Origin of the sequence: Dyella halodurans (genome assembly GCF_026283925.1) — a bacterium.
Classification (GTDB): domain Bacteria; phylum Pseudomonadota; class Gammaproteobacteria; order Xanthomonadales; family Rhodanobacteraceae; genus Dyella; species Dyella halodurans.
Map to the genome: position 1 here is coordinate 111,087 of NZ_JAPDPF010000009.1, position 112,700 is coordinate 223,786.

Consider the following 112,700-nt stretch of genomic DNA (forward strand, 5'->3'; position numbering starts at 1 on the left):
ATGCGAAAGAATGATCTGGCCGCGCATCTGCGGTCTCCAAAACGACGTCTATCAGGCCGCGCATCGTAACAGGCGCCGTTCCGCGGGGCGTTCAGGGATGCTCTGAGTAACCCTGGGCATGCGAGACTGCCCGCATGCCGCTCACCATTCACGACCAGCCCCTACCCTATGTTTCCCTGCTGCCGGAGCGCCCAGCCAGCGCCGTCCAGATGGTGGTGATCCACTGCACCGAGCTGCCGGACCTGGCCACGGCCCGTGAATACGGGGAAAGGGTGCAGTACGAGAGCGGGACGGGCGCCAGCGGGCACTACTACATCGACCGCGACGGTTCGATCTACCGCTATGTACCGGGCACCCGGGTGGCCAACCATGTGCGTGGGCACAACCCCGACTCCATCGGCATCGAGCTGGTGAATCTGGGGCGCTACCCCGACTGGTGGAACTCCCACCACCAGACCATGACCGAACCGTATACGGCCGCGCAGATCGCCGCCCTGCGCGCCCTGCTGGCCCAGCTGCGCCAGGACTTTCCGAACCTGCACCTGATTGCGGGCCATGAGGATCTGGACACCGCCCGGATGCCGGCCAGTGACGATTCGAGCAAGGACGTGCCGCGCAAACTCGATCCGGGCCCGATGTTCCCCTGGGATCAGGTGCTTGCGGGGAGTGGCCTGCGGCGGATCGGCCCTGCTGACGACCGCCAGCCCTGAAGCACGCTCACCCCCGCGCCATGCCAGCCTGACTCCGCGCCAGCTCGACGATGGCCTGGATCGCCGCACGGGCCTGGGGGCTGTTGTGCCAGCAGGTTGCACCGACGGCGCGACTGATCTGATAGGTGAGATCCGCCGGGTCCTGCCCGGCCAGCTGGGATAGTTCGGCGAAGCCGATCTGCTCGAGGCGAGCCACCACCGTGGCGCCCACGCCCTTCAAGGCGAGCATCTGCCCCCGTTCCTCGCCTGAAAAACCGCCCATGTCCGTTGAGGCCCCGCATCCAGGACGACAGCCAGCATTCTGCGCCCCCTCGGGTGGGTCAAGCGGCCTTGCCTGGGCGAACGGCCCGGGTAAGGCCGCTATAATTGCCGGCCATTCACCCGCCGAGCGCCACCCATGACGGAAACCCATGTCCGAGAACTGGTCGACCTACTCGAACTCGAGCGACTGGAGGACAACCTGTTTCGCGGTCAGAGCCGGGACATCGGCACGCATTTCGTCTTCGGCGGACAGGTGCTCGGCCAGGCCTTGTCGGCCGCCCAGCGTACGGTCGAGCCACTGCGCGAGGCCCATTCGCTGCATGCGTATTTCCTGCGCGCGGGCGACATCGATGCACCCATCGTCTACAGCGTGGAACGCGCCCGCGATGGCGGCACGTTTTCCTCGCGACGGGTCGTGGCGATCCAGCACGGCCAGCCGATCCTGACCGGTTCGGTCTCGTTCCAGGTGCCGGAAGCCGGCTTCGAGCACCAGTCTTCGATGCCTGAGGTGCCGATGCCCGAGGACGTCGAACCGATGCATCCTCTGACCGCGGAAGAGCTGGCCAGGTTTCCGGAAAAGCTGCAGCGCTGGCTGGGCGTGGATGCGCCATTCGAGTTCCGTCATGTGTGGCCGCAAGACAAGCTGCACCCCACCAAACGTCCGCCCATCCAGCACATCTGGTTCCGCCTCACCGCTCCGGTCGGCGACGCCCCCTCGTTGCACCGGGCCCTGCTGGCCTACGCATCGGACTTCAACCTGATCGGCACGGCCACGCTGCCGCACGGCATTTCCTACTACACCCACAATGTGCAGATGGCCAGCCTGGACCACGCGCTGTGGTTCCATCGCCCGTTCCGCGTCGACGAATGGCTGCTGTATTCCTTCGACAGCCCGACGGCCCAGGGGGCACGCGGCCTGGCCCGTGGCCAGATTTTCAGCCGCGATGGCCGACTGGTGGCCTCCAGCGCGCAGGAAGGCCTGATCCGCCTGCGCGGCTAAGCGGACGCTTTGCCGTAAAATCGGGGCACGCTCCGGGCAGCCTGGCCGACACTGGCCGGCTTGCCCGCCATGCTGCGGCCTGCCCACGACACCCTCCCCCGGCCGGCTACGGCGACGAAGACAGGTTTAACCCATGCGCCAGCTCTATACCTCGCCCCGGCAGGAAAACATCGACCGTGTCGCCGCGCTGCTTGCTGAAAAGGGCATCGAATGCACGATCACCAACCGCTCCAACTGGAAGAAGCCCAGCTACCAGCGCTTCAGCTACTCGCAGCGAAACGAAGACCGCGACAGCTGGCCCCAGGTCTGGGTGAACAAGGCCGATGACTACACCGAAGCCCGCACGGTCTTGAAGGAGCTCGGCATCGAGCCCGTCATACGGCACGGCGAGGAGCTTGCCCTGGCGCGCAACCCGACACCCGAGGCCCGTCAGAAGAGCGTTGCCACGCGCATTCGCCGTATTGTCATGCTCGCGGTCGCTGGCGCGTTCGTGGTGCTGATGCTGCGCTACATGGGTGTCATCTAGGCGCAACATCACCCGGCTCACCGGTCGATCCGGTTTGGCGAGCAGGGCTACCTTCGCGCTCCAGCCCGCAAGGCCTTGCGACTTGGCCCAGGCACGAGCCCCGGCTGGGAGATAACGGGCCGTCCATCCCGCTCGTGATATAGGACTTTTCCTACTCACAAACTCCACCAAAGCGGACATAGAATCGTCCCATGCGCTCTGACCGTGTCCGCTTATTCCAAACCCTGCCGCACACCTGCGGCTATTTTGGCGAGCGCACGGCACAGAACCTGGTGATCGACCCGGCGGCGCCGCAACTCGACCAGCTCTATGGCCCGGCGCTGGAACGTGGCTTTCGCCGCGCCGGCGGCCATTTGTACTACCCGTACTGCACCAGCTGCCGCGCCTGCACGCCGTGCCGGATCGATGCCTTGCACTTCAGCCCCGACCGTTCCCAGCGGCGCTGCCTCAAGCGCAATGCGGATATCCAGGTGGTCGAGTCGATGGCTGGCTATAACGCCGAGCGACATACGCTGTACGAGCGCTACCTGCGTAGCCGACACCCCGGCGGTGGCATGGATGAGGCCGATGCCAGTGACTTCCGGCGATTCCTGACGGCGCCATGGAGTCCGACCATGTTCCTGGAATTCCGCCTCGGCAGCCGCCTGCTCGGCGTGGCCGTGACGGATGTCTGCCTGCAGGGACTGTCAGCCGTCTACACCTTCTTCGACCCGGACGAAACCGCGCGCAGCCTCGGCACCTACGCCATCCTGCAACAGGTCGCGCTGGCCCAGCGCCGCGGCCTGCCCTGGATCTACCTGGGCTTCTGGATCGCGGGTCATCCCAAGATGGATTACAAGCGGCGCTTCCGCCCGATGCAGATCCGCACCAGCGAGGGCTGGGTGGAGATGCAGGACGATTGAGTGCCGGGCTGCCGGCTGGGCCAGGTCGTGCACCAGCCACCTCGCCAGGCCAGCGTCGCTTGATCTTCGCCTTAGCTCTCCTGATGCGCGGTGGCAGCGGAAATCACCGGATAGGGGTGCAGTTTCACCAGCGGTACGGACAGGCCGTCATCGCCGACGACGCGACAATGCGTGCGGTCGAGCTGGCGCGGCTCATCGACACCGCAACTGTGCGCAATGATGCCAACCTCGTGCATCACGTTTTTGGCGTAGTGGAACACACGCTCGCTCTTGTCGGTCACCACCAGGCCACGCTGCAGCTTGGGATTCTGCGTGGTGATCCCGGTGGGACAGGTATTGCGATTGCATTGCAGCGACTGGATGCAACCCAGGGCCAGCATGAATCCACGCGCGGAATTGACGAAGTCCGCGCCCATCGAAAGCGCCCAAGCCACGTCGTAAGCCGCAATGCACTTGCCCGAGCAGATCACCTTGATGCGCTCGCGCAGGCCCTTGACGATCAGCATGTCGACCAATGCCGGCAGCGCCTCGTGCAACGGCAGGCCCACGCCTTCCATCAAGGTCTGCGGCGCGGCGCCGGTGCCGCCTTCCGAACCGTCGACGATGATGAAATCGGGCGCGCTTTCGATGCCGCGCTTGCTCACTTCGTCGCACAGCTCGGCAATCCACTCCATGCCACCAAACACGGCCTTGAAGCCGACCGGCTTGCCGGTGAGATCGCGTATATGCCGGATCGCATCCATCAACTCCTGCACATTGCCGATATCCAGGTGGCGGTTCGGGCTTTGCGAATCCTGGCCCACCGGAATACCGCGGATGGCGGCAATTTCCGGCGTCACCTTGGCCGCCGGCAGCAGCCCGCCCATGCCGGGCTTGGCGCCCTGGCCGAGCTTGATGCTCACCATCTTCACCTGCTTGTGCGCGCAGATCGCCAGCAGCTTGTCGTCGTCGAGCTTGCCGTCAGGCGTGCGCACGCCGTACTTGGCGGTGCCGATCTCGAAGATGATGTCGCAGCCGCCTTCGAGGTGATACGGCGCCAGGCCACCCTCGCCCGTGTCCATCCAGATGCCGGCCTTCGCCGCACCGAACGACAGCGCGCGCACGGCCGGCGCGGACAACGCGCCAAAGCTCATCGCGGAAATATTGAAGAACGCCGCGTGCTGGTAAGGCTCGCGTGCGTACGGCCCCAGCGTGACCGGCCGTGGCTCCACGTGCTTCTGGCCCAACGCGGGAAACGGTGCGTTGACGAAGAACGGCACGCCCTCGCCGCGCAGGTCGCGGGTGGAACCAAACGCATTGGTGTTGTCCACGTTCTTGGCGGCGCGGTAGACCCACAGGCGCTGGGCGCGGTTGAACGGCAGCTCTTCGCGATCGCTGGAATACAGGTATTGCCGGAAGAATTCGCCCAGGTGGAGGAACCAGTAACGGAAGTGGCCGATGACCGGAAAATTGCGCAGCACCGAGTTGGAGGTCTGGTTGCGATCAACAATCCACACCACCATCACCACGGCGACCAGCAATACCAGCAACAGCATGAACAGGGCGGCGAAGGTTTCAATCATCACCACCAGCCAGTGCGCGAATCCTGTCGGTTGCATCGTTTGCTCCAGTGGATGAGGCGCAGGGTCACTACGCCCGAAGTGCAGTTGGACCGGGCCACCGATCAGGCTGACCGCATGAGGCGAGCGTGGTTCGTCAGAGCTCCACGCGCAAGGCCTTGGCCGCGCGTATCGACTTGTCCTTGGCCGCCTCGATGCTTTCATCGCGCGCCAGCGTGACAGCCATGCGTCGACGACCTTTCACGGCGGGTTTGCCGAAGATGCGAAGCTGGGTGTCGGGTTCAACCAGGGCGTCGGCCACGTTGAAGTAACGCGGGGCTTCGCCGTCGCCCTCCACCAGTACCGCGCACGAGGCCGAGGGGCCGAGCTGGCGGATCGTCGGTATCGGCAGGCCAAGGATGGCGCGCGCGTGCAGCGCAAACTCGGACAGGTCCTGCGAGATCAAGGTCACCAGACCAGTGTCATGTGGACGCGGGCTGACTTCGGAGAAGATCACGTGATCGCCCTTCACGAAGAACTCGACGCCAAACACACCCCAGCCTCCCAGCGCCGCGGTGATGGCGGCGGCCTGGCGCTGTGCCTCGACCAGCGCGGCCTCGCTCATCGGCTGCGGCTGCCACGACTCGCGGTAGTCGCCGTCCTCCTGGCGATGGCCGATCGGCGCGCAAAAGCTCACCCCGTCACGGTGACGGACGGTCAGCATGGTGATCTCGTAATCGAAATCCACGAAGCCCTCGACGATCACCCTGCCCTTGCCGGCACGCCCGCCCGATTGGGCGTAATCCCACGCAGGCTGCAAGTCGGCCGGCTGCCGCACCACGCTCTGGCCCTTGCCCGATGAACTCATCACCGGCTTGATCACGAACGGTAGGCCTATGGCGGCGACCGCATCGCGGTACTCGGCCTCGGTTTCGCAGAAGCGGTAGCGCGACGTGGGCAGCTGCAATTCCTCGGCGGCCAACCGGCGAATGCCTTCCCGGTCCATGGTGAGCCAGGCGGCGCGGGCGGTCGGGATGACGTGCAGGCCTGCCTGCTCCAGCTCGATCAGGGTGGGCGTATGGATCGCCTCGATCTCCGGCACCACCAGATCGGGCTTCTCCTGTTCGATCAGTGCGCGCAAGGCGGCGCCATCGAGCATATCGATCACATGGCTGCGATGCGCCACCTGCATGGCCGGTGCGTTGGCGTAGCGATCCACCGCAATCACTTCCACCGCATAGCGCTGGAGTTCGATGGCAACTTCCTTGCCAAGCTCGCCGGAGCCGAGCAGCAGCACGCGAAAGGCATGGTCGGAATAAGGCGTGCCAAACGGCTTCATCGAAATCTCCGGAGGGGGCAAAGCACCATTGTAAGCGGCACCACCGTGCCGCGCTTCCACTCGCTGCGCACTTCACCTAGCGCGCATTGACGGGCGCGGGGATCGGGGGTTGACTGTCTGCAGTCTCCGTCCCCGCGGAATGACCATGCGCAACAGGATCGCCCCGTTCCTGCTGGTGCTGACGTTGTGCCTTGCCTGCTGGATCCGGGCCCTCGCCAGTACACCCGCAGCCGACGACAGCACATGGATGACCGTGCTGCTGGACGGCCGCAAGATCGGCTACGTCCATGTCGAGTACCAGCGCGACGGCGACATTGTCACCACCACGCAAACCTTGTCGATCGACTTGCAGCGCAATGGCAAGGACTTGCCCATGAGCAACATGACGCGCAGCGTCGAGAACAGCAGCGGCCAGCCCCTGGCCTTTGCGGCGCGCACCACCTTGTCGGCCACGGACAGCACCACCAGCGGCGAGCGCCAGCCCGATGGCCGGTTTATCGTCACCACGACGGTCGGCGGCGTATCGCGCCAGCAGGGCATGGATTGGCCCGCGGGCGCCCTGCTGAGCGAGGGGCAGCGCCTGGTGTTTGCGCGGACCGGCATGCGTCAGGGACAGCTGTACGAGATGCGCATGTTCGATCCAGCCAGCCTGCAGGTGGAGCTTGCGACGATGCAGGTAGTCGGTGCCGAACAGGTCACCCTGCCCGGTGGCATCACCACGCTCGAACACCAGCGCCAGATCATCCACTCGCCGCGCGGCACGCAAATCGTGGACCTGTGGCTGGACCAACGCGGGCGGACCCGCAAGGGCGTGCTCAACGTGCTTGGCCGCGAAATGGAAATGCTGGCCTGCGACCGTGCCTGCGCGCTGGCGCCCGAGCAGCATGTGGACATGCTCCGCGTGGCCATGGTGGCCTCGCCTCGGCCCCTCACGGCGTCGCTGCGCGGCGCGCCATTGCGTTATCGCATCAAGCAACCGGAGAGTTATGCGTCGCCTGTCATCGTCACCGATGAGCAGCAGGTGTCGAACCTTGGTCATGGCCAGTGGCTGGTCGAGATCGGTGGTGCCGAGGCCAGCCGTGCGAGACCTCCCCAGCCAGAGGATTCACGTCCCAATGCCTGGCTTCAATCGGACGCGCCGACCCTGCGCCAGCTCGCCGCCCAGGTGGTGGAAGGCGCAGCCGACGACCTGCAGAAGATGGAACGCCTGCGCCGCTTCGTCAGTGGTTACATCACGCCGCATGGGCTGGACGTGGGCTACGCCTCGGCACTGGAAGTGCTGAGCCATCCTTACGGCGACTGCACCGAATACGCGGTGCTGCTGGCCGCCATGGCGCGGGCCGCAGGGATTCCCGCGCGGGTCGTTACCGGCATGGTCTACAGCGATCGCTACGGCGGCAGGTCGCAGGTTTTCGTGCCACATGCCTGGGTACAGGCCTGGATCGATGGTCACTGGCGCAGCTTCGACGCCGCCCTGCGCCATTTCGACAGCAGCCATATCGCGATGGATACCGGCGACGGCGACCCCTGGCACTTCTTCAACGTCACCAACCTGTTCGCGCGCCTGCAGATCGAAGAGATCTCGCCGCTGCAGCCGATGCCAGGCCCGCGGCATCGCCACGCCAGAACGGGTACCCGCGGGCCTTGAGTGCCACTGCGACCAGCACTTGCAAAATGATATCACTTTGATATCTACTTCTCCCATCTAGGGAGGAATCACCATGAACGAACGTCAAGGGTTTTCGATCGCGGGCATCCCCACCATCGCGCTGTGTCTCGTGCTGGCGCTGGTGAGCGTCGCGCTCTGGACGAACATGATGCAAAGCGGCTCGGGATGGATCGGCATGCTGGGCCTCGGCCTGTTCGTGGTCACGCTCTTCATGCTGAAAGGCTTTTTCCAGGTAGCCCCGAACGAGGGCCAGGTACAGCAATTGTTCGGCAAGTACGCCGGTACCGTGCGCGAGGAAGGACTGCGCTGGACCAATCCGTTCTACAGTCGCCGCCGCGTCTCGCTGCGCGTGCGCAACTTCGAGAGCAGCAAGCTCAAGGTCAATGACAGCGACGGCAACCCGATCGAGATCGCCTCCATCGTGGTCTGGCAGGTCGTCGATACCGCCGAAGCCGTGTTCTGCGTGGATGACTACGAGAACTTCGTGAATATCCAGAGCGAGTCCGCACTGCGACAGATGGCGCAGCACTATCCCTACGACTCGCACGACAACGGCAAGCCCGCCCTGCGCAGCCACGGCGAAGTGATCAACAACCATCTGCGCGACGAGATCCAGGCACGTCTTGAAAAGGCCGGCGTGCAAGTCATCGAGGCGCGCATCAGCCATCTCGCCTACGCCCAGGAAATCGCCCAGGCCATGCTGCAGCGCCAGCAGGCCAATGCGATTGTCGCCGCCCGCGAGCGCATCGTCGAAGGCGCGGTCGGCATGGTGGCCATGGCGCTTGAACGCCTGCGTCAGCAAGGCGTGGTGGAGCTGGACGAGGAACGCAAAGCCGCCATGGTCAGCAACCTGCTGGTGGTGCTGTGCGGCGATCGCTCCACCCAGCCGGTGGTGAATGCCGGCACGCTCTATGGCGGCTGAGAAAAAAGCCTATCCGCTGCGTATCAGTGCTGCTGTGCTGGAAGCCATGCAGCGCTGGGCCGATGACGACTTGCGCAGCGTCAACGCACAGATCGAGTTCGTCTTGCGCGAGGCGCTGAGAAAGAACGGCCGCTTGAAACACGACAGCGCCGAACCCGTGGTCGACGACGAAGACGCTTAGCGCCGTTCGCGCGCTGCAGTCGTCGCATGTGACATCTCATCAGGAGTGTTCCATGTCCAGCCTGCCCTATGCCTCTCCACGCGAGCCGCAATGGAAGCTCGCGCTCTTGCTCGGTGGCGCGTCGGCCTTGGCCACGCTCGCACTGTTGCCGTATCTCGTTGCCAACCTGCCGCCTCCACCAACGTCATCCCAGCTGCCGGCATGGGTCATCATGCTGGGTCCCGTGGTAGAGACGGGCGTGCTTAGCTGGCTGCTGGCCTGGGCTGGCTTGCACCTTGGCGCACGTCACGCGCTCGGTGCACCGTGGCTACGTGCCTGGGTCTACGGAACGCCAGCACCGGCGGCGCGATCGCGCTGGCTGCTGGCCCTGGCGCTCGGTGCCCTGGTGGGATGCCTGGTGATCGGCATCGAGGCCATGGGCGGCCGCGCCCCATCATCCGCCATCGATGGCGCCAGCCAGGCGTGGCGCGGCATGCTCGCAATCTTCTATGGCGGCATCGTGGAGGAGACCCTTTGCCGGCTCTTCCTGGTCAGTGCCCTGGTATGGCTGCTGGCACGGATCAAGGGCGGAGCGGCACGTCCATGGATGTTCGTCACGGCGATCATGCTGGCCGCACTGTTGTTCGGCGCGGGCCATCTTCCCGCCGGATTCGCCATGGGCATGACCCCATCCCCGCTGGCCATTGCGCGCATCATCCTGCTCAATGCACTGGTCGGCATCCTCTGCGGCGGCCTCTACTGGAGACTGGGCCTCGAGCACGCCATGCTTGCCCATGTCAGCGCCGACATCGTGATACACGGAATATCGCCACTGCTCCTCAGCTGACGGGCCTGGGCGCGCGCCCAGCGTCGAGATTCACCGAGCGCCGAGCATTAATTCCACTTCCACGTTACCTGCACAAAACAGGGTTTAGCTTCGTCTGGCTGACGTGCCCTTGCATGACTCGCGCCCGTCTCAAAGACCATTCGATTCCTGGAGAACGCTCATGGCAAACGACTTCCGCCCATTGCCCGAGGGTCCGGTCCTGTGCGAAGCCTGCATCAAGGCGGGCCAGGAAGTGGAAATGCATCCGCATGCCGATCTGCCGCCTGATGCGGCGAAGCATGCAGAGCGCGAGAACACGGAATTGCAGAGTTACCGTTGCCCGGAATGCGAATCCCTGGAGATCTTCCGCGTCGACTGAGCTGGACGCGCCAGGCTAAGCTGGCCCAGGCGCAATCCCTCAGTTCGGCTTGATCGCCACCTTGAGCACGCCGTCGCGCTGGTTAGCGAACAACTCGTAGGCGGCAACGATGTCATCGAGCTTGTAGTGGTGGGTGACCAGTGTCCCCAGGTCAAGGCGGCCAGACGCCAGCACGTTCATCAGGCGACGCATGCGCTCCTTCCCGCCCGGGCATAGCGCGGTATAGATCTTGTGATCGCCCAGACCCGCAGCAAAGGCCGACAACGGAATGCTCAGGTCAGATGAGTACACACCCAGACTGGACAGCGTGCCGCCCGGCTTCAGCACGCGCAGGCTGGATTCGAAGGTTGCCTGCGTGCCCAGCGCCTCGATTGAGGCATCGACGCCACGACCGCCGGTCAGCTTCATGATTTCATCGACCACGTCGCACTGCTTGAAATTGAGCGTGACATCGGCCCCCATCCTTCGTGCGACGGCCAGGCGCTGGTCGTTGCCATCGACCACGATGATGGTGGTGGCGCCCAGCAGGCGCGCGCCTGCCGTGGCGCACAAGCCGATCGGCCCTTGCGCGAACACGGCCACGGTATCGCCGATCTTGATATTGGCGTTTTCGGCGCCCTTGAAACCGGTCGACATGATGTCCGGACACATCAGCACCTGCTCGTCGGTCAGGCCGTCGGGAATCGGGGCCAGGTTGGCCTGCGCATCGGGCACCAGCACGTACTCGGCCTGGGTGCCATCGATGAGATTGCCGAAACGCCAACCCGCCGTCGCCTTGTAACCATGGGGTCCGCACAAGCCCTTGGGGATGAGGTAACTGCCGTCCTGTGAAGGGTTGCCGTCCATGGCGGCATAGGAGTTGAAGTTGGGACAGATCGCGCCAGCGATCACACGCTGGCCTTCCCGATAACCCGCCACGGCGCTGCCCAGCTTTTCGATGATGCCCACCGGTTCATGACCCACGGTGAGGCCCTTGGCGACCGGATATTCACCCTTGAGAATGTGGATATCCGTGCCGCAGATGGTGGTGGTGGTAATCCGCATCAGCGCGTCGTTGGGACCAACATCGGGCAGGGGCTTGTCGGCAAGTTCGATGCGGCCGGGTTCTACGAACACTGCAGCTTTCATCATGACAGGCATGGGGCTATCTCCACTGCAAACACGCGCCGGAGCCGTCACCCGGCAAGTTGGCAAACACGTCTTCGAGGCGGCACGGCATCGTAACCATCTCGCTCCCGGCCAGACGGCAAGGCATGGCCGCGGAAAACCGAAAGGTATCGCTTACGCTAGTGAAGTCTGGGTGATCAGTTCCGCGGCTGCCTTGATGTGGACACGACCCTCACCCTTTGCGTGGCCGCGCAAGAACCGGATAGCGACTGGATCGTCCGCGCGGCAAGCTCGACGCTCCATCCGTTGGAGCATTGCCATGAGCTTCCGCATCACCGGCCTGCCTGCCGAACCTTTCACCGACTTGTTCTCGCTATCCGACGAGGCGTTGGCTGCTCGGCTGGCCGTGCGCGTGGTCGCCGATCACGCGCACGGTTATCCCTGCCGCATCAGCCTCACCGATGCCGAGCCCGGGCAGCCGCTGATCCTGCTCAACTACGAGCACCAGCCGGCGGATTCGCCGTTCCGCTCCCGCTATGCGATCTATATCCGCGAAGGCGAGCAGCAGTACGACGAAGTCGACCGGGTGCCCGATCAGTTGCGCCGACGCTTACTATCGGTACGCGGCTTCGATGGACGCGGCATGCTGCGCGATGCCGATGTGGCGCAGGGAACCGCACTGGAGCCGCTGATCGAGCGCCTCTTCGACGATGACCACGTCGCCTATCTGCACATCCATATGGCCCGCCCCGGCTGTTATGCGGCGCGTGTGGATCGTGCATGACGAGGCTCAGCGTGCGTCGCGCCGGGCTGCAGAACCCAGCGCCATGCCCAGTGCCATCCAACCGACGATAAAGGCGACGCCGCCGAGGGGCGTGATGGCGCCGACCCAGCGTGGCGCGCCCAGCGCGAGCGCATACAGGCTGCCGCAGAAAACGACGATGCCAAGCGAGAACGCGACGGTCGCCACGCGCCGCGCGCGCCCCTGAGCGACGGCCACGCTCAAGGCCAGCGCGAGCGCATGCCAGAAGTGATAACTCACGGCGGTATGCCACAACTCGCTGCCGCGCGCGTCGAGCACGTCGCGCAAGGCATGGGCCCCGAAGGCGCCCAGCAAGACGGCCGTGGCGCCGGCCAGGCCAATCAGCACGCCAGTGACGGAGACAGTTTGTCGCATGGTCTGCAGTTCCTCGGCGTGGCGGGCGCCGCCAGGGCGGCCGGTATCGTATGCTGACGGAATGATTCGCATCGATTCTCGCACGAAGCTACGCCGCGCCAGCCGCCTCGTGTGGCTGCTGGCACTGATCCTTGGAAGCCTGCTGCTGGTCGGCTGCAACCGTGATGAGTCGGTGCCGTGGCGGCTCACCAATGTCACGGGTCACATGCCGGACCTGGACTTCAAGCTGGTCGACGACCACGGCAAGCCCGTCACCGGCCAGGACTATCGCGGCAAGGTCGTCGTGCTGTATTTCGGCTACACGCATTGTCCGGACGTCTGCCCGCTGACCCTGGCCCAGTTGCATGTCGTGATGCAGCGCCTCGGTCCGCTGGCCGACGGCGCGCGCATCCTGTTCGTCAGCGTCGACCCCGCGCGAGATACGCCCGACGTGATGCACGCTTACGTGAATGCCTTCGACCCCCGCGCCGTCGGCCTGTCCGGCGCACCACGCGAGATCGAGGCCCTGAGCAAGCGCTACCGCTCGGCCTTCACCCGTGAACCCGACAAGGGCGACGGGCAGTACGAAGTCAGCCATAGCTCGGCCATCTACGTGTTCGACCGCGACGGCAAGGCACGACTGCTGGCAACCCCGGGCAACCCGCAAGACGACCTGGTGCATGACCTGCACCTGCTGCTGAGCATGGGAGCGTCCTCATGAGCTTTCGCTTGCCTGTCACGCGCTCCCTGCCCTTGCTGCTCGCCGGCATCCTGCTGGCCGGCGGCGTGCATGCCACCGAAGCGGAACACATCCGCGCGAGTCAGGCGTGGCTTCGCGTCCTTCCCGGCGACCTGCCCGCGGGTGCTTACGTGACGCTGGAGAATACGGGCGACCAGCCGGCCAGCCTGCGCGGCGCCGAGAGTACGAACTACGCCAGCGTCATGCTGCACCAGAGCAGCACGGAAGGCGGCATGGGCCGCATGAACGCGGTGGACCGTCTTGTCGTCCCTGCCCATGGCAAGGCGTCATTGGCACCTGGCGGCTACCACCTGATGCTGATGAAGGCCGCCTCGGCGGTGAAGCCCGGCGACAAGGTGAAGCTGGCCCTGGTCTTTGGCGACGGCAGCAAGCTGGATGTCGATTTTCTTGCGCGTCCGGCCAATGCCACGGATATCGGTGCTGGCGCGGAGCACGCCCACTAGGCGAGATGGCTCGTTGTAGGAGCGCACCCAGTGCGCGATCACGGCATCACCGCTACGTAGGCTCGTCGCGTACTGGGTGCGCTCCTACAATAAAACGTTAGTCCTGCGTGACAGATACCGGAGCCGGCCGTGCGCCACGCCTCGCTGGTCGCGGCTTGCGGCGAATGCGCCCGCTGCGCGACAGGCGTAGCCACTGGCGCATGGCCAGCAAACCGCCAATGGATTCGATGATCGCGGCGGGCACCCACATGATCACGCCGCCCACCAGCTGCGCGGTGAGCACGTTGAAGGTGAAGGCGCGGCCGCAGATCTCGAAGATCGGATAAAGGTCGGTCTTGGAAAACGTGACAATGGCGCCGGCGAGAATCTGCGGCGTCATGGTGATGCCCGGGGACAGCACGCGCATGCCCGGCGTCATGCGCCCCGGCGGCCGTGGACGATGGTCAAGTACCAGCCACCAATAGCTGAAGCCGCTGACCAGCATCGACCAGTTCATGAAGCGATAGATGCGCCAGTCGAGCATGGCCAGCGTCTGCATCGACGGCACCAGCCAGATCAGGATGAAGGCGACGAACAGCACTGTCGCCACCACCGGATTCAACAAGACGGCGCTGAACAGGCGCCACGGCCAGGAGCGCAGGACCGGTCGCAGCAGGCGCACGCGCCAGCCCAACGGCAAGCCCTTGCGCAATACCGAGCCCGGATAGGAGGCGATGATCAACAGCGGCGCCAGGTGATGCAGCAGCACCTGCTGGATGCGATGCATGAAAAACTCATGCTCGAAGAAGTAATCCAGATAGGTATGCAGCGACACGTAGATCATCGCCATGCCGATCCAGAACGCCAGTTGGCGACCGACGCTCACCGGCAGACGGCGTGCGCCACGCAGGTAGAGCACCCCGCAGGTCACGAAGATCAGCAGGAACACCCAGGAGAATTCCCAGGGCACGATCCACTTGAGCACGCTTGCCATCATTGATCAGACCCGGGCCGACTCACCGGCGATCTCCCAGCATAATCCCTTGCAGCCGTCGTCCCTGGATCACTGCCCTGCGACAGATTGCCGCCCGCATGCCGGCGCCCTTCCATCCTAGACCCGGCGCCGGCTGCGCATGGAACGGCGCCAGCCGTACAGCAGTCCCACCAGGGCCACCAGGGCGGGCACCAGCACGATATTGATGAACTTCAGGCGCAGTCCCAGCGCATCGATCTCTGCGTTGAACTGGTGCTGCACATTGCGCAATTCCTTGTTGATTTCCAGCTGGCGTTGCAGGAACTGCTCGATCTCGCTGCGCTGCTCCGCGCTGACCCCATCGCTACGCGCGGCCTTGGCCGGCTGCAGCTCGCTGAGACGGCTGCGCGTCACGGCCAGCTCGCGCTGCAACTCCTGTTTCTTGGCCAGGAATTTCTGGTCGGCCACGCTCTGCAAGGCCAACACCCGGGTAAACGGACGCTGTGAGCTGACCCGCCCGTGGATGGACAACAGTGCCGAGGAACCGCTGAGGTTGTCGGCGATATTGGTGATGAAGTCGCCATTGTTGGCCAGCGCGCTGAGCTGCGGCTGCCCCAGCATGCTTTGCGTATAGGACACCCATAGGCGATCGCTGAGCAGATCGGTATCGCCCACCAGGATCACCTCGGCGCCATCACCGGATGTCGCCAGATGGCCAGTCTCACCCGCACGCTCCGGGAAGGCGCTGGCGAACTGTCCGCGCAGGCGCGCCGCGATGACATAGTGGGCGTTGTCCGGCTTGTAATTGTCCAGCAGGTTGGCGGGATTGCTGATCGACTCGCGCACGCGCTGGCTCGACACGACTTGGGCATCGGTCGAGGTCTGCATCAGCGGCAACAGGCGCGACGAAGTGCCGGGCAACAGATCAAAGAAGCCGCTACTGGACACATTGACCCGTTGCAGGCTGGCGGTGATCACATCGTCGTGATTGAGCTCCTGCTGTCCCAGGCCCAACATGGCCGGGTGGCTCATCGAACTGTTGTCGGCCAGCTCGATGCGCAACGCCCGCGAGCGATCGAGCACGACCTTCTGTGGATCGTATTGCACGCCCCAGGTCGCAAACAGCTTAGGCAAGTCGGAATCGTGGTCGTCGGTCACGCCACTGCTGTTCACGAATGGCGTGTTGTCCATCTCCGCCAAGGGATCGACAAACACCACCAGGTGGCCACCGCGCAACACGTACTGGTCGATCGCGTAGAGCGTATCTGCCGGCAGATGCTTGGGATGGACCAGCAGCAGCGCCTGGATATCGCTATCGATGCCTTTCAGCTTGGTGGGATCGAGGGTCTTGATCTCGAACAGCTGGCCCAGCTGACGCATTGCCGTCCATGGCTCTTCGCCAATCACGGGATTGCCCTGCACCGGCAGGCTGCTGATCAGGCCGACGCGCGGCTTGGACGGCTGGTCCAGCTCATACAGCAGCTTCGCGATGTCGTATTCGAGGAACGTCTCGCGCGACGGATCGAACAAGGGGATGGCCAAGGTCTTGCCGGGCAGATGCCCATCGCCGTCGCCATCGTTATCCGCATCGGCATTGGGTGACAGCGTGCTGCCGACCAGGCCGAAAAACACCCGCTCGCCATTGGTGCCACCGCTGATCGGCGTCAGCCCATACCCCTCGGCACTGGCTTCGTCGTCGGAGTAAGGCACGGGATCGACGATCTGCAGGCGCAGGCGCCCATGCGATCGCGCGACCATCTCCTGCAGCATCTCGCTGACGCGTTGCTGGTAACTGCGCAACTGCGGCAGGTCGCGCGTGGCGTGTTCGGAAAAATACAGCGTGAGCTTCAGCGGCGCACGCAGCCCACGCACGATGTGGATGGTGCCCGGCGTGAGCGTGTAAAGATGGTCCGCGGTGAGATCCACCCGTCCCAGGCGCAGCCAGCGGCTACTGGCCAGCGTTAGCGTCACGAAGCCGATTGCCAGCAAGGCCAGCGCGGTCAGCAGGATGGTACGTCGACTCAAGTGCAGGCGCGCCATGGCTCAGGGCGTCCGCTTGAGATCGAGCACCAGCACACCGGCGGTCAGCCACGAGGCCATGCTCAACAGGAAGTACACGAGATCTCGCAGATCCAGCACGCCACGCGAGATCGCCTCGAAGTGCCGCAGCATGCTCAGATGCGCCACCGCGTTGACCAGCCGGCGTGGCAGCGCCCCCTGGAAAAATTCCAGCACCTGCGGCTGACCCACCAGGATCAGCAGGAAACACACCACCACGGTCAGCACGAAGGCCACCACCTGGCTCTGCGTCACCGCCGACAGGCAGGCGCCGATGGCCAGGAACGCCCCTGCCATCAACCAGCTGCCAACGTAGCTGGCGAGGATCACGCCGTTGTCCGGCGATCCCAGATAGTTCACCGTGATCCAGATCGGGAACGTAAGCAGCAGGGCCAGGCCGATGAACAGCCAGGCCGCAAAAAACTTGCCCAGCATGGCCTGCGCCAGGGTCAGCGGCAGGCTGAGCAGCAACTCCAGCGTGCCGCCCTTCGCTTCCTCGGCCCACATGCGCATCGACACCGCTGGCACCAGCACCAGGTAAAGCCAGGGATGCATCACGAAGAACGGCTGCAGATCGGCCTGCCCGCGCTGATAAAAATCACCCGCATAGAACGTCAGGATGCCAGCCAGCACCAGGAAGATGACCAGGAACACATACGCCACCGGCGTCACGAAATAGCTGCGCAGCTCGCGCCGCACCACCGCCGCAACCGGACTCATGCCCTGCCCTCGGCGCTGGTGGTGATGTTGCGGAACACCTCGTCGAGACGTCCACGTTCCAACTGAATTTCCGACACTTCCAAACCCTGTTGGCGCAACAAGGTTTCCACCGGCTCAAGAATGCGCTCGCCCGCCCGGGGGAACACCGTGATGCGCCCATCGAGCGGATCCACTTCGATCGACGCCACTTGCGGCAGGCGGCCCAACATCTCCTGCGATACGCCGCTGCCCGGCGCGCTGAACGACACGGCGCCGTGATAACGCGAACGCGCTTCCAGCTCGGCCGGCGTGGCATCGGCCAGCAGACGGCCGTTGGCGATGATCACCACGCGATTGCACAGCGCATGCACCTCTTCCAGCAGATGGGTGGAGATGAGAATGGTGCGCTCGCGCGCCATGGCGTCGATCAACTGACGCACGGTGTGCTTCTGGTTGGGATCGAGGCCGTCGGTAGGTTCGTCGAGCATCAGCACCGGCGGGTTATGCAGGATTGCCTGCGCCAGGCCGACACGCCGCCGCAGTCCCTTCGACAGCGTATCGATGCACTGGTCCAGCACGCTTTCCAGTTGCAAGCGCGCCACCACCTCTTCGAAGCGGCGATAGCCGGCGTCATGGCGCAGGCCGCGAATGCGGATGATGAAGGTGAGGAATTCGCGTACGGTCAGCTCGCCATAGCTGGGCGCGCCTTCCGGCAGGTAGCCCAGGGCGCGCTTGGCCTGCAGCGGCTCCTTGCGGACATCGTGGCCGCACACCCGCGCCGTGCCGGAGCTGGGCTCCAGGAAACCGGCGATCATGCGCATGGCGGTGGTCTTGCCGGCACCATTGGGGCCCAGCAGGCCCAGGACCTGGCCAGGCTCGGCGCGAATAGTGAGCGCATCCACCGCGGTCAGGTTGCCATAGCGTCGGGTGAGCTGTTCGGTTTCGATCATGTCCAGTCGAAGTCAGAGCGCGGGCTTCGCACGAAGCGTGCCGCCGGGTCGTCCAGCGACGGTCGACCCGCAATGTAACCGAAAAGTTCGACCACACCCCGGCGACGGGCTCGCGAAAATGAAAAGGCCCTTCACGGGGAAGGGCCTTCTCGATAAACCGCCGTAGGAGGCCGGCTTACTTTGCGGTGCTGGCGCTGGCCGGAGCGGCGGCGGTGCCGGAAGCGGCCGGTGCCTGGTCACCACTGTCGTCGAGGCTCGGCGGCTTGATGCCGGCTTCCTGCTCCGGGGTCTGGTCCGGAGCGGAGCTCAGCGGCAGGTAGACGTCGAACTCGGCGTAGCTCTTCACTTCGTCGCCCTGCTTCACTTCCGGCTTGGCTTCGATGTCGTAGAAGCGGTTCACCACTTCGTCGAACTTGTAGCCGTGCGTCTGGGCATAGGCCTTGAGCAGGTCGCGGGTCTGCGGCACGCCAGCGGCGGTACCGTTCCACACGGCCTTCAGGGCCGGGCCACCGAAGGCCAGGAAGGCGCGCACGTTGTCGTCGACGATCAGGCGGCCGAAGCGGTCATGACCACCCGGGGCATTGTTCTCCGGCGTGCTGGCGGCAGCATTGGCGCTGGTGCCGGCCTCGGCAGTCGTCGCCAGGTCCGGGGCCTTGGCCGGGGCCAGCTCCACGGTCTGGCCAGCCACGTTCAAGCTGGTCGCGCTGATCGGCATGCCGACGTCGAAGGTATAGGTCTGATCACCATAGTTGGTGGTGAAGATCACGCGCGGACCCACCACATTCACGCCAAGCTTCTTGGCGGCAGCCTGGATCTGGCTGACGGCCTTGTCGGTCGCGTCGTTCAGGGCCTCGAGACCACCCTTGCGCTCGATCGACGAGGACACGAGCAGCATTGGCGTGGGCTGGGTCTGCTCGATGTACGGGATCAGCTTGCTGTAATCGACGTTCTGCACCGAAGCCAGCACGTTCTGCAAGTCATTCAGGGTGAACTGGATGAACGCGTCCGGGTCGCCGTGGATGTACAGGTTGGCGTAGCGGTTGATCAGGTTGAAGCCGTAGTCGACGTCATACGACCAGGTGATCTTGGTCAGCTGACCGCGGCTGCCCTGACGATCGAGGTCGAGGGTGAAGTGCTTGTCGTTGCCGCGCCAGTCGTTGTCGACGTTCCAGACGATGGAAGCCTTCTTGGCGGTGGAGTCGACCTTGTCGAAGCTCGGGTCGGCCGACGCGATGGTCAGCTTGCCGCTACCGACCTTCGGGTCGCTACCGGTCCAGGTCAGCTCGGCACCCGGGCCATAGGCCTTGCCCGAGAAGTCGTACTTGATGTTCCGGTCGTACTGGCGCTGCACGGAGTATTCCGGGAAGCGACGGAGGTTGTTCAGCACGTCATAGACCTGACGCATGTCCTTGCCGACGACCAGCGACCTTTCCACATGGCCACTGCCAGGCATAACCAAGCCCACCACCACGGCCACCACGGCAACGATGATCAGGGCAACAATAAATTCAAGAACACGCATCATTCCAGGGTTCTCCGCACGTCTCTCTGTCTACGGCACAAGGCAGTCGCCGGGGACCGGCCAGCCACGGGAGATTCCCGAAGAATCGCATCGTGACAGGGGGTCGGCCAGCGCCGAAGCCTCCGATGGTACTTAATCGCGCGCAGGAACGCTATCGGGCCGTAAAGACTGCCTAACGGCCATTCTTCTGGGTATGGCGCAGGCCCCCTGCAGGCCCCGCCGGACATCAGACGATGCCCAGCTCCAGCGCCTTCAGGACGGCCCGGGTACGGTCACGCACGCCGAGCTTGGACAAGATGTTGGAGACATGGTTCTTGACCGTGCCCTCCGCCACTTTCAGGGAGTTGGCGATCTCCTTGTTGCTATAGCCACCGGACAGCAGGCGCAGGATCTCGGTCTCGCGCTCGGTCAGCGGATCGGGCTGCTCCAGGCTGGTGAACTGGTTCTGCATCCGCCCGACGCCGGCCAGCAAACGCTGGGTGACCATGGGCGCCACCAGGGAGCCACCGGCAGCCACGGTACGCACGGCCTCCACCAGTTGCTCCAGCGACACGTCCTTCAACAGGTAGCCGCGCGCCCCGGCCTTCAGGCCCTGCAGCACCAGCTGGTCGTCATCGAAGGTCGTAAGAATGATGGTAGGCGGCAGTTCGTTGCGTGCAGACAGCGCCTGCAGCACCTCCAGGCCGCTCATGTTCGGCATGCGCAGGTCCAGCAGCACCACATCGGGCTTGATCCGCGGAATATCCTGCACGGCCTGGGCGCCATCGGCGCATTCGGCCACCACGCGGATGTCCTCCGCCAGATCCAGCAGTGAACGGACACCCTGGCGAACCAGGTTCTGGTCGTCGACGAGACAGACGGAAATCATCGCGGATCCTCGAAGCAATGGTGGCCCATGTGCGATGCCCACGGGCTACGGGGAAGAACGATGCTGCTATCCAAGCAGTTCATTTTGGCACGAGCCAGGGGTAGTGGGGACCCCATTCACAGCATGCCCAAAGCGGGCGGCTCGAACCGCGACGGGGTATGCGCCAGCTCGGGTGCCTCCCCCAAGGGTAGGCGCACCGTGAGCGCAAACCCCTGATGCAGCGCCGGGTCCACCATCACGCTGCCGCCAAACTCGGCCAGCCGCTCGCGCATGCCCGAGAGGCCGTTGCCCGGCCGAAAATTCGTCGCGCCGCGGCCATCGTCGCGCGCGGCCAGCTCCAGCAGGTTGGCGTTGACGTAGTCAAAGCGCAGCCACAGGTTGCGGGCAGCGGCATGGCGGGCGGTATTGGTGATGATCTCCTGGGCACAACGCAGCAGCACCTGCGCCCGGCGCGGGTCCTCCACGCTGAAGCGCGGCGGCGTATCCAGCTGCACATTCAGTCCGGGCACGCCCTCGATCAGACTGCGCAAGGCCTGGGTCAGGTCGATGGCATCGTCCTGGCGCAACTCGCTCACCACTTCACGCACGTCCGAGAGCAGGTGCTTAGCCGTGGCCTGGGCTTTCAGGACGTGCTCGGCGGCCTGCGGATTGGTCAAATGACTGGCCACTTCCAGATTGAGGCTCAGCGCCGTGAGGTGATGGCCAATCAAGTCGTGCAGGTCGCGCGCGATGCGCATGCGCTCGGCGATGCGGGTGGACTCGGCCAGCAGGGCACGGGTCGCGCGCAGCTCCGAGTTGAGGCGCCGCTGAACCTCACGCTCCTCCGCCTGCAGGCTGGCGATCATCGAGGTAAAGAACACCAGCGCCGAAATGCCGAGATACATGCATACCTGCAGGATGGCCGTGACCGTGGTCCAGCCCTTATAGCTGGCGATGATCGGTATCAGCATGAGGTTCTGCATCAGCATCCACAGCAGGCCCGCCCCGACGGGCAGCTGCCACGGCAGCACCACCGCGATCACCAGCATCAACATGGCGGACAGGCCGCTCTGGCTGAACCAGCCCATGGCGATGGCCGAGCCCGTCAGGATGACCAGGCCGATCAGCCGCAGGACGGGGGGAAGTCCGGTCTGGCGGGTCACGCTCGATCGACGGGTCAGCAACAGATAGGTCACGCCGAACGTCAGGTAGGAAAAAATCCAGCCGGAAATATCCGGGTTGCTCCACCAGGAGTTGACCTGCGCCAGGCTCCAGCTACCCGGCAGCAGCGGCAGCGCCACGCACAGGTACGTGGTCAACCCGGCATAACGAAGTAAGCGGATGTGATTGATATTGGACCATGTCATACCCGGCATCATTAGCCAGGCGCCGTCGTGGTGCAATGCGTGAGAAGTCATTGCCCCTACCCTGCCAAAAGCCATGGCAGCTCGCGCTTTACGAAGGTTTTACATGGTGCGCCGTGATATGTGCGGCCCGTCGCCGCGTGCCATAATGCCGCCCGTCACGCGGGGCCGAACACCGGTCTTGTCCTCGAACCACACAAAGCGGAGCAACGAATGGCCCTTGCCATCCGCGACGTGCGAGAGCACGACCTGGATGCCGTACTGGCGCTCAACAACGCCGCCGGCCGCACCATCCTCGCCCTTGACGCGGCTCAGCTGCGCTACTTCTACGACCATGCGGACTATTTCCGCGTGGCCGAGATAGATGGCCATCTCGCCGGGTTCCTGATTGCGCTGCGCGAAGGCAGCGCCTACGACAGTCCCAACTACTGCTGGTTCTCCGAGCATTATCCGCAGTTCCTCTACATCGACCGCATCGTCATCGCCAACGCCTATCGCCGCCATGGCCTGGGTCGCATCTTCTATTGCGACGTCAACAGCTATGCCGAAGTGCGCGTGCCGCTGCTGACCTGCGAGGTGTTCCTGGAGCCACGCGACGACGTGGTGGTGCTGTTCCACGGCACCTACGGCTTCCAGGAAGTCGGCCAGCAACGCATGGGCGCCGACGGCCCGCAGGTCAGCCTGCTGGCCAAGGACCTGCCCAGCTACGCGTTCGTACGCGAAACCTATCTCGATCACGACGGCCTGCCCGACGTTCCCTGGCTGGCCGAGCGCCAGCGCCCTTCGACCCCTGATGCCCCCCAGCGCCGCCTGGCTGGGAAGCGTCACCCATGAATGCGCGAATGGATAATCAAGACGCCTGCGACCTGCGCTTCGGCCAGGTCGGCATTGCCAATGTACGCGTGCGCCGCGTCGACGCCGCCGCCCTCTGCGACGAGCTGGAGCGCCGCGTGCGCTCGGCGCCCCAGTTGTTCTCCCGCGCCGCGGTCGTGCTGGACCTGAGCCATCTGCGCGATCTGCCCGACGACGGCACCGTCGACGCGCTGCTGGAAGCCGTGCGCAGCGCCGGCATGCTGCCGGTCGGCCTGGCCTACGGCACCAGCGAAGTCGAAGCGCTGTCGCGACGCATGGGCCTGCCGCTGATCGCCAAGTTTCGCGCCGCCTATGAGCCTGCCGACGGCGGCAGCATCGCGCCGCCGGCACCGCCTGCGGCCACGGCGGAACCCGCGCGCCCCGCGGAGCCCGTGCGCAAGCAGGCGCCGGAGCCCGCCGCGCCGTCGCTGGGCGCCATGCATCACGACGGCACGATACGTTCAGGCCAGCAGATTTATGCTCGTGACCGCGACCTGATCGTCACCGGCGTCATCGCGAACGCGGCCGAGGTCATCGCCGACGGCAACATCCATGTCTATGGTGGCCTGCGCGGTCGCGCCATGGCCGGCGCCCAGGGCGACGAGAAGGCACGCATCTTCGTCTCGGACTTCCGCGCCGAACTGGTGGCGATTGCCGGGCACTACCGGGTATTCGAACAAATTCCGAAAGACCTCGAAGGCCAGTCTGTGCAATGCTGGCTCGAAGGTGAAAAACTGCTGATCGCCAAGCTGTGACGATCGCTTGCTTGCTGTTACCTACTATTAGAAAGAACTACGCGGAGATGAGCCTTGACTGCTGAGATTATCGTTGTCACCTCGGGCAAAGGCGGCGTCGGCAAGACCACCACCAGCGCCTCGCTTGCCACGGGCCTCGCCATGGCCGGCAAGAAAGTCGCGGTGATCGATTTCGACGTCGGCCTGCGCAACCTCGACCTGATCATGGGCTGTGAGCGGCGCGTGGTGTACGACTTCGTCAATGTCGTGCACGGCGAAGCCACCCTCAAGCAAGCCCTGATCAAGGACAAACGCTACGACAGCCTGTACGTGCTGGCCGCCAGCCAGACGCGTGACAAGGACGCCCTGACCCAGGAAGGCGTCGAGAAGGTGCTCGAGGATCTCGGCAAGGAAGGCTTCGACTACGTCGTCTGCGATTCGCCGGCCGGTATCGAGAAGGGCGCGCATCTGGCGATGTACTTCGCCGATCACGCCGTGGTGGTGGTCAACCCCGAGGTCTCCTCGGTGCGCGACTCCGACCGCATCCTCGGCCTGCTCGCCAGCAAGACGCGTCGCGCCGAGCGCGGCGAGGGCGCGATCAAGCAGCACCTGCTGCTGACCCGCTACAACCCGGTGCGCGTGGCCGTGGGCGAGATGCTTAGCGTCAAGGACGTCGAGGAAATCCTCGGCATCAACGTCGTCGGCGTGATCCCCGAGTCCGAGAACGTGCTGGCCGCGTCCAATGCAGGCGTGCCGGTCATCCTCGACGACAACTCGCTCGCCGGCCAGGCTTATGGCGATACGGTGGCCCGCATACTCGGCGAGGAACGTGCCCTGCGCTTCCTCGACGCGCCCAAGAAGGGCTTTTTCCAGCGCGTATTCGGAGGCTAATCGCGATGGGTATTCTTGATTTCCTGAAGCGCAAGCCGGAACCCACCGCTGTCGTCGCCAAGGAGCGTCTTCGCATCATCGTGGCTCAGGAGCGCTCCACCCGCGGCGCCCCCGACTACCTGCCGTTGCTGCGCAACGAGCTGCTGGAAGTGATCAAGAAATACGTCCACGTCGACCTCGAAGCCATCAATATCAACGTCGAGCGCGACAGCGGACACGAGATCCTCGAGCTTTCGGTAGCCCTGCCCGACCACGCCCAGCCCAAGGCTGGCTGATACCACGGCGCAGGCCTTGCCTGCGCCGTCATTCGCACGACGAGTCGCCGCCGCCCGGCGGCGACCTTTATCGCCATGTCCCTGCCCTCATCCTCCCCCGTCGACGAAGCCAGCGTGATGCGCCTGGGCGAACTCGGCTTCGCCACGCCAGCGGCGCTGCTGGCCCGCTATGGGCTGCGCCTGGCGCGGGTGGCGCCTGGCTGCCCGATTCCCGGCAGCTTCTGGGGTGACGAGGAAGCCGGCATCATCGGCACGACTGTTTACGCCCGCGACGACACGCCGGTGCACTCACTACTACATGAGGCCGGGCACCTGATCGTGCTGCCCGACGAGCGGCGCGCCTCCGTGCACACCGATGCCACCGACTCGATCGACGAGGAAGACGCCACCTGCTACCTGCAGATCGTGCTCGCCGACGAACTGCCCGGCGTAGGCCGCCAGCGCCTGATGACGGACATGGATGCCTGGGGCTATTCGTTCCGGCTGGGGTCGGCCCAGGCGTGGTTTGAGCAGGATGCAGCGAATGCGCGACTTTGGTTGATCGCGCGGGAGCTTCTGGATGAAAGTGGGGCTCCCGTTTTCCGCTGATTCCTAGCGCGGCTCGGTGATCTCCGTCTGCAGCTCCGTCTCCACCGTCGGCCCCAGATGCTGCGCCGCCAGCGGACGCCGCGTTATGGCGTGATACCAGCGCCAGGAGAACCAGCCAATCACGGTGAGCAGGCTCGCCCCAAGCGCCAGATACAGCATGTGGCCTGACAGCAGCGGCGACATCACGCCGGCAACGAAAGCGCACAGCAGCAGACTGGCAAACGCCTGCACCGATGAAGCACCGCCGCGCCGGTGCGGAAAGCGATCCAGCAACAACAGGGTCAAGGTCGGGAACGCCAGCTGCACGCCGATGCCGTGCAAAACCAGGGGCAACATGGACCACGGCAGCGTAGGCTCGCGACTCACCAGCGCGGCGAGCAGATGAAACGCGCAGGCGGCGAGCATGGAGCCGTAACCCAGGTTCACCGTGAACGCGACGCTGCGTCGACTGGCCAACCGACCCGACAACCAGGCGCCAACGGCCAGCCCCGTCACCACCGGCAGGAACAACCACGGAAATCCTTGGGCGGAAAGGTGCAACAGGTCCCGGATGATATGGGGCGCCGACGAGATATACAGAAACAACCCGGCGAAGTTCACCGAACAGGAAATCAGCAACGGCCAGAAGTGGCGATCCCGGCCGAATTCCAGATAGCCACCTACCAGCGTTCGAGGATGGAAAGGGGTCCGGGCCTCGGGCGGATGGCACTCGTCGAGAAACAGGATCAAGGCCAGGGCCAGCATCAGGGTGAAGCCCATCAGTACCCAGAAAATACCGTGCCAACCGTTGAGGAACAGCAATTGCGCGCCAACGATCGGCGCGATCACGGGCGCCACGCTGAAGATCATCATCACGCGCGACATCAGCTGCTGCGCCGCCGCCCCCGCCAGGCTGTCGCGAACGATGGCCCGCCCCACCACCAGGCCTGCACCGGCGCACATGCCTTGCAGGGCACGGCAAGCCAGCAACATGCCGTAGGAAGTGGACAGCGCGGCACCGGCCGAGGCCAAGGCATACACCAGCATGCCCGCGACGATCACCGGCTTGCGCCCAATGGCGTCGGAAATGGCGCCGTGAAACAGGCTCATCGCCGCATAGGTGATCAGATACACGCTGATCATCTGCTGCAAGCCCACACTGTCCACGCCAAAGCGCGCGCCGATCAAGGGAAACGCCGGAAAGACGGCGTCGATCGAGAACGGGCCGATCATCGACAATCCCGCGAGCAGCCACGGCAGGCTGCGCCGTATGGGACGCTGAGGTGAGGTCATGAGCATGGCACAGCTGGCGGAGAGCGCCGAGTATAGCGGCGCCCCAGGGCCCACGAATCATGACGACTGGCCGTTTCGAGGCGCGTCTCACGTTAAGCCCCGGCCCTGGGCGTCAGCCCAGCGCACCGATAACGGCTAAAGCCAGGGACCCATCGCCCTGCGGCCGACAAGCGGCTGGCGGCGCCGTCCCGACTTTATTTTTCGCGTTCCTGCTCGCGCACCTTGCTGCGTACGAACAGGCCAACCGCGATACCCGTCCCTACCATGATGATGCTGCCACCAATGGCCTGCCAGCCCACCGGTTCCAATAAGACGGCATGCAGTATCGGGTGCATAACAAGGCTTCCTCTGAAGGGGCACGGAAAACCTAGTACCGCCAGGACGTCACGCCTTGATTTGAATCACGGCTGCGCGTGAGGGTTCGCCGCATCTTGTTGAGCCGACCTGCGACTCACCCATGGCCGCCATCATGACGATCGGGCATGCATCGGCTAGCATGGCGCCCCACGGGGAGATGGCATGCCTCCCGCCCTCGCGTTGGCTCCGAGCTTGGATGACACGCGGAAGGGCAAACCACCTTCGGGTTGATGATGCCTGCACCACCGGAGCTTCCGGGGCGCAGGCGTGGGCCCTGTTTCCGGAAGTCCTTTGACTTGCTTGGGAGACGAACGACGTGGGCTACACCGGATTTATTGCCGTAGGCGTGGGTGGCGTATTGGGTTGCTGGCTGCGCTGGGGCCTGGGCGTGATGCTCAACCCGCTCTTTCCCACCCTGCCCCTGGGCACGCTCGCCGCCAATCTCGTTGGCGGCCTGTTGATGGGTGTCGTGCTCGGCCTGTTCGACCATTTCCAGACCCTGCCGCCGGAACTGCGCCTGTTTCTCGCCACCGGCTTTCTCGGCGGCCTCACCACGTTTTCGACGTTTTCGGCCGAATCGACCACGCTCCTGCTGCGCCAGCAATACCTGTGGTTCGGCGGACACGTGGCCATGCATCTGGTGGGTTCCATCGCACTGACCATATCCGGCATCGCCCTTACCCGCGCGCTGTTGCGCAGCTAGGGGGGCTCTGACTCATTCGGAGGAGGTATGAACCAGGAAGCCTTGCAGCAGGGTGTGCAACTGTCGTTTTACTGCCATACGCGCGCCCGCCACGACGGCGTGCTGATGTACGAGTGGCTGCTTGAGCGGGCCAAGAAGAGCGGCATCGGCGGAGGCTCGGCGTTCCGCGCCATGTGTGGCTTCGGGCGGCACGGCGTACTGCGCGAAGAACAGTTCTTCGAGCTGGCGGACGACCTGGCCGTGAAGGTGGAATTCCTGCTCAGCGAGGCGCAGGCGCAAATGCTGCTGGAGGCGGTCAGGGCAAGCGGCGTCGACGTGGTGTATGCAATCGCTCCCGCAAGCTTTGCGTCGCTGGGCAAGCCCTGAGCATCGGCGCCGGAGTTCCGCGAACGCTGTTTTCAGCCGCCCCCAGCAACGATCGTCGCCCATCAAGCGAGGTACGCATGAGCCAGGATTCCCTGAAGCAACGTGCAGCCAGCCTGCTCGAAAACGCCGGCATCCAGATCAACGGTCCCGCACCGACCGACATGCGCGTGCACGATGATCGCCTGTACGCACGCGTCTTCGCGCACGGTTCATTGGGGCTTGGCGAAAGCTATATGGACGGCTGGTGGGACGCCGACGACCTGCCCGGCATGTTCACGCACCTGCTCAACACGCAGCTGGACATGGAGCTGAAGACGCTGGACACCTTGATCGCCCACCTCAAGGCGCGCTTCATCAACATGCAGCGCGGCGACAACGCGTTTGAAGTCGCGAAAACGCACTACGACCTTGGCAACGATCTGTTCAGGGCCATGCTGGGCAAGCGCCTGGTCTATTCATGCGGTTATTGGGCCGAGGCAAGCAACCTGGACGACGCCCAGGTGGCCAAGCTCGACCTGATCTGCCGCAAGTTGAAGCTCAAGCCGGGGCAGCGTGTGCTGGATATCGGCTGCGGCTGGGGCGAAGCGCTCAAATACGCCGCCGAACGTTATGGCGTGCATGGCGTAGGCATCACGATCTCGCAGGAGCAGGCGGAATATGCGCGCGAGCTGTGCGCCGGGCTACCGATCGACATTCGCCTGCAGGACTACCGGGACATCGACGAACCGTTCGACGCGATCTTCTCGATCGGCATGTTCGAGCATGTCGGTGCCCTCAACTACCGCACCTATTTCGAAGTCGCCCGCCGCTGCCTGCGCCCGGACGGTCACGACGGCAGCGGACTGTTCCTGCTGCACTCCATCGGCACCAACAGTTCACCGGCCAGGCCGGATCCGTGGATCGAGAAATACATCTTCCCGAATTCGATGATCCCCGCGGCGGGCCAGGTTGCCGAAGCCGTCCAGAACCTGTTCGTGGTGGAGGACTGGCACAACTTCGGCGCCGACTACGACCGCACGCTGACGGCGTGGCGTGCAAATTTCGACGCGGCGTGGCCGCAACTGTCCGCACACTACGATGATCAGTTCCGCCGCATGTGGCATTTCTATCTTTCAGTGTCTACCGCCGTGTTCCGCAGTCGGCGCAATCAACTCTGGCAGATCACCCTGAGCCCGCATGGCGTTCCGGGCGGATATCGCGTGCCGCGATGACGCGGGCTTCGACGTGTCCGCGAGTTTTCTGCATCATACGCGGGCCAAACGCGCAAACTCGCGGCAGCAAGGGTGTGTCCACCCCTGATGATTCCGCTCCACCGACCGGGAACTTGCTTTGAAGCTGTTTCAACACTTAGGCGCGGCGCTGCTCCTCAGCCTGCTGCTGGTCACCACCGCGGTGGCCGCACCAGGCCTGTGGGTGGCGAAGAACGACCACGCCACGGTCTACCTGTTCGGCACCGTGCACCTGCTACCAACCGACACGAACTGGTCCTCGCCCCAGCTGGACCGGGCGCTGGCAGAAAGCCAGCGGCTGAGTATCGAGATCGTCGATGACGACGCTGCGTCGATGCAGGCGCTGGTGATGCAACACGGCATGGATCTCAACCAGCCGCTGTCGAGCAAGCTTGACGACAGCGACCAGCGTAGCCTCGAACAGGCCGCCGAAACCGCCAAGCTCCCCGGTGGCGCCCAGGCGCTGCAACCCATGCGGCCATGGCTGGCGGCGCTCACGCTTACCATGGCGCCACTGATCCAGGCTGGCCTGGACCCGAACCTGGGCGTGGACAAGCTGCTCAAGGCACGCATGCAGCAGGACGGCAAGCCGGTGGATGGACTGGAAACTGCGGAGCAGCAGATCCGCATGCTGGCCGACCTGCCCGAAGCGATGCAGTTGGACTTCCTGCGCCAGTCCTTCAAGGAAGTGGCCGAGGGTCCGGCCAAACTGCGCGAGCTGATCGATGCCTGGCGCGACGGCGATACCGCCGCCATCGCGCGCATCGAGGACGAGGACATCCGCAAGGAGAGCCCCGTGCTCTACCAGCGCCTTATCGTCGAGCGTAATCGCGCCTGGGCCCAGCTCATCGCCGAACGCCTGCAACAGCCGGGCGTCAGCTTCATCGCGGTCGGCGCGGGCCACCTGGCCGGACCGGACAGCGTCCAGGTACAACTGGGCAAGCTGGGCGTGGAAGCCTCCCCTGTAAAAAACTGAGCCCCCTGTAGGAGCGTACCCTGTGCGCGATCACGGCGTTACGGCTGCGTAGGCTTTTCACTCAGGCCATCCTTGGCCCTCGCCCTTCGGGCAGCTGGCGCTGTGCAAACCGGCATTCCTGCCGGTTTGTCGCGCACAGGGTGCGCTCCTACAACGGCGCGCTCGCCCCCGGCCCCTGGTTTCTGGCACCATCGGCCGGTTAAGCGCACGCCCCGCGCGCCACTCATCGACGTAACTGCATGAATCTGCAAGCCAATTACGAACAGATCCCGCTCAAGGAGTATGCCGAGCGGGCTTACCTCGATTATTCGATGTATGTGGTGCTGGACCGCGCCCTGCCCTTCGTGGGCGACGGGCTGAAGCCGGTGCAGCGGCGCATCATCTATGCCATGAGCGAGCTGAGCCTGGCCTCCACAGCCAAGCCCAAGAAGTCCGCACGTACCATCGGCGACGTCATCGGCAAGTTCCATCCGCATGGCGACACCTCGTGCTACGAGGCGATGGTGCTGATGGCCCAGCCGTTCTCGTACCGCTACCCGCTGGTCGACGGCCAGGGCAACTTCGGCTCGCCCGACGATCCGAAGAGCTTCGCCGCGATGCGTTACACCGAGTCGCGCCTGAGCCCGATCGCCGAAGCGCTGCTGGGCGAACTGGGCCAGGGCACGGTGGATTGGGTGCCGAACTTCGACGGCACCATGGAAGAACCGAGTTGGCTGCCGGCGCGCGTGCCGCACGTGCTGCTCAATGGCTCCATGGGCATCGCCGTGGGCATGGCCACCGATATTCCGCCGCATAACCTGCGCGAAGTCGTGAGCGCCTGCATCCGCCTGCTCGATGATCCCGACGCTACCGTGGCGGACCTGTTCGAGCACATCCAGGCCCCGGACTATCCCACCGAAGCCGAGATCATCACGCCACGCAACGAATTGCTGGCGATGTACCAGAACGGCACTGGCTCGTTGCGTGCCCGCGCCGTGTATCACATGGACGAGGGCAATATCGTCATCACCGCGCTGCCGCACCAGGTCAGCCCGTCCAAGATCCTCGAGCAGATCGCCGCGCAGATGCGCGCGAAGAAACTGCCGATGATCGAAGACCTGCGTGACGAGTCCGATCACGAAAATCCGATCCGCCTGGTGGTCGTGCCGCGCTCCAACCGCATCGATCCGGCCGAAGTGATGCAGCACCTGTTCGCCACCACGGACATGGAAAAGAGCTTCCGCATCAACCTCAACATGATCGGCCTCGATGGCCGACCGCAGGTGAAGGATCTCAAGCGCATCCTCGGCGAGTGGCTGAGCTTCCGCACCACCACGGTGACTCGCCGCCTGGAACACCGCCTGGCCAAGGTCGAGCGCCGCCTGCACCTGTTGGAAGGCTTGCGCATCGCCTACCTCAACCTCGACGAGGTGATCCGCATCGTCCGCACCGAGGACGAGCCCAAGCCGGTGCTGATGGCGCGCTTCAAGCTCAGCGACGAGCAGACCGACTACATCCTCGAAACCAAGCTGCGCCAGCTGGCCCGCCTGGAAGAGATGAAGATCAATGCCGAGCGCGATCAGCTGGAAGAGGAACGCGCGCGCATCAACGTACTGCTGAAGTCGCCGGCCAAGCTCAAGGGCCTGATCAAGGAAGAACTACGCGCCGACGCCGCGAAGTACGGCGACGATCGCCGCTCGCCGCTGGTGCAGCGTGATGCCGCACAGGCGTTGGACGAGAGCGCCCTGGTCGCCAGCGAGCCGGTTACCGTGGTGATCAGCCAGAAGGGCTGGATCCGCGCTGCCAAGGGCCACGACATCGACGCGGAAGGCCTGAACTACCGCGAAGGCGACAGCCTGCTGGCGTCAGCCAAGGCGCGCACGACGCAACAGGTGGCGGTGATCGATTCCACCGGCCGCAGTTATTCCACCGCCGCGCATACGCTGCCGTCGGCACGTGGCAACGGCGAACCGTTGACCGGCCGCTTCAGCCCGCCGGCCGGCGCCAGCTTTGACGCCCTCATCGCCGGCGACAACGAGACGCGCCTGATCCTGGCCACCGATCACGGCTACGGCTTCGTCACCCGCTTCGAGGCGCTGACTGGCCGCAACAAGGCCGGCAAGCAGATCATCACCTTGAGCGACGGCGCCAAAGTGCTGGCGCCGCAGATCAGTGCCGACCCGGCGCGCGATCGCATCGTGGTGGTGACCACCGAAGGCCATCTGCTGATGTTCTCGGTGGCCGAGCTGCCTGAGCTGGACAAGGGCAAGGGCAACAAGCTGATCGACGTGCCCAAGGCCAAACTCGCCTCCGGCGAGGAGCGCGTGGTCGGTGTGGCGGTGGTCACCGAGGGCAAGGGCGAGGTCACGCTGTACGCCGGCCAGCGCAAACTCACCCTGAAGTGGTCGGACCTGGTCGAGTATGGCGGCAACCGCGCCACGCGAGGCGGCGTGCTGCCACGCGGCCTGCGTCGGGTGGAGCGCATCGAAACGTCGGCATGATGCGAACGGCGGGAACTTCCCGCCGTCTTCGCGCATCGAACGGAACGTGTGCACACCGGTGGCGGTCGTGCGTTATCACCAGCACGTCTCCGGAGTTTTCCATGAAGATCATCCGAACCACCGGCCTCCTCGCCGCCTGCCTGTTGACCACGGCGGCCTGGGCGCAAAGTGCCGGGCAGCCACTGAATCTCAAGCTCCCCGCCAACGTGCCCGCCGCCAGCGCCTCGGCAGCACCTCCTGCCACCGTTGCCGATGCAAAATCGACGGCCAGTGCGGGTACGGCGGGTTCAGCCACGGCGCCAGCCAGCACGCCGCCGAGCGCCTATGCCAAGGACCCGCCAGGGACCTATTACGGCGACACCTCGGGCGCGATGGGCGATGCCCCCGCTCCGGCGCGCCAAAACGTGGTCACTTGTGACGACGCCACCTACAACCAGCCGCAAATCCACGGCGCGGTCAGTACCGGCGTGGTGGCCTCCAGCCATGGCAGCGGCAACTGGCAGTCGGGCGGCGTCACCATCAGCCAGGCCACCGGCAGCTGCGAGCACCCCACCGGCGGCATGAGCATCTCGGTGGGTGGCAGCACCGGGCACTACGGACACTGAGCCAGTTCGTGCAGGGCTGGTGGCTGGCGTCGCCTGTCAAGCCGAAGGCAGGCGGCTGTGCGACCTGAGCTCTACTGATTCACATCATCCCCTGCGGCAGCCAGATGCTTTCTCCTTGTCGATGTCACGTCGACAAGGAGATTCAAATGCAAACTTCCAACTGGGTTCCGCTCGGCGGCCTACTGGTCGCGCTGGGCGCTCCTGCCGCCCACGCCGACGCACTGCGCGATCAGGCCAGTTCGATCTTCAAACCGATACCGGACAGCGTCACGGAGGTGCAGGGCGAGGCCATCACGCCCGCGCAGATAGCCCTCGGCAAGCAGTTGTTCTTCGAGCCGCGTCTATCGAGCAGCCACATCATCAGCTGCAATACCTGCCACAACATCGGCACCGGCGGCGCCGACAACCTACCGACCTCGAGCGGACATGCCTGGCAAAAGGGCGCACGCAACTCACCGACCGTGTTCAACGCCGTCTTCAACGTCGCGCAGTTCTGGGACGGTCGCGCCAAGGACCTCCAGGAGCAGGCCAAGGGCCCGGTGCAAAATCCGCTTGAGATGCACAGCACCCCCAAGGCCGTCGAGCAGACGCTGGCCAGCATGCCGGAATACGTGGAGGCATTTTCGAAGGCCTTCCCCAACGAAAAAGCGCCGCTGAGTTTCGAAAACATGGCGCGAGCCATCCAGGCCTTCGAGACCACGCTGATCACGCCCAACTCCCGCTTCGACCAGTTCCTCAAGGGTGACGACAGAGCGCTCGACGCGGAGGAGAAGCATGGCCTCAAGGCTTTCATGGATCGCGGCTGCACGGCCTGCCACAACGGCGTCAATATCGGTGGGCAGGCCTATTTCCCGTTCGGCCTGGTCAACAAACCGGCCGACAAGGTGCGGCCCGTCGGCGACAAGGGTCGCTTCGAGGTCACCCGGTCTGGCAGCGACGAGTACGTTTTCCGCGCTGCGCCGTTGCGCAACGTGGCACTCACCGCCCCGTATTTCCATAGCGGCCAGGTGCAGGACCTGAAGGAAGCCGTGGCGATCATGGGCAATGCCCAGCTTGGCGCGGACTTGAGCAACGAGGAGGTCCAGAGCATCACGGCCTTCCTGAAGACGCTTACCGGCAGGCAGCCGCAGATCGTCTATCCCGTGTTGCCGCCGAGCACGAATGCTACGCCGCGTCCCGAATAGGCTGGGTTTCCACGCCGCGCCATGACGGGGGCCGGCTTGGAGGCGCCAAGAAACGTGGCGCTGCTATCAGCCCAACCGGTCCGATGCAGGTAGGCGGCTGGCTTTGGAGCCCCGACCAAAGCCCGCCCCGTGATGGCCTTGTCGCGAGACCGCCCCCTCACCCCAACCCTCTCCGCACAGGGGAGAGGGAGTAGGTCCAGGGCGGAACGTCGCGTCATCGTTCTCCCGAGTAGTGAGACAGGTTTCGGCAGGGTCGAAAGTTCTTGGAAAGGGTCGGCCGGCACACTGCTGGCATGGTTTATTGCATTCATGGCTTGCGCATATCGCGCCTTTTCCCGTCTTTCGCCCGTTGCCCCGGAGCCCCCGAGTGATTCAGAACGTCGAGTTCCGCCTCGAGGGCGGTCGCAGCGGAGTGCTGCTTATTCATGGCCTTACCGGCACTCCCACCGAAATGCGCCTGCTCGGCAAGGGTCTCAACCGTGCCGGCTATAGCGTCTACGGCATGCAGCTGGCCGGGCATTGCGGCGATGTGGATGATTTGCTGAAGACCGGCTGGCAGGACTGGTACGCCAGCGTCGAGGCGGCGGCCGAGAAGTACCGCCACGAGGTCGACCATCTGTTCGTCGCCGGCCTGTCGATGGGCGCCGTGCTGGCGCTCAAGCTGGCCGCCGAGCATCCGGAATGGGTCAAGGGCGTGGGCGTCTTTGGCGCCACCTTCCGCTATGACGGCTGGGCGATTCCGTGGGTCGGCAAATTCTCGTTCCTGCTGCCGTTCCTGCACAAATTCGGCATCGGCAAGCACCGCATGGTGCACGAGGCGGAGCCGTACGGCATTCGCGACGAGCGTCTGCGCGCGCAGATCAGCTCGGCCATGCTCGGTGGTGACAGCGCCGCTGCCGGCCTGCCAGGCAACCCGTGGCCATCGCTGGCGGAGATGTACAACATGGCGGCGGTGGTGAAGCGCGAGCTGCCCAAGGTCACCGCGCCCTGCCTGATCGCCCACGCGACCCAGGACGATATCGCCAGCCTCGAAAATGCGTACCTCGTGCAGCGTTCGGTGTCCGGCCCGGTGGAGATGCTCTTGCTCGAAGACAGTTACCACATGATCACGGTCGACCGCGAACGCCGCCTGCTGACCGATCGCGCGGCCGAGTTCTTCCGCCAGATCGCAGCCTCCTACGAGCCAGCCGCGCGCGCAGCGGCCTAAGGAGCCATAGTGACTCCTCTGGTCGTCACGTTGTGGCTGCTCAATGTCACCCTCGATACCGTTGGCCAGCTCGCCTTCAAGGCGGCAGCCAGCGATCCGCGGGCGGGTGATGGCTTCGCGCGCTGGCGTTACATGCTGGCGCGCCCGTGGATCTGGGTCGGCATCACGTCTTACGTGGCCGAGTTCCTGGTGTGGATCGCCTTCTTGTCGCTGGTCGACCTTTCCGAGGGCGTGCTGCTGGGTTCGATCAATATCGTCGTGATCATGATCGCCGGCCGCATTCTGTTCCGCGAAAAGCTCACACCGCTGCGCGTCACCGGCATCCTGCTGGTGACGGCGGGCGTGGCCATCGTCGGCGTGGCCGGTGGAGGCTGAACCCATGAGTCGCACTCGCTTCTACGCCATCGGCTTCACCATCCTGGTGCTGTTCGACACGCTCGTGCAGCTGAGCTTCAAGTACGCCGGCAACCACGCGTTTCCGCCCGAGGCGAACTGGGCCTGGATCGTGCGCGTGTTTGGCCATCCGTGGATCTACTTCGCGGTGATCGGCTACGTGGGCAACTTCTTCACTTGGATGACCCTGCTCAAGCACGCGCCGATCGGGCCCGCGTTTGCGGTCACTCATCTGGAAGTGGTCAGCGTGATGATTTTCTCCGCGTGGCTGTTCCAGGAGCCGCTGACCTGGCCGCGGGTACTCGGCGCGGCCGTGATCGTGGCCGGCATCCTCTGCCTCGCCTTCGCCGAAAGCGGCGCGCATCCGGAACACGATGCGCCCACCGAGGCCAAGGGTGCGCTGGGCGTCGCCGCGGGCGACTGACATGCCACAGGAGCTGCCGCCCACCGCTGGTCTGCCGCTTCGCGTCACCGACCTGCTGCCTGGCCGCGCGCCGTTCGCCGAGCGCGTCGCCCACTGGCTGGAGGTCGAGCAGCTGCAGCTGGAATGCTCCGGCACGGCCGCGATGGTGGTGGCGCTGCGGGCCATGCATCGCCTGCGCCCCCAGCGTGACGAAGTCGTGGTGCCGGCATGGACCTGCCCGCTGGTGGCCTTGGCGATCCATCGCGCAGGACTCCGGCCGCGGCTGTGCGATCTCGCACCCAATCATTTCGACATGGATGCCGCGCAGCTTGCCGCCCTGGCGGGCAAGCAGACGCTGGCGATCGTGCCTACGCACCTGGCTGGCCGTGTCGCCGACGTCAATGCAGCACTCGACGTCGCCCATCAGACCGGTGCCTACGTGCTCGAGGATGCCGCGCAGGCGCTGGGCGCCACGCAGGACGGACGCAGCGCCGGCCTGCTGGGCGATGCCGGCTTCTTCAGTCTCGCCGTGGGCAAGGGACTCACCTTGTTCGAAGGCGGCCTGCTGATGGCGCGGGATACGGTGATGCGCGATGCGTTTGCCGCCAGCCACCGGGCGACCATCCAGCGCGACCCCGGCATGGACTGGAAGCGGGCGCTGGAATTGACCGGCTATGCGCTCGCCTATCGCCCGTCGCTGTTGCCGCTTGCTTATGGTCGCCCCTTGCGCAGGGCACTGGCGGCCGGCGACCCCGTGGCCGCCGTCGGTGACGATTTCGGTCCCGATATTCCGTTGCACACCGTAAGCCGTTGGCGCCAGGCGGTTGGCGCGCGCGCGCTGAAACGGCTTCCCGACTTTCTCGAGGTCACGCGAACTCAGGCGTTGAAGCGCGTTGCGCAACTACGACAAATACCCGGCATTACCGTTTTCGACGACGCGCCAGGGCAACGCGGCGTGTGGCCGTTCCTGCTGCTCACCCTGCCCAGCGAGGCCATCCGAGATGACGCGATGCGTACGCTATGGACCGCCGGCCTAGGGGTCAGTCGCCTGTTTATCCACGCCCTGCCGGACTACGCCTATCTGCGCGATATCGTTGCCGATACGCCGCTGCCACATGCCCGCGACTTCGCCGCGCGTTCGCTCACCATCACCAACAGTCCGTGGCTGGACGACACCAGGTTCGCAGCGATCTGCACCGAACTGAAACGCGCCATCGCCAGCGCGCTGTAGCCAAGTTTTGAGATGCCACATCCTTGCTCGTGGCCGGAATCAGCCGGCGCTCGCTGGCCTCGCCTCAAGCAGAGCCAGGGCGTGACTGGCTCAGTCTGGTGGTCCCAGGGTTAGGCGCCGCTTGCGGCAATCGCGGCCAACAGCCGCATGTTGAGCGCGCGCTGCTGCGTCTGCCAGGCATCCAGTTCGCTCTGCGGAATCGGCGACTGCCCGTCCATGCCGCTGAGCAGCCGCTTCCACCACGTCGTGTATTGATACGCCGAAACCTCGCCATTGATATCGCTGGCAATGATGCGTCCACGCAGGGCTTCGATGATGGCCATCGCGTGCTGTTCTTCCAGCCGGCCCTGGTCCCAGTTGGTGCGCGCGGTGTCGACGCTGAACGCGTCCTTGTCGATCGACAGATAAGTCGCCTGCGGCGCCTGCCGCAGCTGCTGGACAAAAGCACGCGTGAGCGCATCCGGACCCTCGAAGCGATGGAACGCGTTGGCGAGGCCCCAACGACTGGCCCAAGCCACATCGACGTCCATGCACCAGTAGCTGAGCTTGCCGGCCCGCAGCGGGCGCAGATAGTTTTCCCAGGCATGCTTGGCGCCGATGTCGCCCGACGTGATGCCCACCACATGCACATGCGTCACGAACGGCAGGATGGCCACCCGGCGCACCCAGGACCCGCAATGAATGCCCCAGGGAAAGCGCATATTGTCGGGGTGGTTATCGAACACCACCAACTGGAACGGGCCGCGCGAACGCTGTCGCTGTACCAGCGGCCAGGTGAGATGGTGATAGTCGCCCGAGCCCATCAACACCGTGCCGTAGTCGGCAGGCATCCGCGCATCGAGATACTGGCCCAGCCGCTTGAACGTGCCCAGCGTGCAACCGAAGCGGATCGCTTCCTGCCAGTCCGACAGCGCCAGCTCGGTCGCACCGGGGATCGGCCCCACCGAGCTATCGAAGTCCAGAATCAGTGGATCACGCTTGCTCATGGGCGGCCCATTGGCTATCGCTCTCGAAGAACCGCCCCAGTCGCCGCGCCAGCATGCGCAACAGCGGATTGCGCAGGTAGATCGCGTGCCGGGTCAGGGTGAATTGTGCGCCCAGATAGGCCTTGATTTGCGGGTCGGTCCAGCCGGCCACGTAGTGGGTCAGACCCTGCGCGCGCGCCCAGGCCAGGTTGTGGAACCAGCTGGTGAAATACAGGTTCTGCTCGCGCGCCTGCGGATAGGCAAAACCCACGTACTTGTCGATCAGCTTGCCCCCCACGGCGAAACACAGGTTCCAGCCGATCAGCTCGCCTTGATGGCGATACACGAACACCACCCCGCCGTTGGCGGCGTCACGCAGCACCGCGGCGAAGAAGGCGCGGCTGAGCTTGTCGAAGTGGATCTCGCTCTGCGCAAAGACGTTCTCGTAGAGCCCGTAGTACGCGTCCACCACGGCATCGTCGGCAAACAGCGCGTCGCCGCAGCGAAGCTCGTCCACCGTGACCTCGTCCCGCTTGCGTAGCTTGCGGCGGATGTCCTTGCGCCGTCCTGAGGACAGGCGTGCGAGGTACTCGTCCTCGCCGGCAAAATCGATCGGCACATAGGCCAAGGCCTGCCCTTCCAGCAGCACGAAGCCAGCTTCCTGGCAGGCCTCGGCAAAGCGCCCGCACCATGCACCGCTGGCCGCGTCGAACAAGGGCGAGGCCTGCGGGATGTCCTTGACGATCAACAGCCGCTGGCCACGACCCAGCTGGTCGCGCAAGGCGGCAGGCAGGCGCCCGGCATCGGCGTCGCGTGGGAACAGCGCGTACTCGGACACGGTGGTGCCCACGAAGGCCGTACGCCAGCGCAGCAGCCGTCCCCACCAGCCGTAGCCGGGTGCGCGCACGATCTTCTGCCGGACCTCGGCATCGGCCGTCGTCAACAGGTCGAAGGGCGCCACAAAGGCCGGCGTGCCGGCCGCTTCCAGCACGCGAAAGTCGATGGGGGGATGCTCGGCAAACCGGGCGATCAATGCATCCGGTTCGAGCTGGTTAAGGTACTGCACACGGCTTTTCCGCTGGGTTCAGGCCCATAGCATACGATCCCCACCCCCAATACAGGCAGACCGGGTGCCGTATAAGGTTCGCGAAAGGCACCCTGTGCAGGATGGACTTACCGGTTTTTGCGCGTCGGGATTCTGGACATTACCCTGACGGTTCGTCAGGCTTGGGAAAGGGCATCGATCCGATGCTGCTAGACCTCGGCGCCATGGAATCCAGGAAAGTACACATGAGCACAGTTCAGCAGGACACGTTCGACATCATTGCAAAGCAGGCGAAGATCGATATCGCAACGATCACCCCGCAATCCACCTTGAAAGATCTGGGCATTGCTTCACTGGACGCCATCGAGGTGATCTTCGATATCGAAGAGCATTTCAATATCAATCTTCCCAACGAAGACACCGACCTCGAGAACGGCACGGTCGGCCATCTCGTCGAAGCCATCGAGCGTCAGCTCGCACAGAAGCCTGCCAGCGAATAAGCCATGCGCCGCATCGTCATCACCGGCATGGGTGCGATTTGCGCACTCGGCCATGACGCGCCTTCCACCTGGAAGGCGATGACCGAGGGCCGGTCCGGCATCGGTCCCATCCACCACATCAAGCCCGGTGAGCTGCGCAACGGTGGCATTGCCGCCGAGATCAGCGACTACGACCCGGCGAACTTTTTCGATGAGGCGCGCCGCGCCATGCTCGACCCCTTCAGCGAGTACGCGCTGATTGCGGCGAATGAAGCGATCCGCCAGTCCGGCATCAGTTTCGCCGGTGAATCTGCCGCGCGGACCGCGGTGGTGATCGGCACCGGCGTCGGCGGCGAGACGACGCGCGATGGGATGTATGAACGCCTTTACGGCGAACACCAGGGCCGCTTCCATCCGCTGAGCATCGTGCGCTTGATGACGAATGCGGCAGCCAGCCAGGTGAGCATGGTGCATGGCATCACCGGACCTGCCTTCGTAGTGGCCACCGCCTGTGCCTCGTCGAATCATGCCTTCGCCCAGGCTGCCATGATGATCCGTGCCGGCCTGGTCGATGCCGCGGTAGTTGGCGGCACCGAAGCCTGCATCACGCTGGGCACGCTGCGCGCGTGGGAAGCCATGCGCGTACTGTCGCCCGATACTTGTCGCCCGTTCAGCGCTGGCCGTCGCGGCCTGGTGCTGGGCGAAGGCGCGGGCATGTACGTGTTGGAAACGCTCGAATCGGCGCAGGCGCGCGGGGCGAACATCCTGTGCGAGCTGGTCGGCACCGGCATGAGTTCGGACGCGGGCGATATTGCCGCCCCCTCCGAAATCGGCGCCGCCGCGGCGATGAACCTCGCCCTGCGTGATGGTGGGCTGTCGCCTGAAGACGTGGACTATATCAACGCGCACGGCACCGGCACCGTCGCCAATGACAGCACCGAGACGCGCGCGATCCATCGCGTATTCGGCGCACACGCGCGCGAACTGGTGGTGTCCTCGACCAAGCCCATGCACGGCCACGCGCTTGGCGCGGCCGGCGCCTTGGAGCTGATCGGGGCTGTCGGTGCGATCCGTGATGGCATCGTGCCACCCACGCTCAATTACCTGGGCCCCGATCCGGCCTGCGACCTGGATTACGTGCCGAACGAGGCGCGTGCCATGAAGGTCGACGTGGCGATCAGCAACTCGTTTGCATTCGGCGGGCTCAATGCGGTGGTGGCCGTTCGGCGGGCGCCGTAGTCCACCTCGCCCCTCTCTGCGCTCCTTCGCGGGAGAGCTCTACCCCCTTCTCCCGTCCGGGGAGAAGGTTGGGATGAGGGGCGGGTGCTCGCCTTTGACGCGACAATCGAGCGCCATGGCCAGCTTGCCGCTTACGCAGCGGGCGTTCCGAACCGCTGCCGCGGTCCGGGTCACTTTTCTTTTGCTGGCCCAAAAGAAAAGTAACCCAAAGAAAATGGCCTGAAGAGCTCATAGCATTGCGTGGGATGCGAGCCTGACGGGCGCGGCCAGCCGGATAGGTGGCGGCCCACGGCCGCTACACAGCGGCTACACCGCAACGCGCCGAGGCGCAGAGGGCTCAAAGCGTGGGTGGCGGTGTGGTCCTGTGAGAGTCGGAATAGCACGGGCGTATCGACCGTCGGCCGGACCTGCTTTAAGTCCTCACCGCTGTGGCGCGTTGCGGTGTAGCCGCTGTGTAGCGGCCTTGGGCCGTCAGCTAGTTGCTTGCCCAGACCTTCCAACGCTTCTATCCAACGGAGTGCTACCAGCTCTAGGGGCCATTTCTTTGGGTTACTTTTCTTTGGGCCAGCAAAGAAAAGTGACTCGGCTGCCGGCAGGCAGTCGAAACGCCCGCTGCGTAAGCGGCAAGCTGGCGATATCGCTCGGTCAACGCGTCATCGCGAGCACCCACCCCTCATCCCAGCCTTCTCCCCAAAGGGGAGAAGGAGCAAGAAGCTCGGCGCTCAGTTGTCGCGCTACCGCGAGCACCCGCCCCTCATCCCAGCCTTCTCCCCGGAGGGGAGAAGGAGAAAGAGAAGGAGCTGGCGCGCGCCAGCCGACCCACTCACAAGCGCGAGAATGACCACGACTGCATGCGCCCATCCCGGTATGGCATCACACCGTGGAAGGGGCGCGGGTCATCGTCGAACACCAGCGGCAGGAAGTGCCTGTCACCCTCCCACATGGGCAATTCCATCAGGCGGTTGAGCGGCACCCACTCCAGCGTGCCTTCGGGATTGCTGGTCAGCGGCGTGCCGCTGAAGCTGTCGATGACGAAGATGAAGCCAAGCCAGTCTTCGCCTTGCTTGCCGAAGCCCGGCCAGTTGAGCGTGCCGCGCATGGTCATCGACTCGCAGACGATGCCAGCCTCCTCCAGGATCTCGCGGCGCATGCAGGCGGCAATGTCCTCGACCGCTTCCATCTTGCCGCCCAGGCCGTTGTATTTGCCCAGGTGCTGGTCGTCCTGGCGCGCGTTGCGGTGGATCATCAGCACTTGCCGTCGATCGGGCGACAGCACGTAGCCAAGCGTGGCGACGATAGGCATATAAGGCATGGGGCTGCCAGGTGTTGGGAAAGCGCCAGTTTAGAGCCTGTGCCCATGCTTCGCTTGCTTAGGCCTTGCACGAATCGGGCTGGGCCGGCGACCATCAGGGGTATGCACACGTCCTCCAACCGACGTCCATTCCATCGCCGCGTGGCCGGCCAGCTGCTCGCACTGCTGGTGCTATGCGGCAGCGTGGCCGGTTGTGCGCGGCAGACGCAGGCCGTTGATGGCAGCGAGCGCGTCTTCGAAGGGCAGAATTTCCGCGTGGTCAGCATCGACATCAAGCGCGAGTCGCTGAGCCTGCACTGGAAGGACCCGGACAGCGGCGAGCCCTACGCCAACATCAACACCTTGCGCCAATGGGGCATGTCGCACGGCAGGCGCATGCTGTTCGCCGCCAATGCCGGCATCTATGACCGTCAGTTCGCACCGCTAGGCCTGTTCGTGGAGAACGGCAAGACCTTGGTGCCGTTGAATCTCGCCCATGGCAATCCGTCCTCGGGCAACTTCTCGCTGCTGCCCAATGGGGTGTTCGCGATCTACCCCGACGGCCATGCCGCCGTGCGTACCAGCGCCGATTTCAAGGCCGACAACAAGCCAGTGCGATGGGCCAGCCAGTCCGGCCCGATGCTGGTGATCGATGGCAAGATCAACTATCAGTTCATCGACGACTCTGCGAGCCTGAAATGGCGCAGCGGCGTCTGCGCCAAGACGCCGCATGACGTGGTCTTTGCGGTAAGCGAAGCACCGGTGAATTTCCACACCTTCGCACGGCTGTTCAAGGACGAGCTAGGCTGTCGCGATGCCTTGTACCTGGACGGCACGATTTCGCAGGTCTACGTGGAGGGCGAAGGCTATGCCGGTGCGCCCACGTTCATGGTGAAGCCCTACGCCGGCATTTTCGCGGTGTTTGCCCAACCGACGCTTTGACGCCGACGCACGCATGCTGTCGGTCTTGATCTTCCACCCTCACCAACGGACCGACTGACGCGCGCCATGACCAAACCACGACGCTTCCGCTGGCTACGTTATTTGATCGGAACCTTGCTGATCCTGCTGATCGGCATCTTTGCCACCGGCTGGTTCCTGCTTGCCGGCAGCCGCGCGCGGCTCGATGGCGAGGTGCATCTGCGCGGACTCCAGGATGCCGTGTCGATCAGCCGCGATGCGCTGGGCACGGCTACCCTGCAAGGACAGCATCGCGACGACCTCAGCTATGCACTGGGCTATGTGCATGCGCAGGAACGTTTCTTCGCGATGGACCTGATGCGTCGCCTGCCTGCAGGTGAACTCTCCGAACTGGTGGGCAGCAAAGCGCTGGATACCGATCTCAACCATCGCCGCCATCGCCTGCGCAGCGTGGCCGAAGCCGCCTATGCCCAGCTCGACGCCGCGCAGAAGCACACGCTTGACGTTTACGCCGCCGGTGTCAACGCCGGCCTTGCCGATCTCCACGTGAAGCCGTGGGAGTACTTGTTGCTGAACGCCAAGCCGCAGGCCTGGCGTCCGGAAGATAGCTTCCTGGTCATCGCGGCGATGTACCTGGACCTCAACGGCGACGGTCGCAATGAGCGCGAACTGCATATCGCCGAATTGCGCTCGGTGTTGCCCGCCCCGCTGGCGGACTTCCTGCTGTCGCCCGATCCGGACTGGGAAGCGCCGCTGCAGGGTGACCTCTCGCGCCCGCCAGTGATCCCCGCTGCCGACGTATTCGACCTGCGCCAAGCGCCGTCCGCGACCAAGGGCGACAGCAGCGCGCTGACCGCAGCCCTGCTACCCGCCCTCGATGAAGCGCGGCCTGGCAGCAACAGCTTCGCCGTCGCCGGCAGCCTCACCGAGAACGGTTCGGCCATCCTCGCCAACGACATGCACCTGAGTCTGCGCGTACCCAATATCTGGTTGCGCACGCGCCTGCGTTACCCCGACCCCAGTGCACCTGGCGGCCAACGCGATGCCAGTGGCCTTACCCTGCCCGGCACACCCGCGCTGGTGGTGGGCTCCAATGGCCAGGTCGCCTGGGGTTTCACCAATAGCTATGGCGACTGGCTGGACTGGGTGCGCGTGCAGCGCGACCCGAGCGACGCGACCCGCTACAAGGTGCCTGAGGGTTGGGCCACGATCGAGGCGCACGACGAAGTCATCCGCATCAAGGACGCGCCGAGCCATACGCTGAAGGTGGAGGACACGCGCTGGGGCCCGATCATGGGCACGGACACCGACGGCACGCCCTTGGCCCTGGCCTGGATCGGCGATCGCCCGCGTGGCTACAACGTCAATGTGATGCAGTTGGAGCACACCGATAGCGCGCACGCCGCGCTCGACCTTGCGCCGACTTTCGGCATGCCGCCGCAGAACCTGCTGGCGGCCGACAGTGCTGGCCATATCGGCTGGACCGTCACCGGCAACAGCATGCCGCTGCGCAAGGGCTTCGATCCGCAGGTGCCGTCCGACTGGTCGGCACCCGATACGGGCTGGGTGGGCTGGGTCGAGCCGTCGCAATATCCACGCATCGAAGATCCCGCGGACGGTCGCCTATGGACGGCCAACAACCGCACGGTGGATGGTGCCGAGCTCGACCTGCTCGGCAATGGCGGCCACGACCTCGGCGCCCGCGCGCAACAGATTCGCGACGACCTGCGCGCGCGCAACAGCTTTACGCCGGGCAACCTGCTCGACGTGCAGCTCGACAACCGCGCGCTGTTGCTCACCCGCTGGCAACGCCTGCTGCAGGACACCCTGGCCAGCACACATGACCCCGAACTGGAGCAGTTGCGCCAGCTCACCGCCACCTGGACCGGCCGCGCCGCGCCGGAAAGCGTGGACTACCGCCTGGTGCGTGCCTTCCGCGACAAGGTGAAGGAGAACGTGCTGGCGCCGTTCGTGGCCCAGGTAAAGCAGCATCACGACGATTTCAGCTGGCCCGGCATGATCGACGCCGAGGCTGCCGTATGGGCCTTGCTGCGCGATCGCCCCGCCCATCTGCTCGATCCCAAGTACGACAACTGGAATGCGCTGTTGCAGGATGCTGCGCACCAGGTGATCGACGAGCTCGGCAAACAGCCGGGCGGCCTGGCCGCACGCAACTGGGGCGAGATCAATCGCACCGCCATCCGTCATCCGCTGTCGCGCGCGCTCCCCTCGTTCATCGGTCGCATGCTCGACATGCCCGATGAGGCGCTGCCCGGCGACAACAATATGCCGCGCGTTGCCCAACCTGGCTTCGGCGCGTCGGAGCGGCTGGACGCCATGCCTGGCCATGAGGCGCAAAGCATCCTGCACATGCCCGGCGGCCAGAGCGACAATCCGTTGTCGCCGTTTCACGGTGCCGGCCAGGAGGACTGGGTCAACGGGCGCCCCACGCCGCTGTTGCCGGGACCTGATCAGCACACGCTGACGTTGGCGCCTATCGCATCGTAGCTTCGACGGAAAGAAATCTCCGGGGGACGCAGTGCGCGAGTTTTGCTCCTTCTCCCCTTCGGGGAGAAGGTTGGGATGGGGGGCGGGTGCTCGCGGTCACGCGATAACCGAGCGCTATCGCCAGCGTGCCGCTTACGCAGCGGGCGTTTCGACTGCCTGCCGGCAGCCGAGTCACTTTTCTTTTGCTGGCCCAAAAGAAAGTAACCCAAAGAAAATGGCCTGAAGAGCTCGTAGCATTACGTTGAATGCGAGCCTAACGGGTGTGGCCAACCGGATAGGTGGCTGCCCACGGCCGACACACAGCGGCTACACCGCAACGCGCCAAGGCGCAAAGGACTTAAAGCGTGGGCGATGTCGTGGTTATCTGAGCAGCGGGACAAAGCTCGGATGTAACGTTGTCGCGAGCATCCGCTCTTCAACCCAGCAATCGTTCGCACACGGCCTGATAAAGCGACGGAAGCCTTTCCAGGTCGGCCACCGCGACACATTCATCCACCTTGTGGATGGTGGCGTTGACCGGACCGAGTTCGACCACCTCGGCACCCAGCGGCGCGATAAAGCGGCCATCGGAGGTGCCGCCGCCGGTGCTTTCCTCCGGTTCGATGCCGCACAGTTCACGGCAAACGGCGACGACGGCTTCGCGCACGGCGCCGCCCGGCGGCGTGAGGAACGGCTCGCCGGAGAGCGACCATTCGATCTGCCAGTCAAGGCCATGTTTATCGAGCAAGGTCTCGGTGCGAGTGCGCAGGTCCGCGGCGCTGCTGGCCGTGCTATAGCGAAAATTGATCAGCGCGGTCAGCGTGCCGGGAATGACATTGTTCGCGCCGGTACCGGCATTGAGATTGGATACCTGGAACGAGGTGGGCGGGAAATCCTGGTTGCCCTCATCCCAGCGCTCGGCCGCGAGTTCGGCCAGCGCCGGCGCAAAGGCGTGAATCGGATTCTTTGCTTTCTCGGGATAAGCCACATGCCCTTGCACGCCGCGCACGGTTAGCGTGCCCGACAATGAGCCGCGGCGTCCGACGCGAATCAGGTCACCGAGTCGAGCCTTTGACGAAGGCTCACCCACCACGCACCAGTCGATGCGCTCGCCGGTGCTGCGAAAATGCTCGGCCACCCGGCGCACGCCATCGAGATTGGTCGGACCTTCCTCGTCACTGGTGAGCAGCAAGCCGACGCGGCCACGGTGGGCCGGGTGCGCCTTGACGAAGGATTCCAGCGCCACCGTCATGGCGGCTACCGAACCTTTCATGTCGGCCGTGCCACGGCCATAGAGATGGCCATCGCGCACGACCGGATCGAAAGGATCGCTCGCCCATTGTTCGACGGGTCCCGTGGGCACCACGTCGGTATGCCCCAGAAAGACCAGCAGCGGACCACCATGGCCATGCGTGGCCCACAGGTTGTCGACTTCGCCGACGCGCAGATGCTCTACCTGGAAACCTGCGGCCGCCAGCCGATCACCCAGCAGCTGCTGGCAACCGGCATCGTCGGGCGTCACCGAACGACGACGAATCAGCTCACAGGTGAGATCGAAGACGGCAGACATGGGTTTCCCTCAAACAAATAAACGACGCGCGAGCCGCGCGTCGCGCTGCACGCAAACATAGGCTGCGCACTCTTCATCCGGTAAGCGCCACGCCCAGGAAGTGGCCTACGGCGTAGGTGACGCCCGCTGCCGCGACCGTGATCGCCAGTTGCCGCGCAATCGAGAACAACATGCTCCGGCCAGTGAACAAGGCCGTGCCCATGCCAATCAGTGCGAGGCCGGCAAGCGTCGAGGCGATGCACGCCAGGAAAGCGGCGCGGCCGCTCAGGAACAGATACGGCGCTACCGGAAACAGCGCGCCGAGCGCAAACAGGCAGAACGAGGAAATCGCCGCGCCGTAGGCAGAACCACCCAGTTCCTCAGGGTCGATGCCCAGGTCCTCGCGTACCAGCGTGTCGAGTGCAGTCCGCGGACGCTCCGTGAGATGTTCGGCCAGGGCCTCGGCGGTCTTTGGCTCCAGGCCTTTCTCGCGATAGATACCCGCCAGGCTGCGCGTGCCGTCTTCCGGCGCCACCGCCAGGCGTTCGGCACGTGCGGAAATTTGCGCCTGATAAAACTCGCGGGAGCTGTTTACCGACAGCCACTCGCCCAGCGCCATCGAACAGGCGCCCGCCACCAGCCCGGCAAAACCGGCAAGCAGGATCGCATGGTCCCCGGAGGCAGCACCGGCCATGCCCATCACCAGGCTGCCGTTGGAAACAAGTCCGTCGTTTGCGCCGAGCACCGCCGCGCGCAGGGTATTGCCGCTTTGCGTGCGATGACGCCCACTGCGCGTCGTCGGCGCCTGCGGCTCCAGAAAGTGATCGCGATAACCACTGCGATCCACCGGTGTGGGCAGATGATCGGCATGTTCGAGCCGAACCACCGTGGGCATCACGAACTCGGTGCCGAATCGGCGCGCGAACCAGGTCAGCACATGGACACGCACGCCGATACGCGGCGCGAGCACTTCGGCGCCGATCTGCTTAAGCCGATCTTCCCAGAACAACGCATTGGCGCGTTCGCCATCGGCAATGCGGCCATAGGCACGGCGCAGACGTTCGTCGCCGGCCAGCTCGGCCAGGCGATCATAAAGCGCGGCATTGTCGCGCTCGATGCGCAGGTTGCTGCGATAGTGGCGTGGCGAACGTGGCCTGCTCATCTCACTTGCCGAACAGTTTCTTGAAGCCGTTATCGGTAAAGCCCACGCTGACCGCACCATCGCCTTGCTGCACCACCGGGCGGCGGATCAACGCGGGATACTCCTTGAGCAACAGCGTCCACTCCGGGTCACTGCCAGGGTTCTTGCGCTGCGGCAGCAGGTTGCGCCAGGTGGTGGAAGACTTGTTGACCAGCTTCTCCCAGCCGCCCAGATGTTGCGCCCACTCTTTCAGTGTCGCCGCGGGCACCGGTTGAGCGCGATAGTCGACGAAAGCGTGTGCCACCTCGAAGCGATTGAGCCAGTTGCGTGCCTTCTTGCAGGTATCGCAATTGGGCAGGCCATAGAGCGTGAGAACTGTCATGGATTGGAATCCGTTTTCAGGCGCTGCTGCTTCAACATGCGCCAGATGAAATAGAACGCCGCCGCCGCACCCAGATGCTTGATGGTATGTCCGCTGACGATGCCACCGGTCAGTTGGAAGATCTCACCATCGAGTCTTTCACAGACAAAGGCGAAGGCATAGCAGACCAGGGCGGGGATCATCAGCCGGCGCCCGGTCCAGGGCGTCGGCAACCACGCCAGCGCCAGCAGGATCAACAGGATCGCACCGGCCTGCGCCATCAGGTAGGGCAAGAAGTTACCGCTGAACTTCCAATACACCACGCTGCCCATGCCAAGCAGGGTCAGCGCCAGCAAGGGCAGCAGCGAGCGCCAGTTAAGCCGCTCAGCGAAGGTCGCCGCGAGCAAGGGCATGAAGACCACCGTCATCGGCAGGCGGTCCCATACCAGCCGCGCATCCGACGGCGCCCAGTGGTAATAGCTGGAACCGAAAGCCGTGAGCAAAAGGCCCAGGAACATCAGGTCATAGCCATACCGCGACGCCGCCCCCATGGCACGCACGGCGGGCGTACGCATGACCGCCAGACCCGCCAGGCCGGCCAGCAGGAACGCGATATTGGAGGCGACATTGCCGAAGTTGGGCATGCCGAGCCAGGCGCGCTTGTCGGCGAAATCGTGATAGTCCTGCGGCTGCGCCACGGGCGGCAACACCAGGGCCAGTACCAGCAACACCGCGCCCAGCAACGCCAGTGCATAAGCACGACGTCGAATCACGCTGGGCAGCGGCGGCACTGGCGACTCCATCACTCGCCCAGGCGCAGCAGTTCGTTGATACCAGTCTTGCTGCGCGTCTTCTCGTCCACCTGCTTGACGATGATCGCGGCGTACAGGCTGTGCGTGCCGTCCTTGGACGGCAGGCTGCCGGCCACCACCACGCTGCCCGCCGGCACGCGGCCATAGCTCACCTCGCCCGTGGCTCGGTTGTAGATCCGCGTCGACTGCCCGAGGAATACGCCCATGCCGATGACGCTGCCCTTCTCCACGATCACGCCTTCGACGACTTCCGAACGCGCACCGATGAAGCAGTTGTCCTCGATGATGGTTGGATTGGCCTGCAGCGGCTCCAGCACGCCGCCGATGCCGACGCCACCGGATAGATGCACGCCTGCACCGATCTGCGCGCACGAACCCACCGTGGCCCAGGTGTCGACCATGGTGCCGGCCCCCACGTAGGCGCCAATGTTGACGTAGCTCGGCATCAGCACCGCGTCCCTGGCCACGTGCGCGCCACGACGGACCAGGGCGCCCGGCACGACGCGCGCACCCAGGCCCTGCAGCTCGGCATCATTGCCATGGGCAAAACGCAGCGGCACCTTGTCGAACGCCAGCGCCGGGCCGCCATCGACGACCTGGTTGCCATTGAGGCGGAAGTACAGCAGCACGGCCTTCTTGATCCACTGATTCACCGTCCAGCCGCCGTTGCCATCGGGCTCGGCGACGCGACGTTCACCGGACTCCAGCAGGTCGATCACCTGCTCCACGGCCGGACGCAGATGCGTATCGATCTCGGCCTGGGTCAGTGCGTTGCGGCGCTCAAAGGCGTCGTTGATAAGGGTTTCGATGCTTTGCATGGGCGTTCGCTGGCAAGGGGATACCCGTGCATGGTAACCGCCCTGCGGCCTTCGAGAAACGAGCAAGGGCCGTGGATTCCACGTGCCAGCAACGCTGCTCACGCCCTGCTCACGCCGCCGGCGCGCCGCGCTGGCTAGGCGCGCTTGGCCGTACCCAGTCTTTCCAGTAGCGCTTGCAGCAAACGATCCTGCTGCGCGATATCGAGTGGCGCATCGTGACGGTCGGTGATCAGGAAGAAGTCTTCCACGCGCTCGCCAAACGTGGCGATGCGCGCGTCATGCACGCGCACGCCGGCATCCGTCATCGCCTGCGCCACCGCCGCCAGCAGGCCGGGCCTGTCACTGCATACCAGGGCCAGGCGCGTGCGGCCGCCGACCGTGCTGAACGCGATCTTCGGCGCTGCCTGGAAATGCTTGAGGTGGCGGGACATGCTCCGCCGCGACGGCTGATGTACGTGCCCCGGCTGGGACAATGCACGATGCAGTCGCTGCTTCAATTCTTCCGCGCGCTCGGCGCTGGCCGGCTGCTGCGTGTCGGACTCCAGCAACAGGAACGTGTCCAGCGCCATGCCCGTGGGCGAACTGAGAATGCGCGCCTCCATCACCGACAAATGCAGGCGATCGAGCATCGCCGTCACTGCAGCAAACAGACCATCGCGATCAGGTACGTAGACAAACAGCTCCGTGGTGCCGCGGATCGACTGGGGATGAACCGCCACCAGCGGCGTGGCGCCTTTCGCCTGCAATACGGCTGCGGTCTGCCAGGCAATCTGCTCAGGGTGGTGACGCAGGAAGCTCGACTCGGGAAAGCCACGCCACACGCGCATGCACGCATCGGCCGTGAAGCCCTCGCCTTCCAGCAGCGTCAGGGCCTGTTCGCGACAGGCGCGCACCCGCGCCGCCGCGTCCGGCGGTAACTCATCCTCGCTGCCCAGCGCATAGCGTGTGGCGGTATAGAGGTCCGCCAGCAGGCGGTCCTTCCATCCATTCCACAGCTTCGGGCTGGTGCCGATGATGTCGGCGATGGTCAGCAGATAGAGCAGGTCCAGCCGCTCGCTGGTGTCGACGGTCTCGGCGAAGCGCTGCACCACGTCCGGATCGGTAATGTCCTGCCGCTGCGCCGTCGTGCTCATCAGCAGGTGCCAGCGCACCAGCCAGGCGACCAATTGCGTGTCGGCCTCGGGCAAGCCGAGCCGCCGCCCGAAGGCAAGCGCCTCTTCTTCGCCAAGCACGGAGTGATCGCCACCTCGTCCCTTGGCGATGTCATGGAACAGCGCGGCGAGCAGCAACAGCTCCGGCTGGGCTAGCGTGGGCCATATCTCGCAGGCAATGGGAAACTCCGCCGCCGCAGCCGGATCGGCGAAGCGGGCCACATTGCGCAGCACGCGCAGCGTGTGCTCGTCCACTGTGTAGACATGGAACAGGTCGTACTGCATGCGACCGAACACCGTGCCGAACGCGGGCAGGATGGCCGCAAGCAGGCCATGGCGGTTCATGCGCCACAACGCCTCCACCGCGGGAGCTCCCAGTCGAAGCAGGCGCAGGAACGCCGCCAGCACATCCGCATCGTCGGCGAGCGAGCGTTCCAGCGCCGCGGTGGCCTGGTGAATACGGCGCATCGTGTCCGCCGTGAAGCCGACGATGCCCTGCTCCCCCAGTCGCACGATGAAGGCCTCTACCAGGGCGGCGGGGCGGCGCATGAACAGGTCCGGATCGCGCACCGCAAGGCGCTTGCCGTAGCGGATGAAATCCTCGCCGACCGCCTGCGCGGCGCTTGGCGGCTCGAGCATTTCCTCGAAGCGCTCGGCGATCTGCACGCCCAGGCGCTCCACCTGGCTGGCGGCGCGGTAGTAGCCCTGCATGAATTGCTCGACGCCGAGGTTCTTCTCGTGTTCGTCCTCGAAGCCGAGCCGCGTGGCGAGCGCACGCTGGTAGTCGAATAGCAGGCGCTCTTCGGCGCGTCCCGCCTCAAGATGCAGGGCAAAACGGTAATGGCGCAGCGTTGCCTCGGCCTGCTCGAGCGTGTTCTTTTCCGCGGGGTCGAGCAGCCCTTCGCCGACCATGTCATCGAAGTCGTCCGCATGCGCCAGGCGACGACCCAGCCAGCGCAAGGCATCGAGTGTACGCAGGCCGCCAGGGCCATCCTTGAGGTTGGGCTCGAGGTTGTACGCCGTATCGTTGTAGCGCGCATGGCGCGCATCGCGCTCGGCCAGACGCACCGCCAGGTACGCGGCAGGCGGCCACAACGCCGGATCGGTGGTGATGGCGGTGATGCTCTCTTCCAACGCCGGGTCACCGACCAGTCGCCGGGCATCCAGCAGGCTGGTGAATACGCTCGCGTCGTTGGCCGCCAGCGCGCGGCATTGCGGCAGATCACGCACCGCATGCCCCACTTTCAGCCCGATATCCCACAAGGTGGCGAAGCACTGTTCCAGCGCACGCAGGCGCGCCGGGTCGGACGGCCCCACCAGGGCCAGCAAATCCACGTCCGAATAGGGAAACAACAAGCCGCGGCCAAAGCCACCGACGGCAAACAAGGCCGCGCCGGAGACCTCGCCCAGGCATGCACTCCACACGTGGGCGACGATGCGCTGCACCGATTCGCTACGCCGCCGCGCCAGTGCGCTGGCATCGGCGCCATCGCGAAACGCCGTGGCCAGGGCGCGATCGACGTCACCCAGCAATTGCCGCAATGCGCGACGTGCATCCGATGACACGCCCGAACGCGGCACCGCCGCCGGCAGGCGAGGCAACGGAGGCAACACGATCGGGGCGACAGGCATGGGCTCGGTGCGCGTGAGGCGGTTCAGCAAGTCTGCCACGCATGGGGGCGGGACGCAGGATCGATGCGGCGGTGATTGGAATTCCCTGCGGGAATAAACTCAAGGTAGCCAGCGGCCGATTGGACGCTAGCGAGCGGCGACGCTGGGGCAAACAAGATAAGCCGGCACCATTGAAACGGTAACGCCAGCGTGGCCCCTCACCCCAACCCTCTCCCCGGCGGGGAGAGGGAGCAGAGAAGGGTCGCCGAAGCGACCCTATTCAGCTCAGGGCGCGTCAGGCCAAGGGGTCAGGATCTCGAACCCATCGTCGGTCACCGCAATGGTGTGCTCCCACTGCGCCGACAGCGAATGGTCCTTGGTGACCACCGTCCAGCCGTCCGGCAGCTGCTTGGTCTGCGGCTTGCCCGCATTGATCATCGGCTCGACCGTGAAGGTCATGCCCTTTTTCAACTCCAGGCCGGTGCTCGGACGCCCGTAGTGCAGCACCTGCGGCTCGTCGTGATAGACCTTGCCGATGCCATGGCCGCAATACTCGCGCACTACCGAGAATCCGGCCGCTTCGGCATGCTTCTGGATGGCGTGACCGATGTCGCCGAGCGTCGCGCCCGGGCGCACGGCCTGGATGCCCTGCATCATCGCCTCGTAGGTGGTGTCGACCAGGCGCTTGGCCAGTACCGACGGCGTGCCGACGAAGTACATGCGGCTGGTATCGCCGTGCCAGCCATCCTTGATGACGGTGACATCGAGATTGATGATGTCGCCGTCCTTCAGCAGCTTGCCCGGGCTGGGAATGCCGTGGCAGATCACGTGGTTGACCGAGGTGCACAAGGTCTTCGGGAAGCCGTTGTAGCCGACGTTGGCGGGGGTCGCCTTCTGCACCTTGACGATGTGCTCGTAGGCGAGCCGGTCCAGGTCTTCGGTGGTGACGCCAGGCTTGACGTGCTCCTTGAGCATGGCCAGCACTTCGGCGGCCAGCTGCCCGGCCACGCGCATGCCCTGGATGTCTTCGGGGGTTTTCAATGTAACTGCCATAGTTCCGCTCACATGGCGTCGAACCGGCCGCATTCAAGCGATGCATGCCGGCGACTTGCCGCTACGCCGGCTTACCGGCTACAATTTCGAAGTTTTGCTGACCCCATGTGCCCGTCTCTACGGTTCCCACATGACGTCGCAATGCGAGGGAGATTGTAACCGCGCTGCGGCGCAAGCTCCCAAGTCCTTGAATGGACTACCAAACGCCACACACGTGTCGGCACCGCCTTCGGGGTGCCTCGGTTCGCCTTTACAGACAACAGGCTACCGCGGTCGAAGTCGGGGATGCGTGGAGGTCCCAACCCCCGGGCTCTTCAAGCCCTTAGCAATTGGAGTTACACCATGGCTCAAGTCACCATGCGTCAGATGCTCGAAGCTGGCGTGCATTTCGGTCACCAGACCCGTTACTGGAACCCGAAGATGGCCCCGTACATCTTTGGTGCGCGCGGCAAGATCCACATCATCAACCTCGAGAAGACCCTGCCGCTGTTCACCGACGCGATGAACTTCCTGTCGGCGATCGCGCAGAAGCGCGGCACCGTGCTGTTCGTCGGCACCAAGCGCTCCGCTCGTGAGCCGTTGGCCGAGGAAGCCGCACGCGCCGGCATGCCCTTCGTCACCGCCCGCTGGCTCGGCGGCATGCTGACCAACTTCCGCACCGTCAAGCAGTCGGTTGCCCGCTTGAAGGAGCTGGAAGCCGCCGAGACCGACGGCAGCTTCGAAAAGCTGGTCAAGCACGAAGTGCTGGCCCGTCGCCGTGAGCGCGACAAGCTCGAGAACTCGCTGGGCGGCATCAAGGACATGAACCGTCTGCCGGACGCGCTGTTCATCATCGATATCGGCCACGAAGACATCGCCGTGCAGGAAGCCAAGAAGCTCGGCATCCCGGTCATCGCCGTGGTCGACACCAACTACAACCCGGAACTGGTCGACTACGCCATCCCGGGCAACGACGACGCCATCCGCGCCATCCAGCTGTACGCCCGCGCCGCTGCCGACTCGATCCTGGAAGGCAAGGCCGCTGCGCCGGCCGCCGCCCAGGGCGACGCCAACGAGTTCGTCGAGCTGGACGAGGAAGGCAACCCGGTTGCCAAGGACGAGCGCAAGGCCGCTCCGCCGCGCCGCGACAACCGTGGTCCGGCCAAGAAGGGCGCCGGTGCGCCGCGTCGTGACGGCGGCCGTGGCCGCGGTCGTGGCGACGAGTCGTCGTCCGACGGCGAGTAAGCCTGCCCCGCCCCGACCCTCATGGGTCGGGGCGCATCAAAGATTTTTGAGGAACCCAGATGACTGCCATTACCGCAAAACTGGTTAGCGAACTGCGTGAGCGTTCGGGCGCCGGCATGATGGATTGCAAGAAGGCGCTGGTCGAGAACAATGGCGACATCGAAGCCGCTGTCGAATACCTGCGCAAGACCGGCCTGGCCAAGGCCGACAAGAAGGCTGACCGCGTGGCCGCCGAAGGCCGCGTCGCCACCGCCCAGGCCAACGGCCAGGCCGTGCTGGTCGAAGTGAACAGCGAAACCGATTTCGTCGCCAAGGCGCCGAATTTCATTCAGTTCACCAACGAAGTGGCCGCAGCCGTGCTGGCTTCCGGCGCTGGCGACATTGACGCCGCCAAGGCCGCCGCCTTCCCGGGCGCCGACAACGTCGAGTCCGCCGCCAAGGCCCAGACCGCCACCATCGGCGAGAAGATCGAAGTGCGCCGCGTTGCCCGCATCGCGAACGATGGCCCCCTGGCCACCTACTCGCACGGCGGCAAGATTGGCGTGATCGTGGCGCTCAAGGGCGGCTCGGAAGAGCTGGCCAAGGGCATCGCCATGCACGTGGCAGCCATGAACCCGCCGCACATCAAGGCCGAGGACGTTCCGGCCGAGTTCATCGCGAAGGAAAAGGACATCGCGCTGAGCCAGATGACCGACAAGGACAAGGCCAAGCCGGCCGAGATCCTGGAAAAGATCATCTCCGGCAAGATCAACAAGATCGTCTCGGAAGTGACCCTGGTCGGCCAGCCGTACGTGCTGGACACCAATGTCACCGTCGGCGACGCCCTCAAGAAGGAAGGCGCTGAGGTGGTTGCCGTGGCCCGTCTGGTCGTAGGCGAAGGCATCGAGAAGGTGCAGGAAGACTACCTGGCCGAAGTGGCGAAGGCGATGCAGGTCTAAGGACCTCGCCGTTGTCGGGCCCGGAAAAGCCGCGGGAAACCGCGGCTTTTCTGCTTTTTGAGAGCCGTTCCCGACCTACCCTCCCCACGCCGGATGCCAGCCCACCTCCGGGGCGGACGCCGAGCTCGAACCAGGACCGGGCCACCCGCCCCGTGACGGCATAAAACTCTTACCCGTTCGCGTCGCTGTCGTTACAATGCGTGCGTTTTGCCCCACACAATCCGGAGACCCCATGAGCGCTCAGCTTAACTATCGTCGTATCCTGCTCAAGCTCTCCGGTGAAGCCCTGATGGGCGAGGCCGACTACGGCATCGACCCGAAAGTGATCGGCCGCCTCGCCGACGAAATCATCGAAGTACAGAAGGCGGGCATCCAGATCGGCGTGGTCATCGGCGGCGGCAATATTTTCCGCGGCGCCGGCCTCGCCGCGGCCGGCATGGATCGCGTCACCGGCGACCACATGGGCATGCTGGCCACGGTGATGAATGCGCTGGCCATGCAGGACGCGATCGAGCGCCGCGGTGGCTTCGCCCGCGTGATGAGCGCGATCCCGATCCACGACGTCGCCGAGGACTACATCCGTCGTCGCGCGATCCGCCATATCGAGAAGGGTCGCATCGTGCTGTTCGCCGCCGGCACCGGCAACCCGTTCTTCACCACGGACTCGGCTGCCGCACTGCGCGCGGTGGAAGTGGGCGCGAACCTGCTGCTCAAGGCGACCAAGGTCGATGGCGTCTACACCGCCGACCCCGCACGTCACGCCGACGCCACCCGCTACGACCATCTCACCTACGACCAGGTCATCGAACGCAAGCTGGCGGTGATGGATACCGCAGCCATCGCCCTGTGCCGCGACCACGGCATGCCGCTGCGCATCTACGACATGACGGTCGCCGGCAGCCTCATGCGCATCATGCGCGGCGAGGCCATCGGCACGCTCGTTTCCGAGGACTGATCCACGCGGCTCCGGCCTGACCCGGAGCCGTTCCACCGCGGCTTCCGGGCCGACCCTGCCTGCTATACTCGCGGGCTTGCACGCTATACCGGGTGACTTCCATGCTTAACGACATCAAGAACGATGCCCAGACCCGCATGGGCAAGAGCATCGACTCGCTCAAGCACGACCTGACTCGCCTGCGCACCGGCCGCGCCAGTACGGCGCTGGTGGAGGGCATCAAGGTGCCCTACTACGGCTCGGACATGCCGCTGAATCAGGTCGCCACGATTGCGCTGGGTGACTCGCGCTCCATCATCATCACCCCGTTCGAGAAGAGCCTGATCGGGCCGATCGAAAAAGCCATCATGGCTTCGGATGTCGGCATCACGCCGACCACCGCTGGCGTGGTCATTCGCCTGAACATGCCGCCGCTGACGGAAGAGCGCCGCAAGGAGCTCGCCAAGCACGTGGCGCACGAGGGCGAGAATGCGAAGGTTGCGATCCGCAATGTGCGTCGCGATGCCCTGCAGCAGGTCAAGGATCTGCTCAAGGAAAAGCAGATCACCGAAGACGAAGAGCGCAAGGCCGAGGACGAGATCCAGAAGCTGACCGACCGCTTCGTCAAGGATGTCGACAGCGTCGTGAAGCACAAGGAAGAGGAGCTGATGGCGCTCTGAGCGCCATTGCCCTGCACTATGACCAGCAGCGCCGATCCTGCGCGAATACCGCGCCACATCGCCATCGTGATGGATGGCAACGGCCGCTGGGCGAAGCTCCGCCACCGGCCACGCACTTTTGGCCATAACGCTGGACGCAAGGCGGTCCGTGACGTGGTCGAGGGCTGCCTGCGCCAGGGTGTCAAGGTACTTACGCTGTTCGCTTTCTCCAGCGAGAACTGGCAGCGTCCGCAGGAAGAGGTCGGCGCGCTGATGGAGCTGTTCCTGCGCGCGCTGGACAAGGAAGTGGACGAACTGCACAGCAACGAGGTGCGCCTGCGTTTCGTCGGCGACCTCAGCGCGTTCGACAACGGCATGCGCCAGCGCATGACCGCCGCCATGGCGCGAACGGCCGGCAATGATGCGCTGCATCTGAATGTGGCGATGAACTACGGCGGCCGCTGGGACATCGTGCAGGCCGCACGCAAGGCGGCCGAGTCGGTGGCGCGCGGCGAACTGCGTGCGGAAGAGATCGACGAGGCCCTGCTCGGCCACTGGATGAGCCTGGCCGACCTGCCACCGCTCGATCTGTTCATCCGCACCGGCGGCGAATGCCGCGTCAGCAATTTCTTATTGTGGCAACTGGCTTACGCTGAGCTACATTTCACCGATACCCTCTGGCCCGACTTCGACCAGGCTTGCCTGCGCAGCGCCATCGAGGACTATGCACGCCGTGAACGCCGCTTCGGCCGTACCGGCGAGCAAGTTGCCCAGCGATAACCCAAGGACCCACATGCTGCTCCAGCGCACCCTTACCGCACTGCTGCTCGCTCCGTTGGTGATCCTGCTGATCCTGCTGGCGCCGAATGGGTTGTTTGCTCCCATTGTCGCCATCGCCTTTCTCGCCGCCATGTGGGAATGGACCAGCCTTTCCGGCTTTCAGGACACCACCCTGCGTGGCGCGCTGGTCGCGCTTACCGCCGTGCTGCTGGCCCTGTGCTGGTGGGTGCGCGATAGCGCCTGGTGGCCGCTGCTGATCGGTGTAGGCGTCGCGTGGTGGGTGCTGACGGGCCAATGGTTGCGTCACTTTGCCTTCGCTGCCGCGCCGACCCGCGAAAACCGTCTGATCAAGCTGGGCGCTGGACTGCTGGTGATCGTGCCGGCATGGGTGGCGGTGGTATCCGTGCACGGCTCGGGCGACCGCGGCCAGTGGTGGACCCTGCTCGCCCTGTTCATCGTCTGGGCCGCGGACATCGGCGCCTATTTCAGCGGCCGCCAGTTTGGCCGGCGCAAGCTCGCGCCCACCATCAGCCCTGGCAAGACCTGGGCTGGCGCCTATGGCGCCCTGGTGGCCGGCGCCCTGGTCGCGCTGGGTGGCGGCTTGCTGCTGGGCCTGCATGACGGCAAGCTGGCCGGCCTGCTGGTGCTGTCGGTGATTACCGTGGTCGCATCGATCGTCGGCGACCTGCTGGAAAGCCTGATGAAGCGGCATGCCGCGGTGAAGGACTCCGGCAGCCTGTTCCCCGGCCACGGGGGCCTGCTGGACCGCCTCGACAGCGTGTTCGCGGCCATGCCCGTGTTCGCGGCCGGCATGCTCCTGCTGAGCCTATGAACGCCTCCGTTTTGCGCAAGGTCGCCGTGCTTGGTGCCACCGGCTCGATCGGCGGCAGCACGCTCGACGTGATCGCCCGCCATCCGGAGCGCTTCCGCGCCAGCGTGCTTACGGCGCACAGCAATGTCGCGGAGCTGGCGGAGCTATGCGCCCGGCACCAGCCCGACCTGGCCGTGATCGCCGACCCTGCCCTGGAGGGCGAGCTGGCGCGTCGCCTGGCCGCGTCCGGGGTGCGCTGTGAGATTGCCAGCGGCCACGACGCCATCACGGCGGCCGCGTCGGGCACGCTGTGCGATACCGTAGTCGCCGCCATCGTCGGCGCCGCCGGCCTCGACTCGACCCTTGCGGCCGCACGGACCGGCAAGCGCCTGCTGCTGGCCAACAAGGAATCCATCGTGATGGCAGGGCCGCTGCTGCTGGAGGCGCTGGCCGCCGGTGGCGGTGAGCTGATTCCGGTCGATTCCGAGCACAACGCGATCTTTCAGTGCCTGCCTGGCGGCCGCCCCGAGCTGGCGCGCAGCGGCGTGCGGCGCCTGATCCTCACCGCTTCGGGCGGACCGTTCCGCGGCCGCACGCGCGCCGAACTGGCCGGGGTCACGCCGGAGCAGGCCTGCAAACACCCCAACTGGGTCATGGGCCGCAAGATTTCAGTCGATTCGGCCACCTTGATGAACAAGGGTCTCGAAGTCATCGAGGCGCATCACCTGTTTGGCGCCCCGGCTGAGGCCATCGAGGTGCTGGTGCACCCCCAGAGCCTGGTGCATTCGCTGGTCGATTACGTCGATGGCTCGGTGCTTGCGCAACTGGGCAACCCGGATATGCGCACCGCCATCGCCCATGCACTGGCCTGGCCGGAGCGCATCAGCGCGGGCGTGCCCGCGCTAGACCTCGCCTCCTGCGCACCGCTGGCGTTCGAGCAGCCCGACCTGGCCACCTTCCGTTGCCTCGCGCTGGCCTTTCAGGCGCTGCGCGCCGGCGGTGACGCACCGGCCATCCTCAACGCCGCGAACGAGGTGGCGGTCGAGGCCTTCCTGGCCGGCGGCCTGCCCTTCCTGGCGATCGCCGATCTGGTCGAGAGTGTCCTTACGGAACTGCCGGCCGAACCCGTGGTCGATCTCCAGTCTCTGAATGAACGCGACCGGACGGCCCGTGAAGCCGCCCGACGCATTCTCCGCAACCTGTGCTGACAAGCCTGATAAGCTCTTACTGATGAATCCTTTCTTTGGCTCGGTGTTCTGGTTACTGGTCACGCTCGGCGTGCTGGTCACCTTTCACGAATTTGGCCACTACTGGGTAGCACGGCGCTGTGGCGTCAAGGTGCTGCGTTTCTCCGTGGGCTTCGGCAAGGCAATCTGGAAGCGCATCGGCCGCGACGGCACTGAGTATCAGGTGGCCATGATCCCGCTGGGCGGCTACGTGAAGATGCTCGACGCGCGCGAAGGTGACGTCGATCCCGCCCTGGCTGGCCAGGAATTCACCAGCAAGCCGGTGTGGCAGCGCATCGCCATCGTCGCCGCGGGCCCGGGCTTCAATCTGATCTTCACCGTGGTCGCGTTCTGGTTCATGTTCATGCTGGGCAAGCCCGACATGGCACCCGTCGTCACGGCCGCGCCGCAGAGCCTGGCGGCCGAAGCCGGGATTCGCGCGGGCGACCGCATCCTGAGCGTGGACGGCAAGCCGGTGGCGACCTGGAGCGACTCCATGGATGCCGTGGCCAACGGCATGCTCGGTCGCGACCCGTTGCCGCTGCAGGTGCGAGGCGCGGATGGCTCGGTGCGCCAGCTGGTGCTTCCGCTCAACCAGCTGCCCGCGGGTGAGGATATCGGCCAATACCTGGACAAGCTGGGCCTGAAACTGGCGCCTTTGCCGCCCGTGGCCGCCACGGTTTTGCCGGGCAAGCCGGCCGAGCAGGCGGGCATGCAGGGGGGCGACCGGATCCTCAGCATCAATGGACACGCCGTCGCGGGCTACGAGGACTTCCAGGAGCTGATTCCGCAGGAAGCGGCCAAGTCGCCGACCTTGAACGTGCTGGTCGAGCGCGCCGGCAAGACCCTGCCGCTGTCGATCACGGCACGCATGGAGTCGCTGGAAGGCCATCCCCCCAAATGGGTGATCGGCGTGTCTTCGCTTGAACGGGAGCAGGCCGTGCTCCGCTATGGGCCGCTGAAGGCCATGGGCGCTTCGCTGCAGACCACCTGGAGCAGCACGGCCGCCACCTTCAACATGATCGGCAAGATGCTGACCGGCCAGGCCTCGACCAAGAACCTGTCCGGGGTGATCGGCATCGCCCAGGTCGCGAACGCATCGGCAAGCATGGGGGCCGGCTGGTTCCTGAGCTTCCTGGCCATGGTGTCGCTAAGTCTTGCGATTCTCAACCTGCTGCCGATCCCCGTCTTGGACGGCGGTTACCTGCTGTATTACCTTATTGAGTTGGTCAAGGGCAGCCCTGTCAGTGAGCGTGTGATGATGGCCGGCCAATATGTCGGCCTGGTCCTGCTATTCACGTTAATGGGGTTGGCCTTCTACAACGACATCCATCGCATCCTGCCCTCGTGACGCGCTCGGCTAGTGGCAAAAGCCGTGCAGTGCCCGCGGGTGATGGCGTGCCGACGTTTCGCGCTTCCACGTGCGCGACTCAACGGCATCGCGGTGGTTTACCCGGCGCATCTGGGGAAGATGCGAGCACCCTTTCAAGGCTGGGTTTTACCCGGCTTCACGCATTGATCGGGGCGGTCTTGGCCGCCTCATCGGAATAAACCAACGGAATCGACGATGAAGCGTATCGCCGCCCTGATCCTGCTTGCCTCCCTGTCCGCCAATGCTCTTGCATTCGAGCCGTTCGTCGTTTCCGACATCCGTATCGATGGCCTCAGCCGCATTTCCACCGGCACGGTGCTCAACTACCTGCCCATCAACAAGGGCGACCGCCTGACCAACGACGGTGCCCAGCGCGCAGTCCGTGCGTTGTACCAGACCAAGTTCTTCAGTGACGTCCAGGTCGACCGCGAAGGCGACATCATGGTCATCAAGGTGGTCGAGCGTCCCTCGATCGCCAAGCTGACCCTGCGCGGCAACAAGGACATCAAGGAAGAGGATCTGCGCAAGGGCCTGAAGGAAATCGGCCTGTCCGAGGGTGAGACCTTCGACCGCCTGTCGCTGGACCGCGTGCAACAGGAACTGATCCGCCAGTACTACAACCGCGGCAAGTACAACGTGTCGGTTGATCCGCACGTGACCAACCTCGATCGCAATCGCGTGTCCATCGATATCGAGATCCGCGAAGGCAAGGTCGCCAAGATCCAGGAAATCAATATCGTCGGCAACACGGCGTTCACCGACAAGGAGATCCGCAAGGGTTTCGAATCGGATACGCCGAACTGGCTGTCCTGGTATTCCAAGGACGACCAGTACTCGCGCGAGAAGCTTTCCGGTGACCTGGAGAAACTGCAGTCCTACTACATGGATCGCGGCTACGCCGACTTCGGCGTCGACTCCACCCAGGTAACCATCGCTCCCGACAAGCGCTCGATGTACATCGCCGCCAGCATCAAGGAAGGCGATATCTACACGATTTCCGACGTGCACCTGCTTGGCGAACTGATCCTGCCCGAGGATTCGCTGCGCCAGCTCGTGTATGTCAAGAAGGGCGACACCTTCAACCGCAAGGCGATCGAAGCCAGCTCGAACGCGATCAAGAACATCCTTGCCGGCATCGGCTATGCGTTCGCCAAGGTGACGCCGGTACCGAAGCTGGACAAGGACAAGCGCACGGTCGACCTGACGCTCTACATCGAGCCAGGCAAGCGCGTGTATGTTCGCCGCATCAACTTCCAGGGCAACACCCGCACGGAAGACGATGTGATGCGCCGCGAAATGCGCCAGCTGGAAGGCAGCTGGTTCTCGCAGCCGGCCATCGACCGTTCCAAGATCCGCCTGCAGCGACTGGGCTATTTCAAGACGGTCACGATCGACAAGGCGCTGGTGCCGGGCACCGAAGACCAGGTCGACCTCACGGTGAAGGTGGAAGAACAGTCCGCCGGCAGCCTGATGTTCGGCGTGGGCTATTCGCAGTACTCGGGCATCATCCTGTCCGCGTCGGTGTCGCAGAACAACTTCCTGGGCACCGGTGACAGCTTCTCGGTGGGCGCGTCGCGCAGCGATTATTCGACCAGCATCAACGCGAACTACTTCAACCCGTACCTCACCGACAGCGGCGTCGGCATTGGCTATAACGCCGGCTACAGCAAGTCGAACTACGGCGACACGAACTCCACGTTCGTGAACTACACCAGCAGCGTGAAGTCGTTCTCGAGCTTCCTGAGCTTCCCGATCTCGGAAACGGACAATATCCGTACCGGCCTGGGCATCAGCAGCAACAAGATCAACCTCAGCTACCAGTACCTCACCACCGACGTGAACGGCAACCCGATCACCGCGACGGAGAACTATTCGCCGCAGGTGCTGATCGACTACCAGAACGCGATTGGTCACGAGACCATCCACACCTGGGACGCGACCGTGGGCTGGACCCACGACACCCGCAATGGTTACTGGGCGCCGACCCGCGGCGGCTTGATCTCGCTGTCTACCGATATCGCCCTGCCCGGCTCGACCGTGCAGTACTACAAGATTGCCGGTGAGGCGAACCACTATTGGCCGGTGGGCAAGGGCTTCGTGCTCTATCTGGATGGCCAGGTGGGTTATGGCCAGACCTATGGCCAGACCTTCCCGAATGATGGTGGCAGCACCTATACGGCGGGCGAGAAGGTGACCTATCCGTTCTGGGAGAACTACTACTCGGGCGGTGTGCGCGACGTGCGCGGCTTCCAGGACAACACCCTGGGTCCCCGCCTGTGCGTAGGCACGACGGTCAATGCCCAGGGCAAGACGGTACCGATCACGCCGAATCCCGATGGCACCTGTACCGGCAGCGTCTACAGCTACGCACAGCCGGTCGGTGGCGCGTTCAAGGTGTTGGGCACGGCCGAGCTGTACCTGCCGCTGCCGTTCCTCAAGGACATCAACACCGCCCGCGTGTCGTGGTTCGTCGACGTCGGCAACGTGTACCCGACCTACTCGAGCTTTACGGCCAGCACGCTACGCGTTTCGACCGGTGTCTCGCTGCACTGGCAGGCGCCGATCGGCCCGCTGATCATCAACTTCGCGGTGCCCCTGCGTACCCAGTCGGACGACGGCCACTACGAAGAGCGCATCCAGTTCACCTTCGGCAGTCAGTTCTAACGCACTGATTTGCCCAGGAGTGAGGCATAAAGAGGGCGCGGCGATGCCGCGCTTTCTTTTTCTGGACCCCAGGGGTGCCCTGATCCGGTCAGAGCATCCCGCGAAGGGCTTGACGCCCTACAATGGTCCGATTGCAGGGAGCCATGCATGAGCACTTTCCACATCACCGTGGCCGAACTCGCCGAGCGGTTCGGCCTCGAATTTCGCGGCGACGGCGGGCGCGTCATTGACGGCGTCGCCACGCTGGCGAGCGCCGGCCCCAGCCAGCTGAGCTTTCTCTCCAACACCAAGTACGCGGCGCAACTGACCGGCACCGGCGCCGGTGTCGTGGTGATGCGCGAGGAAAACGTCGCCGACAGCCCCGTCGCCGCGCTGGTCGCGCGTGACCCCTACGTGGCCTACGCGAAGATTGCCGTGCTGTTCGAGCGCAAGCCGGCCGCGCCTCATGGCATCCATCCCAGCGCCGTGGTTGCCGCCAGTGCGCGGGTGTCGCCGACCGCCAGCATTGGCCCTTGCTGCGTGATCGAAGACGACGCGGTAGTGGAAGACGGCGTGGTGTTGGGCCCCCATTGCATCGTCGGTCCGGACTGCACGGTGGGCGCGCAGTCGCGCCTGGTCGCGCGGGTCACCCTGGTCGCCAGCGTCACCCTGGGCAAACGCGTGCTGGTCCACCCGGGCGCGGTGATCGGTTCGGACGGTTTCGGCCTCGCCTTCGATCGCGACCACTGGATCAAACTGCCCCAGCTGGGCGGCGTCCGCATTGGCGACGACTGCGAGATCGGGGCCAATACCACCATCGATCGCGGGGCGCTGGACGATACGGTGCTGGAAGAGGATGTCCGCCTGGACAACCAGATCCAGATTGCCCACAACGTCTACATCGGCGCGCATACCGCCATGGCAGGATGTGCGGCGGTGGCCGGCAGCGCCAAGATCGGGCGCTACTGCATGATCGGCGGCAACGCCGGCGTGCTGGGTCATCTGGAACTTGGCGACCGGGTTAACATTACGGCCAAAAGCCTGGTTACACATTCCATACGCGAGCCGGGTGAATATGCCTCGGGCATTCCGCTACAGGAGAGTCGCCTGTGGCGGCGCAATGCAGCCCGTTTCAAGCACCTGGACGAATACGTGCGCCGTATTTCGGCGCTAGAGAAGGACAAAAACAATGAGTGACCTCACCGTCCCCTTCCACCTCCCAGTGAACGTGGAGCAGATCCAGCAGTTGCTGCCCCATCGCTATCCGTTCCTGCTGGTGGATCGGGTTATCGAGATGGTGCCCGACGAAAGCATCGTTGCGATCAAGAACGTGACGATCAACGAACCGTTTTTCGACGGGCATTTCCCTGGCCACCCGGTCATGCCGGGCGTGCTGGTGATCGAGTCCATGGCACAGACTGCCGGCCTGCTCACCCAGATCTCGCGCCGCCTCAAGGGCAATACGGGTAGCCCGCTGTTCTACCTGGTCAAGGTGGACAACGCGCGCTTCAACGCCCCGGTCGTGCCAGGCGATCAGCTTCGCCTCGAAGTGACGCTCAAGCGCCTGCTGCGCAGCATGGGCCTGTTCGAGGCACGCACGATTGTCGATGGCAAGGTCGTGGCCAGCTGCGAACTGATGTGTGCCGCGAGGTCAGAGAAATGATCCATCCCACCGCGCAGATCGATCCTTCCGCCGTCATCGGCGACAACGTCAGTATTGGTGCTTACAGCGTCATTGGTGCCGATGTGCAGATCGGTGACGGCACGGTGGTTGGACCGCACGCGGTGATCGAAGGCCCCACACGCATCGGTCGCGACAATCGCATCAGCCAGTTCGCCTCGCTGGGCGGCGCGCCGCAGGACAAGAAGTTTGCCGGCGAGCACACCGAGCTGATCATCGGCGACCGCAACCTGATCCGCGAATTCGTCACCATCAACCGCGGCACCGGTGACGGCGGTGGCGCCACGCGCCTGGGCAACGACAACTGGGTACTGGCCTACGTGCATATCGCGCATGACTGCCAGATCGGCAACAACACCGTGTTCTCCAACTACTCGGCGCTGGCCGGGCACGTGGAAATCGGTGACTGGGTCGTCATGGCCGGCTTCTCGGGCGCACATCAGTTCTGCAAGATCGGCGCACACGCGTTCATCGGCATGGGTTGCCTGGTCGGCTCCGACGTGCCGCCGTTCGTGACCATGGCCAATGATCAGCGCGGCCGTCCCCGTGGCATCAACAGCGAAGGCCTCAAGCGTCGCGGTTTCGACGCCCCGCGCATCTCCGCGATCAAGCGCGCGTACCGCACGCTCTACATGGCCGGCCTGAGCCTGGCCGATGCCCGCGAGCAGCTGACGGAACAGGCCAATGGCAGCGAGGATGTGCGTGCCATGCTGGAATTCCTCGACCGCAGCGAGCGGGCCTTGGCGCGTTGATATGAGCTCCGCTCATATCAACCGATCAAGCACGCGCACCGCCCGTGGCGGCTGACGTCACCGTCATGACGGCCGTCGAAGCCACCACGGCATCCCCCCTGATCGCCCTGATCGCCGGAGAAGATTCCGGCGATCAACTCGGCGCCGACCTGATCGCCGCGCTGCGCCAGCGTTACCCCGATGCGCGCTTCGTCGGCATTGGCGGCGCACGCATGCAAGCCGTGGGCTTCGAGTCCTGGTACGACATCAAGGAACTTTCCCTGTTCGGCTTCGCCGAAGTCGTGTCGCACCTGCCGCGCCTGTTGCGCTTGCGCAAGGAGCTGCTGGCGCGACTGGTCGCTGCCAAGCCATCCGTGGTGGTCGGCATCGACGCACCGGATTTCAATCTCGGTGTGGAAAAGCGGCTGCGACAAGCCGGCTTGCGCACCGTGCATTATGTGAGCCCGTCGGTATGGGCCTGGCGCGAGAAACGAGCCGAGAAGATCGGCCTCAGCGCGGATCGCGTGCTGTGCCTGTTCCCGATGGAACCCGCGATCTACGCGCGGCACGGCATCGACGCCCGCTTCGTTGGCCATCCACTCGCCGATCGCTTTGCACTCGTCTCCGACCGTGTGGGCGCGCGTGCCTTCCTGCAATTGTCGCAGCATGCGCCGGTGCTCGCCGTGTTGCCGGGTAGCCGGGGCTCGGAAGTGACGCGCCTAGGCCGTACCTTTCTCGATGCGGCACGCCAGGTGGCGACCCACCTGCCCGGTCTTCGCATCGTGGTCCCGGCCGCGAACGAGCGCGTCAAGGCCAGCCTCAAGGCCTTGTTGGGTGACGTCGCCGGCGACGATGCCCCGACCCTGCTCGACGGCCACGCACATGAAGCGATGCTGGCGGCCGATGTGGTCCTGCTGGCGTCAGGTACGGCGGCGCTGGAAGCCATGCTGGCCAAGCGTCCCATGGTCGTGGGCTATCGCGTCTCGCCGGTGAGCTATCGCATCGCGCGCGCTCTCAACATGCTCAAGACCGATGTCTATGCCCTGCCTAATATTCTCGCCCGTGCGAATGGGATGGGCGACGACACCGTGCTCGTCCCCGAGCTGATGCAGGACGATTTCACCGCCGACAAGCTTGCCGCCGCGACGCTGGCACTGTTCCACGACAGCGAACGCCGCGGCGCTATCGTTGCAGCGTTCGAGCAGTTGCATCTGGCCTTGCGTGGCGATCTCGAAGGCCATGCCGGCGATCTCGCGGCCGCCGCGGTCGCCGAGCTGATCGAGGCGCCGCATGGCCGCTAGAAAGGTCGCCGCCAGCACCGCAGGCTTGCTGATTGCCGGCGTCGACGAAGCCGGTCGCGGCCCGTTGGCGGGTCCCGTGGCCGTTGCTGCCGTGATTCTCGATCCAGCCCACCCCATCGAAGGGCTCAATGACTCCAAGAAGCTGAGCGAAGCGAAACGCGAGGCGCTCTATCCCCAGATCATCAGCAGGGCCCTGGCGCACTGCGTGGTCATGGTGATGCCGGAGGAGATTGATCGGCTCAACATCTTCCAGGCCACCATGACTGGCATGTGCCGCGCACTGGCAGGGCTCACCCCCGCGGCGCACGAAGCCTGGATCGACGGCAATGCACTGCCGCGCGACCTGCCTTGCGCGGGTCGCGCGATCGTCGGTGGCGATGCACTGGAACCCGCGATCAGTGCCGCCTCCATTCTTGCCAAGGTCAGCCGCGACCGCTGGATGGTCGAGCTCGATCGCGAGCATCCCGGCTACGGCTTCGCGCTGCACAAGGGTTATCCGACGCCAGCGCATCTTGAATCGCTGAAACGACTCGGTCCCTGCCCGCATCACCGCCGCAGCTTCGCACCGGTGAAGCTGCTGGTGGATCAAGGCGTATTGTTCTAGTCGCGACAAACGGTCATCGCAAGCATCAACGAGGCCAAAATCAGCGCCTCCCAGCATGGCCAATGACCCACGCCGACGCGCGCATAGCGGCGTTAGAATGTGCTCGAGTAGCGGGAACCCGTGGCTCTCGACCAGGCTTCGCCAAAGCCGGGAACTAACCCAGGAGGTCGTTCTCTATTGGCAGCAAGCAGGTCTCTGGAGCAACCTTTTCCGCCATTGCTGCATCCCAACGGATACAGGAAGCGAAGTCACCGGGCCGATATCGCAAGCCCGCGCCAACACCACCGAAACGCCCGAATCTGCGGCGCGGTGCACTTCCGACAAGGCATGGACGCGCAATCGACCCGCGTGCCTTGTGCTTGTCACGCGGCCTTGAGACACCCACTACGCGCTAGACCGCAGGAGTCGTGTCATGACGCTGCCCAACCGCCCGCAAGACGCCGCAGCGCGCGGCGCACCCGAGACCTCCACCGCCACCCAGCTCCTCACCCCGGAGGAGCTCACTGCCATCGTCGACGCCGAGTACCAGCACGTCGACTATGACCTGCACCCGTTGGCCGTGCCGGGTCTCGACCACTACATCGACAATTCCATGGGAGACGAGCTGTTTCATATCTCCTGAACGATGAAAGCACCCCTGCCGACGACGGCATCCTGGCCTGCGATGCGTCGTCGCCGGGGCTGCGCAAGCTGCAGCTGCGCGCACGCGGGTAGCCGTAACCGATGTAGATCAGCACGCCTACCGAGCACACCACCGGCCCCGCCGGCACCGGCCGCTGCCCCCACGCCCGCTGCATCCCCTACAGCCGCCACACCGCCGCAAGCCTGATGGCTGGCCGAACGCCGGCGCATGGCCTGATGTCAATTCTTGCCCACCCCGGCCGGCAACGTTAGGCTGGGCATCCATTCTGCGCGCGCGCCATGTCCGTCCGCTTCGCTCACCTTCATTTGCACAGCGAATACTCGCTGGTCGATTCGACCATCCGCATCAAGGCGCTGGTCGAGGCCTGCGTGCGCGAAGGCGTGCCTGCGGTAGCACTCACCGACGACAGCAACATGTTCGCGCTGGTGAAGTTCTACAAGGCGTGCAGCGCGGCCGGCATCAAGCCGATCGGTGGCTGCGACCTGTGGGTCAGCGCACCGGATGATCCACGCCCCTGGCGTCTCACCCTGTTGTGCCAGAACCGCGAGGGCTATCTCAACCTGTCGCGCCTGGTCTCGCGCGCCTGGCGCGAAGGCCAGCACAGCGGCCGCGCGCTGATCGACGCGGCCTGGCTGACGCCGGAGGCCACGCATGGCCTGATTGCCCTGTTGGGACGCGAGAGCGAGGCCGGCCGCATCGCCGTGCATCAGGGCACCTCGGCGGCCGCGGGGCGACTACGTCCGTTTGCCGCGCAAATGGCCGATCGCCTTTATCTGGAACTGACCCGCTGCGGCCGCGAGGGCGAGGAAAACTGGAACATCGCCGCGCTGGCGCTGGCCGCCGAGCTGGATCTTCCGGTGGTCGCCAGCAACGACGTGCGCTTTCTCAAGCAGGATGATTTCGAAGCCCACGAAGCGCGCGTGTGCATCAACCAGGGCCGCGTGCTGGCCGATCCCAAGCGCCCGCGCGACTACAGCGACCAGCAGTACGTCAAGACGCCCGGCGAGATGGAAGCGCTGTTCGCGGATGTCCCGGAAGCGCTGGAAAACACCATCGAGCTGGCCCGACGCTGCACGCTGGAGCTGAGCTTCGGCACCTACTACCTGCCCGACTTCCCGGTGCCGGAAGGCCACGACCTGGCCAGCTATATCCGGGAGATTTCGCGTGAGGGCCTGAAGGAGCGTCTCACCGCCGCGCCCCTGGCCGCAGGTCGCACGCTGGCCGACTACGAGGCCCGCCTGGAACGCGAGCTGGACGTCATCATCAAGATGGGCTTCCCCGGCTACTTCCTGATCGTGGCGGACTTCATCAACTGGGGTAAGCAGAACGGCATCCCGGTCGGCCCGGGCCGTGGTTCGGGTGCCGGCTCGCTGGTCGCCTGGGTGCTGAAGATCACCGACCTCGACCCGCTGCAGTTCGAGCTGCTGTTCGAGCGCTTCCTGAATCCCGAACGCGTTTCGATGCCCGACTTCGACATCGACTTCTGCATGGATCGCCGCGACGAGGTGATCGACTACGTCGCGCGCAAATACGGCCGCGACCACGTCAGCCAGATCATCACCTACGGCTCGATGGCGGCGAAGGCCGTGCTGCGCGACTCCGGCCGCGTGCTCGGCATGGGTTACAACCAGGTCGACCGCATCGCCAAGCTGATCCCGCCACGGCCGCTTGACCTCACCTTGTCGTGCGCGCTGGGCCGCTCGGAAAAGGCGAAGAAAGAACCCGATCGCGTGGTCAAGGAATTCTGCGAGCTGTATGAGCAGGACGAGGAAGCGAAGACGCTGATCGACCTCGCGCTCAAGCTCGAGAGCCTGACCCGCAACGCCGGCAAGCACGCTGGCGGCGTGGTGATCGCGCCGACCCCGCTCACCGACTTCGCCCCGCTGTACTGCGAAGCGGGCGGCGGCGGCGTGGTGACCCAGTACGACAAGGACGACGTGGAAGCCGTCGGCCTGGTGAAGTTCGACTTCCTCGGCCTGCGCACGCTGACCATCATCGATTGGGCGGTGAAGGCGATCAACGCGCGGCGCGAGAAGACCGGCGAAGCACTGCTGGATATCTCCGCGCTGCCGCTGGACGACCCGGCGCCGTACGAGCTGCTGAAGAAAGCGCAGACGGTGGCGGTGTTCCAGCTCGAATCCTCCGGCATGCAGCGCATGCTCAAGGACGCCAAGCCCGACCGCTTCGAGGACATCATCGCCCTGGTGGCCTTGTATCGCCCGGGCCCGATGGACCTGATCCCCAGCTTCGTGGCGCGCAAGCACGGCCGCGAGGCGGTGGAATACCCCGACCCGCGCGTCGAGCCGATCCTGAAAGAGACCTACGGCATCATGGTCTATCAGGAGCAGGTGATGCAGATGGCGCAGATCGTGGGCGGTTATTCGCTCGGCGGCGCCGACCTGCTGCGCCGCGCGATGGGCAAGAAGAAGCTCGAGGAAATGGCCAAGGAGCGCGCCAAGTTCCGCGAGGGCGCCGCCAAGGACGGGCTCACCGGCGACAAGGCCGATTCCATCTTCGACTTGATGGAAAAATTCGCCGGCTACGGCTTCAACAAATCGCACGCCGCCGCCTATGCGCTGGTGTCGTACCAGACGGCGTGGCTGAAGGCGCATTACCCGGCCGAGTTCATGGCCGCGACGATTTCGTCGGACATGGACAACACCGACAAGGCGGTGACCTTCATCGACGAGTCCGAGGCGATCGGCCTGACGGTACTGCCGCCGGACGTGAACGCGTCGGAATTCATGTTCGTGGCGGTCGAGCCCAAGGTGATGCGCTATGGCCTGGGCGCAATCAAGGGCGTGGGCCAAGGGGCCTGCGAAGCGATTGCGGAAGAGCGCAAGCGTGGCGGCGCCTACAAGGACCTCGCCGACTTCTGCCGCCGCGTCGACTCAACCAAGCTCAACCGCCGCGTGCTGGAAGCCCTGATCCTGTCCGGCGCGCTCGATGCGCTGGCGCCCACCCGCGCCAGCTTGATGCTGCAGCTGCCGAACGCCATGAAGGTGGCGGAGCAGCATCTGCGCGACAAGCAGTCCGGCCAGAACGATATGTTCGGCGCGATGATGGGAAGTGTCGCGCCCGTCGTGCAGGTGGACCTGCCCACGGCACCCGAATGGCCGCTCGAACAAAAGCTGCAAGGCGAGCGCGACACGCTCGGCCATTACCTGTCCGGCCACCCCACCGACCCGTGGAAGGACGAACTGGCCCAGCTGTCGACCTGCCCGCTGGGCGAGATCGGCGACCGTTACCAGCCGCCCAAGCCGCGCAAGAACGACGACGGCGACAACAACCGCTTCCGTCGCGGCCCGGATACGCCATGGACCGTGGCCGGCATGGTCACCGCGGTGCGCAAGCGCGGCGAGAGCGACGCCTTCGTACGCCTGGAAGACGGCAGCGGCATCATCGAGGTGAGCTTCTTCGGCGAGCTGTACCAGCAGGTGGCGCCGCTGCTCACCCGCGACCAGATCCTTGTGGTTGAAGGCGGCCTGCGTATCGACGATTTCTCCGGCGGCGGCTTCGCCCTGCGCGCACGCAGCGCCCTGTCCCTCGGGGACGCCTGCCGCCGCTACGCGCGCCTGCTGCGCTTGAAGCTGAACGGGGTGGGCCCCGGCTTCATCGAGGACCTGCGCCGCGCCCTGTCGGGCTACCGCGGCGGGCGCGCCAGCGTGGTCCTGTACGGCTACCACAACCAGACCGCCCAGGCAGACCTGGAGCTGGGCGAGGACTGGCGCGTCGAGGCCATCCCAGAACTGCTGCGCGCCATCCGGGCCGTGCCGGGGGTGGAGGCGGCCAGGTTGCGCATCGTGAAGACGGACGAGCGGCCGCGGGGCGATTGAGCCCTTCAGCGCGGGATCGCCCGCAACGCCGACCCTCCCTCAACGTCATTCCCGCGGCTCTCAACAGCCGAAGGGCTGGTCAAGCGGGAATCCAGTGCCTTTGCCGTTGGACTTGTGACAGAACGGTGCCCCCTGAAAGGCGCTGGATTCCCGCTTTCGCGGGAATGACGACGCTCCCCTTCAAGATGCCCGATTCGCGCTTGACCAGCCCTTCGGCTGTTGAGAGCCGCGGGAATGACGAGTGCACCCCATACGCTCCCGTTCCCGCCTTTTTCCGCGGACCGGTATACTGCTCCGCTTCCGTGTCACGAATAGCACCGAATGAACCCCAACTTCCTCGATTTCGAACAACCCATCGCCGAGCTGGACGCGAAGATTGAAGAGCTTCGCCATGCCAGCCACGGGCAGGCGTTCAATATCGATGAGGAAGTCGGCCGCCTGCGCGAGAAGCTGAAGCTCAAGACCAACGAGATCTTCCGCAACCTCACGCCGTGGCAGGTCACCCAGCTGTCGCGCCATCCGGCGCGCCCGTACACGCTGGATTACATCAGCGTAATCTGCGAGGAATTCCACGAGCTGGCCGGCGACCGTGCCTACGCGGACGACGCCGCTATCGTCGGCGGCCTGGGCCGCATCAATGGCCGTCCGGTGATGATCATCGGCCACCAGAAGGCGCGCGACACCAAGGGCAAGGTGCGCCGCAACTTCGGCATGCCGCGCCCCGAGGGCTACCGCAAGGCCCTGCGCCTGATGAAGATGGCCGAGCGCTTCGGCCTGCCCCTGCTGACCCTGATCGACACCCCAGGCGCCTATCCCGGCGTCGGCGCCGAGGAACGCGGCCAGAGCGAAGCCATTGCCCGCAACCTGCTGGAAATGGCCGACCTGCGCACGCCCATCATCTGCACCGTGATCGGTGAGGGCGGCTCGGGCGGCGCGCTGGCCATCGGCGTTGGCGACCGGACCGTGATGTTGCAGTACTCCACCTACTCGGTGATCTCGCCGGAAGGTTGCGCCTCCATCCTGTGGAAGAGCGCCGACAAGGCCAAGGACGCCGCCGAGGCGCTGGGTCTTACCGCGCCGCGCCTGCTGGAGCTGGGCCTGATCGACAAGCTGGTGCGCGAGCCACTGGGCGGCGCCCATCGCAATCCGCATTCGATGGCCGTGCGCCTCAAGGCCGTGCTGCTGAACCAGCTGGACGAGCTGGAAGCGCTGCCGATAACGGACCTGCTCGACCTGCGCTACAAGCGCTTGCGCGGCTACGGCGCCTACCTGGAGTAAGCCGCCTTGGCCGGGGTGCGCGCACTGGACCATGTGAACCTGCGTGCACCTGCCGCGCTGATCGAGCGGCTGCGACGTTTCTATACCGACATCGTGGGCCTGCAGGAAGGTCCACGCCCCTCGTTCCGCTCCGGATCGCGCGGCCATTGGCTGTATGCCGGCGAGCAGCCGCTGATGCATCTGAGTATTTCCGCAGACGGCGACGGCTCGCCGCAACGCAGCGGCTGGCTCAGCCACTTCGCATTCGCCTGTGACGACCTGGCCGGTACCCGCGCCAGGCTTGATGCGGCCGGGATCCCGTACCAGGTCGATATCGTCGACTCGCTGGGCCAGGTGCAGCTCTTCCTCACCGACCCTGCCGGCCTTGGGGTGGAGCTGAATTTCCGCACCGACAAACGCTGATCACATTCGCAGCGTTACCATCGGCGCACCCTCGCCGGGAAATCGCCCTCATGGCCCACGAGCATGCCACCAAGCTTGCCGTCCTCATCGATGCCGACAATGCCCAGCCGGCCATCGCCGAAGCGCTGCTGGCCGAGGTCGCCAAGTACGGCACCGCCCACGTCAAGCGCGCCTATGGCGACTGGACCAGCACGATCCTGAAGGGCTGGAAAGAGCAGCTGCTGAAGCAGTCCATCCAGCCGATCCAGCAATTCGGTTATACCAGCGGCAAGAACGCCACCGACTCCGCGATGATCATTGATGCGATGGACCTGCTGTATTCCGGACGTTTTGAAGGCTTCTGCATCGTCTCCAGCGACAGCGACTTCACCCGGCTGGCTGCGCGTATCCGTGAATCCGGCCTGATCGTCTACGGCTTTGGCGAGCGCAAGACGCCTGACCCGTTCGTGGCCGCCTGTGACAAGTTCGTCTACACCGACATCCTGATCGCGAAACCGGACGAGGAACAGCCGCTCAAGCCGCGCACGGCCGCTCAGCTCAAACAGGACACCGTTCTGGTCAACCTGCTGCGCAATGCGCTGGAAGCCGCGTCCGATGACGATGGCTGGGCGGCGCTGGGCGGCGTCGGCTCGATTCTGACCAAGCAACGCTCCAATTTCGACTCGCGCAGCTACGGCTACCACAAGCTGAGCGAGCTGATCAAAGCGACCACCTTGTTCGACATCGAACGCCGCAGTTCCGGCGAGGGACGGCCCAAGGTGATCTACGTGCGCAACAAGACCAAGAAATCACCGCATCGTGAATAAGCTGATCGAGATCCTGCAACAGGCGCTGCGCCGACAAGCGCAAGGTGGCTTGTGCGTGGCGTACAGCGGCGGCCCGGATTCCACCGCCCTGCTCCACGCGCTGGCCCAGCTTCCCGAGGCCCATGCGCGTGGCTTGCGCGCCTTGCATATCGACCACGGCCTGCATCCCGACAGTCGGCAATGGTCGGAACACTGCCGGCAACTGGCCAAAGAGTGGGGCGTGCCATGCCTGGTGCTGCGCGTGGAAGTCGATCACGCCCAGGGCTACGGGCTGGAAGCCGCCGCACGCGATGCGCGCTATCGCGCCTTCGCCATGTCGCTGGTCAGCGGCGAACATCTGCTGCTGGGACATCATCGCGACGACCAGGCCGAAACCGTGCTGCTCAAACTGCTGCGCGGCGCCGGCCCGGAAGGCCTGGGCGGCATGCGTGAAGCGCGCGCGCTGGGACAGGGAAGCTTATGGCGCCCCCTGCTCGATGTACCGCGTCAGCTGCTGCGTCACTACGTCGAGGTCCACGAGCTTCCGTGCATCGACGACCCGTCCAATGCCGACAGTCGCCTCTCGCGGAATTTCCTCCGCCACGAGATCCTGCCGCGGCTCAGCCAGCACTGGCCGCAGGCAGTGGAGTCCATCGCGCATAGCGCGCGCCTGAACCGCTCGGCCACCGAGACCTTGGCGCGGCACTGGCGGGCAGTCCAGTTGGATATGGTCGATAGCGCGACCGGCAGCCTGGACGCTGCCCGCTGGCTGGCACTGGCGCCGGCCCTGCGCCATCCACTGCTCGACGACTGGCTGCATGCACGCGGCCTGCCGGCGCCAACCACGGCGCAACGCGAGCAGATCGAACGCCAATGCCTCGCTCGCGACGGCCAGCTGCCCTGTGTGCGCTGGGCCGGTGCCGAGCTGCACATATGGAAAGGCCGGTTGTGGGCGTTACCGCCGCAGCGCCGTGTCGATCCGCTTTGGCAGGCATCCTGGCTTGGCGAGCCTCTGGCCCTGCCTGACGGCGGCAGCCTGCTGCTGGAAGCACCTGCGCGGCTCGGGCAGCCGTTGACGGTGCGCCTGCGCCAGGGGGGTGAACACATCCGCCCGGCTGGCGATGCCCATACGCGCGAACTGCGCGATCTGTTCCAGCAGAGCGCCATGCCGCCCTGGCGGCGGACGGCCTGCCCCCTGCTGTATGCCGACGACGAACTGATTGGCGTGGGCGACCGCTGGCTGACGGAGCGTGGCGCCAGCTTGTTTCTCGCTGCTGGCGCGGCCCCGCGCTGGCAGCCCGCGTACTGAAGACCCGCGGGCCTGTGCGGGCTGTCGCAAGATGGCCGCCATAGCCCACGAAACGACTGGGCAAGACCTCACGCACATTGATTCCGCACGCCCCCTGCGCTAGCTTTGCGGGCCATGGCCAAGTCCGCTTCCGCTCCCGCCGCTCCGGCTCCTGCCGCTGACTTCGAACATTCGCTAGACGAACTCGAGCAACTGGTTGCGCGCATGGAAGGCGGGGACCTTAGTCTGGACGAGTCCCTTTCCTCTTTCGAACGTGGCATCGGCCTCTATCGCCATTGCCAGCAGGCGCTGGAAACTGCCGAGCTGCGCGTGCGCCTGCTGCTTGATCCCGATGCTCCCAACACCGCCGAACCGTTTGAACCCGAACTCTGAACTCGGCCGGGCTCTCAAGTCGCTGATCGCGCGCGCCGACGAGGCGCTGACCCGCTCGCTGCCGCCGGAAGACAGCTCCCCGGTCGAACTGCACCGCGCCATGCGCTATGCCGTGCTTGGCGGCGGTAAGCGGCTGCGCCCCCTGCTGGTCTACGCCGCCGGACATGCGTTCGGCGAAAGCGGTTCACGCCTGGATGCCCCGGCCTGCGCGGTGGAACTGATCCACGCCTATTCGCTGGTGCACGACGACCTGCCCGCCATGGACGACGACGCGCTGCGCCGTGGACGTCCCACCTGCCATATCGTCTTTGGTGAAGCCATGGCGATTCTTGCCGGCGACGCGCTGCAGGCGCTGGCGTTCGAACTGCTGGCGCATGATGTGGACCAAGGCGTGTCGCCCACGCGTTGCGTGGAAATGCTGCGCGTGCTCGGACGCGCCTGCGGCGCCGAAGGCATGGCCGGCGGCCAGGCGCTGGATCTCGCGGCGGTCGGGCGCCGGCTCTCGCTGGACGAACTGGAAAACATGCACGCCTGCAAGACCGGTGCGCTGATCCGCGCCTCGGTCCGCCTCGGCGCCCTGGCCTCGGCGGCACCCGACGATGCGCTTGAAGCGCTCGACCGGTATGCGCACGCCGTCGGGCTGGCCTTCCAGGTACGCGACGACATCCTCGACGTGGAAGGCGAGTCGTCCGTGATCGGCAAGACCGCCGGCAAGGATGCCGCCGCCGACAAACCCACCTTTCCGTCGATCATTGGCATGGACGCATCGCGCGAACACCTCGCACGACTGACCGCCGACGCGCTGGACGCCATTGCGCCCCTCGGCGAGCGTGGCGCACTGCTGGAAGAACTCGCCCGCTACGCCGCGGCACGTCAGCGCTGAGCCTTACGGCGGCGCGGCCAGACGAGCCGTCGTCAACCTGACGGCGACTGAAACGTCTACTGACAGATACCTCCGTTACCTGTCACTCCCCATGTCCTGCTTCTCCGCTGTTTTGCCGCGCCGCGGCGGCTTCCTGCTGCTGTCCGCATGCGCCAGCCTGCTCATCGCCAGCGTGGCCAGCGCGGCAACCCCACCCGCAACGGATTTCAGCGGCGCCTGGCGGCTAGACGATCGCAACAGCGACACGGCTGACACACTCACCACCGCGCTGCGCAGCGAGGCGCGCAAGGAGCAGGAAGCCAAGCAACAGCAAGCCCCGGCATCCGCCTCCTCCTCCGCGACGCCGCCAGGGAACAACGGTGGCGGGCGCCACGGTGGCGGCGGTGGCATGGGCCACGGCGGCATGGGCGGTGGCGGCATGGGTGGTGGCGGCATGGGTGGTGGGACGGGTGGCGGCGGCATGGGCGGCGGCCATGGCCGGCACGGCGGCGGCGATCAGCCCGGCACGAAGAGCCCTGCCGCCGACAAGGACCCCCTCGCAACGGCCACGTTCCCGATGCCGCCCTTGCTGAAGGTGGACTCGGTGCTGCTGGTGCAGCAGGACCCGAAGACCTTCCAGATCCATCTGAATGACGGCAGCCAGTTGACCGGCAAGCTCGACAGCCAGGCGCGGCAGTCGCTCAACGGCAACGCCATGGTGCGCGGCCACGTCGATGCGGGGCGCCTGATGTTCTCGATCGAATACGCCGACGGCACCCGGCTCGACCAGACCTGGCAGCTGTCTGCCGATGGCCAGCAGATGATCGTTACCGGTGCCTGGAAAGTACCTACGCTGGAGCAGCCGGTAACCTTCAAGCGCACCTACGTCGGGCTGCACTGAAACGAGAAAGGCAGCCCAAGGGCTGCCTTTCCCTCCCTCATGCCGGGCGACTACTTGATCAGGCGCAAGGTAAACGGGTAGCGGTAACGCACGCCTTCGTTGGCGCGGATCGCCGCGATGATGGTGAACACCAGCCACGCCACACCGACCACCACGCCAATGGGAATGGCCAGCACCACGCCCAGTCCCAGGGTCATCAGCGTCAACAGGAACAGGGCGATGCCGACGATGGCAATGGTGATGTTGAAATTCAGTGCCTCCTTGCCCTGGTCATTCACGAAGGGCATGGAGTCCTTCTTCACCAGCCAGATCACCAGGGGCCCCAGGAAACAGCCCCAGCCAAACCAGTGCCCGGTGACAATGCAACCCAGCAAGGCCGACAGATGGGCGAACAGCGCCCAGGTCCGCTCTTCGGCAGAAGGCGTGTCGGATGACGACGACTGGGGCCCGTTCGACGGCGGCGGTACGACAGACTCGGGTGGAACGCTCATGCGTGCATCTCCTGGTCGTAAAAGCCTGATTTTTTGTAACCGGCTCTAAGAGCCTGTTGACTATCTTCGCGTAGCCCAGATCCTAGCAAGTACGCAGGATTTTGCCGACTGGGCAACGCCCCTGGGCTGCAGGGGCGCGAGGACTATTCGCCGGCGATCGTCATCTGTTCCAGCAGGATGGAGCCCGTGAGGATATGCGAGCGCGGATCGACGTCCGAGCCCACGGCCACGATGCCTGCATACATGTCGCGCAGGTTGGCGGCGATGGTGATCTCCTCCACCGGGTAGGCAATCTGCCCGTTTTCGACCCAGAAACCGGCGGCGCCGCGGGAGTAATCGCCGGTGATGGTCGACACGCCCTGCCCCATCACCTCTGTCACCAGCAGGCCGGTGCCCAGGCGCCGGAGCATGCCGCTGAAGTCATTCGGCGAACCGTCATCCAGGCCGGGCTCGACAAGCAGATTGTGGATGCCACCTGCGTTACCGGTGGATTCCAGCCCCAGCTTGCGCGCCGAATAGCTGCCCAGCACATAACGGGAAAGCACGCCGTGCTCGATCAGCGAGCTGTCACGCGTCGCCACCCCTTCCGCATCGAACACGCCCGAGCCCTGGCCACGCAACAGGAAAGGCCGCTCCACGATGTTGAGCCACGACGGCATGACCTGCTTGCCCACGTGGTCGAGCAGGAAGCTGGCGCGCCGATACAGCGCGCCACCGCTGACCGCACTGACCAGGTGCCCGATCAGGCCGCGCGCGATCTCCGGCGCAAACAGCACCGGGCATTGCCGCGTCGACAGGCGCTGCGCGCCCATGCGCGACAAGGTCCGCTCGGCGGCCTTGTCGCCCAGCGCCTGCGCGCTGATGAAGTCCTGGGCCGAACGCACGCTGTCGTACCAGTAGTCTCGCTGCATGCCCTCGTCGTCGCCGGCGATCAAGGACAGCGACAGCGAATGCCGCGTGCCCCGCTCGCGCCCGAGGAAGCCATGCGAATTCGCATACACCGCCAGGCTCTCGCCCATCTGCACGCCGGCGCCATCCGAATTGGTGATGCCCGCATGCGCGCGGCCGGCGTCCTCGATGTCCTTGCCCAGCGCAATGGCGCCGGCGGTGTCGATGCGCCAGGGATGCCACAGATCCAGATCCGGGAATACCGTGGCCATGCGGGCAGCATCGGCCAGGCCGGCGGCCGGGTCCTCCTCGGTGTAGCGAGCAATGGCGCAGGCCTGGTCCAGCGTGGCCTGGATCGAGTCCGGATTCAGGTCCGCGGTGCTGGCCGAGCCCTTGCGCTGGCCGAAATAGACAGTCAGGCCGAAACCGCGGTCACGCGTGTGCTCGACCGTCTCCACGTCGCCCAGCCGCACGTTCACGCTCAGCCCGGTGTCGATGCTGGCAGCCACCTCGGCCTGGCTGGCGCCGGCGGCGCGGGCACGGCGGATCACGTCCTCAGCCAGCTGGGCCAGTCGATCGAGTTCTTCGAGGCTGCGGTCCTGGGTGGGGCTAAGTTCGCTCACGCGTGGGTTTCCTGGAGACTGACGGGTAGAATACGCGGTCCGACCCGCGCAATCCCCAGACATGGGGGTGGCGCGGACGAATGCAAAGAGCGTCCTGCGGAGAACGCCATGTCACTGACAGCCGGCATCTACCGTCACTACAAGGGCCAGCGTTACCGCGTGCTGGGCACGGCCCGGCACAGCGAGACGATGGAGGAAGTAGTGGTCTACCAAGCACTCTATGGCGATTACGGCCTATGGGTGCGCCCGGCCACCATGTTTTGCGAAACGGTGGACATGGATGGCGAACCGATTGCCCGCTTCGCACTGGAAGAGGCGGAGCCGGATGCGCTCGACCACCGCGACGCCACGCACTGAATGCCAAGGCCCCTGGGCCGACTAGCTGGAACCCATGCTGTGAACCGCAACTACACCGACGATCCCGATCACGACTACGGCCCCACCCGCACGCAGCAGCGGCGCGATGCGCTGGCCGTGCTCGCGCTGGCCAACCAGCTGGTCGAACTGCCGCCAAGCAAGCTGGCCAAGCTGGACCTGCCCGAAGACGTGCAGCGCGAAATCGCGCAGACGCGCCGCATCACCGCGCACATCGCGCACAAGCGACAGCTGGCATTCCTGGCAAAAGTGATGCGTCGTCACGACCCGGAAGTCTTCGACGGCGTGCGCGCGGCGCTCGGCGTGAACCGCGAGCGCCAGCGCCAGGAAACGGCGGCGATGCATCGCCTGGAAGCGATGCGCGATCGCCTGATCGCCGACACCGATGCAGTGATCGGCGAGTTGATCATCCAGCATCCGAATGTCGATCGCCAACACCTGCGCTCACTGGCTCGCCAGGCGAAAACCGAGCACGAAGGCAACAAGCCGCCGCGCGCGTACCGCGAGATTTTCCAGTTGCTCAAGCAGCTGGCTGAGGGCGAAGCGGACGAGGCGGAAGCGTCGGACGATGTGGGTGAAGGCGACGAGGAAGCGCTCTAAATACCAGGCAGGCATCGCCCTCGAAGCGCACCGACTCGAATCGCCTCACCGTCATCCCAGCGAAAGCTGGGATCCAGTGCCTTTCGCCGCGACGCGAGCCCCAACAAGAAAAGTCGCTGGATCCCAGCTTTCGCTGGGATGACGGTGGGGGGTATGACGGTGAAGGGGATGTCGGGGAAGCGGGAAGGCATTGCGGTGGCATCAACCCTTCGCACTGAACTGCGCGCAGCCATCCGCAGGCGATACCCAGGAATCGTGCAACAGGCAAAGCCGGCTGGCCGCGATGCTCGCCCCATAGGCTGATCCGAACGACGTCAGCCCGGGCATGCGCTGCTCCACGTTGCGTTGATCGTCCAGCCGATGACGGCAGCCAGCGCACGATGCGGCCACCGTGCCGAGGGTCGGCGCAGCGACGCCGGTGCCCTTCATCCGCCCAGCCCGTTCCAGTACGACGCGAACACGTGCACGGAAAGCACGTAGCCAATGATCACATTGACCACCACGCCGGCCGTGAAGGCGAACAGCGGCCGCCATCCGGTGGCACTGAGCGAACGCAGGCGCGTGGTCAGGCCAATGCTGAGAAAGCAGAACGTGAAGGCCCAGGTGCGCAAGGTGCTGATCGGCGCCACCAGGTCGGGCGTAACGATCTTGCGGTAATCGACGAGCGAGTAGTGGCTGGCGATCCAGGTCACCAGTGCCGAAGCCAGCACAAAGCCGAACACGAATTTCGGAAAGCGCGTCCAGATCTCGCGCACATCGGCCTTGGCCCTGACGGCATCGTCGCCGGTATTCCAGCGCGTGATCGCCACCCAGGCCAGCGTGAAGGCCCAGATGCCTATCCAGATATCACGCCCGACCACCTTCATCAGCGTGAACGCCTGCACGGCGGCATCGGGTGCACCGGCAATGGCGCCGCCGGCGTGGCGCGCAGCATCACCATAGGCCTGCGCCGCCGCGACACCGGCCGCGTCCGCGAACTCGGAGGTGCCAATCCATGCGCCCGCCACGGCGGTCGACAAACCCAGCGCCCGCGACGCGAACGGCAGCACGAAGATCATCACGATCGCCCACACCACCACCAGCGTGATGGCCACGGAGGTGTCTTCGCGGCGCGCGCGTACCGCGCCTCCGCTGGCAATGGCCGCCGACACGCCGCACACCGCGCCGCCGACGCCGAGTACCGCGGCAAAGCGCCGGTCCAGGCCCAGTGCCTTGCCGACGAGAAAGATGGTGAAGAACGTGGCGAGCGAGACGATGGTCGCCTGTCCCACCGCCACCGGGCCTGCCCATACCAGCAAGGTCAGCGGCAAGGTGGCGCCCAGCAGCACGATGCCCACCTTGATGTAGAACTCCACGCGCAGCCCCGACTGGAACCACTCGGGCAGCCTGACCGTATTGGACACCAGCAGGCCCAGCGCCAAGGCCAGCAGCGGCGCCTCGAGGTTGTAGCGCGACGCCTCAACCCAGGCGGATGCGGTGAAGATCAACAACGACACCACGAACAGGGTCAGGAAGGCGGGCAGGAAACGCGCCAGCGAATGCCCCAGCACCGCGAGCCCGGTGCCGAACAACAAGGCGAACGCGGCGAACAGCGCCAGGTAATTCGGCCAGTGGGCGGCAATGCCCTGCCCGGCCTCGGCCAGCGTCTTCCACTTCGCCGGCGCCACCGCCAGCCATTTCAGGCTGCTGCCGTTGGCGAACAGCGCCCAGGCCACCACGATCACCAGCAGGCCGATCCATACCGACCACCAGTCCTCGTTGGAAAACACGGCCCAGCGCGCGGGACGCGCGGCGGCAGCGCCCTGGGTGCCGGCCTGTCCCGGCAGTACACGTGTCGCTTCGCTCATTGCAACGCCCTTCACCGAAAGCAATGACCGGACGTCCAGACGTCCGGGCGGCCAACGGGAAGGGCCGCAGCGCACACTGTCCGCCGACCACCATTCAAAGCGAAATAAGGTTTTGTTCTATCGATATGCCCAGCTCTTTGCCCGAGAAGGCGCTCACTGCCCCTCGCCACCCAGATCGACGAAGGAATATGCATGGGCACGAGACTTCGCCACCTGCTGGTTGCCCGCGTCAAAGCGAGCCGCCTCGGAGAGATAGACATAGGCCACGGCAAACTGACGATAACGCTCGGCAGTCTGCCCAGCGGCCTCGAGCAGACTGGGCTTGGCGACGTCATCAAACACACGGCGATAGACTGTCCAGTCGCCATCGATGGGATCGGTGTGGTCAATCAGGGCTTCGTACGCAAATACGATCGCAGGGATGACGTGAAGCAACGGCTGCTTCGAAACGGACTGATCCACCTGCGAAAGAAGCCATTGCCGCGCTTCGGGGGTGCCGTGCCATCGGGACGACGTATAGATTGCCAATCGGGAGAGTACGGCATACTTGGTCGTTTCTATCTGCAATCCCTGCTTGGCTCCCTGCAACGCGTAGTCCTGGTCGCCAGTAGCGGTACCAATGGTAATCATGGTGGCGTACGGCACCGACAAATTCGGATTCAGACGAATCGCTTTTTCGACGTCACCGCGCGCGCGTTCCATTGAGTTGTCCATGCCATCGAAGTTCTCCTGCGGCGTATCTGCTGCACTTGCATCACCACGGGCTGCCCAACCGAGGTGTGTGTAGTTCCATCCACTCGTGGCATACGCGAACGCGCTATTTGGAGACTGCTGTTTCCAGGATTCCACCAATGCCTGCCGGATGGCGTCACCATTCGGAAAATTGGTCAACAGGAAATACCAGAACGCTTGCGGATGACCATTGGGATCGGCCTCCCACGACGATAAGCGCTGATCCAGCTCCTTCGCATGACCGCTCCTTACCAGACGATCAAATTCCGCCAGACTGACGGTTGGTTGCAGGGTAAAGCGACAGTAGGCGGCTACCCCGTCGCGCGACCAGTGACTACCGGGCGGATCAGGAAAATTCAGACAGCGCTTCATGGGATCTTTTAGCGCGTCCGCTTTGAGAGTCGCCGCCACGAAGGCCTTCATCTCCTGCGGAGTGAAGACTGCAAACGGATCTTTGGTCTCCTCTGTCGAAGGAGCCGGCGTCTGCGCTGGAGGTGCCACGACGCGCGGCGGCGTGAGCAACTGAGGCCCAGCGCTAGCGCCGCCCACAAAGGCAAACAGCAGCATCCCCACGAGCGCCGCATAACGCGACGCCTCTCTCGTTCGCTTCGATCTCATGTGCTCCCCCTGGCAAGTTCGACCTTCCTGAGAGGAAGGCGTATCCACCATCGTCACATAGGCCGGGGACGGAGGGGAGGCCCGTCATTTCCGACCGCCTTACCTCCAGACGATCGCTCAGGAAGCCGTGCCACCCACCGTCATTGCATCGACCTTGAGCGTGGGCTGGCCGACGCCGACCGGCACGCTCTGGCCATCCTTGCCGCAGACGCCGACGCCTTCGTCCAGCGCCAGGTCGTTGCCGATCATCGACACGCGGGTGAGCACGTCCGGGCCGGAGCCGATCAGGGTGGCGCCCTTGACCGGGCGCGTCACCTTGCCGTCTTCGATCAGGTAGGCCTCGCTGGCCGAGAACACGAACTTGCCATTGGTGATGTCCACCTGGCCGCCGCCGAAATTAACTGCGTAGATGCCGCGCTTCACCGAGCGGATGATCTCCTGCGGATCGTGCTGGCCGGCGAGCATGTAGGTATTGGTCATGCGCGGCATCGGCAACTGCGCGAATGATTCGCGCCGACCATTGCCGGTCGGCGCCACACCCATCAGGCGGGCATTGAGCTTGTCCTGCATATAGCCCTTGAGGATGCCGTCCTCGATGAGCGTGGTGCATTCGGTGGGCGTGCCTTCGTCGTCTACGCTGAGCGAGCCGCGGCGGCCGGCGAGCGTGCCGTCGTCGACCACGGTAACGCCCGGGGCGGCGACGCGCTGGCCGATGCGGCCGGCAAATGCTGAGCTGCCCTTGCGATTGAAATCGCCTTCCAGGCCGTGGCCGATAGCCTCATGCAGCAGCACGCCTGGCCAACCGGGGCCGAGCACCACCGGCATGCTGCCGGCAGGCGCGTCGACCGCGTCCAGATTCACCAGCGCCTGGCGCACGGCCTCATCGGCGAAGGCCATGGCGCGACCGTTGTCGATCAGCTCGCGATAACCATACCGTCCGCCACCACCGGCACTGCCCTGCTCACGACGGCTGCCTTGCTCGGCAATCACCTGCACGTTCAGGCGCACCAGCGGGCGCACGTCGGCGGCCAGCGTGCCGTCGGAGGCGGCCACCAGCACGGTATCCATGGTGGCGGCCAGGCTGACGATCACCTGCTTCACGCGCGGATCGCGCGAACGTGCATAAGCGTCCACTTCGCGCAGCAGGGCGATCTTGTCCGGATTGGGCAGGCTCTCGACCGGGTCGATGGCTGGATAAAGCTGGCGGGCCCCGTTCAGGGCCAGCGGCTTGCCGGCGCCGTTGCCGCCCTGGGCAATCGCGCGTGCTGCCTTGGAGGCTTCCAGCAGCTGCGGCAGCACGATCTCATCGGAATACGCGAAACCGGTCTTTTCGCCGCTGATGGCGCGCACCCCCACGCCCTGCTCGATCGAGTGGCTACCGTCCTTGACGATGCCCTCCTCCAGCAGCCACGACTCGCTGCGCGAATGCTGGAAATACAGGTCGGCGGCGTCGATTGACGGCCCCATCAACTGGGTGAACACGCGATCGAGGTCGTTGGCGGCGAGGCCACCGGGTGCGAGCAAACGACGTTCAACCTGCGCGATCAGGGAATCCATGAAGTCTCAACCATGTGTAAAGGACCGGACTCTAGCAAGTTGGGGCCCGATGCCTCGGTTTAAAGCCTGTCTGGCCAGGGTTTTGCGCCCGCCAGGCCGTTTCAGCGCGGTCTAGGGCGCCGTCCTGGGTGGCTGCAGCGCCCTCTGCTCCACGACTGCATGCGCGCCATCCCGCCGGCTCACGTCCCGCTGCTGGTCGCCGGCGCTGGCGCCGCTGCAGGTACGGGTACGGGTGCCGTGCCTTGCAGCAACGGGGGCGTCACCGGTGCCACTGGGGCTTCATGCTTCTCGACCAGCGTGATCGATGGCTTGTCCCAGCTGCCCGTGATCTTGTAGTGCGCACTCGCCACGTGATTGATGCCCTTGCCCAGCAGGCCCTGGGCGAGAAAGCCGGCTGCCGCGCCGATGGGGCCACCGACCACGACGCCGACCAGTGGCAGGCTATTCCCTGCATGCGGAGTAGCCAGCACCTGCAGGTCATAATCCTTCGCTCGCAGTCCGGTGCGTCCGCTGATAGAGATCTCGGCAGCGGGGCTGCGAATCTGCAGGTTCTCGGTATGGGCGTTGCCGTCGCTCAGCTTGAAGTCGCCGCCGATCGCGTCGAACGCCAGGCCCTTGCCAAACACGTCGCCGAAATTGAACGAGAGCCGGCGCGGCAGATCGAGCACCGACATCAGGCCAAACAGGCGCACCACGCCGGGGGTCACCTCAGGCATGCGTCCATCGGTGATATTGATGCTCAGCTTGCCTTCCATATTGGCCAGGTCCATCGCCGAAGGCGCACCGGGCCAACTGGCATCCAGCTTTGCATGCACCTTGCCACCTGCCAGCAGGCCCTCGAAGCCGAACGCGCCCAGCATGTCGCCCAGGTTGTCCGCCGCAAAATCGATCACCAATTGGGAATGGCTATTGCCGGCCGTGCCATTCCAGTCACCCATGCCGCTGATCTGCACACCGTGCGAAAGCGTACGCAACTGGTCGATGTGCATGCCACGGTCGGTTGGCCACGTTTCCAGACGCGCTTCGCCCAACTTGGAATCGCCGAAACGCAGATCACTCACCCACAGATGGAACGGCGGCAAGGCCGACGGCGTGATGCCGGTATCCGCCGGATTCGCCACCGGCGCCACCACGTCCGGCGCCGTCGCCACGGCTTCCGCGCCACCCTTCTTGGCGGGCGGCGAGACGTCCTTTGGCCAGTACAGCCGCTGCAGTCGCGCCGTCACGCCACGCTTGTTGAGATCGACCAGAGGAATACCAAAACGCCCGGCCAGTGCCGCGCTCTCGACATCGACCGTGAGGCCATCCGCTTGCGAGCTCGCCAGCACATGCATGTCGGTAAACGGATGGCCAAACACCATGGCCTGGTCGGCATTCACGTCAATGCTTTCGAGGCCCGGGCCGGAGTCCGTGCCGCTGGCAGCGGCATATTGAACCCAACCCGTCACGTCGAGCTTCGCGGCCCGACCGCGGACGCGCACGCCATGGTCGGGCACGGTGTCAGGTACGTGCGTTCCGAAGGCAAATGTGGCGGCCAGCGACTTGCTGCTGTTCTCCGGCAGGCGCAAACGCGCACGCACGACCTGCCCCAGGCTCAACTGCACGTCGCTGCCTGCGGTGGGCAGGTTCATATCGACATGCAAGGGCAGCGCAATGTCGGCGGACTTCTTCAACGGCACCGGAAATTTCAATGCCATGCCGGTGAGTGACGAGTCGACGCTCAATTGCTGCGTGGTGGCAGCCGTGCCACTGGTATGCGCAATGTTGAAGCCGATCGCGAAGTCGCTGCGGCCTTCGGCCACCTGATTCAACCACTCCAGCTGGCTATAACCCTGGGTCAGCTCATTCATGCTGTAGCGGCCGCTGAGCTTGGCGGCGAGTACCGTATCCGGCTTTCCGGTAGCGCCGGCAATGGCAAGGTCCAGCTTGGACGGCTGGCCATGAAAATTGGTCTCCAGTGGTCCGGCGTGGAAGCCCGCCTTGTCGAAGGTGGCGGGCCCCGTAAGCTTGTCCAGCTTGAGGTTCCACTCAGGCGCATTGAAGTCGACGCCTTTCAGCTGCGCGCGACCATCGAGCAGAAAATCCTTTGAGTCAGCCACCGGCAACGACAAGTGAAAATCGAATGCTCCCGTGCCGCCCAGGCTGAGCTTGGACAAGGTGTCAGCCTGGTGGATGCCGATCGGGCTCTTGCTTACGAACGCCATCATGCTGGCGCCGGTGCCGCTGCCGCTCACGTTGAGGTCGAGCACGGTGTTGCCCAATTCGGGAATAAGCGCGACCGCTCGATCGACCTTGTTGCCCAGTGACTGGCCAGCGCTCGCCTCCACCAGCAAACCGCCGTTGACGAAATTGGCGATCGCGCTCACGCCTTCGGCGCGCGGCCAGTCCTTGCCATAGTCGAACACCAGATCGTTCAAGACCGCACGCGCCTCGAAACGTCCTTCGTTGTGATGGAATGGCCAGTCGGCAAGATTGCCGCGCACCAGCACATCGCCACGATCGATCTTGCCGCTGACCAGCGCCCGGTCCAGCCATTCAATCGCGGCCGGCGACATCGAATCGATCGGCCAGAACAGCTTGGCCGCCGCTACATCCGCATGGCTAAGTGCGACATACATATCGAGGAAGGGGCGCCCACCGGCATCCGGGAACGCGATCTCGCCGCGCGCCTCGCCGCCGAAACCAGCGCCTTCGAACTGGAATGGATCCGTGCCGATGTGCCAGGCGTCGTCCTGGTGCCAGAACGCTACATCACCAACAAGGCGCGACATCAGCAACGGTTGGCGGAACGAGTGCGGAAAACGCATGACGGTCGCTTGCTCCGGCAGCGACAACGAAAGCGCCTCGGCGTCGCCGCGCAGCTCACCCTGCAAGCCATCCACGCCGGGCAGCTTGCCGACGGCGTCGATCGCCAGTCCCTTGAAAGCGACATCGAGTGTCTGCAAGCCGTCGGCCTTGCTCCAGTGCATGGTCGCCCGTGTCACTTCACCTCGCGGCTTTCCACCACCTACCCATTGGGCAAGGCCGGGTGACAGCTGCGGCTTCAACGCCAGCCACGGCACCAACGGCGCCAGCTGGAGATTTTTTGCCGCCACGTCGATAGTCGCCCGGTCGGTGCTCATGGACTGGAAGCTCGCAGCCAAGGCCCCCTGGTCATCGCCCGCCCACCGCAGCTCGTAGCTGTCCTGGCCCAATTTCAGTTCAGCCAGGCCGTCCAGGACAGGCACGTTGACGGTGGCGCCATCGGGGTTGAGCACGGACACTTGCAGGAGATGGAAGCGCGTCAGGTTGCGCACCACCTTGGCATCGCGCCAGTCGAGCCAGCTCTCCAGCGAACCGTGACCGCTTTCTACCGAATAGCCGCCCAAATCAATGGACGCGGACATCGCATGCAGGTCGACATCCGTACCGCTGATCCACACCTTTCCGTCAGCACCGTCCTGGCTGAAACTGCCGGCGCCGCGTAGACGACCGGGCGCCCCCTCCCGCCGCAGCAGGGCACCGACGCGCACTCGACCCCCTTGGCGACTCAGGCGCAGCTGATCGGCAATCAGCGTGTAGTGTTTGTTGACCTGGTTATCGGTGATTTCCAGCCGGGTGTCGCGCAACCACAGGCCGATCGACAACTGCCCGAAGGCGGGATTCTGGCGTTCCTGCCCACCCGCCAGGCCAATGCCGTTGATGTGCCAGGTGCCGTCCGCATCGCGGCTCATGTCCAGCTGCATGCCCCGCGCACGCAAGTTCACCAGGTGCCGCGTCGGCAACAGCCAGCCACCGAGGTCGAGCTTGAGTTCCGCTTCCGGGATATGCAGCGGCGCGCCGCCATCGCCCGACCCCACCTTGAGATTGCGCACCACGAACAGCGGGCCCGACGGCTGCGCATAGCCTTTCACGGACTCGAAGCTCACCGGCCGCTGCAAGCGCGCACTGAGCCGCGCGGCCACCCACTCGGGGTGACTCGCCAGCGTAGGCAGCAGCAGCTGGGTAAGGCCCATCAGCACGGCCAGCGAAATCAAGGCCACGCCGACGACCCAGCTCAATAGCCGGGCGCCCTGCTGCAGGCGTTTTTGCCAGATCGCGCTCACGGCTGGTTCACCACACGACATCCCCAGGGACGCGCGGCACGGGATGCTTACAGGAGGACCACATCGAACTGTTCCTGCGAATAATGCTCTTCGGCCTGAAAGCGTATGCTTTTGGAGATGAACTCTTCCAATTCGGCGACCGCGATGGACTCCTCCTCGAGGATGCGGCCGACCACCTTGGGGCTGGCCATGACCAGCAGTTTCTCGGTGTTGAATTGGCGAACCGCCCGGGTGATTTCCCGGAAGATCTCATAAGTCACGGTTTCGGCCGTCTTGACCGTCCCCCGCCCGCTGCAGGCCGGACAGGGTTCACAGAGCTGGCGCTCGAGGCTCTCGGTGGTGCGCTTGCGCGTCATCTCCACCAGGCCAAGCGCCGACATGGGATAGACCGTGGTCTTGGCATGGTCCCGCGCCAGGCCCTTCTCGAGCATGCGCAATACCTGCCGCTTGTGCTCTTCGTCCGTCATGTCGATGAAGTCGATGATGATGATGCCGCCGAGGTTGCGTAGTCGCAGCTGGCGCGCCGCAGCCTGTGCCGCCTCCAGGTTAGTGCGGTAAACGGTTTCCTCGAGATTTCGTGTACCGAGATAGCCGCCGGTGTTCACGTCGATGGTGGTCATCGCCTCGGTCTGGTCGACGATCAGGTAACCGCCCGACTTGAGCGGCACTTCTTTCTTCAGTGCGCGCTGGATTTCGTCTTCCACGCCGTACAGGTCGAAGATGGGTCGCTCGCCCGCGTAGTGCTCCACGCGATCGTCGAGGTGGGGCATGAATTTGTGCACGAACTTGACGACCTTCTCGAAGGTTTCGCGTGAGTCCACGCGCACTTTCTCGATGTCGTCATTGAGCATGTCGCGCAGGCTGCGCAGCGGCAACGAAAGCTCTTCGTACACGCGTTCGCCGACCTTGGCCTTGACGATGTTTTCCTGCACCACGCGCCACACCTTTCCCAGGTAGGTGACGTCGAAGGCCAGCGATTCGGCGGTCTGCTCCTCGGCGTTGGTGCGCACGATATAGCCCAGCCGAGGACTGCCGGGGACGTCCTCGCCGATCAGCGGCGTCAGTACGTCCTTCAGGCGCTGACGCTCGGCCTCGTTCTCGATGCGTGCCGAGATGCCCAGCGTGCGAGCATGCGGCAGCAGCACCAGGTAGCGCGAGGGAATGGACAGGTGGGTGGAAAGCCGGGCGCCCTTGGTGCCGATCGGGTCCTTCACCACCTGCACCACGATTTCCTGGCCCTCGTGGACCAGCTCGCTGATCGAAGGCACCTGGCCGTTGCCTGCCGCCGACAATTCGGCGCCATCGGCGGCGCCGGGCAGCGCCGGCCTCAGGATGTCCGACGCATGCAGGAACGCCGCGCGCTCCAGGCCGATGTCGACGAAGACCGCCTGCATGCCAGGCATGACCCGCTGCACCCGGCCCTTATAGACATTGCCCACGTAGCCGCGCCGGGAGGCCCGCTCCACGTGCACCTCCTGCAACATGCCGTTCTCTACCACGCCGACGCGAGTCTCGCGCGGGGTCACGTTGATCAGGATTTCTTCGCTCACCGGGCTCTCCCCTGGATGGACGATCTTTATAGCGGCACTACGCGCACACTGTCGATGCGTGTCGCGTGTCGCCGACGACAGTTTCGGCGTCATCCCTGGCTGGCTGCTCAAATACCCTAAAAATGGGGAGATTCATGTACCGAGCAGTGTTCCATTAGGTCACGCTGGCCAGCCGCCGTTATGCTTGCCAACGATGCGCAGTCCCATGCTTCCCGACCTGTTGCAGCCCGGTTTGGGGCTGGTGTTTTGCGGCACCGCCGCCGGCCGCCGCTCGGCCGCGGAAGGTGCCTATTACGCGCATCCCGGCAACCAGTTCTGGCGCGCCCTGCATGCCGTGCAGCTGACGCCTCGCCAGTTTGCACCCGCCGAGTTCCTGCTGCTGCCGGCGCTGGGCATCGGACTGACCGACCTGGCCAAGCACCATATGGGCAACGACGACGAACTGCCGCGTGACGCCTTCGACGCGCTTGCGCTACGCAGGAAGATCGAACGGCATGCACCCACCCTGCTCGCCTTCACCAGCAAAGCCGCAGCCCGTGCGGCACTCGGCCATGCGGTCGGCTACGGATGGCAGCGCGAGCGCATCCACGAGACCCGGCTTTACGTACTGCCCTCGCCGTCGGGACAGGCACGTGGGCACTGGGATATCGGCCCCTGGCAGGAGCTGGCCAAGGGTTTTCGTGCCCTGTGAGCCGGGCTCAGGAACGCGCGTAGTCGCCCAGCGCTTCGGCCAGATGCTCAAACAGCCGCCGCACCCGCAGGCTTTGGCGCAGATCCTCGTGCATCACCACCCAGGTATCCATGGACAGCGACAACTGGCTCGGCAACAGCCGGACCAGCTGTGAGTCACGTCGGGCCAGCTTGACCTGGGCCACGGCGATGCCGAAACCTGCCCGCAGGGCCGCCAACGCCGCCAGGTCGCTGTCGGTGCGCCAGGCAAAGTTATCGCGGGTATAAGGGAAGCCCTGCGGCCTCATGCGACGGATATAGGGCAACTCGGTATCGAAGCCGATCAGTGCATGGCTGGCGAGATCGGCGAGCGAGTCGGGGTGCCCGTAAGTGTCGAGATAGCGCTGATGGGCGAACAGCCCCAGCTCGAGCTTGCCCACGTGGCGCGCCACCAGCGCCTCCTGCGTGGGTTGCATCATGCGTATGGCGATATCGGCGTCGCGCCGCAGGATGTCCGCCGGCTGGTTCGACAAGGACAGCTCGATCACGATGCCGGGATGCCGCTCGCGAAAGGTCGTGAGCATGGCTGGCAACACCTCGGCACCGATGACCTCGCTGGCGCTGATGCGCACGGCACCGCTGACATCTTCCCGCCCTGCCGAGGCGGTACGCCGCATGGCCGCCGATGCGGCGGCCATGGCCTGGGCATGGGCTACCAGTTCGTGCGCCAGATCCGTGGGCGTCAGTCCCTGCGGCGAGCGGGCGAATAGAACCACCCCGAGTGTCGACTCCAGCTCGCGCATATGCCGCCCCAGGCTGGGCTGGGTCATACCCAAGGCGCGGGCGGCGGCCGACAGGCTGCCCTCGCGCATGACCGCGAGGAAGGATCGATACAACTCCCAGCCGGGATCGGGCTTAGTCATGCATATATGTATAGCAGCTCTTCGACGTTAAGCAATTTTCTTTTATGTAGCGGCCACGCATGCTGGCCCCAACTTCCTCGAGGACACGGTCATGAATGCACAGCGGACAGCCTTGGTCATTGGCGCCAACGGCGGCATCGGTAGCGAAGCCTGCATGGCGCTGCGGCGGCATGGCTGGAAAGTGCGCGCCCTGGTACGCACGGCGCCGGTCGAATCCGCACAGGACGGCGTCGAGTGGATCAGCGGCGATGCCATGCGCGCCGACGACGTGTTGCGCGCGGCCGAGGGCATGGAGGTGATCGTCCACGCCGTGAACCCGCCTGGTTACCGTGGCTGGGACCAGCTGGTGCTGCCGATGCTGGACAACACCATCGCCGCCGCCCGTGCGGCCGGTGCGCGCATTGTCTTGCCGGGCACCATCTACAACTACGGGCCGGACGCTTTCCCGCGTCTTACCGAAGACTCCTTCCAGCATCCGCCCACCCGCAAGGGCGAGATCCGCGCCGAGATGGAGCGTCGGCTGCAAAGCGCCAGCGCGAACGGCGTGCGCGTGCTGATCCTGCGCTGCGGCGATTTCTTCGGGCCACGCGCAGGCAACAACTGGCTTGCCCAGGGCTTGATCCGCGCGGGCGCCCCCATCAGGCAGGTCAGCTACCCCGGTGACTACAGGATTGGTCACAGCTGGGCCTATCTGCCCGACGTCGGCGAAGTCCTGGCGCGATTGCTGGATCGCGAAGCCGGTCTTGGCGCGTTCGAGAGCTTCCACTTCGGCGGCTATTGGCTGGATGGTCACGCCATGCTTGACGCCATCCGCCGCGCCACCAGCAATCCGCGCATCAAGGCAGGCCGTTTCCCTTGGTGGTTGGCGCGGATGGCATCGCCGTTCAACGAGACCATGCGCGAGCTGTGCAAGATGCGCTACCTGTGGCGCCAACCCATTCGCCTGGACGATGCCAAGCTGCGCGCCTTTCTTGGCGACGACTTGTATACGCCGCTGGAAGAGGCCATGGGTCGGGCCCTGGTCGGTGCCGGCTGCATGGCACCGACACCGGCCACGCCAGCGCTGCATCACACCGCGTGATGTCAGTCGATCGGCGTGTGCCGATACTTGATCACGTCACGCTCGAGTATCGGCGATGCCTTGTTCGACCATGACTGGCGGATATAGGTCACGACTGCGGCCACGTCGCTGTCGTTGAGCTGTTGGGCAAACGGTGGCATCGAGTACGGCCGCGAGTTGCCGTCGGTGACCGGCGAAAAGCCGCCGAGCAGTACGGCCCGCATCGCGTTGATGCCGGTCGGCTCGTTGACCGACGAATTGCCACTGAGCGGTGGATAGATACCTGCCACGCCCTCGCCATTGTCGCCATGACAGTCGGCGCAGCGCGCGGCATACACTTTCGCGCCCTGGGCAAGGATCGGCCTGGTATCGAACGGGGATTTGTCTTCCGGCGGCAAGGGACGCGGCGGCAGCGATTGCAGATAAGTAGCGATCGCACGCAGGTCGTCCTCATGCATGTGTTGCGTGCTCTTCGCCACCACTTCGGCCATCGGGCCGAACGCCGTGCCGCGTGCCGACTGACCGTTCTTGAGCAGATCGACGATATCCTGTTCGCTCCAGCCGCTCAGGCCACCATTGGCCTTCATGCTGAGATCGGGGGCATACCAGTCCTGCGCGGGAATCTGCCCACCGACCAGCGAAGGGCTGTTCTGCATGCCACCCAGGGCATCGCGTGGCGCATGGCATTCGTTGCAATGACCCAGGCCCTGCACCAGGTACGCGCCCCGATTCCATGCCTCCGACTGCGAGGGATCGGGCTGGTATACGCCTTCCTGGAAATACAGCGCGCGCCATGCCTTCAGATTGCTGCGGACGTTGTAGGGAAATCCCAGCCCCAGCGGCTTGGCGGGTTGATGCACCGGCGCCAGCGATTGCAGGTAGGCGAAGATGGCCAAGGCATCGTCGCGGCTGACCTTGGTGAACGAGGTGTATGAGAACGCCGGATACAGCAGCTCGCCGTGACGCCCCTTGCCACTATGCAACGCCTGCCAGAAATCCTCAAAACTCCAGTCGCCCAGGCCGGTCTCCCGATCGGGCGTAATATTCGGCGCGGGGATGTTGCCGAACGGCGTCGCCAGCACGCGGCCACCGGCGTAGCGGGCTCCGCCCTGCTCGGTATGGCATGACGCGCAATCACCCACGGCGGCGAGATATTCGCCCTTGGCGATCAGCGCGGGATCCTTCAGCGTGGCGGTATCGATCTGGCTGGCTGCCTGCGATACCGGCGGCGTCCTGCCACCACGTAGCCACCAGGCGCCGAACAGCACCAAGGCCAGCAGCACCACGAGGATGACGATGGAACGCATGCGCTTCATGCGCCGTCTCCCTTGTCGCCAAGCACGCCGCAATGCAGCGGCGGCGTCACGGAACCCGCTTCCTGAGCATGCATGTCCGCCGGCAGCTCACGCCCCGCCAGCCAGCCGGATACGGCGCTGATATCCGACGCGCTCAGACGGTTCGCAATCTCCGACATGCAATCCGGTGTCACCGTGGCGCGCGTCTTCGTGCGCCACGAACCCAGCTGGGAACTGATGTAGTCATAGGGCAGCCCCACCAGTCCCGGAATGTCCGGTTGCACGCCCGTCAGCTGACTCCCGTGGCAAGCGCTACATGGCGGAATCTGGCGCGCGGGGTCGCCGTGTGTGACCAGCTGCTCGCCGCGCTTGAGCGCGTCGGCAGAGAGCGAGGGCATCGGCGAGCGGCTATACGGCACTTCCTGGGCAGAGAAGTACGCGGCGATCTCCTGCATGTACGCGGGGCTCAGTTGCCGCACCGTGTATTCCATCGGCCCGTACTTGCGCAGGCCATCCTGGAAATCCTTCATTTGGCGCGCAAGATAGCCGGCCGGCTTGCCGGCCAGGCGCGGAAAGAATCCGCTTTCGGGCGTGCCTTCGCCGTGTACCCCATGACAAGCCGTGCACGCGGCGATGCGCTGCTGGATGGTGTCGGGGATGCGCGCAGGCGTCGACTCGCCCGCGTGTACGGCCGCGATAGCCATGACGAAATACAGGATGCACGCGCTGACGACACGCCTGGCCTGGCACAGCTTCGCTGAGAGCCGCTTCATGATGATTCCGTATCCGCGCCGCTAACCGGGAGATCATCCTGGCGAAGACACCAGGTGCAATGAGTCAGCCATCGCTGTGACAGGACCGCTCAGCGCCGGCCCGGTCGATTATAGATCGCCGTTGCGATCGAACGACGCCGAATACCGCCAAAGTGGGTTTTTGCGACATCGTGACGCAGCGGCTTGTCCCCGGCGCGCTGCAGGTCTTCGCGCGCTCCCTTGCATGGCGCGGGACGAAGACCATGATCGGCGGATCAGGCGGATGCCACCTGCTGGAAGGACATCACGGGCGACGTAAACGGCGCGGCGCGCAAGGCGTCGTGCAACAGCAGCGAAACGCAGAGCTGATCCTGGGTATCGCGCTGGTGTACCGTGCCGCCATAGATCTGCGCGCGATCGCGAATGCTCGACATGCCCTGACCGTTCGTCCCAAGCAGCGAAACCACCTGCTTCCATTCCAGCGCGGGCTTGCCGCGATGGGCCGGCACGGCGCGCGCGCAGGTCATGCGCATGACCACCCAGCCCCGCCCCTGCGTCTGACCACCGCGGATCTGCAGGCGGATGCGTCTGACCGGCTCCCGGGCCAACACATAGACCATCGTTTCGCAGGCCAGGCGATACAGCATCATATGGACGTCCGGAGCCAACAGCTCCAGCGCGCTCCCCGCCAGATCGCATTCGTACGTCGCGCCTACCAGGGACGCTGCCCGCAACAAGGGGCCATCCCGAAATGTCGCCGGCACGCCACGCTCCCGCCAGGTCCGCGGATAGAGCGCATCGGCGAGCCGATGCATCTCGTGCTGCGTGATGGCGGCGTGGCGGGAGTACATGTGCTCCAGATTGTCCGGCAGCACTGGACGCAAGCGATCGAGCAAGCGCTTTTGGCTGTCCCGCATCGACACGCCGATGCGTTCGAGCGCCTCGGCCGTCTGCCGCAACCGCAACTCTTCCTGGTACAGCCCTTGCTGCGCCAGTTCGAAGCCGCGTAGGGCGTCACCCGCGTCGCTCGCATCGTGCTGCGCCGTTTCCACGCGCGGAACAAGCCGTGAGCCGAGCAAGAGCAAGGTCGAAATGGCAAAGGCGATCAGCGTCTGCGCCTGAATCACCGAGGGATCGCGCACCACGGTTTCGGTCAGCTGCACGGCCACGCTCGCCAGCGTGCCGGCCGCCGCGGCACCCGGCCAGCCGTGCCGCAAGGTCATCCAGGCCACCGGCAGGAACATGGCAATACGGCAGACCTGCATGGTTTCCGCGTTACCCACGAACGCCAGCCACATCAGCAGCAGCAACGGCGGTACCACGCCGAGCGCACAGTCGGTGACGAAGCGCCCGCGCAGCGCGGCAAGCCATGCCGCCGGTGTCTTGATGCCTGGCAACCAAAGCCGCAGCGCCATCGCGGCAGGCGCCAGCGTCAGCGCGCCCATGAAGCCGCCGAGAAAATACCCGAGCAGGATACGGGCGGTGACCGCCGGCGCGTGTTGGCCGTGCGGCATCTGCATGGTCGCCAGCGTGGCGCAGCTGGCAAGGGCGGTTACCAGCGCTCCTACGAGAATCGTCGACAACGCCATCGCCATGTTGACCCGGCCATCGGCGTGGAAAAGCGGCATGCGACGACGGCACCAGGCAAACGCCGGCGCACTGAACAGGATGGGCGGTATCGACATCAGGCTGGCCCAGATCCAGCCGAAATCCTGCTGATTGCTCCAGCCCAGATAGGTGACTGGAATCGTCTCGCCCACGATCAGCGCTGGCCAGTAGCGGTACGGCACGAGCAGGAGGCAGGCCACGCGCAGACCGGCGGGCAGGTTCCAGTGCGAAACCGACATGCTGCGCAGAAGCATGTAGGACACGGCATAGGCCAGGGCCACAGCCACATGCCCCAACCAGCCGTCCCAGCGTGGGCGCATCCATGATGCGCCCCCTCGATTTTTCGCCATATCTTTCAAGCGCTGCCCGGGCCCTGTCTGCTGCATCCGGCAACCAAGGCCGGTCGTTGGTTTGCTCATGTCGCGCGGGTCGCGGCGACACCCGTCGAAAGCCTTTATCTCAACCGCACGCGTTGACGCGGATTTGATCACAAATTCATCAGTTATTCATCCCTGGCGCAAGGCCTATCCCAGCGGCTTCCCCGGCGAATCAAGCCGTGTTCACGCGCAGCGCTTCGGCATCACGCAAAAGAAAAGCCCGGCTTTAGCCGGGCTTTTCAGCATGACGAGGCGCCGCCTCTTGACCCACCGGGCAACCCGTCAGCCGCGCACTCCCGCCGACTTACGCACGATCAGCATCGCCAGCTCCAGCGATTGTTCGTAGTTGAGGCGCGGGTCGACCATGGATTTGTAGGCTCGGTCCAGGTCCGCCTCATTCAGATCTCGCGCCCCGCCCATGCACTCGGTCACGTCCTCGCCGGTCAGCTCCAGGTGCACGCCGCCCAGCCGCGTGCCGGCCGCCGCATGGATGTCGAAGGCCTGGTCCAGCTCGCCGCGAATATTGTCAAAACGGCGCGTCTTGTAGCCGTTCGAGGTGGTTTCAGTGTTGCCGTGCATGGGGTCCGCCACCCACAACACGCGCCGGCCCTCACGCTTCACCGCCTCGAGCAGCGGCGGCAGGGCGCTGCCGATCTGCGCATGGCCCATGCGATGGATCAGGGTCAGCCTGCCCGGCTCATCCTCGGGATTGAGCGCCTCGATCAACGGCAGCAACTGTGCCGGCGTGACCGACGGCCCAACCTTCACGGCGATGGGGTTGCGGATGCCGCGGAAGTACTCCACGTGCGCCCCGTCCAGCGCGGCCGTGCGCATGCCGATCCAGGGGAAATGGGTGGACAGGTTGAACCAGCCACGATGCCTCGGCACCTGGCGCGTCAGCGCCTCTTCGTAATGCAGCAGCAGCGCTTCGTGCGAGGTGAAGAAGTCGACCCGCGAGAAGCCGGCAATCGGACCGGCCAGGGTTTCCATGAAGCGCAGCGAGTCGCCGATCGCCGCCACCATGCGTCGGTACTCCACCGCCAGCGGCGAATGCTCGACCCAGGCCAGGTCCCAGTATTCGGGGTGATGCAGGTCGGCGAAACCGCCGTCGATCAGGGCCCGCACGAAATTCATGGTCAGCGCAGAGTGCGCATGTGCCTGAATCAGTCGCTGCGGGTCGGCGCGGCGCGCCGCTGGCGTGAAATCCGGGCTGTTGACCAGATCGCCACGGAAGCTCGGCAAGGTGACGCCGTCACGGGTTTCCGTGTCGGTCGAGCGCGGTTTCGCGTACTGGCCGGCGAAGCGACCCACCCGCAGTACCGGCTTTTTCAAGCCATGCACCAGCACCAGGCTCATCTGCAGCAGCACCTTGAGCCGATTGGAAATGATCGGGCTGGTGCAATCGGCAAAGCTTTCGGCGCAGTCACCGCCCTGCAGCAGAAAGCGCTGGCCTTCCTGCGCATCGGCCAGGGCCTGCTTGAGCGCCAGCACCTCCCAGGAGGTGACCAGCGGCGGCAGTGAGGCAAGTTGGCTGGTGGCGCGCTCGAGCTCGGCTGCATCCTCATACAGGGGCTGCTGCAGGGCCTGGCGCTGCTGCCAGCTGCCAGGGCTCCAGCCGGCTGGAACTTGAATGGATGCGGGGCCAATCGACATGACGTGGGACATCTGAGAACAACCCATCAGGCGCGCTTGCGCGCGGCCGCATAGACGGCGACAACCGCCAACAGAACGTACCAGGCGAGCGTCCAGGCCGGCATCGGCAAGCCGAATACGGGCTCGATCTTGGCGCACTCACCCGAACCGGTGAACACCATCTTGAGCACCTTGGCGAACGGGAAGGTATCCATCATGTAGCCAAGATTGGGGCCACAGGACGGAATCTGGTCGGCCGGCAGCGTCTGCAGCCACAAATGCCTGCCTGCGATGGCGACGCCAGCCAAGGCACCGACCAGAACTCCTACGGTATACACCCAACGACCGCCGGCGCGCGGCGCATGCAGGCCACCGATCAGGAAAAACACCGCCATCACCAGGAAGGCAATGCGCTGGAAGATGCACAGCGGGCACGGAATCATGCCCAGCACGTGCTCGGCGTAGAGGGCGTAGCCCAACAGCGCTGTACAGATGACGAAACCAGCGAGATAGGTAGTCCGGTACGACCAACGGAATGGATTCATGACGGCCATGTTGCGTTGCGAAAGAGCGACATTAACCGCTTGCCGCGACGCTGTCAGCCCTGCCCAAGCGCCTCCATTCGCCGCACCTACCTCTCTCTCTCCCTGTAGGAGCGCACCCAGTGCGCGACCGGGGTGCGGAGGGCTTTCCTAGTGAGGCGGCGTTTGTGGGAAAGGCCTGGCGACTTCGCTCCGTAGGCTTTTCGCGCACTGGGTGCGCTCCTACAGGAGGCTTTTCGCGCACAGGGTGCGCTCCCACACAAGAGTGACATCCCTGAAAAGCAAAAACCCCGGCAGGTAAACCGGCCGGGGTCTGCTGGAACACTTATGGAAACTGCTTACTCGGCAGCTTCTTCGACGCGCGGGCGATCGACCAGCTCGACGTAGGCCATCGGCGCATTGTCGCCGGGGCGGAAGCCGCACTTGAGGATGCGCAGGTAGCCGCCGGGACGCTCGCGGTAACGCGGGCCGAGCTCGACGAACAGCTTGCCCACGGCCTGCTTGTCACGCAGACGCGCGAAAGCGAGGCGGCGATTGGCGACGCCATCGGTCTTGGCGAGCGTGATGAGCGGCTCGGCGACGCGACGGAGTTCCTTCGCCTTGGGAAGGGTGGTGCGGATCAGCTCGTGCTTGAACAGCGACGAGGCCATGTTCTTGAACATGGCTTCGCGGTGGCTGCTCGTGCGATTGAGCTTGCGACCGGATTTCTGGTGGCGCATGGCGTTTACTCTCTAAAGTCTATTGTTATGAAAAGCCGGTCAGGATGAGCCGACTTCCCGCGGTTACCCGCTATTCGAGGCTGTCAGAACGCCTCGTTATAAGAGCACGGCCTCTATGGACCGCTATGGATTTCCGGTGGAAATGCGCGACGCATCCGCCGGTTCTTGCAAAGGATCGGGGCGATCGAAAAGCGATCGCCCCGTGAAACATCAGCCCAACTGCATGCCGTGGGACAAGCCCGGCGGCGGCCAGTTCTCGAGCTTCATGCCCAGGGCCAGACCACGACCACCCAGCACGTCCTTGATTTCGGTCAGGGACTTCTTGCCGAGGTTCGGCGTCTTCAGCAGCTCGACTTCGGTCTTCTGCACCAGATCGCCGATGTAATAGATGCTCTCGGCCTTCAGGCAGTTAGCCGAACGCACGGTGAGCTCCAGATCGTCAATCGGACGCAGCAGCAGCGGGTCGAAACCGCCCTTCTCTGCCTTGTCGGTCGCGCTCTCGCGACGCGAGAAGTCACCGAACACCGACAGCTGGTCGTTGAGGATTTCAGCGGCCTTGCGAACCGCGTCTTCCGCACCGATGGTGCCGTTGGTCTCGATATCCAGCACCAGCTTGTCGAGGTTGGTGCGCTGTTCCACACGGGCAGCGTCAACTTCGTAGGCCACGCGCAGGACCGGCGCGAACGACGCGTCGAGCTGCAGGCGACCGATCGGACGAGCTTCGTCGTCCGGGTGCTGGCGCGCGCTGGCCGGCTGGTAGCCGACGCCGCGACGCACCTTCAGGCGCATGTTGAGTGCGATGTCCTTGGTCAGGTGGCAGATCACGTGCTCGGGGTTGATGATTTCCACCGAGTGGTCGACGGCGATATCGCCGGCGGTGACCACGCCCTTGCCCTTCTTGGCCAAGGTCAGGGTGACTTCGTCACCCGAATGCTGACGGATAGCCACGTCCTTGAGGTTCAGCAGGACTTCGATCACGTCCTCCTGCAGGCCCTCAAGCGTGGTGTACTCGTGCAGCACGCCATCAATTTCCACCTCGACGATGGCACTGCCAGGGATCGAGGAGAGCAGCACGCGGCGCAGCGCGTTGCCCAGGGTGTGGCCGAAACCACGCTCGAGCGGCTCGACCACCACCTTGGCGCGGTTGGCTCCGAGTTGCTCGACGCTGAGGCCGCGAGGCCGCAGCACGCTAGTAGACGAAACTGCCATGCAGGGCTCCGGTTGATTACTTCGAGTAAAGCTCGACGATCAGGCTCTCGTTGATATCGGACGGCAGATCACCGCGGTCCGGCATCGACTTGAACGTGCCCTCGAACTTCTTGGCATCGACTTCCACCCACTGGGGGCGCAGGTCCATGGTGTCAAACACGGTTGCCGCTTCCTGCACGCGCAGCTGGGTACGAGCACGCTCGGTGAGCGCCACTGCATCACCCGGACGCACCTGGTAGGAAGGAATGTTCACCTTCTTGCCATTGACCAGCACAGCCTTGTGGCTGACCAGCTGACGGGCCTGGGCACGCGTCACTGCGAAACCCATACGGTAGACAACGTTGTCCAGACGGCTCTCGAGCAGGCGCAGCAGGTTTTCACCCGTATTGCCCTTGAGGGTCGACGCCTTGGCGTAGTAGTTGCTGAACTGACGCTCAAGCACACCGTAGATGCGCTTGACCTTCTGCTTTTCACGCAGCTGGTTCGCATAGTCCGACATGCGCATGCGCTTGTTGGCGCCATGCTGGCCGGGCTTGTTTTCCAGCTTGCACTTGGAGTCGATGGCGCGAGCCGGACTCTTCAGGCTGAGATCTGCACCCTCACGACGGGCGAGTTTGCAGGTAGCTCCACGATAACGGGCCATGGGTATGCTCCTTAGACTCGACGCTTCTTGGGGGGACGGCAGCCGTTATGCGGAATCGGCGTGACGTCGATGATGTTGAGGACCTTGTAGCCCAGAGCGTTCAGCGAACGCACGGCCGACTCGCGGCCCGGGCCGGGGCCCTTGATGCGGACTTCCACGGTCTTCACGCCGTAGTCGCCAGCGGCGCGGCCAGCCTTTTCGGCGGCAACCTGCGCTGCAAACGGGGTCGACTTGCGCGAGCCGCGGAAACCCGCGCCGCCCGCCGTCGCCCACGACAGGGCATTGCCCTGGCGATCGGTGATCGTGACGATGGTGTTGTTGAAGGAGGCTTGCACGTGGGCCACGGCATCCGTGACAACGCGCTTGATCTTCTTCTTGGTCTTGACCGGCTTAGCCATATTCGGGATCCGTTACTTCTTGATCGCGCGACGAGGACCCTTGCGGGTACGTGCGTTGGTACGCGTGCGCTGGCCGCGCACCGGCAAACCACGACGATGGCGCAGGCCGCGGTAGCAACCCAGATCCATCAGACGCTTAATGGCGATACCCACTTCGCGACGAAGATCGCCTTCGACGACATACTTGCCGATTTCGTGACGAAGCTTCTCGACTTCGCCCTCACTCAGGGACTTGATCTGCGTGGTGGGAACCACGCCCGCGTCCACACAGACCTTCTTGGCCCGGCTGCGGCCGATCCCATAAATGCTTTGCAGGCCAACCCAGACATGCTTCTGGACCGGCAAATTGACACCCGCGATGCGCGCCATGATGTACTTTCTCCGATGCGTTTCGTGCGCGGTAAACGCGCAATTCTAACCTTAATTAACCCAACAGGAAAGCCCTGCGGCACCCAGGTGCCGCCACTCTCCGATCCGGACCAAGCTCTACCACCCCAGCAGCCATCAGTTGCGGCGGAGATTGGCCTTCTTGAGCAGACTTTCGTACTGGTGACTGACCAAGTGCGCCTGCACCTGAGCAGTAAAATCCATCACCACAACCACCACGATCAGCAGAGAGGTGCCGCCGAAGTAGAACGGGACGTGCCAAGCTTTTTGCATGAACGATGGAACCAGACAGACCAGCACCAGGTACAACGCGCCGACACCGGTGAGACGGGTCATGACGTTGTCGATGTAGTCCGCCGTAGAGCGGCCCGGGCGGATGCCCGGAATCAGAGCGCCGGAGCGCTTCAGATTGTCTGCAGTTTCTTGCGAATTGAACACGATCGCCGTGTAGAAGAAGGCGAACGTGATCACCAGCACTGCAAAGACGATGTCGTACAGAGGCTCGCCCGGGGTCAACGCCTGGGTCAGTTCCTGCACCCAGCGCGCCGGATGCCCAGCGCCGAACCAGCTCGCCGCGGTTGCCGGGAACAACAGCAGGCTCGAGGCGAAGATCGGCGGAATCACACCCGACATGTTGATCTTGAGCGGCAAATGCGAGGTCTGGTTCATATAGGCCCGCTGCCCGCCGGAGCGCCGTGCGTAGTTCACGGTAATGCGCCGCTGGGCGCGCTCCATGAAGACCACGAACGCCGTCACTGCGAGAATCAGACCCACCACCATGATCATCTTGATCACGGACAGCTCGCCGTTGCTTGCCATGGTCAGGGTATGCGCCACCGCACCGGGCAGGCCCGAGACGATGCCGGCGAAGATCAGCAGCGAAATGCCGTTGCCGATACCACGCTCGGTGATCTGCTCACCCAGCCACATCAGGAACATCGTGCCGGCCGTGAGGCCAACCACCGACGACATGACGAAACCCATGCCAGGCGTATACACCACCGGCGCGCCACCCAGGGCGGTCTGCTTCTGCAACGCCATGGCGATGCTGAACGCCTGGAACGCCGCCAGACCGACCGTGCCGAAGCGTGTGTAGGTGGTCATCTTGCGACGACCTGCCTCACCTTCCTTGCGCAGGGCCTGCAGGCTCGGGATCACCGAACCCATCATCTGCACCACGATGGAGGCAGAGATGTACGGCACCACGCCGAGCGCGAACACCGAGAAGCGTGCCAGCGAGCCACCCGAGAACATGTTGAACATGTTCATCAGGCCGCCGCCCTGCTCGATGAGGTTCGTCATGGCTTCCGGATTGACGCCGGGAACCGGGATGAAGGAACCGAGACGGAAGACGATCAGCGCACCAATCACAAAGAAGATGCGCTGACGCAGTTCCGTCAGCTTGCCGAGCGATCCGAGCGATGTGCCCTGGGCTGACGCCACGTGATTACTCCACGCTGCCGCCGGCAGCTTCAATCGCTGCCTTGGCGCCGGCCGTGGCGAGCACGCCGGAAAGCTTGACCGCACGGCCGATTTCGCCCTTGGCGACGACCTTGACCTTCTTGGCGCGGCTGTCGATGAGACCGGCCTGGTGCAGGACGATCGCGTCGATCACGTCAGCCTTGAGGGAGGCGAGCTGGTACAGGAACACTTCCTGGCTCTCGGCCTTCTTCAGCGAACGGAAACCGACCTTCGGCAGGCGGCGCTGCAGCGGCATCTGGCCGCCTTCGAAACCGTACTTGTGGGTACCGCCCGCGCGAGCGTGCTGACCCTTGTGACCGCGACCGGCGGTCTTGCCCAGGCCCGAACCGATACCGCGACCCACGCGAAGGCGGGTCTTGCGGGAACCGGCGGCCGGCTTGATGTCATTAAGACGCATGATGCTTACTCCTCGACCCGCACCAGGTAATAGACCGTGTTGATCAAGCCACGCACTTGCGGGCTGTCCTTCAATTCACGGACATCGTTGAGCTTGTTCAGGCCGAGCGCCTTCACGCTCAGGCGATGACGGCTCTGCACACCGCGCAGGCCCTTGACCAGGCGCACGCGCACGGTGGCGGCGGTTTCGTTGTTCTTAGCCATTGCCCAGCACCTCTTCCAGGGTCTTGCCGCGCTTGGCAGCGATCTGCTTCGGCGAGGCAACGGCCTGCAGGCCCTTGATGGTGGCGCGCACCAGATTGATCGGGTTGCGCGAACCAACGGCCTTGGCCAGCACGTTCTTCACACCGACCACTTCCAGCACAGCGCGCATGGCGCCGCCGGCGATGACGCCGGTACCTTCGGAAGCCGGCTGCATGAACACGCGGGCTGCGCCGTGGTTGGCCTTGATGGCGTACCAAAGGGTGCCGTTGTTCAGATCGATGTTCACCATGTTGCGACGGGCGCGTTCCATGGCCTTGGAGATGGCGACCGGCACTTCACGCGCCTTGCCATAGCCGAAGCCGACCTTGCCCTCGCCGTCGCCGACCACGGTCAGCGCGGTGAAGCTCATTTGGCGGCCACCCTTGACGGTCTTGGCCACGCGGTTGACGGCAATCAGCTTTTCCAGCAGGCCGTCTGAATTTTCGCGATCGGTAGAAGACATGTTCTTTTCCGTATGCCCGGCGAACCGGGACTTTGCTTGCGGCTGAGCCGCTTGGAGTTGTAGGTACTTCAGGTGGAATCAAGCGCCGACGGTTGCCGGCGCCGAACTCCGACCGGCTTAGAACTTCAAGCCGGCTTCGCGAGCCGCATCGGCCAGAGCCTTGATGCGACCGTGGTAACGGAAGCCCGAGCGATCGAACGCCACAGCTTCAATACCAGCAGCCAGCGCGCGCTCGGCCACCGCCTTGCCGACGGCCTGGGCCGCCTCAAGGTTCTTGGTGCCCTTCAGGCCCTCAGCCACCGACTTCTGCACCGTGGAGGCCGCAGCCACCACGTTCTTGCCGGAAGCGTCGAACACCTGTGCGTACAGGTGCTGACCGGTGCGATGCACCGACAGGCGCGCGACACCGAGCGTACGGATGTGCGAGCGGGTCGACTTGGCGCGACGCAGACGGGATTCGTTCTTGTTCATAGTCATAGTTCCTGGAAGCGGATCGGCAAGTAGTTGCGGTTCTTTGTGAAGAGTGCGGCCATGGATGGCCGCCCCCACACGCAGGGACAGCGTACTAACTCACTTAAGCCTTCTTGGCTTCCTTCAGCGTGATCTTCTCGCCCGAGTAACGAACGCCCTTGCCCTTATAGGGCTCCGGCGGACGGAACGAACGGATCTTGGCAGCCACCTCACCCACGCGCTGCTTGTCCGAACCCTTGATCAGGATTTCGGTCTGCGTCGGGGTTTCGATGCTGATACCTTCCGGCGCTTCGAACACGACCGGATGGGAGAAGCCCAGGGCGATGTTCAGCGACTTGCCGGCCATCGAGGCGCGGTAACCCACGCCGACCAGCTCGAGCTTGCGCTCATAACCGTCGGAAACACCCTTGACCATGTTGGCGACCAGCGCGCGCAGGGTACCGCCGAACTTGTCGTCAGCACCTTCGGCAACCTGGATCGTGGCCACGCCGTTGTCGACGACCACGGAAGCGCCCGGAAGCGCGTGGGTCGACAGGGTGCCCTTGGCGCCCTTGACGGTGATGCCGTTGGCATCGACCTTGAGCTCCACGCCCTTCGGCAGGGAAATCGGTTTCTTGGCTACACGGGACATCGTCGGCTCCTTATGCGACCAGACCGATAACTTCGCCGCCCAGACCCTTGGCACGGGCCTGCGCGTCGGTCAGCAGACCGGCAGAAGTCGAGATGATCGAAATACCGAGACCGCCAAGGACCTTCGGCAACTCGTCCTTGCCGCGATAGACGCGGAGGCCGGAGCGGCTGATACGGCTAATGGTCTCAATGGCCGGACGGCCTTCGAAATACTTGAGCTTGATCTCGAGCACCGGCTTGCCCTCCTCGGTGGAGGTCTTGGCGTCGAGGATATAGCCCTCATTCTTGAGAAGGTTGGCGATCGCCACCTTCAGCTTCGACGATGGCATGTTTACGGCCTGCTTGCCCGTGAGCTGGGCATTGCGGATGCGCGTAAACAGATCGGCGATGGGATCAGTCATGCTCATGAAAACATCCTTCAGAGTGCACCGATATCCGAAAAACCGGAAATCAATTCAATTGTGAGCCGGCATAGCGCCGGTCTGCTTGATGCAGACCATCGACTATAGCAGCTTTTTCCGATTTTGCGAACATCCGTGCGTCAATCGCACCAACAGCGGCAGGCCCAGGCCCGCCACTGCATCGAGTGAGGACGGACCGAAGCCCGTCATCGCCCAGTTTGAGGTCTTACCAGCTGGCCTTGCGCAGGCCAGGAACGTCACCACGCATGGTGGCTTCGCGCAGCTTGTTGCGGCCGAGGCCGAACTTCTGGTACACGGCGCGCGGACGACCAGTCAGAGCGCAGCGGGTGCGCTGGCGAGACGGGCTCGCGTCGCGCGGCAGCTTCTGCAGCTTGGTCTGGGCTTCCATCTTCTCCTCGTAGGAGGCGGTGGGGCTCAGCACGATCGCCTTCAGTTCGGCGCGCTTGGCGGCGTACTTCTTGACGAGCTTGGTCCGCTTGATATCGCGGTTGACCATCGAGGTCTTTGCCATAGGTATCTCTCGCGTGTATCAGTTGCGGAACGGGAAGCTGAAGGCTTCCAGCAACGCCTTGGCTTCTTCGTCGGTCTTGGCGGTGGTGGTGATGGAGATATCCATGCCACGCAGCGCGTCGATCGCGTCGAAATCGATTTCGGGGAAGATGATCTGTTCCTTCACACCGAAGTTGTAGTTGCCACGGCCGTCGAAGGCGCGACCGGACACACCACGGAAGTCGCGCGTACGCGGCAGCGAGATGTTGATCAGGCGGTCGAGGAACTCCCACATCTGGGCGCGGCGCAAGGTGACCTTGCAACCAATCGGCCAGCCGTCGCGGATCTTGAACGAGGCGACGGAAACGCGCGCCTTGGTCGTGATCGGCTTCTGACCGGCGATCTTCGCCATGTCGGCCACGGCGTTCTCGAGCACTTTCTTGTTGCCCGCCGCTTCGCCCACGCCCATGTTCAGCGTGATCTTGGTGATGCGGGGAACCTGCATCACGTTCTCGTAGCCGAAGCGCTCGGTGAGCTTCTTCACTACCTGGTCTTTATAAAAACTTTCAAGGCGCGTCATGATTGATTCCTTACGCGTCCACGACCTCGCCAGACGAACGGAACACGCGGACCTTGCGCCCATCAGAGAGCGTCTTGGCACCTACGCGTTCACCCTTGTTCGTGGCGGGGTTGAACAGCTGCACGTTGGAGATATGGATCGAAGCCTCACGCTCGACGATGCCGCCGGCCTGGTTGGCCTGCGGATTCGGCTTGGTGTGACGCTTGATCAGATTCACGTTGGAGACGAACACGCGATCGCCATCAACGCGCAGCACGTCGCCGCGCTGACCCTTGTTTTTGCCGGTGATCACGAGGACCTGATCACCCTTGCGGATACGGTTCATGGTCTGATCTCCGCTCAGAGCACTTCGGGCGCGAGAGAGACGATCTTCATGAACTTCTCGCTGCGCAGCTCGCGAGTGACCGGTCCGAAAATACGGGTGCCGATCGGCTCGAGCTTGTTGTTGAGGAGCACCGCTGCATTGCCGTCGAAACGGATCAGCGAGCCATCGGGACGGCGCACACCCTTGGCGGTACGAACCACCACGGCGTTGTACACCTCACCCTTCTTCACCTTGCCACGGGGGATGGCATCTTTCACGGTGACCTTGATCACGTCACCGATGGCGGCGTAACGGCGCTTGGAGCCGCCGAGCACCTTGATGCACATCAGTTCACGTGCGCCGCTGTTGTCCGCTGCGGAAAGCGTGCTTTGCATCTGGATCATGTTTGCACCCTCCCTTAGACGGCAGCGCGCGTGATGATTTCAACCACGCGGTGATGTTTGGTCTTGGACAAGGGGCGGCACTCGGCGATGCGGACGAGGTCACCCTCGTTCGCGCCCAGGTCGTCCTGCGCATGCAGCTTGGTCGAACGTCGAATGATCTTGCCGATCAGCGGATGCTGTTCCTGGCGCTCGATCAGGACGGTGACCGTCTTGTCCATCTTGTTGCTGATGACGCGGCCCTCGAGGGTGCGCGTCTGCTTCTTGTTGTCGCTCATATCGGCCGTCCCTTACTTCTTGCCGCCGAGCACGAACTTCGTGCGGGCGATGTCGCGCCGAACGCGGCGCAGCTGGTGCGGCTGGTTGAGCTGGCCGGTGCCTTTCTGCATGCGCAGGTTGAACTGCTCTTTACGCAGATCCAGCAGATGCTTGTTCAGCTCTTCGGCCGTCTTGGTGGTTAGTTCTTTGATGGCCATATCACATCACCGCCCGGGTCACGAATTGGGTCTGGACCGAGAGCTTGGCAGCAGCCAGGCGGAACGCCTCGCGTGCAGTTGCCTCGTCGATACCCTCGATTTCATAAAGCATGCGGCCCGGCTGGATCGGGGCTACCCAGTACTCGACGCCACCCTTACCTGCACCCATTCGAACTTCGATGGGCTTCTTGGTGATCGGCTTGTCGGGGTAGACACGGATCCAGAGCTTGCCACCACGCTTGACGAAGCGGGTGATGCAACGACGGGCGGCCTCGATCTGGCGTGCGGTCAGCGCGCCGTGCGTGGTTGCCTTCAGGCCATACTCGCCAAAACTGACGAGGTTGGAGCAGAAGGCCAGACCGTCGTTACGGCCCTTGAACTGCTTACGGTATTTGGTTCGCTTAGGTTGCAGCATGGCAACTCTCCTTACTTCGCCGTCCGCTCGCGACGGCCTTCACCGCCCTCGCGACGCGCATCACGACGACCCTCACCACCCTCACGGCGCGGCTGGGACTGCTCTTCCTTCGACTCCTGGCTGATCTGGGACAGATCGAAGATCTCGCCCTTGTAGACCCACACCTTGATGCCGATGATGCCGTAGGTGGTCTTCGCCTCGGCGAAGCCGTAATCGATGTCGGCGCGCAGCGTATGCAGCGGCACGCGACCTTCACGGCTCCATTCGGAACGGGCAATCTCGGCGCCGTTCAGACGG

118 protein-coding genes and 1 riboswitch (2 of these 119 cut by a window edge) are annotated in these 112,700 nt (G+C 64.6%); of the genes, 59 read left to right on the forward strand and 59 right to left on the reverse strand.

What is annotated here, in order from left to right; genetic code table 11:
• A protein-coding gene (locus tag OUZ49_RS17255; protein WP_266151847.1) for an alpha/beta hydrolase crosses the window boundary here: on the reverse strand, positions 1–27 show its beginning. The gene continues 504 nt to the left of window position 1, outside the view; the window shows 27 of its 531 coding nt (coding positions 1–27); the start codon lies at positions 25–27; the stop codon falls past the left edge of the window.
• A 107-nt stretch (positions 28–134) separates the two neighbouring features.
• Between OUZ49_RS17255 and OUZ49_RS17260 the strand changes: the two genes are divergently transcribed.
• Positions 135–710, forward strand: a complete 576-nt coding sequence (locus tag OUZ49_RS17260; RefSeq protein ID WP_266151848.1) for an N-acetylmuramoyl-L-alanine amidase — start codon at positions 135–137, stop codon at positions 708–710.
• Positions 711–717: 7 nt separating this feature from the next.
• On the opposite strand, the gene OUZ49_RS17265 is transcribed toward OUZ49_RS17260, so the two are convergent.
• Positions 718–939, reverse strand: coding sequence for a helix-hairpin-helix domain-containing protein (locus tag OUZ49_RS17265; protein ID WP_266151849.1), 222 nt, complete (start codon positions 937–939; stop codon positions 718–720).
• Positions 940–1,107: 168 nt separating this feature from the next.
• Here OUZ49_RS17265 and tesB point away from each other — a divergent pair, with 168 nt between their 5' ends.
• From tesB to OUZ49_RS17280, 3 genes are all read left to right on the forward strand, one after another.
• On the forward strand, positions 1,108–1,971 hold the full coding sequence (gene tesB / locus OUZ49_RS17270; RefSeq protein WP_266151850.1) for an acyl-CoA thioesterase II: 864 nt from the start codon (positions 1,108–1,110) through the stop codon (positions 1,969–1,971).
• 133 nt (positions 1,972–2,104) lie between these two features.
• On the forward strand, positions 2,105–2,497 hold the full coding sequence (locus OUZ49_RS17275; RefSeq protein WP_266151851.1) for a putative signal transducing protein: 393 nt from the start codon (positions 2,105–2,107) through the stop codon (positions 2,495–2,497).
• Between the two features lie 191 nt (positions 2,498–2,688).
• A complete protein-coding gene (locus tag OUZ49_RS17280) occupies positions 2,689–3,399 on the forward strand; it encodes an arginyltransferase (RefSeq protein WP_266151852.1) in 711 nt (236 codons plus the stop codon).
• Positions 3,400–3,470: 71 nt separating this feature from the next.
• Here OUZ49_RS17280 and OUZ49_RS17285 read toward each other — a convergent pair whose 3' ends face one another.
• The gene (locus tag OUZ49_RS17285) at positions 3,471–4,997 is read right to left on the reverse strand and encodes an FMN-binding glutamate synthase family protein (protein WP_266151853.1); all 1,527 of its coding nucleotides are present in this window, start codon (positions 4,995–4,997) and stop codon (positions 3,471–3,473) included.
• A gap of 97 nt (positions 4,998–5,094) precedes the next feature.
• Positions 5,095–6,276 carry a formate-dependent phosphoribosylglycinamide formyltransferase gene (purT, locus tag OUZ49_RS17290; RefSeq protein WP_266151854.1) on the reverse strand — a complete coding sequence of 394 codons (1,182 nt, stop codon included), beginning with the start codon at positions 6,274–6,276 and terminating at the stop codon, positions 5,095–5,097.
• Between the two features lie 145 nt (positions 6,277–6,421).
• Between purT and OUZ49_RS17295 the strand changes: the two genes are divergently transcribed.
• From OUZ49_RS17295 to OUZ49_RS17315, 5 genes are all read left to right on the forward strand, one after another.
• Positions 6,422–7,924 (forward strand): transglutaminase-like domain-containing protein, encoded by a 1,503-nt coding sequence (locus tag OUZ49_RS17295; protein WP_266151855.1) that lies wholly within the window; start codon positions 6,422–6,424, stop codon positions 7,922–7,924.
• Between the two features lie 73 nt (positions 7,925–7,997).
• Positions 7,998–8,867, forward strand: a complete 870-nt coding sequence (locus OUZ49_RS17300) for an SPFH domain-containing protein (protein WP_266151856.1) — start codon at positions 7,998–8,000, stop codon at positions 8,865–8,867.
• Positions 8,857–9,048, forward strand: coding sequence for a type II toxin-antitoxin system antitoxin (locus OUZ49_RS17305; RefSeq protein WP_266151857.1), 192 nt, complete (start codon positions 8,857–8,859; stop codon positions 9,046–9,048). The genes OUZ49_RS17300 and OUZ49_RS17305 overlap by 11 nt, the downstream gene beginning before the upstream one ends.
• A 52-nt stretch (positions 9,049–9,100) precedes the next feature.
• Positions 9,101–9,874 (forward strand): CPBP family glutamic-type intramembrane protease, encoded by a 774-nt coding sequence (locus OUZ49_RS17310; protein WP_266151858.1) that lies wholly within the window; start codon positions 9,101–9,103, stop codon positions 9,872–9,874.
• 160 nt (positions 9,875–10,034) lie between these two features.
• Positions 10,035–10,232: a hypothetical protein gene (locus OUZ49_RS17315; RefSeq protein WP_266151859.1), complete on the forward strand. Its 198-nt coding sequence runs from the start codon at positions 10,035–10,037 to the stop codon at positions 10,230–10,232.
• 39 nt (positions 10,233–10,271) lie between these two features.
• Here the strand turns inward: OUZ49_RS17315 and OUZ49_RS17320 are convergent, their stop codons facing one another.
• Positions 10,272–11,372 carry an NAD(P)-dependent alcohol dehydrogenase gene (locus tag OUZ49_RS17320; protein ID WP_266151860.1) on the reverse strand — a complete coding sequence of 367 codons (1,101 nt, stop codon included), beginning with the start codon at positions 11,370–11,372 and terminating at the stop codon, positions 10,272–10,274.
• 286 nt (positions 11,373–11,658) lie between these two features.
• On the opposite strand from OUZ49_RS17320, the gene OUZ49_RS17325 reads away from it, so the two are divergent.
• Complete coding sequence (locus tag OUZ49_RS17325; protein WP_266151861.1) at positions 11,659–12,123, forward strand: DUF1203 domain-containing protein; 465 nt, start codon at positions 11,659–11,661, stop codon at positions 12,121–12,123.
• A gap of 6 nt (positions 12,124–12,129) precedes the next feature.
• Here the strand turns inward: OUZ49_RS17325 and OUZ49_RS17330 are convergent, their stop codons facing one another.
• Positions 12,130–12,516 (reverse strand): DUF423 domain-containing protein, encoded by a 387-nt coding sequence (locus OUZ49_RS17330; protein ID WP_266151862.1) that lies wholly within the window; start codon positions 12,514–12,516, stop codon positions 12,130–12,132.
• 61 nt (positions 12,517–12,577) lie between these two features.
• Between OUZ49_RS17330 and OUZ49_RS17335 the strand changes: the two genes are divergently transcribed.
• Both OUZ49_RS17335 and OUZ49_RS17340 read left to right on the forward strand, forming a co-directional pair.
• Positions 12,578–13,216, forward strand: coding sequence for an SCO family protein (locus tag OUZ49_RS17335; protein WP_266151863.1), 639 nt, complete (start codon positions 12,578–12,580; stop codon positions 13,214–13,216).
• The gene (locus tag OUZ49_RS17340; RefSeq protein WP_266151864.1) at positions 13,213–13,698 is read left to right on the forward strand and encodes a copper chaperone PCu(A)C; all 486 of its coding nucleotides are present in this window, start codon (positions 13,213–13,215) and stop codon (positions 13,696–13,698) included. Before OUZ49_RS17335 ends, OUZ49_RS17340 begins: the two co-directional genes overlap by 4 nt.
• A 97-nt stretch (positions 13,699–13,795) precedes the next feature.
• On the opposite strand, the gene OUZ49_RS17345 is transcribed toward OUZ49_RS17340, so the two are convergent.
• From OUZ49_RS17345 to OUZ49_RS17375, 7 genes are all read right to left on the reverse strand, one after another.
• Positions 13,796–14,674, reverse strand: coding sequence for a cytochrome c oxidase assembly protein (locus OUZ49_RS17345; protein ID WP_266151865.1), 879 nt, complete (start codon positions 14,672–14,674; stop codon positions 13,796–13,798).
• Positions 14,675–14,788: 114 nt separating this feature from the next.
• Positions 14,789–16,690, reverse strand: coding sequence for a GldG family protein (locus OUZ49_RS17350; RefSeq protein WP_266151866.1), 1,902 nt, complete (start codon positions 16,688–16,690; stop codon positions 14,789–14,791).
• 3 nt (positions 16,691–16,693) lie between these two features.
• Positions 16,694–17,428 (reverse strand): ABC transporter permease subunit, encoded by a 735-nt coding sequence (locus OUZ49_RS17355; protein ID WP_266151867.1) that lies wholly within the window; start codon positions 17,426–17,428, stop codon positions 16,694–16,696.
• The gene (locus tag OUZ49_RS17360; protein WP_266151868.1) at positions 17,425–18,357 is read right to left on the reverse strand and encodes an ABC transporter ATP-binding protein; all 933 of its coding nucleotides are present in this window, start codon (positions 18,355–18,357) and stop codon (positions 17,425–17,427) included. The genes OUZ49_RS17355 and OUZ49_RS17360 overlap by 4 nt, the downstream gene beginning before the upstream one ends.
• A 175-nt stretch (positions 18,358–18,532) precedes the next feature.
• Entirely contained in the window at positions 18,533–19,882 is a 1,350-nt protein-coding gene (locus OUZ49_RS17365; RefSeq protein WP_266151869.1) for an SRPBCC family protein, read from the reverse strand.
• Positions 19,883–20,105: 223 nt separating this feature from the next.
• Positions 20,106–20,747, reverse strand: coding sequence for a response regulator (locus tag OUZ49_RS17370; RefSeq protein ID WP_026635939.1), 642 nt, complete (start codon positions 20,745–20,747; stop codon positions 20,106–20,108).
• Positions 20,748–20,863: 116 nt separating this feature from the next.
• Positions 20,864–22,093, reverse strand: a complete 1,230-nt coding sequence (locus OUZ49_RS17375) for a sensor histidine kinase (RefSeq protein ID WP_266151870.1) — start codon at positions 22,091–22,093, stop codon at positions 20,864–20,866.
• Positions 22,094–22,303: 210 nt separating this feature from the next.
• Between OUZ49_RS17375 and OUZ49_RS17380 the strand changes: the two genes are divergently transcribed.
• The 5 genes from OUZ49_RS17380 (at position 22,304) to OUZ49_RS17400 (ending at position 25,430) form a co-directional block, all read left to right on the forward strand.
• Positions 22,304–22,924: a GNAT family N-acetyltransferase gene (locus OUZ49_RS17380; protein ID WP_266151871.1), complete on the forward strand. Its 621-nt coding sequence runs from the start codon at positions 22,304–22,306 to the stop codon at positions 22,922–22,924.
• Complete coding sequence (minC, locus tag OUZ49_RS17385; RefSeq protein ID WP_266151872.1) at positions 22,921–23,697, forward strand: septum site-determining protein MinC; 777 nt, start codon at positions 22,921–22,923, stop codon at positions 23,695–23,697. Before OUZ49_RS17380 ends, minC begins: the two co-directional genes overlap by 4 nt.
• A 54-nt stretch (positions 23,698–23,751) precedes the next feature.
• Entirely contained in the window at positions 23,752–24,567 is an 816-nt protein-coding gene (gene minD, locus OUZ49_RS17390) for a septum site-determining protein MinD (protein ID WP_266151873.1), read from the forward strand.
• A gap of 5 nt (positions 24,568–24,572) precedes the next feature.
• Positions 24,573–24,842, forward strand: a complete 270-nt coding sequence (minE, locus tag OUZ49_RS17395; protein ID WP_266151874.1) for a cell division topological specificity factor MinE — start codon at positions 24,573–24,575, stop codon at positions 24,840–24,842.
• Positions 24,843–24,917: 75 nt separating this feature from the next.
• The gene (locus tag OUZ49_RS17400; protein ID WP_266151875.1) at positions 24,918–25,430 is read left to right on the forward strand and encodes a hypothetical protein; all 513 of its coding nucleotides are present in this window, start codon (positions 24,918–24,920) and stop codon (positions 25,428–25,430) included.
• A 3-nt stretch (positions 25,431–25,433) separates the two neighbouring features.
• On the opposite strand, the gene OUZ49_RS17405 is transcribed toward OUZ49_RS17400, so the two are convergent.
• Positions 25,434–26,702 carry a multidrug effflux MFS transporter gene (locus OUZ49_RS17405; protein WP_266151876.1) on the reverse strand — a complete coding sequence of 423 codons (1,269 nt, stop codon included), beginning with the start codon at positions 26,700–26,702 and terminating at the stop codon, positions 25,434–25,436.
• Positions 26,703–26,896: 194 nt separating this feature from the next.
• Entirely contained in the window at positions 26,897–27,037 is a 141-nt protein-coding gene (locus OUZ49_RS17410) for a hypothetical protein (protein ID WP_266151877.1), read from the reverse strand.
• Between the two features lie 166 nt (positions 27,038–27,203).
• Positions 27,204–27,306: riboswitch (Fluoride riboswitch) on the forward strand.
• Positions 27,307–27,375: 69 nt separating this feature from the next.
• Between OUZ49_RS17410 and crcB the strand changes: the two genes are divergently transcribed.
• The 11 genes from crcB to OUZ49_RS17465 all read left to right on the forward strand — a co-directional run bounded on the left by crcB (position 27,376) and on the right by OUZ49_RS17465 (position 37,836).
• Entirely contained in the window at positions 27,376–27,762 is a 387-nt protein-coding gene (gene crcB, locus OUZ49_RS17415; RefSeq protein ID WP_266151878.1) for a fluoride efflux transporter CrcB, read from the forward strand.
• 27 nt (positions 27,763–27,789) lie between these two features.
• Positions 27,790–28,128 carry a DUF190 domain-containing protein gene (locus OUZ49_RS17420; protein WP_266151879.1) on the forward strand — a complete coding sequence of 113 codons (339 nt, stop codon included), beginning with the start codon at positions 27,790–27,792 and terminating at the stop codon, positions 28,126–28,128.
• Positions 28,129–28,205: 77 nt separating this feature from the next.
• The gene (gene cfa / locus OUZ49_RS17425) at positions 28,206–29,339 is read left to right on the forward strand and encodes a cyclopropane fatty acyl phospholipid synthase (RefSeq protein WP_266151880.1); all 1,134 of its coding nucleotides are present in this window, start codon (positions 28,206–28,208) and stop codon (positions 29,337–29,339) included.
• A 118-nt stretch (positions 29,340–29,457) separates the two neighbouring features.
• Positions 29,458–30,333 carry a TraB/GumN family protein gene (locus tag OUZ49_RS17430; RefSeq protein ID WP_266151881.1) on the forward strand — a complete coding sequence of 292 codons (876 nt, stop codon included), beginning with the start codon at positions 29,458–29,460 and terminating at the stop codon, positions 30,331–30,333.
• Between the two features lie 239 nt (positions 30,334–30,572).
• A complete protein-coding gene (gene parC / locus OUZ49_RS17435; protein WP_266151882.1) occupies positions 30,573–32,813 on the forward strand; it encodes a DNA topoisomerase IV subunit A in 2,241 nt (746 codons plus the stop codon).
• A gap of 101 nt (positions 32,814–32,914) precedes the next feature.
• Positions 32,915–33,418 carry a hypothetical protein gene (locus tag OUZ49_RS17440; protein WP_266151883.1) on the forward strand — a complete coding sequence of 168 codons (504 nt, stop codon included), beginning with the start codon at positions 32,915–32,917 and terminating at the stop codon, positions 33,416–33,418.
• A 146-nt stretch (positions 33,419–33,564) separates the two neighbouring features.
• Entirely contained in the window at positions 33,565–34,602 is a 1,038-nt protein-coding gene (locus tag OUZ49_RS17445) for a cytochrome-c peroxidase (protein WP_266151884.1), read from the forward strand.
• Positions 34,603–34,969: 367 nt separating this feature from the next.
• Positions 34,970–35,809: an alpha/beta hydrolase gene (locus OUZ49_RS17450; protein ID WP_266151885.1), complete on the forward strand. Its 840-nt coding sequence runs from the start codon at positions 34,970–34,972 to the stop codon at positions 35,807–35,809.
• Between the two features lie 9 nt (positions 35,810–35,818).
• Positions 35,819–36,184, forward strand: coding sequence for an EamA family transporter (locus OUZ49_RS17455; RefSeq protein WP_266151886.1), 366 nt, complete (start codon positions 35,819–35,821; stop codon positions 36,182–36,184).
• Between the two features lie 4 nt (positions 36,185–36,188).
• Entirely contained in the window at positions 36,189–36,626 is a 438-nt protein-coding gene (locus OUZ49_RS17460) for a DMT family transporter (protein WP_266151887.1), read from the forward strand.
• Between the two features lies 1 nt (position 36,627).
• Positions 36,628–37,836, forward strand: coding sequence for a DegT/DnrJ/EryC1/StrS family aminotransferase (locus OUZ49_RS17465; protein ID WP_266151888.1), 1,209 nt, complete (start codon positions 36,628–36,630; stop codon positions 37,834–37,836).
• 110 nt (positions 37,837–37,946) lie between these two features.
• Here OUZ49_RS17465 and OUZ49_RS17470 read toward each other — a convergent pair whose 3' ends face one another.
• Entirely contained in the window at positions 37,947–38,822 is an 876-nt protein-coding gene (locus tag OUZ49_RS17470) for a hypothetical protein (protein ID WP_266151889.1), read from the reverse strand.
• Positions 38,809–39,867, reverse strand: coding sequence for a peptidogalycan biosysnthesis protein (locus OUZ49_RS17475; RefSeq protein WP_266151890.1), 1,059 nt, complete (start codon positions 39,865–39,867; stop codon positions 38,809–38,811). Before OUZ49_RS17475 ends, OUZ49_RS17470 begins: the two co-directional genes overlap by 14 nt.
• Before the next feature lie 224 nt (positions 39,868–40,091).
• Between OUZ49_RS17475 and OUZ49_RS17480 the strand changes: the two genes are divergently transcribed.
• Complete coding sequence (locus tag OUZ49_RS17480; RefSeq protein ID WP_266151891.1) at positions 40,092–40,346, forward strand: acyl carrier protein; 255 nt, start codon at positions 40,092–40,094, stop codon at positions 40,344–40,346.
• Between the two features lie 3 nt (positions 40,347–40,349).
• Complete coding sequence (locus tag OUZ49_RS17485; RefSeq protein ID WP_266151892.1) at positions 40,350–41,564, forward strand: beta-ketoacyl-[acyl-carrier-protein] synthase family protein; 1,215 nt, start codon at positions 40,350–40,352, stop codon at positions 41,562–41,564.
• Positions 41,565–42,387: 823 nt separating this feature from the next.
• On the opposite strand, the gene OUZ49_RS17490 is transcribed toward OUZ49_RS17485, so the two are convergent.
• The gene (locus OUZ49_RS17490) at positions 42,388–42,876 is read right to left on the reverse strand and encodes an NUDIX hydrolase (RefSeq protein WP_266151893.1); all 489 of its coding nucleotides are present in this window, start codon (positions 42,874–42,876) and stop codon (positions 42,388–42,390) included.
• A 102-nt stretch (positions 42,877–42,978) separates the two neighbouring features.
• Here OUZ49_RS17490 and OUZ49_RS17495 point away from each other — a divergent pair, with 102 nt between their 5' ends.
• Positions 42,979–43,797: a phosphodiester glycosidase family protein gene (locus OUZ49_RS17495; protein ID WP_266151894.1), complete on the forward strand. Its 819-nt coding sequence runs from the start codon at positions 42,979–42,981 to the stop codon at positions 43,795–43,797.
• Positions 43,798–43,863: 66 nt separating this feature from the next.
• The gene (locus OUZ49_RS17500) at positions 43,864–46,284 is read left to right on the forward strand and encodes a penicillin acylase family protein (RefSeq protein ID WP_266151895.1); all 2,421 of its coding nucleotides are present in this window, start codon (positions 43,864–43,866) and stop codon (positions 46,282–46,284) included.
• Positions 46,285–46,699: 415 nt separating this feature from the next.
• On the opposite strand, the gene dapE is transcribed toward OUZ49_RS17500, so the two are convergent.
• From dapE to map, 7 genes are all read right to left on the reverse strand, one after another.
• Positions 46,700–47,833 (reverse strand): succinyl-diaminopimelate desuccinylase, encoded by a 1,134-nt coding sequence (gene dapE, locus OUZ49_RS17505; RefSeq protein ID WP_266151896.1) that lies wholly within the window; start codon positions 47,831–47,833, stop codon positions 46,700–46,702.
• 73 nt (positions 47,834–47,906) lie between these two features.
• Positions 47,907–48,974: a VIT1/CCC1 transporter family protein gene (locus OUZ49_RS17510; RefSeq protein WP_266151897.1), complete on the reverse strand. Its 1,068-nt coding sequence runs from the start codon at positions 48,972–48,974 to the stop codon at positions 47,907–47,909.
• Between the two features lies 1 nt (position 48,975).
• Positions 48,976–49,335 (reverse strand): Spx/MgsR family RNA polymerase-binding regulatory protein, encoded by a 360-nt coding sequence (locus OUZ49_RS17515; protein ID WP_266151898.1) that lies wholly within the window; start codon positions 49,333–49,335, stop codon positions 48,976–48,978.
• Positions 49,332–50,105: a hypothetical protein gene (locus OUZ49_RS17520; protein WP_266151899.1), complete on the reverse strand. Its 774-nt coding sequence runs from the start codon at positions 50,103–50,105 to the stop codon at positions 49,332–49,334. The genes OUZ49_RS17515 and OUZ49_RS17520 overlap by 4 nt, the downstream gene beginning before the upstream one ends.
• Before the next feature lie 11 nt (positions 50,106–50,116).
• The gene (gene dapD, locus OUZ49_RS17525; RefSeq protein ID WP_380004544.1) at positions 50,117–51,046 is read right to left on the reverse strand and encodes a 2,3,4,5-tetrahydropyridine-2,6-dicarboxylate N-succinyltransferase; all 930 of its coding nucleotides are present in this window, start codon (positions 51,044–51,046) and stop codon (positions 50,117–50,119) included.
• Positions 51,047–51,078: 32 nt separating this feature from the next.
• On the reverse strand, positions 51,079–53,727 hold the full coding sequence (gene glnD / locus OUZ49_RS17530) for a [protein-PII] uridylyltransferase (RefSeq protein WP_266151901.1): 2,649 nt from the start codon (positions 53,725–53,727) through the stop codon (positions 51,079–51,081).
• Positions 53,728–53,991: 264 nt separating this feature from the next.
• Complete coding sequence (map, locus tag OUZ49_RS17535) at positions 53,992–54,759, reverse strand: type I methionyl aminopeptidase (RefSeq protein ID WP_266151902.1); 768 nt, start codon at positions 54,757–54,759, stop codon at positions 53,992–53,994.
• Between the two features lie 342 nt (positions 54,760–55,101).
• Here map and rpsB point away from each other — a divergent pair, with 342 nt between their 5' ends.
• The 23 genes from rpsB (at position 55,102) to OUZ49_RS17650 (ending at position 80,051) form a co-directional block, all read left to right on the forward strand.
• Positions 55,102–55,983: a 30S ribosomal protein S2 gene (gene rpsB / locus OUZ49_RS17540; RefSeq protein ID WP_266151903.1), complete on the forward strand. Its 882-nt coding sequence runs from the start codon at positions 55,102–55,104 to the stop codon at positions 55,981–55,983.
• A gap of 59 nt (positions 55,984–56,042) precedes the next feature.
• A complete protein-coding gene (gene tsf / locus OUZ49_RS17545; RefSeq protein WP_266151904.1) occupies positions 56,043–56,921 on the forward strand; it encodes a translation elongation factor Ts in 879 nt (292 codons plus the stop codon).
• A 232-nt stretch (positions 56,922–57,153) separates the two neighbouring features.
• A complete protein-coding gene (gene pyrH, locus OUZ49_RS17550; protein WP_266151905.1) occupies positions 57,154–57,876 on the forward strand; it encodes a UMP kinase in 723 nt (240 codons plus the stop codon).
• 101 nt (positions 57,877–57,977) lie between these two features.
• The gene (frr, locus tag OUZ49_RS17555) at positions 57,978–58,535 is read left to right on the forward strand and encodes a ribosome recycling factor (RefSeq protein WP_266151906.1); all 558 of its coding nucleotides are present in this window, start codon (positions 57,978–57,980) and stop codon (positions 58,533–58,535) included.
• An 18-nt stretch (positions 58,536–58,553) separates the two neighbouring features.
• On the forward strand, positions 58,554–59,294 hold the full coding sequence (gene uppS / locus OUZ49_RS17560; RefSeq protein WP_266151907.1) for a polyprenyl diphosphate synthase: 741 nt from the start codon (positions 58,554–58,556) through the stop codon (positions 59,292–59,294).
• Between the two features lie 13 nt (positions 59,295–59,307).
• The gene (locus OUZ49_RS17565; RefSeq protein ID WP_266151908.1) at positions 59,308–60,126 is read left to right on the forward strand and encodes a phosphatidate cytidylyltransferase; all 819 of its coding nucleotides are present in this window, start codon (positions 59,308–59,310) and stop codon (positions 60,124–60,126) included.
• Positions 60,123–61,313 carry a 1-deoxy-D-xylulose-5-phosphate reductoisomerase gene (locus tag OUZ49_RS17570; RefSeq protein ID WP_266151909.1) on the forward strand — a complete coding sequence of 397 codons (1,191 nt, stop codon included), beginning with the start codon at positions 60,123–60,125 and terminating at the stop codon, positions 61,311–61,313. Before OUZ49_RS17565 ends, OUZ49_RS17570 begins: the two co-directional genes overlap by 4 nt.
• 22 nt (positions 61,314–61,335) lie before the next feature.
• On the forward strand, positions 61,336–62,682 hold the full coding sequence (rseP, locus tag OUZ49_RS17575; RefSeq protein ID WP_266151910.1) for an RIP metalloprotease RseP: 1,347 nt from the start codon (positions 61,336–61,338) through the stop codon (positions 62,680–62,682).
• 216 nt (positions 62,683–62,898) lie between these two features.
• Positions 62,899–65,367, forward strand: coding sequence for an outer membrane protein assembly factor BamA (gene bamA / locus OUZ49_RS17580; RefSeq protein WP_266151911.1), 2,469 nt, complete (start codon positions 62,899–62,901; stop codon positions 65,365–65,367).
• A gap of 147 nt (positions 65,368–65,514) precedes the next feature.
• Entirely contained in the window at positions 65,515–66,543 is a 1,029-nt protein-coding gene (lpxD, locus tag OUZ49_RS17585) for a UDP-3-O-(3-hydroxymyristoyl)glucosamine N-acyltransferase (protein ID WP_266151912.1), read from the forward strand.
• The gene (gene fabZ, locus OUZ49_RS17590) at positions 66,536–67,009 is read left to right on the forward strand and encodes a 3-hydroxyacyl-ACP dehydratase FabZ (RefSeq protein ID WP_266151913.1); all 474 of its coding nucleotides are present in this window, start codon (positions 66,536–66,538) and stop codon (positions 67,007–67,009) included. Before lpxD ends, fabZ begins: the two co-directional genes overlap by 8 nt.
• Positions 67,006–67,779 (forward strand): acyl-ACP--UDP-N-acetylglucosamine O-acyltransferase, encoded by a 774-nt coding sequence (gene lpxA / locus OUZ49_RS17595; protein ID WP_266151914.1) that lies wholly within the window; start codon positions 67,006–67,008, stop codon positions 67,777–67,779. The genes fabZ and lpxA overlap by 4 nt, the downstream gene beginning before the upstream one ends.
• 65 nt (positions 67,780–67,844) lie before the next feature.
• Positions 67,845–69,059, forward strand: coding sequence for a lipid-A-disaccharide synthase (lpxB, locus tag OUZ49_RS17600; RefSeq protein WP_266151915.1), 1,215 nt, complete (start codon positions 67,845–67,847; stop codon positions 69,057–69,059).
• Positions 69,049–69,663 (forward strand): ribonuclease HII, encoded by a 615-nt coding sequence (gene rnhB / locus OUZ49_RS17605; RefSeq protein ID WP_266151916.1) that lies wholly within the window; start codon positions 69,049–69,051, stop codon positions 69,661–69,663. Before lpxB ends, rnhB begins: the two co-directional genes overlap by 11 nt.
• 412 nt (positions 69,664–70,075) lie before the next feature.
• Positions 70,076–70,285: a hypothetical protein gene (locus OUZ49_RS17610; RefSeq protein ID WP_266151917.1), complete on the forward strand. Its 210-nt coding sequence runs from the start codon at positions 70,076–70,078 to the stop codon at positions 70,283–70,285.
• Between the two features lie 299 nt (positions 70,286–70,584).
• Positions 70,585–74,142 (forward strand): DNA polymerase III subunit alpha, encoded by a 3,558-nt coding sequence (dnaE, locus tag OUZ49_RS17615; protein ID WP_266151918.1) that lies wholly within the window; start codon positions 70,585–70,587, stop codon positions 74,140–74,142.
• 321 nt (positions 74,143–74,463) lie between these two features.
• A complete protein-coding gene (gene accA / locus OUZ49_RS17620) occupies positions 74,464–75,420 on the forward strand; it encodes an acetyl-CoA carboxylase carboxyl transferase subunit alpha (RefSeq protein ID WP_266151919.1) in 957 nt (318 codons plus the stop codon).
• Between the two features lie 15 nt (positions 75,421–75,435).
• The gene (locus tag OUZ49_RS17625) at positions 75,436–75,822 is read left to right on the forward strand and encodes a VOC family protein (protein ID WP_266151959.1); all 387 of its coding nucleotides are present in this window, start codon (positions 75,436–75,438) and stop codon (positions 75,820–75,822) included.
• Between the two features lie 50 nt (positions 75,823–75,872).
• Positions 75,873–76,628 (forward strand): NYN domain-containing protein, encoded by a 756-nt coding sequence (locus OUZ49_RS17630; RefSeq protein ID WP_266151920.1) that lies wholly within the window; start codon positions 75,873–75,875, stop codon positions 76,626–76,628.
• Entirely contained in the window at positions 76,621–77,916 is a 1,296-nt protein-coding gene (gene tilS, locus OUZ49_RS17635) for a tRNA lysidine(34) synthetase TilS (protein WP_266151921.1), read from the forward strand. Before OUZ49_RS17630 ends, tilS begins: the two co-directional genes overlap by 8 nt.
• A 114-nt stretch (positions 77,917–78,030) precedes the next feature.
• Positions 78,031–78,288: an exodeoxyribonuclease VII small subunit gene (locus OUZ49_RS17640; RefSeq protein WP_266151922.1), complete on the forward strand. Its 258-nt coding sequence runs from the start codon at positions 78,031–78,033 to the stop codon at positions 78,286–78,288.
• Complete coding sequence (locus OUZ49_RS17645) at positions 78,272–79,171, forward strand: polyprenyl synthetase family protein (RefSeq protein ID WP_266151923.1); 900 nt, start codon at positions 78,272–78,274, stop codon at positions 79,169–79,171. Before OUZ49_RS17640 ends, OUZ49_RS17645 begins: the two co-directional genes overlap by 17 nt.
• 91 nt (positions 79,172–79,262) lie before the next feature.
• Positions 79,263–80,051: a hypothetical protein gene (locus OUZ49_RS17650; RefSeq protein WP_266151924.1), complete on the forward strand. Its 789-nt coding sequence runs from the start codon at positions 79,263–79,265 to the stop codon at positions 80,049–80,051.
• 50 nt (positions 80,052–80,101) lie between these two features.
• On the opposite strand, the gene OUZ49_RS17655 is transcribed toward OUZ49_RS17650, so the two are convergent.
• A complete protein-coding gene (locus OUZ49_RS17655; RefSeq protein ID WP_266151925.1) occupies positions 80,102–80,542 on the reverse strand; it encodes a DUF4870 domain-containing protein in 441 nt (146 codons plus the stop codon).
• Between the two features lie 143 nt (positions 80,543–80,685).
• Positions 80,686–82,053 (reverse strand): metalloprotease PmbA, encoded by a 1,368-nt coding sequence (gene pmbA, locus OUZ49_RS17660; RefSeq protein ID WP_266151926.1) that lies wholly within the window; start codon positions 82,051–82,053, stop codon positions 80,686–80,688.
• A 108-nt stretch (positions 82,054–82,161) separates the two neighbouring features.
• Between pmbA and OUZ49_RS17665 the strand changes: the two genes are divergently transcribed.
• Positions 82,162–82,410 (forward strand): DUF1653 domain-containing protein, encoded by a 249-nt coding sequence (locus OUZ49_RS17665; RefSeq protein ID WP_266151927.1) that lies wholly within the window; start codon positions 82,162–82,164, stop codon positions 82,408–82,410.
• 39 nt (positions 82,411–82,449) lie between these two features.
• Complete coding sequence (gene yjgA / locus OUZ49_RS17670; protein WP_380004560.1) at positions 82,450–83,028, forward strand: ribosome biogenesis factor YjgA; 579 nt, start codon at positions 82,450–82,452, stop codon at positions 83,026–83,028.
• A 201-nt stretch (positions 83,029–83,229) separates the two neighbouring features.
• Here the strand turns inward: yjgA and OUZ49_RS17675 are convergent, their stop codons facing one another.
• The 6 genes from OUZ49_RS17675 to rng form a co-directional block, all read right to left on the reverse strand.
• Positions 83,230–83,457, reverse strand: coding sequence for a hypothetical protein (locus OUZ49_RS17675; protein ID WP_266151929.1), 228 nt, complete (start codon positions 83,455–83,457; stop codon positions 83,230–83,232).
• Positions 83,454–84,875 (reverse strand): YeiH family protein, encoded by a 1,422-nt coding sequence (locus OUZ49_RS17680; RefSeq protein ID WP_266151930.1) that lies wholly within the window; start codon positions 84,873–84,875, stop codon positions 83,454–83,456. The genes OUZ49_RS17675 and OUZ49_RS17680 overlap by 4 nt, the downstream gene beginning before the upstream one ends.
• Before the next feature lie 153 nt (positions 84,876–85,028).
• Positions 85,029–86,174, reverse strand: coding sequence for a hypothetical protein (locus OUZ49_RS17685; RefSeq protein WP_266151931.1), 1,146 nt, complete (start codon positions 86,172–86,174; stop codon positions 85,029–85,031).
• A 168-nt stretch (positions 86,175–86,342) separates the two neighbouring features.
• A complete protein-coding gene (gene tldD / locus OUZ49_RS17690) occupies positions 86,343–87,782 on the reverse strand; it encodes a metalloprotease TldD (RefSeq protein WP_266151932.1) in 1,440 nt (479 codons plus the stop codon).
• Between the two features lie 179 nt (positions 87,783–87,961).
• On the reverse strand, positions 87,962–91,867 hold the full coding sequence (locus tag OUZ49_RS17695) for a YhdP family protein (RefSeq protein WP_266151933.1): 3,906 nt from the start codon (positions 91,865–91,867) through the stop codon (positions 87,962–87,964).
• A gap of 47 nt (positions 91,868–91,914) precedes the next feature.
• Complete coding sequence (gene rng / locus OUZ49_RS17700; protein WP_266151934.1) at positions 91,915–93,417, reverse strand: ribonuclease G; 1,503 nt, start codon at positions 93,415–93,417, stop codon at positions 91,915–91,917.
• 205 nt (positions 93,418–93,622) lie between these two features.
• Between rng and OUZ49_RS17705 the strand changes: the two genes are divergently transcribed.
• Positions 93,623–94,108, forward strand: coding sequence for a mismatch-specific DNA-glycosylase (locus tag OUZ49_RS17705; protein ID WP_266151935.1), 486 nt, complete (start codon positions 93,623–93,625; stop codon positions 94,106–94,108).
• Positions 94,109–94,115: 7 nt separating this feature from the next.
• On the opposite strand, the gene OUZ49_RS17710 is transcribed toward OUZ49_RS17705, so the two are convergent.
• Positions 94,116–95,009 (reverse strand): LysR family transcriptional regulator, encoded by an 894-nt coding sequence (locus OUZ49_RS17710; protein ID WP_266151936.1) that lies wholly within the window; start codon positions 95,007–95,009, stop codon positions 94,116–94,118.
• A 91-nt stretch (positions 95,010–95,100) separates the two neighbouring features.
• On the opposite strand from OUZ49_RS17710, the gene OUZ49_RS17715 reads away from it, so the two are divergent.
• Positions 95,101–96,090 (forward strand): NAD-dependent epimerase/dehydratase family protein, encoded by a 990-nt coding sequence (locus OUZ49_RS17715; protein WP_266151937.1) that lies wholly within the window; start codon positions 95,101–95,103, stop codon positions 96,088–96,090.
• A 2-nt stretch (positions 96,091–96,092) separates the two neighbouring features.
• Here OUZ49_RS17715 and OUZ49_RS17720 read toward each other — a convergent pair whose 3' ends face one another.
• From OUZ49_RS17720 to rpsC, 25 genes are all read right to left on the reverse strand, one after another.
• Positions 96,093–97,385, reverse strand: coding sequence for a cytochrome c (locus OUZ49_RS17720; protein ID WP_266151938.1), 1,293 nt, complete (start codon positions 97,383–97,385; stop codon positions 96,093–96,095).
• Positions 97,382–98,068 (reverse strand): c-type cytochrome, encoded by a 687-nt coding sequence (locus OUZ49_RS17725; RefSeq protein WP_266151960.1) that lies wholly within the window; start codon positions 98,066–98,068, stop codon positions 97,382–97,384. The genes OUZ49_RS17720 and OUZ49_RS17725 overlap by 4 nt, the downstream gene beginning before the upstream one ends.
• 323 nt (positions 98,069–98,391) lie before the next feature.
• Positions 98,392–100,044, reverse strand: coding sequence for an MASE1 domain-containing protein (locus OUZ49_RS17730; RefSeq protein ID WP_266151939.1), 1,653 nt, complete (start codon positions 100,042–100,044; stop codon positions 98,392–98,394).
• A 339-nt stretch (positions 100,045–100,383) separates the two neighbouring features.
• Positions 100,384–101,766 carry a class II 3-deoxy-7-phosphoheptulonate synthase gene (locus OUZ49_RS17735; protein WP_380004569.1) on the reverse strand — a complete coding sequence of 461 codons (1,383 nt, stop codon included), beginning with the start codon at positions 101,764–101,766 and terminating at the stop codon, positions 100,384–100,386.
• Positions 101,767–101,780: 14 nt separating this feature from the next.
• Entirely contained in the window at positions 101,781–102,278 is a 498-nt protein-coding gene (locus tag OUZ49_RS17740; RefSeq protein ID WP_266151940.1) for a disulfide bond formation protein B, read from the reverse strand.
• 335 nt (positions 102,279–102,613) lie between these two features.
• Positions 102,614–102,994: a 50S ribosomal protein L17 gene (rplQ, locus tag OUZ49_RS17745; protein WP_266151941.1), complete on the reverse strand. Its 381-nt coding sequence runs from the start codon at positions 102,992–102,994 to the stop codon at positions 102,614–102,616.
• 210 nt (positions 102,995–103,204) lie between these two features.
• The gene (locus OUZ49_RS17750; RefSeq protein ID WP_266151942.1) at positions 103,205–104,203 is read right to left on the reverse strand and encodes a DNA-directed RNA polymerase subunit alpha; all 999 of its coding nucleotides are present in this window, start codon (positions 104,201–104,203) and stop codon (positions 103,205–103,207) included.
• Between the two features lie 16 nt (positions 104,204–104,219).
• Entirely contained in the window at positions 104,220–104,846 is a 627-nt protein-coding gene (rpsD, locus tag OUZ49_RS17755) for a 30S ribosomal protein S4 (protein ID WP_266151943.1), read from the reverse strand.
• 11 nt (positions 104,847–104,857) lie between these two features.
• Complete coding sequence (gene rpsK / locus OUZ49_RS17760; protein ID WP_007513384.1) at positions 104,858–105,244, reverse strand: 30S ribosomal protein S11; 387 nt, start codon at positions 105,242–105,244, stop codon at positions 104,858–104,860.
• Between the two features lie 12 nt (positions 105,245–105,256).
• Positions 105,257–105,613, reverse strand: coding sequence for a 30S ribosomal protein S13 (gene rpsM, locus OUZ49_RS17765; protein WP_109126884.1), 357 nt, complete (start codon positions 105,611–105,613; stop codon positions 105,257–105,259).
• Positions 105,614–105,748: 135 nt separating this feature from the next.
• Positions 105,749–107,074 (reverse strand): preprotein translocase subunit SecY, encoded by a 1,326-nt coding sequence (gene secY / locus OUZ49_RS17770; RefSeq protein WP_266151945.1) that lies wholly within the window; start codon positions 107,072–107,074, stop codon positions 105,749–105,751.
• A gap of 4 nt (positions 107,075–107,078) precedes the next feature.
• Entirely contained in the window at positions 107,079–107,510 is a 432-nt protein-coding gene (rplO, locus tag OUZ49_RS17775; protein WP_266151946.1) for a 50S ribosomal protein L15, read from the reverse strand.
• A gap of 5 nt (positions 107,511–107,515) precedes the next feature.
• Positions 107,516–107,713: a 50S ribosomal protein L30 gene (rpmD, locus tag OUZ49_RS17780; RefSeq protein ID WP_114239844.1), complete on the reverse strand. Its 198-nt coding sequence runs from the start codon at positions 107,711–107,713 to the stop codon at positions 107,516–107,518.
• Entirely contained in the window at positions 107,706–108,215 is a 510-nt protein-coding gene (rpsE, locus tag OUZ49_RS17785; RefSeq protein ID WP_266151948.1) for a 30S ribosomal protein S5, read from the reverse strand. The genes rpmD and rpsE overlap by 8 nt, the downstream gene beginning before the upstream one ends.
• Positions 108,216–108,332: 117 nt before the next feature.
• Positions 108,333–108,692, reverse strand: a complete 360-nt coding sequence (rplR, locus tag OUZ49_RS17790) for a 50S ribosomal protein L18 (RefSeq protein WP_266151949.1) — start codon at positions 108,690–108,692, stop codon at positions 108,333–108,335.
• 97 nt (positions 108,693–108,789) lie between these two features.
• Positions 108,790–109,317 carry a 50S ribosomal protein L6 gene (rplF, locus tag OUZ49_RS17795; protein ID WP_266151950.1) on the reverse strand — a complete coding sequence of 176 codons (528 nt, stop codon included), beginning with the start codon at positions 109,315–109,317 and terminating at the stop codon, positions 108,790–108,792.
• A 10-nt stretch (positions 109,318–109,327) separates the two neighbouring features.
• Positions 109,328–109,723, reverse strand: a complete 396-nt coding sequence (rpsH, locus tag OUZ49_RS17800) for a 30S ribosomal protein S8 (RefSeq protein ID WP_266151951.1) — start codon at positions 109,721–109,723, stop codon at positions 109,328–109,330.
• A 220-nt stretch (positions 109,724–109,943) separates the two neighbouring features.
• Complete coding sequence (gene rpsN / locus OUZ49_RS17805; protein WP_131406561.1) at positions 109,944–110,249, reverse strand: 30S ribosomal protein S14; 306 nt, start codon at positions 110,247–110,249, stop codon at positions 109,944–109,946.
• Positions 110,250–110,267: 18 nt separating this feature from the next.
• Positions 110,268–110,810, reverse strand: a complete 543-nt coding sequence (gene rplE / locus OUZ49_RS17810) for a 50S ribosomal protein L5 (protein WP_266151962.1) — start codon at positions 110,808–110,810, stop codon at positions 110,268–110,270.
• A gap of 7 nt (positions 110,811–110,817) precedes the next feature.
• Positions 110,818–111,132 carry a 50S ribosomal protein L24 gene (gene rplX / locus OUZ49_RS17815; RefSeq protein WP_266151952.1) on the reverse strand — a complete coding sequence of 105 codons (315 nt, stop codon included), beginning with the start codon at positions 111,130–111,132 and terminating at the stop codon, positions 110,818–110,820.
• A gap of 14 nt (positions 111,133–111,146) precedes the next feature.
• Complete coding sequence (gene rplN, locus OUZ49_RS17820; RefSeq protein ID WP_038620422.1) at positions 111,147–111,515, reverse strand: 50S ribosomal protein L14; 369 nt, start codon at positions 111,513–111,515, stop codon at positions 111,147–111,149.
• A gap of 14 nt (positions 111,516–111,529) precedes the next feature.
• Positions 111,530–111,790: a 30S ribosomal protein S17 gene (gene rpsQ / locus OUZ49_RS17825; protein ID WP_266151953.1), complete on the reverse strand. Its 261-nt coding sequence runs from the start codon at positions 111,788–111,790 to the stop codon at positions 111,530–111,532.
• A gap of 12 nt (positions 111,791–111,802) precedes the next feature.
• A complete protein-coding gene (gene rpmC / locus OUZ49_RS17830; RefSeq protein WP_266151954.1) occupies positions 111,803–111,988 on the reverse strand; it encodes a 50S ribosomal protein L29 in 186 nt (61 codons plus the stop codon).
• Between the two features lies 1 nt (position 111,989).
• Positions 111,990–112,403 carry a 50S ribosomal protein L16 gene (gene rplP, locus OUZ49_RS17835; RefSeq protein WP_266151955.1) on the reverse strand — a complete coding sequence of 138 codons (414 nt, stop codon included), beginning with the start codon at positions 112,401–112,403 and terminating at the stop codon, positions 111,990–111,992.
• 11 nt (positions 112,404–112,414) lie between these two features.
• Positions 112,415–112,700: the 3' end of a 30S ribosomal protein S3 gene (rpsC, locus tag OUZ49_RS17840; protein WP_266151956.1), read on the reverse strand. It continues 464 nt past the right edge of the window; only the last 286 of its 750 coding nucleotides appear in the window; its start codon lies off the right edge, out of view; its stop codon occupies positions 112,415–112,417.

Coding starts and splice junctions, on each gene's coding strand:
- OUZ49_RS17355 (WP_266151867.1), bottom strand. CDS start 17,428: ATGAGTCCGGTTGCGGCGGTGGTGCGGCGCGAGCTGCGCAGCTATTTC.
- OUZ49_RS17730 (WP_266151939.1), bottom strand. CDS start 100,044: ATGCGCCCACGCTGGGACGGCTGGTTGGGGCATGTGGCTGTGGCCCTG.
- OUZ49_RS17370 (WP_026635939.1), bottom strand. CDS start 20,747: ATGATTTCCGTCTGTCTCGTCGACGACCAGAACCTGGTTCGCCAGGGT.
- OUZ49_RS17400 (WP_266151875.1), top strand. CDS start 24,918: ATGTCCCTGCCCTCATCCTCCCCCGTCGACGAAGCCAGCGTGATGCGC.
- rplR (WP_266151949.1), bottom strand. CDS start 108,692: ATGACTATGAACAAGAACGAATCCCGTCTGCGTCGCGCCAAGTCGACC.
- map (WP_266151902.1), bottom strand. CDS start 54,759: ATGGCAGTTACATTGAAAACCCCCGAAGACATCCAGGGCATGCGCGTG.
- rplN (WP_038620422.1), bottom strand. CDS start 111,515: ATGATCCAGATGCAAAGCACGCTTTCCGCAGCGGACAACAGCGGCGCA.
- OUZ49_RS17510 (WP_266151897.1), bottom strand. CDS start 48,974: ATGAGCAGGCCACGTTCGCCACGCCACTATCGCAGCAACCTGCGCATC.
- OUZ49_RS17610 (WP_266151917.1), top strand. CDS start 70,076: ATGACGCTGCCCAACCGCCCGCAAGACGCCGCAGCGCGCGGCGCACCC.
- OUZ49_RS17500 (WP_266151895.1), top strand. CDS start 43,864: ATGACCAAACCACGACGCTTCCGCTGGCTACGTTATTTGATCGGAACC.
- OUZ49_RS17680 (WP_266151930.1), bottom strand. CDS start 84,875: ATGAGCGAAGCGACACGTGTACTGCCGGGACAGGCCGGCACCCAGGGC.
- OUZ49_RS17515 (WP_266151898.1), bottom strand. CDS start 49,335: ATGACAGTTCTCACGCTCTATGGCCTGCCCAATTGCGATACCTGCAAG.
- rplF (WP_266151950.1), bottom strand. CDS start 109,317: ATGTCCCGTGTAGCCAAGAAACCGATTTCCCTGCCGAAGGGCGTGGAG.
- OUZ49_RS17405 (WP_266151876.1), bottom strand. CDS start 26,702: ATGACCTCACCTCAGCGTCCCATACGGCGCAGCCTGCCGTGGCTGCTC.
- dapE (WP_266151896.1), bottom strand. CDS start 47,833: ATGTCTGCCGTCTTCGATCTCACCTGTGAGCTGATTCGTCGTCGTTCG.
- rpsE (WP_266151948.1), bottom strand. CDS start 108,215: ATGTCTTCTACCGATCGCGAAAATTCAGACGGCCTGCTGGAAAAGCTG.
- OUZ49_RS17565 (WP_266151908.1), top strand. CDS start 59,308: ATGCTGCTCCAGCGCACCCTTACCGCACTGCTGCTCGCTCCGTTGGTG.
- purT (WP_266151854.1), bottom strand. CDS start 6,276: ATGAAGCCGTTTGGCACGCCTTATTCCGACCATGCCTTTCGCGTGCTG.
- OUZ49_RS17365 (WP_266151869.1), bottom strand. CDS start 19,882: ATGATGCGTGTTCTTGAATTTATTGTTGCCCTGATCATCGTTGCCGTG.
- OUZ49_RS17735 (WP_380004569.1), bottom strand. CDS start 101,766: ATGTCCCACGTCATGTCGATTGGCCCCGCATCCATTCAAGTTCCAGCC.
- OUZ49_RS17335 (WP_266151863.1), top strand. CDS start 12,578: ATGATTCGCATCGATTCTCGCACGAAGCTACGCCGCGCCAGCCGCCTC.
- OUZ49_RS17675 (WP_266151929.1), bottom strand. CDS start 83,457: ATGAAGGGCACCGGCGTCGCTGCGCCGACCCTCGGCACGGTGGCCGCA.
- OUZ49_RS17440 (WP_266151883.1), top strand. CDS start 32,915: ATGAAGATCATCCGAACCACCGGCCTCCTCGCCGCCTGCCTGTTGACC.
- rplO (WP_266151946.1), bottom strand. CDS start 107,510: ATGCGTCTTAATGACATCAAGCCGGCCGCCGGTTCCCGCAAGACCCGC.
- OUZ49_RS17650 (WP_266151924.1), top strand. CDS start 79,263: ATGTCCTGCTTCTCCGCTGTTTTGCCGCGCCGCGGCGGCTTCCTGCTG.
- OUZ49_RS17320 (WP_266151860.1), bottom strand. CDS start 11,372: ATGCCTGTCATGATGAAAGCTGCAGTGTTCGTAGAACCCGGCCGCATC.
- rseP (WP_266151910.1), top strand. CDS start 61,336: ATGAATCCTTTCTTTGGCTCGGTGTTCTGGTTACTGGTCACGCTCGGC.
- OUZ49_RS17485 (WP_266151892.1), top strand. CDS start 40,350: ATGCGCCGCATCGTCATCACCGGCATGGGTGCGATTTGCGCACTCGGC.
- lpxA (WP_266151914.1), top strand. CDS start 67,006: ATGATCCATCCCACCGCGCAGATCGATCCTTCCGCCGTCATCGGCGAC.
- fabZ (WP_266151913.1), top strand. CDS start 66,536: ATGAGTGACCTCACCGTCCCCTTCCACCTCCCAGTGAACGTGGAGCAG.
- rpsM (WP_109126884.1), bottom strand. CDS start 105,613: ATGGCGCGCATCGCGGGTGTCAATTTGCCGGTCCAGAAGCATGTCTGG.
- OUZ49_RS17330 (WP_266151862.1), bottom strand. CDS start 12,516: ATGCGACAAACTGTCTCCGTCACTGGCGTGCTGATTGGCCTGGCCGGC.
- OUZ49_RS17260 (WP_266151848.1), top strand. CDS start 135: ATGCCGCTCACCATTCACGACCAGCCCCTACCCTATGTTTCCCTGCTG.
- OUZ49_RS17740 (WP_266151940.1), bottom strand. CDS start 102,278: ATGAATCCATTCCGTTGGTCGTACCGGACTACCTATCTCGCTGGTTTC.
- rplQ (WP_266151941.1), bottom strand. CDS start 102,994: ATGCGCCACCAGAAATCCGGTCGCAAGCTCAATCGCACGAGCAGCCAC.
- rpmD (WP_114239844.1), bottom strand. CDS start 107,713: ATGGCTAAGAACAACGAAACCGCCGCCACCGTGCGCGTGCGCCTGGTC.
- rpsN (WP_131406561.1), bottom strand. CDS start 110,249: ATGGCAAAGACCTCGATGGTCAACCGCGATATCAAGCGGACCAAGCTC.
- OUZ49_RS17360 (WP_266151868.1), bottom strand. CDS start 18,357: ATGATCGAAACCGAACAGCTCACCCGACGCTATGGCAACCTGACCGCG.
- OUZ49_RS17310 (WP_266151858.1), top strand. CDS start 9,101: ATGTCCAGCCTGCCCTATGCCTCTCCACGCGAGCCGCAATGGAAGCTC.
- OUZ49_RS17490 (WP_266151893.1), bottom strand. CDS start 42,876: ATGCCTTATATGCCTATCGTCGCCACGCTTGGCTACGTGCTGTCGCCC.
- bamA (WP_266151911.1), top strand. CDS start 62,899: ATGAAGCGTATCGCCGCCCTGATCCTGCTTGCCTCCCTGTCCGCCAAT.
- OUZ49_RS17375 (WP_266151870.1), bottom strand. CDS start 22,093: ATGACATGGTCCAATATCAATCACATCCGCTTACTTCGTTATGCCGGG.
- OUZ49_RS17705 (WP_266151935.1), top strand. CDS start 93,623: ATGCTTCCCGACCTGTTGCAGCCCGGTTTGGGGCTGGTGTTTTGCGGC.
- OUZ49_RS17480 (WP_266151891.1), top strand. CDS start 40,092: ATGAGCACAGTTCAGCAGGACACGTTCGACATCATTGCAAAGCAGGCG.
- OUZ49_RS17630 (WP_266151920.1), top strand. CDS start 75,873: ATGGCCCACGAGCATGCCACCAAGCTTGCCGTCCTCATCGATGCCGAC.
- rpsD (WP_266151943.1), bottom strand. CDS start 104,846: ATGGCCCGTTATCGTGGAGCTACCTGCAAACTCGCCCGTCGTGAGGGT.
- minE (WP_266151874.1), top strand. CDS start 24,573: ATGGGTATTCTTGATTTCCTGAAGCGCAAGCCGGAACCCACCGCTGTC.
- OUZ49_RS17640 (WP_266151922.1), top strand. CDS start 78,031: ATGGCCAAGTCCGCTTCCGCTCCCGCCGCTCCGGCTCCTGCCGCTGAC.
- rpsQ (WP_266151953.1), bottom strand. CDS start 111,790: ATGAGCGACAACAAGAAGCAGACGCGCACCCTCGAGGGCCGCGTCATC.
- rplX (WP_266151952.1), bottom strand. CDS start 111,132: ATGAACCGTATCCGCAAGGGTGATCAGGTCCTCGTGATCACCGGCAAA.
- rnhB (WP_266151916.1), top strand. CDS start 69,049: ATGGCCGCTAGAAAGGTCGCCGCCAGCACCGCAGGCTTGCTGATTGCC.
- OUZ49_RS17570 (WP_266151909.1), top strand. CDS start 60,123: ATGAACGCCTCCGTTTTGCGCAAGGTCGCCGTGCTTGGTGCCACCGGC.
- OUZ49_RS17325 (WP_266151861.1), top strand. CDS start 11,659: ATGAGCTTCCGCATCACCGGCCTGCCTGCCGAACCTTTCACCGACTTG.
- OUZ49_RS17295 (WP_266151855.1), top strand. CDS start 6,422: ATGCGCAACAGGATCGCCCCGTTCCTGCTGGTGCTGACGTTGTGCCTT.
- OUZ49_RS17685 (WP_266151931.1), bottom strand. CDS start 86,174: ATGCTGCTGTTTGCCTTTGTGGGCGGCGCTAGCGCTGGGCCTCAGTTG.
- OUZ49_RS17345 (WP_266151865.1), bottom strand. CDS start 14,674: ATGATGGCAAGCGTGCTCAAGTGGATCGTGCCCTGGGAATTCTCCTGG.
- OUZ49_RS17655 (WP_266151925.1), bottom strand. CDS start 80,542: ATGAGCGTTCCACCCGAGTCTGTCGTACCGCCGCCGTCGAACGGGCCC.
- OUZ49_RS17340 (WP_266151864.1), top strand. CDS start 13,213: ATGAGCTTTCGCTTGCCTGTCACGCGCTCCCTGCCCTTGCTGCTCGCC.
- OUZ49_RS17420 (WP_266151879.1), top strand. CDS start 27,790: ATGAACCAGGAAGCCTTGCAGCAGGGTGTGCAACTGTCGTTTTACTGC.
- minC (WP_266151872.1), top strand. CDS start 22,921: ATGAATGCGCGAATGGATAATCAAGACGCCTGCGACCTGCGCTTCGGC.
- rpsK (WP_007513384.1), bottom strand. CDS start 105,244: ATGGCTAAGCCGGTCAAGACCAAGAAGAAGATCAAGCGCGTTGTCACG.
- tldD (WP_266151932.1), bottom strand. CDS start 87,782: ATGGATTCCCTGATCGCGCAGGTTGAACGTCGTTTGCTCGCACCCGGT.
- frr (WP_266151906.1), top strand. CDS start 57,978: ATGCTTAACGACATCAAGAACGATGCCCAGACCCGCATGGGCAAGAGC.
- OUZ49_RS17305 (WP_266151857.1), top strand. CDS start 8,857: ATGGCGGCTGAGAAAAAAGCCTATCCGCTGCGTATCAGTGCTGCTGTG.
- OUZ49_RS17285 (WP_266151853.1), bottom strand. CDS start 4,997: ATGCAACCGACAGGATTCGCGCACTGGCTGGTGGTGATGATTGAAACC.
- OUZ49_RS17465 (WP_266151888.1), top strand. CDS start 36,628: ATGCCACAGGAGCTGCCGCCCACCGCTGGTCTGCCGCTTCGCGTCACC.
- accA (WP_266151919.1), top strand. CDS start 74,464: ATGAACCCCAACTTCCTCGATTTCGAACAACCCATCGCCGAGCTGGAC.
- OUZ49_RS17470 (WP_266151889.1), bottom strand. CDS start 38,822: ATGAGCAAGCGTGATCCACTGATTCTGGACTTCGATAGCTCGGTGGGG.
- cfa (WP_266151880.1), top strand. CDS start 28,206: ATGAGCCAGGATTCCCTGAAGCAACGTGCAGCCAGCCTGCTCGAAAAC.
- OUZ49_RS17665 (WP_266151927.1), top strand. CDS start 82,162: ATGTCACTGACAGCCGGCATCTACCGTCACTACAAGGGCCAGCGTTAC.
- OUZ49_RS17460 (WP_266151887.1), top strand. CDS start 36,189: ATGAGTCGCACTCGCTTCTACGCCATCGGCTTCACCATCCTGGTGCTG.
- pyrH (WP_266151905.1), top strand. CDS start 57,154: ATGAGCGCTCAGCTTAACTATCGTCGTATCCTGCTCAAGCTCTCCGGT.
- OUZ49_RS17445 (WP_266151884.1), top strand. CDS start 33,565: ATGCAAACTTCCAACTGGGTTCCGCTCGGCGGCCTACTGGTCGCGCTG.
- OUZ49_RS17265 (WP_266151849.1), bottom strand. CDS start 939: ATGCTCGCCTTGAAGGGCGTGGGCGCCACGGTGGTGGCTCGCCTCGAG.
- OUZ49_RS17410 (WP_266151877.1), bottom strand. CDS start 27,037: ATGCACCCGATACTGCATGCCGTCTTATTGGAACCGGTGGGCTGGCAG.
- tesB (WP_266151850.1), top strand. CDS start 1,108: ATGACGGAAACCCATGTCCGAGAACTGGTCGACCTACTCGAACTCGAG.
- OUZ49_RS17350 (WP_266151866.1), bottom strand. CDS start 16,690: ATGGCGCGCCTGCACTTGAGTCGACGTACCATCCTGCTGACCGCGCTG.
- lpxD (WP_266151912.1), top strand. CDS start 65,515: ATGAGCACTTTCCACATCACCGTGGCCGAACTCGCCGAGCGGTTCGGC.
- OUZ49_RS17380 (WP_266151871.1), top strand. CDS start 22,304: ATGGCCCTTGCCATCCGCGACGTGCGAGAGCACGACCTGGATGCCGTA.
- OUZ49_RS17720 (WP_266151938.1), bottom strand. CDS start 97,385: ATGAAGCGCATGCGTTCCATCGTCATCCTCGTGGTGCTGCTGGCCTTG.
- glnD (WP_266151901.1), bottom strand. CDS start 53,727: ATGCCTGTCGCCCCGATCGTGTTGCCTCCGTTGCCTCGCCTGCCGGCG.
- OUZ49_RS17725 (WP_266151960.1), bottom strand. CDS start 98,068: ATGGCTATCGCGGCCGTACACGCGGGCGAGTCGACGCCTGCGCGCATC.
- rpmC (WP_266151954.1), bottom strand. CDS start 111,988: ATGGCCATCAAAGAACTAACCACCAAGACGGCCGAAGAGCTGAACAAG.
- rpsB (WP_266151903.1), top strand. CDS start 55,102: ATGGCTCAAGTCACCATGCGTCAGATGCTCGAAGCTGGCGTGCATTTC.
- rplP (WP_266151955.1), bottom strand. CDS start 112,403: ATGCTGCAACCTAAGCGAACCAAATACCGTAAGCAGTTCAAGGGCCGT.
- OUZ49_RS17300 (WP_266151856.1), top strand. CDS start 7,998: ATGAACGAACGTCAAGGGTTTTCGATCGCGGGCATCCCCACCATCGCG.
- OUZ49_RS17275 (WP_266151851.1), top strand. CDS start 2,105: ATGCGCCAGCTCTATACCTCGCCCCGGCAGGAAAACATCGACCGTGTC.
- dnaE (WP_266151918.1), top strand. CDS start 70,585: ATGTCCGTCCGCTTCGCTCACCTTCATTTGCACAGCGAATACTCGCTG.
- OUZ49_RS17715 (WP_266151937.1), top strand. CDS start 95,101: ATGAATGCACAGCGGACAGCCTTGGTCATTGGCGCCAACGGCGGCATC.
- OUZ49_RS17280 (WP_266151852.1), top strand. CDS start 2,689: ATGCGCTCTGACCGTGTCCGCTTATTCCAAACCCTGCCGCACACCTGC.
- uppS (WP_266151907.1), top strand. CDS start 58,554: ATGACCAGCAGCGCCGATCCTGCGCGAATACCGCGCCACATCGCCATC.
- OUZ49_RS17495 (WP_266151894.1), top strand. CDS start 42,979: ATGCACACGTCCTCCAACCGACGTCCATTCCATCGCCGCGTGGCCGGC.
- tsf (WP_266151904.1), top strand. CDS start 56,043: ATGACTGCCATTACCGCAAAACTGGTTAGCGAACTGCGTGAGCGTTCG.
- OUZ49_RS17315 (WP_266151859.1), top strand. CDS start 10,035: ATGGCAAACGACTTCCGCCCATTGCCCGAGGGTCCGGTCCTGTGCGAA.
- OUZ49_RS17710 (WP_266151936.1), bottom strand. CDS start 95,009: ATGACTAAGCCCGATCCCGGCTGGGAGTTGTATCGATCCTTCCTCGCG.
- lpxB (WP_266151915.1), top strand. CDS start 67,845: ATGACGGCCGTCGAAGCCACCACGGCATCCCCCCTGATCGCCCTGATC.
- OUZ49_RS17750 (WP_266151942.1), bottom strand. CDS start 104,203: ATGGCAGTTTCGTCTACTAGCGTGCTGCGGCCTCGCGGCCTCAGCGTC.
- parC (WP_266151882.1), top strand. CDS start 30,573: ATGAATCTGCAAGCCAATTACGAACAGATCCCGCTCAAGGAGTATGCC.
- rpsH (WP_266151951.1), bottom strand. CDS start 109,723: ATGAGCATGACTGATCCCATCGCCGATCTGTTTACGCGCATCCGCAAT.